Origin of the sequence: Streptomyces cyaneofuscatus, assembly GCF_033109485.1 — a bacterium.
Lineage (GTDB): Bacteria > Actinomycetota > Actinomycetes > Streptomycetales > Streptomycetaceae > Streptomyces > Streptomyces cyaneofuscatus.
In genome coordinates, this window is record NZ_CP137002.1 from 1 (window position 1) to 115,343 (window position 115,343).

The 115,343-nt window shown below is 69.0% G+C and carries 91 protein-coding genes and 11 pseudogenes (1 of these 102 running past the window's edge); 47 read left to right on the top strand and 55 right to left on the bottom strand.

Annotation, left to right across the window (positions count from 1 at the left end; genetic code table 11):
* Both R2B67_RS00005 and R2B67_RS00010 read right to left on the bottom strand, forming a co-directional pair.
* Positions 1 to 335, bottom strand: a pseudogene (locus tag R2B67_RS00005) (hypothetical protein); the annotation flags it as partial.
* 590 nt (positions 336 to 925) lie between these two features.
* On the bottom strand, positions 926 to 1,261 hold the full coding sequence (locus R2B67_RS00010; RefSeq protein ID WP_317815750.1) for a hypothetical protein: 336 nt from the start codon (positions 1,259 to 1,261) through the stop codon (positions 926 to 928).
* Positions 1,262 to 1,538: 277 nt separating this feature from the next.
* Between R2B67_RS00010 and R2B67_RS00015 the strand changes: the two genes are divergently transcribed.
* The gene (locus R2B67_RS00015) at positions 1,539 to 2,645 is read left to right on the top strand and encodes a hypothetical protein (RefSeq protein ID WP_317815751.1); all 1,107 of its coding nucleotides are present in this window, start codon (positions 1,539 to 1,541) and stop codon (positions 2,643 to 2,645) included.
* 91 nt (positions 2,646 to 2,736) lie between these two features.
* Here R2B67_RS00015 and R2B67_RS00020 read toward each other — a convergent pair whose 3' ends face one another.
* Positions 2,737 to 3,075, bottom strand: a complete 339-nt coding sequence (locus R2B67_RS00020; protein ID WP_317815752.1) for a hypothetical protein — start codon at positions 3,073 to 3,075, stop codon at positions 2,737 to 2,739.
* Between the two features lie 139 nt (positions 3,076 to 3,214).
* Positions 3,215 to 3,490, bottom strand: coding sequence for a hypothetical protein (locus R2B67_RS00025; RefSeq protein ID WP_317815753.1), 276 nt, complete (start codon positions 3,488 to 3,490; stop codon positions 3,215 to 3,217).
* A gap of 412 nt (positions 3,491 to 3,902) precedes the next feature.
* Between R2B67_RS00025 and R2B67_RS00030 the strand changes: the two genes are divergently transcribed.
* Complete coding sequence (locus R2B67_RS00030) at positions 3,903 to 4,091, top strand: hypothetical protein (RefSeq protein WP_317815754.1); 189 nt, start codon at positions 3,903 to 3,905, stop codon at positions 4,089 to 4,091.
* Positions 4,092 to 4,686: 595 nt separating this feature from the next.
* Here the strand turns inward: R2B67_RS00030 and R2B67_RS00035 are convergent.
* Positions 4,687 to 4,842, bottom strand: a complete 156-nt coding sequence (locus R2B67_RS00035; RefSeq protein WP_317815755.1) for a hypothetical protein — start codon at positions 4,840 to 4,842, stop codon at positions 4,687 to 4,689.
* A gap of 413 nt (positions 4,843 to 5,255) precedes the next feature.
* Here R2B67_RS00035 and R2B67_RS00040 point away from each other — a divergent pair, with 413 nt between their 5' ends.
* Positions 5,256 to 5,411, top strand: a complete 156-nt coding sequence (locus tag R2B67_RS00040; RefSeq protein WP_317815756.1) for a hypothetical protein — start codon at positions 5,256 to 5,258, stop codon at positions 5,409 to 5,411.
* Positions 5,412 to 6,288: 877 nt separating this feature from the next.
* Here the strand turns inward: R2B67_RS00040 and R2B67_RS00045 are convergent.
* Both R2B67_RS00045 and R2B67_RS00050 read right to left on the bottom strand, forming a co-directional pair.
* Positions 6,289 to 6,585, bottom strand: a complete 297-nt coding sequence (locus tag R2B67_RS00045) for a hypothetical protein (RefSeq protein WP_317815757.1) — start codon at positions 6,583 to 6,585, stop codon at positions 6,289 to 6,291.
* A 1,052-nt stretch (positions 6,586 to 7,637) separates the two neighbouring features.
* On the bottom strand, positions 7,638 to 7,763 hold the full coding sequence (locus tag R2B67_RS00050) for a hypothetical protein (protein ID WP_317815758.1): 126 nt from the start codon (positions 7,761 to 7,763) through the stop codon (positions 7,638 to 7,640).
* Between the two features lie 179 nt (positions 7,764 to 7,942).
* Between R2B67_RS00050 and R2B67_RS00055 the strand changes: the two genes are divergently transcribed.
* Complete coding sequence (locus R2B67_RS00055) at positions 7,943 to 9,346, top strand: hypothetical protein (protein ID WP_317815759.1); 1,404 nt, start codon at positions 7,943 to 7,945, stop codon at positions 9,344 to 9,346.
* Between the two features lie 164 nt (positions 9,347 to 9,510).
* Here the strand turns inward: R2B67_RS00055 and R2B67_RS00060 are convergent, their stop codons facing one another.
* Positions 9,511 to 9,699: a hypothetical protein gene (locus tag R2B67_RS00060; protein ID WP_099126444.1), complete on the bottom strand. Its 189-nt coding sequence runs from the start codon at positions 9,697 to 9,699 to the stop codon at positions 9,511 to 9,513.
* A 502-nt stretch (positions 9,700 to 10,201) separates the two neighbouring features.
* Here R2B67_RS00060 and R2B67_RS00065 point away from each other — a divergent pair.
* The 8 genes and pseudogenes from R2B67_RS00065 (at position 10,202) to R2B67_RS00100 (ending at position 21,523) form a co-directional block, all read left to right on the top strand.
* Positions 10,202 to 10,465 carry a helicase associated domain-containing protein gene (locus R2B67_RS00065; protein ID WP_398869556.1) on the top strand — a complete coding sequence of 88 codons (264 nt, stop codon included), beginning with the start codon at positions 10,202 to 10,204 and terminating at the stop codon, positions 10,463 to 10,465.
* 575 nt (positions 10,466 to 11,040) lie between these two features.
* Entirely contained in the window at positions 11,041 to 12,789 is a 1,749-nt protein-coding gene (gene ilvB / locus R2B67_RS00070; RefSeq protein WP_317815762.1) for a biosynthetic-type acetolactate synthase large subunit, read from the top strand.
* Between the two features lie 45 nt (positions 12,790 to 12,834).
* Positions 12,835 to 13,278 (top strand): cupin domain-containing protein, encoded by a 444-nt coding sequence (locus R2B67_RS00075; RefSeq protein ID WP_317815763.1) that lies wholly within the window; start codon positions 12,835 to 12,837, stop codon positions 13,276 to 13,278.
* Between the two features lie 251 nt (positions 13,279 to 13,529).
* Positions 13,530 to 14,281: pseudogene (locus R2B67_RS00080) on the top strand (transposase family protein).
* A gap of 1,419 nt (positions 14,282 to 15,700) precedes the next feature.
* On the top strand, positions 15,701 to 17,095 hold the full coding sequence (locus R2B67_RS00085) for an aspartate aminotransferase family protein (protein ID WP_317815764.1): 1,395 nt from the start codon (positions 15,701 to 15,703) through the stop codon (positions 17,093 to 17,095).
* Positions 17,082 to 20,255 (top strand): non-ribosomal peptide synthetase, encoded by a 3,174-nt coding sequence (locus R2B67_RS00090; RefSeq protein WP_317815765.1) that lies wholly within the window; start codon positions 17,082 to 17,084, stop codon positions 20,253 to 20,255. The genes R2B67_RS00085 and R2B67_RS00090 overlap by 14 nt, the downstream gene beginning before the upstream one ends.
* Entirely contained in the window at positions 20,252 to 21,013 is a 762-nt protein-coding gene (locus tag R2B67_RS00095) for a thioesterase II family protein (protein WP_317815766.1), read from the top strand. The genes R2B67_RS00090 and R2B67_RS00095 overlap by 4 nt, the downstream gene beginning before the upstream one ends.
* 162 nt (positions 21,014 to 21,175) lie before the next feature.
* The gene (locus R2B67_RS00100; RefSeq protein WP_317815767.1) at positions 21,176 to 21,523 is read left to right on the top strand and encodes a nuclear transport factor 2 family protein; all 348 of its coding nucleotides are present in this window, start codon (positions 21,176 to 21,178) and stop codon (positions 21,521 to 21,523) included.
* A 61-nt stretch (positions 21,524 to 21,584) separates the two neighbouring features.
* On the opposite strand, the gene R2B67_RS00105 is transcribed toward R2B67_RS00100, so the two are convergent.
* The 3 genes from R2B67_RS00105 to R2B67_RS00115 are packed head-to-tail and all read right to left on the bottom strand — an operon-like array spanning position 21,585 to position 24,330.
* Entirely contained in the window at positions 21,585 to 22,385 is an 801-nt protein-coding gene (locus tag R2B67_RS00105) for a HisA/HisF-related TIM barrel protein (protein ID WP_317815768.1), read from the bottom strand.
* A complete protein-coding gene (locus R2B67_RS00110) occupies positions 22,382 to 23,638 on the bottom strand; it encodes an FAD-dependent oxidoreductase (protein ID WP_317815769.1) in 1,257 nt (418 codons plus the stop codon). The genes R2B67_RS00105 and R2B67_RS00110 overlap by 4 nt, the downstream gene beginning before the upstream one ends.
* 29 nt (positions 23,639 to 23,667) lie before the next feature.
* The gene (locus R2B67_RS00115; protein WP_317815770.1) at positions 23,668 to 24,330 is read right to left on the bottom strand and encodes a hypothetical protein; all 663 of its coding nucleotides are present in this window, start codon (positions 24,328 to 24,330) and stop codon (positions 23,668 to 23,670) included.
* Between the two features lie 695 nt (positions 24,331 to 25,025).
* Here R2B67_RS00115 and R2B67_RS00120 point away from each other — a divergent pair.
* The 8 genes from R2B67_RS00120 to R2B67_RS00155 all read left to right on the top strand — a co-directional run bounded on the left by R2B67_RS00120 (position 25,026) and on the right by R2B67_RS00155 (position 34,064).
* On the top strand, positions 25,026 to 28,154 hold the full coding sequence (locus tag R2B67_RS00120; protein WP_317815771.1) for an amino acid adenylation domain-containing protein: 3,129 nt from the start codon (positions 25,026 to 25,028) through the stop codon (positions 28,152 to 28,154).
* Positions 28,154 to 29,152, top strand: coding sequence for a zinc-dependent alcohol dehydrogenase family protein (locus R2B67_RS00125; RefSeq protein ID WP_398867740.1), 999 nt, complete (start codon positions 28,154 to 28,156; stop codon positions 29,150 to 29,152). Before R2B67_RS00120 ends, R2B67_RS00125 begins: the two co-directional genes overlap by 1 nt.
* Positions 29,153 to 29,269: 117 nt before the next feature.
* Positions 29,270 to 29,911, top strand: coding sequence for a hypothetical protein (locus R2B67_RS00130; RefSeq protein ID WP_317815773.1), 642 nt, complete (start codon positions 29,270 to 29,272; stop codon positions 29,909 to 29,911).
* Positions 29,912 to 29,993: 82 nt separating this feature from the next.
* Positions 29,994 to 30,590, top strand: a complete 597-nt coding sequence (locus tag R2B67_RS00135; protein ID WP_398867743.1) for a helix-turn-helix domain-containing protein — start codon at positions 29,994 to 29,996, stop codon at positions 30,588 to 30,590.
* A 54-nt stretch (positions 30,591 to 30,644) separates the two neighbouring features.
* Entirely contained in the window at positions 30,645 to 31,385 is a 741-nt protein-coding gene (locus R2B67_RS00140) for an HAD domain-containing protein (RefSeq protein WP_317815774.1), read from the top strand.
* Between the two features lie 772 nt (positions 31,386 to 32,157).
* On the top strand, positions 32,158 to 33,396 hold the full coding sequence (locus R2B67_RS00145; RefSeq protein WP_317815775.1) for a hypothetical protein: 1,239 nt from the start codon (positions 32,158 to 32,160) through the stop codon (positions 33,394 to 33,396).
* A complete protein-coding gene (locus R2B67_RS00150; protein ID WP_317815776.1) occupies positions 33,396 to 33,590 on the top strand; it encodes a hypothetical protein in 195 nt (64 codons plus the stop codon). The genes R2B67_RS00145 and R2B67_RS00150 overlap by 1 nt, the downstream gene beginning before the upstream one ends.
* A gap of 306 nt (positions 33,591 to 33,896) precedes the next feature.
* Complete coding sequence (locus R2B67_RS00155; protein WP_317815777.1) at positions 33,897 to 34,064, top strand: hypothetical protein; 168 nt, start codon at positions 33,897 to 33,899, stop codon at positions 34,062 to 34,064.
* Positions 34,065 to 34,102: 38 nt separating this feature from the next.
* Here the strand turns inward: R2B67_RS00155 and R2B67_RS00160 are convergent, their stop codons facing one another.
* The 3 genes from R2B67_RS00160 to R2B67_RS00170 form a co-directional block, all read right to left on the bottom strand.
* Complete coding sequence (locus R2B67_RS00160; RefSeq protein WP_317815778.1) at positions 34,103 to 35,422, bottom strand: competence protein CoiA family protein; 1,320 nt, start codon at positions 35,420 to 35,422, stop codon at positions 34,103 to 34,105.
* A 576-nt stretch (positions 35,423 to 35,998) separates the two neighbouring features.
* A complete protein-coding gene (locus R2B67_RS00165) occupies positions 35,999 to 36,280 on the bottom strand; it encodes a hypothetical protein (RefSeq protein ID WP_317815779.1) in 282 nt (93 codons plus the stop codon).
* A 451-nt stretch (positions 36,281 to 36,731) separates the two neighbouring features.
* Positions 36,732 to 37,583, bottom strand: coding sequence for a hypothetical protein (locus tag R2B67_RS00170; protein ID WP_317815780.1), 852 nt, complete (start codon positions 37,581 to 37,583; stop codon positions 36,732 to 36,734).
* Here R2B67_RS00170 and R2B67_RS00175 point away from each other — a divergent pair.
* Positions 37,564 to 37,872, top strand: a complete 309-nt coding sequence (locus R2B67_RS00175; RefSeq protein WP_317815781.1) for a hypothetical protein — start codon at positions 37,564 to 37,566, stop codon at positions 37,870 to 37,872. The genes R2B67_RS00170 and R2B67_RS00175 overlap by 20 nt on opposite strands.
* 352 nt (positions 37,873 to 38,224) lie before the next feature.
* On the opposite strand, the gene R2B67_RS00180 is transcribed toward R2B67_RS00175, so the two are convergent.
* From R2B67_RS00180 to R2B67_RS00195, 4 genes are all read right to left on the bottom strand, one after another.
* Positions 38,225 to 38,467: a hypothetical protein gene (locus R2B67_RS00180; protein WP_317815782.1), complete on the bottom strand. Its 243-nt coding sequence runs from the start codon at positions 38,465 to 38,467 to the stop codon at positions 38,225 to 38,227.
* Positions 38,468 to 38,481: 14 nt separating this feature from the next.
* Positions 38,482 to 39,507 (bottom strand): DUF6292 family protein, encoded by a 1,026-nt coding sequence (locus R2B67_RS00185; RefSeq protein WP_317815783.1) that lies wholly within the window; start codon positions 39,505 to 39,507, stop codon positions 38,482 to 38,484.
* 282 nt (positions 39,508 to 39,789) lie between these two features.
* On the bottom strand, positions 39,790 to 40,365 hold the full coding sequence (locus R2B67_RS00190) for a transcriptional regulator (protein WP_317815784.1): 576 nt from the start codon (positions 40,363 to 40,365) through the stop codon (positions 39,790 to 39,792).
* Positions 40,365 to 41,990, bottom strand: coding sequence for a helix-turn-helix transcriptional regulator (locus tag R2B67_RS00195; RefSeq protein WP_317815785.1), 1,626 nt, complete (start codon positions 41,988 to 41,990; stop codon positions 40,365 to 40,367). Before R2B67_RS00195 ends, R2B67_RS00190 begins: the two co-directional genes overlap by 1 nt.
* A 93-nt stretch (positions 41,991 to 42,083) precedes the next feature.
* On the opposite strand from R2B67_RS00195, the gene R2B67_RS00200 reads away from it, so the two are divergent.
* Entirely contained in the window at positions 42,084 to 44,774 is a 2,691-nt protein-coding gene (locus R2B67_RS00200) for a DEAD/DEAH box helicase (RefSeq protein ID WP_317815786.1), read from the top strand.
* Between the two features lie 208 nt (positions 44,775 to 44,982).
* On the opposite strand, the gene R2B67_RS00205 is transcribed toward R2B67_RS00200, so the two are convergent.
* From R2B67_RS00205 to R2B67_RS00215, 3 genes are all read right to left on the bottom strand, one after another.
* Positions 44,983 to 45,168 carry a hypothetical protein gene (locus R2B67_RS00205; protein WP_317815787.1) on the bottom strand — a complete coding sequence of 62 codons (186 nt, stop codon included), beginning with the start codon at positions 45,166 to 45,168 and terminating at the stop codon, positions 44,983 to 44,985.
* Positions 45,169 to 45,247: 79 nt separating this feature from the next.
* Entirely contained in the window at positions 45,248 to 45,502 is a 255-nt protein-coding gene (locus R2B67_RS00210; protein WP_317815788.1) for a LexA family protein, read from the bottom strand.
* Positions 45,499 to 45,741, bottom strand: a complete 243-nt coding sequence (locus R2B67_RS00215; RefSeq protein WP_317815789.1) for a DUF8825 domain-containing protein — start codon at positions 45,739 to 45,741, stop codon at positions 45,499 to 45,501. Before R2B67_RS00215 ends, R2B67_RS00210 begins: the two co-directional genes overlap by 4 nt.
* Positions 45,742 to 45,855: 114 nt before the next feature.
* Here R2B67_RS00215 and R2B67_RS00220 point away from each other — a divergent pair, with 114 nt between their 5' ends.
* Positions 45,856 to 46,338: a hypothetical protein gene (locus R2B67_RS00220; RefSeq protein ID WP_317815790.1), complete on the top strand. Its 483-nt coding sequence runs from the start codon at positions 45,856 to 45,858 to the stop codon at positions 46,336 to 46,338.
* A gap of 174 nt (positions 46,339 to 46,512) precedes the next feature.
* Positions 46,513 to 46,752 carry a hypothetical protein gene (locus R2B67_RS00225; RefSeq protein ID WP_317815791.1) on the top strand — a complete coding sequence of 80 codons (240 nt, stop codon included), beginning with the start codon at positions 46,513 to 46,515 and terminating at the stop codon, positions 46,750 to 46,752.
* A gap of 337 nt (positions 46,753 to 47,089) precedes the next feature.
* On the opposite strand, the gene R2B67_RS00230 is transcribed toward R2B67_RS00225, so the two are convergent.
* The 3 genes and pseudogenes from R2B67_RS00230 to R2B67_RS00240 all read right to left on the bottom strand — a co-directional run bounded on the left by R2B67_RS00230 (position 47,090) and on the right by R2B67_RS00240 (position 48,634).
* A complete protein-coding gene (locus R2B67_RS00230; RefSeq protein WP_317815792.1) occupies positions 47,090 to 47,299 on the bottom strand; it encodes a DUF6233 domain-containing protein in 210 nt (69 codons plus the stop codon).
* A gap of 94 nt (positions 47,300 to 47,393) precedes the next feature.
* Positions 47,394 to 47,834 (bottom strand): annotated as a pseudogene (locus R2B67_RS00235) (transposase); the annotation flags it as partial.
* A gap of 530 nt (positions 47,835 to 48,364) precedes the next feature.
* Positions 48,365 to 48,634 carry a GlsB/YeaQ/YmgE family stress response membrane protein gene (locus R2B67_RS00240; RefSeq protein WP_161033146.1) on the bottom strand — a complete coding sequence of 90 codons (270 nt, stop codon included), beginning with the start codon at positions 48,632 to 48,634 and terminating at the stop codon, positions 48,365 to 48,367.
* Between the two features lie 170 nt (positions 48,635 to 48,804).
* Here R2B67_RS00240 and R2B67_RS00245 point away from each other — a divergent pair, with 170 nt between their 5' ends.
* Entirely contained in the window at positions 48,805 to 49,308 is a 504-nt protein-coding gene (locus R2B67_RS00245) for a GNAT family N-acetyltransferase (RefSeq protein WP_317815793.1), read from the top strand.
* 94 nt (positions 49,309 to 49,402) lie between these two features.
* Here R2B67_RS00245 and R2B67_RS00250 read toward each other — a convergent pair whose 3' ends face one another.
* Positions 49,403 to 49,870 (bottom strand): winged helix-turn-helix transcriptional regulator, encoded by a 468-nt coding sequence (locus R2B67_RS00250; RefSeq protein ID WP_317815794.1) that lies wholly within the window; start codon positions 49,868 to 49,870, stop codon positions 49,403 to 49,405.
* A gap of 91 nt (positions 49,871 to 49,961) precedes the next feature.
* On the opposite strand from R2B67_RS00250, the gene R2B67_RS00255 reads away from it, so the two are divergent.
* The gene (locus R2B67_RS00255; protein WP_317815795.1) at positions 49,962 to 51,173 is read left to right on the top strand and encodes an MFS transporter; all 1,212 of its coding nucleotides are present in this window, start codon (positions 49,962 to 49,964) and stop codon (positions 51,171 to 51,173) included.
* A 100-nt stretch (positions 51,174 to 51,273) separates the two neighbouring features.
* A complete protein-coding gene (locus R2B67_RS00260; protein ID WP_317815796.1) occupies positions 51,274 to 51,807 on the top strand; it encodes a cation:proton antiporter in 534 nt (177 codons plus the stop codon).
* On the opposite strand, the gene R2B67_RS00265 is transcribed toward R2B67_RS00260, so the two are convergent.
* From R2B67_RS00265 to R2B67_RS35930, 3 genes are all read right to left on the bottom strand, one after another.
* Complete coding sequence (locus R2B67_RS00265; RefSeq protein WP_317815797.1) at positions 51,749 to 52,945, bottom strand: FAD-dependent monooxygenase; 1,197 nt, start codon at positions 52,943 to 52,945, stop codon at positions 51,749 to 51,751. The genes R2B67_RS00260 and R2B67_RS00265 overlap by 59 nt on opposite strands.
* A 285-nt stretch (positions 52,946 to 53,230) precedes the next feature.
* Complete coding sequence (locus tag R2B67_RS00270) at positions 53,231 to 53,701, bottom strand: hypothetical protein (RefSeq protein WP_317815798.1); 471 nt, start codon at positions 53,699 to 53,701, stop codon at positions 53,231 to 53,233.
* Positions 53,702 to 53,723: 22 nt separating this feature from the next.
* Positions 53,724 to 54,137 (bottom strand): helix-turn-helix domain-containing protein, encoded by a 414-nt coding sequence (locus R2B67_RS35930; protein WP_398867753.1) that lies wholly within the window; start codon positions 54,135 to 54,137, stop codon positions 53,724 to 53,726.
* Between the two features lie 48 nt (positions 54,138 to 54,185).
* Between R2B67_RS35930 and R2B67_RS00275 the strand changes: the two genes are divergently transcribed.
* Positions 54,186 to 54,791: a hypothetical protein gene (locus tag R2B67_RS00275; protein WP_317815799.1), complete on the top strand. Its 606-nt coding sequence runs from the start codon at positions 54,186 to 54,188 to the stop codon at positions 54,789 to 54,791.
* Positions 54,792 to 55,047: 256 nt separating this feature from the next.
* On the opposite strand, the gene R2B67_RS00280 is transcribed toward R2B67_RS00275, so the two are convergent.
* The 4 genes and pseudogenes from R2B67_RS00280 to R2B67_RS00295 all read right to left on the bottom strand — a co-directional run bounded on the left by R2B67_RS00280 (position 55,048) and on the right by R2B67_RS00295 (position 59,550).
* On the bottom strand, positions 55,048 to 55,401 hold the full coding sequence (locus R2B67_RS00280; RefSeq protein WP_317815800.1) for a hypothetical protein: 354 nt from the start codon (positions 55,399 to 55,401) through the stop codon (positions 55,048 to 55,050).
* A gap of 76 nt (positions 55,402 to 55,477) precedes the next feature.
* Entirely contained in the window at positions 55,478 to 56,992 is a 1,515-nt protein-coding gene (locus R2B67_RS00285) for an FMN-binding glutamate synthase family protein (RefSeq protein ID WP_317815801.1), read from the bottom strand.
* A 155-nt stretch (positions 56,993 to 57,147) separates the two neighbouring features.
* Positions 57,148 to 58,833: an acetolactate synthase large subunit gene (locus R2B67_RS00290; protein ID WP_317815802.1), complete on the bottom strand. Its 1,686-nt coding sequence runs from the start codon at positions 58,831 to 58,833 to the stop codon at positions 57,148 to 57,150.
* A gap of 423 nt (positions 58,834 to 59,256) precedes the next feature.
* Positions 59,257 to 59,550, bottom strand: a pseudogene (locus R2B67_RS00295) (WhiB family transcriptional regulator).
* A gap of 192 nt (positions 59,551 to 59,742) precedes the next feature.
* On the opposite strand from R2B67_RS00295, the pseudogene R2B67_RS00300 reads away from it, so the two are divergent.
* The 7 genes and pseudogenes from R2B67_RS00300 to R2B67_RS00330 form a co-directional block, all read left to right on the top strand.
* A pseudogene (locus R2B67_RS00300) lies at positions 59,743 to 59,832 on the top strand (IS5/IS1182 family transposase); the annotation flags it as partial.
* A 513-nt stretch (positions 59,833 to 60,345) separates the two neighbouring features.
* Positions 60,346 to 60,642, top strand: coding sequence for a type II toxin -antitoxin system TacA 1-like antitoxin (locus R2B67_RS00305; RefSeq protein WP_317815803.1), 297 nt, complete (start codon positions 60,346 to 60,348; stop codon positions 60,640 to 60,642).
* Positions 60,639 to 61,025: a fic family toxin-antitoxin system, toxin component gene (locus R2B67_RS00310; RefSeq protein WP_317815805.1), complete on the top strand. Its 387-nt coding sequence runs from the start codon at positions 60,639 to 60,641 to the stop codon at positions 61,023 to 61,025. The genes R2B67_RS00305 and R2B67_RS00310 overlap by 4 nt, the downstream gene beginning before the upstream one ends.
* 318 nt (positions 61,026 to 61,343) lie before the next feature.
* A complete protein-coding gene (locus R2B67_RS00315; RefSeq protein WP_317815806.1) occupies positions 61,344 to 61,697 on the top strand; it encodes a tyrosine-type recombinase/integrase in 354 nt (117 codons plus the stop codon).
* Positions 61,694 to 63,943, top strand: a complete 2,250-nt coding sequence (locus R2B67_RS00320; RefSeq protein WP_317815807.1) for a tyrosine-type recombinase/integrase — start codon at positions 61,694 to 61,696, stop codon at positions 63,941 to 63,943. Before R2B67_RS00315 ends, R2B67_RS00320 begins: the two co-directional genes overlap by 4 nt.
* Complete coding sequence (locus R2B67_RS00325) at positions 63,933 to 64,373, top strand: DUF6262 family protein (protein ID WP_317815808.1); 441 nt, start codon at positions 63,933 to 63,935, stop codon at positions 64,371 to 64,373. The genes R2B67_RS00320 and R2B67_RS00325 overlap by 11 nt, the downstream gene beginning before the upstream one ends.
* A 146-nt stretch (positions 64,374 to 64,519) precedes the next feature.
* Complete coding sequence (locus R2B67_RS00330; protein WP_317815809.1) at positions 64,520 to 64,927, top strand: hypothetical protein; 408 nt, start codon at positions 64,520 to 64,522, stop codon at positions 64,925 to 64,927.
* A 229-nt stretch (positions 64,928 to 65,156) separates the two neighbouring features.
* Here R2B67_RS00330 and R2B67_RS00340 read toward each other — a convergent pair.
* From R2B67_RS00340 to R2B67_RS00380, 9 genes and pseudogenes are all read right to left on the bottom strand, one after another.
* Positions 65,157 to 65,603, bottom strand: a pseudogene (locus tag R2B67_RS00340) (SDR family oxidoreductase); the annotation flags it as partial.
* Between the two features lie 570 nt (positions 65,604 to 66,173).
* Complete coding sequence (locus R2B67_RS00345; RefSeq protein WP_317815810.1) at positions 66,174 to 67,160, bottom strand: glycosyl transferase; 987 nt, start codon at positions 67,158 to 67,160, stop codon at positions 66,174 to 66,176.
* A gap of 77 nt (positions 67,161 to 67,237) precedes the next feature.
* Positions 67,238 to 68,359, bottom strand: coding sequence for a hypothetical protein (locus R2B67_RS00350; protein WP_317815811.1), 1,122 nt, complete (start codon positions 68,357 to 68,359; stop codon positions 67,238 to 67,240).
* Positions 68,356 to 70,122, bottom strand: coding sequence for an ABC transporter ATP-binding protein (locus R2B67_RS00355; protein ID WP_317815812.1), 1,767 nt, complete (start codon positions 70,120 to 70,122; stop codon positions 68,356 to 68,358). Before R2B67_RS00355 ends, R2B67_RS00350 begins: the two co-directional genes overlap by 4 nt.
* Positions 70,119 to 70,850: a nitroreductase family protein gene (locus R2B67_RS00360; protein WP_317815813.1), complete on the bottom strand. Its 732-nt coding sequence runs from the start codon at positions 70,848 to 70,850 to the stop codon at positions 70,119 to 70,121. Before R2B67_RS00360 ends, R2B67_RS00355 begins: the two co-directional genes overlap by 4 nt.
* A complete protein-coding gene (locus tag R2B67_RS00365) occupies positions 70,841 to 72,550 on the bottom strand; it encodes a hypothetical protein (RefSeq protein ID WP_317815814.1) in 1,710 nt (569 codons plus the stop codon). Before R2B67_RS00365 ends, R2B67_RS00360 begins: the two co-directional genes overlap by 10 nt.
* On the bottom strand, positions 72,534 to 73,256 hold the full coding sequence (locus R2B67_RS00370; RefSeq protein ID WP_317815815.1) for a TOMM precursor leader peptide-binding protein: 723 nt from the start codon (positions 73,254 to 73,256) through the stop codon (positions 72,534 to 72,536). The genes R2B67_RS00365 and R2B67_RS00370 overlap by 17 nt, the downstream gene beginning before the upstream one ends.
* Complete coding sequence (locus R2B67_RS00375; RefSeq protein ID WP_317815816.1) at positions 73,235 to 74,542, bottom strand: SagD/YcaO family ATP-dependent cyclodehydratase; 1,308 nt, start codon at positions 74,540 to 74,542, stop codon at positions 73,235 to 73,237. Before R2B67_RS00375 ends, R2B67_RS00370 begins: the two co-directional genes overlap by 22 nt.
* Positions 74,543 to 75,638: 1,096 nt before the next feature.
* Positions 75,639 to 76,092: pseudogene (locus R2B67_RS00380) on the bottom strand (transposase family protein); the annotation flags it as partial.
* A 408-nt stretch (positions 76,093 to 76,500) separates the two neighbouring features.
* Here R2B67_RS00380 and R2B67_RS00385 point away from each other — a divergent pair.
* Complete coding sequence (locus R2B67_RS00385; protein ID WP_317815817.1) at positions 76,501 to 77,313, top strand: hypothetical protein; 813 nt, start codon at positions 76,501 to 76,503, stop codon at positions 77,311 to 77,313.
* 273 nt (positions 77,314 to 77,586) lie between these two features.
* On the opposite strand, the gene R2B67_RS00390 is transcribed toward R2B67_RS00385, so the two are convergent.
* Positions 77,587 to 78,342 (bottom strand): hypothetical protein, encoded by a 756-nt coding sequence (locus tag R2B67_RS00390; protein WP_317815818.1) that lies wholly within the window; start codon positions 78,340 to 78,342, stop codon positions 77,587 to 77,589.
* Between the two features lie 391 nt (positions 78,343 to 78,733).
* Between R2B67_RS00390 and R2B67_RS00395 the strand changes: the two are divergent.
* Positions 78,734 to 79,051: pseudogene (locus tag R2B67_RS00395) on the top strand (tyrosine-type recombinase/integrase); the annotation flags it as partial.
* Positions 79,052 to 79,172: 121 nt separating this feature from the next.
* On the opposite strand, the gene R2B67_RS00400 reads toward R2B67_RS00395, so the two are convergent.
* A complete protein-coding gene (locus R2B67_RS00400; protein ID WP_317815819.1) occupies positions 79,173 to 79,709 on the bottom strand; it encodes a HEAT repeat domain-containing protein in 537 nt (178 codons plus the stop codon).
* Positions 79,706 to 80,056 carry a hypothetical protein gene (locus R2B67_RS00405; RefSeq protein ID WP_317815820.1) on the bottom strand — a complete coding sequence of 117 codons (351 nt, stop codon included), beginning with the start codon at positions 80,054 to 80,056 and terminating at the stop codon, positions 79,706 to 79,708. The genes R2B67_RS00400 and R2B67_RS00405 overlap by 4 nt, the downstream gene beginning before the upstream one ends.
* Before the next feature lie 603 nt (positions 80,057 to 80,659).
* Here R2B67_RS00405 and R2B67_RS00410 point away from each other — a divergent pair.
* Positions 80,660 to 81,408: pseudogene (locus R2B67_RS00410) on the top strand (tyrosine-type recombinase/integrase); the annotation flags it as partial.
* A 176-nt stretch (positions 81,409 to 81,584) separates the two neighbouring features.
* Here R2B67_RS00410 and R2B67_RS35935 read toward each other — a convergent pair.
* Together R2B67_RS35935 and R2B67_RS00415 are read right to left on the bottom strand one after the other, a co-directional pair.
* Complete coding sequence (locus R2B67_RS35935) at positions 81,585 to 82,106, bottom strand: DUF4259 domain-containing protein (RefSeq protein WP_398867761.1); 522 nt, start codon at positions 82,104 to 82,106, stop codon at positions 81,585 to 81,587.
* Positions 82,107 to 82,112: 6 nt separating this feature from the next.
* On the bottom strand, positions 82,113 to 87,794 hold the full coding sequence (locus R2B67_RS00415; protein WP_398867763.1) for a polymorphic toxin-type HINT domain-containing protein: 5,682 nt from the start codon (positions 87,792 to 87,794) through the stop codon (positions 82,113 to 82,115).
* A gap of 94 nt (positions 87,795 to 87,888) precedes the next feature.
* On the opposite strand from R2B67_RS00415, the gene R2B67_RS00425 reads away from it, so the two are divergent.
* Both R2B67_RS00425 and R2B67_RS36155 read left to right on the top strand, forming a co-directional pair.
* The gene (locus tag R2B67_RS00425) at positions 87,889 to 88,314 is read left to right on the top strand and encodes a hypothetical protein (RefSeq protein ID WP_317825055.1); all 426 of its coding nucleotides are present in this window, start codon (positions 87,889 to 87,891) and stop codon (positions 88,312 to 88,314) included.
* Between the two features lie 491 nt (positions 88,315 to 88,805).
* A pseudogene (locus tag R2B67_RS36155) lies at positions 88,806 to 89,105 on the top strand (integrase); the annotation flags it as partial.
* A 54-nt stretch (positions 89,106 to 89,159) separates the two neighbouring features.
* Here the strand turns inward: R2B67_RS36155 and R2B67_RS36160 are convergent.
* The 3 genes and pseudogenes from R2B67_RS36160 to R2B67_RS00445 form a co-directional block, all read right to left on the bottom strand.
* Positions 89,160 to 89,480, bottom strand: a pseudogene (locus R2B67_RS36160) (SpoIIE family protein phosphatase); the annotation flags it as partial.
* Between the two features lie 208 nt (positions 89,481 to 89,688).
* Positions 89,689 to 89,979, bottom strand: a complete 291-nt coding sequence (locus tag R2B67_RS00440; RefSeq protein ID WP_317815822.1) for a hypothetical protein — start codon at positions 89,977 to 89,979, stop codon at positions 89,689 to 89,691.
* 1,970 nt (positions 89,980 to 91,949) lie between these two features.
* Positions 91,950 to 92,399 (bottom strand): SRPBCC family protein, encoded by a 450-nt coding sequence (locus R2B67_RS00445; protein ID WP_317815823.1) that lies wholly within the window; start codon positions 92,397 to 92,399, stop codon positions 91,950 to 91,952.
* A gap of 427 nt (positions 92,400 to 92,826) precedes the next feature.
* Between R2B67_RS00445 and R2B67_RS00450 the strand changes: the two genes are divergently transcribed.
* A complete protein-coding gene (locus R2B67_RS00450) occupies positions 92,827 to 93,456 on the top strand; it encodes a TMEM175 family protein (RefSeq protein WP_317815824.1) in 630 nt (209 codons plus the stop codon).
* A gap of 41 nt (positions 93,457 to 93,497) precedes the next feature.
* On the opposite strand, the gene R2B67_RS00455 is transcribed toward R2B67_RS00450, so the two are convergent.
* The gene (locus R2B67_RS00455; protein WP_317815825.1) at positions 93,498 to 94,079 is read right to left on the bottom strand and encodes a snapalysin family zinc-dependent metalloprotease; all 582 of its coding nucleotides are present in this window, start codon (positions 94,077 to 94,079) and stop codon (positions 93,498 to 93,500) included.
* Between the two features lie 344 nt (positions 94,080 to 94,423).
* Here R2B67_RS00455 and R2B67_RS00460 point away from each other — a divergent pair, with 344 nt between their 5' ends.
* The 3 genes from R2B67_RS00460 to R2B67_RS00470 all read left to right on the top strand — a co-directional run bounded on the left by R2B67_RS00460 (position 94,424) and on the right by R2B67_RS00470 (position 97,846).
* On the top strand, positions 94,424 to 95,329 hold the full coding sequence (locus R2B67_RS00460) for an NAD-dependent protein deacetylase (protein ID WP_018512735.1): 906 nt from the start codon (positions 94,424 to 94,426) through the stop codon (positions 95,327 to 95,329).
* 126 nt (positions 95,330 to 95,455) lie between these two features.
* A complete protein-coding gene (locus R2B67_RS00465) occupies positions 95,456 to 96,871 on the top strand; it encodes an NAD-dependent succinate-semialdehyde dehydrogenase (RefSeq protein ID WP_317815827.1) in 1,416 nt (471 codons plus the stop codon).
* 147 nt (positions 96,872 to 97,018) lie between these two features.
* Positions 97,019 to 97,846, top strand: a complete 828-nt coding sequence (locus R2B67_RS00470; protein WP_317815828.1) for an aldo/keto reductase — start codon at positions 97,019 to 97,021, stop codon at positions 97,844 to 97,846.
* A gap of 77 nt (positions 97,847 to 97,923) precedes the next feature.
* On the opposite strand, the gene R2B67_RS00475 is transcribed toward R2B67_RS00470, so the two are convergent.
* Entirely contained in the window at positions 97,924 to 98,610 is a 687-nt protein-coding gene (locus tag R2B67_RS00475; RefSeq protein ID WP_317815829.1) for an SDR family oxidoreductase, read from the bottom strand.
* A gap of 122 nt (positions 98,611 to 98,732) precedes the next feature.
* Between R2B67_RS00475 and R2B67_RS00480 the strand changes: the two genes are divergently transcribed.
* Positions 98,733 to 99,329 carry a TetR/AcrR family transcriptional regulator gene (locus R2B67_RS00480; RefSeq protein ID WP_317815830.1) on the top strand — a complete coding sequence of 199 codons (597 nt, stop codon included), beginning with the start codon at positions 98,733 to 98,735 and terminating at the stop codon, positions 99,327 to 99,329.
* 36 nt (positions 99,330 to 99,365) lie between these two features.
* Here R2B67_RS00480 and R2B67_RS00485 read toward each other — a convergent pair whose 3' ends face one another.
* The 4 genes from R2B67_RS00485 to R2B67_RS36165 form a co-directional block, all read right to left on the bottom strand.
* The gene (locus R2B67_RS00485; RefSeq protein ID WP_317815831.1) at positions 99,366 to 100,388 is read right to left on the bottom strand and encodes an ABC transporter substrate-binding protein; all 1,023 of its coding nucleotides are present in this window, start codon (positions 100,386 to 100,388) and stop codon (positions 99,366 to 99,368) included.
* Positions 100,389 to 100,403: 15 nt separating this feature from the next.
* Positions 100,404 to 101,189 (bottom strand): ABC transporter ATP-binding protein, encoded by a 786-nt coding sequence (locus R2B67_RS00490; protein ID WP_317815832.1) that lies wholly within the window; start codon positions 101,187 to 101,189, stop codon positions 100,404 to 100,406.
* A complete protein-coding gene (locus R2B67_RS00495; RefSeq protein WP_317815835.1) occupies positions 101,189 to 102,298 on the bottom strand; it encodes a FecCD family ABC transporter permease in 1,110 nt (369 codons plus the stop codon). Before R2B67_RS00495 ends, R2B67_RS00490 begins: the two co-directional genes overlap by 1 nt.
* 152 nt (positions 102,299 to 102,450) lie before the next feature.
* Positions 102,451 to 103,299, bottom strand: a complete 849-nt coding sequence (locus tag R2B67_RS36165; RefSeq protein ID WP_455679970.1) for a hypothetical protein — start codon at positions 103,297 to 103,299, stop codon at positions 102,451 to 102,453.
* Between the two features lie 260 nt (positions 103,300 to 103,559).
* Between R2B67_RS36165 and R2B67_RS00505 the strand changes: the two genes are divergently transcribed.
* Positions 103,560 to 103,895, top strand: a complete 336-nt coding sequence (locus R2B67_RS00505; RefSeq protein ID WP_317815837.1) for an antibiotic biosynthesis monooxygenase family protein — start codon at positions 103,560 to 103,562, stop codon at positions 103,893 to 103,895.
* A gap of 243 nt (positions 103,896 to 104,138) precedes the next feature.
* A protein-coding gene (locus R2B67_RS00510) for a non-ribosomal peptide synthetase/type I polyketide synthase (RefSeq protein ID WP_317815838.1) crosses the window boundary here: on the top strand, positions 104,139 to 115,343 show its 5' portion. Its footprint extends 1,134 nt past the window's final position; only the first 11,205 of its 12,339 coding nucleotides appear in the window; the start codon lies at positions 104,139 to 104,141; the stop codon falls past the right edge of the window.

Genomic DNA, 115,343 nt, shown 5'->3' on the forward strand with positions numbered 1-115,343 from the left:
CCGCGCACGACGGTCCCGGCCTGCTTCATCCGGTCCAGGTCGTTGCGGAACTGGCCCAGCGCCTCCGCCGTGACGTACCGCTCCAGATCGGTGCCCTTCGCGTCCGCCTTGCGGTAGGCCTTCATCTGCTCAGTCCACATCGCCGTGTACGAAGCGAGGACCGCCGTCTTCTCCACTGCCTGCGGGTCCACCGACGCGGACGCGGTCGTGGTGGGCGAAGGGGCTTTCAGGGTGGGGAAGACCGGCTTCGGATCGTCGTCGCCTCCCCTGCAGCCGGTCAGGACCAGCACGAGCGTCACGGCCGCGCACAGCCCCGCCCCGTGTCGCATCGTCATCAGTGGGCCCCCGTACGGTCGCCGGTCACAGTGATGATCACCGTAACCCGGCGCACAGGGCCGGTTACAGCAGAATCCCGGCCGTGCCACCGGCGCCGCCCCAGGAGGAGAGAGCCTCTTCCTCCGGCTACGCGGGGAAAGAGGTGTCGGCGCGCTTGCCCGGTTTGCCCACCAGGCCTGACCAGCAAGAACACCCGGAAACACGCAATGGGGGTTCACACCTCCGGTGCAACCCCCGGTGCAACTCTGGAGGCACCTGCGTGAACAACCGTGCAGCCCCCGCCCGGTGCAACCCGCCCGGGAGAACGGGAAGACGCCTCTTCCCATCGGGGTGGGAAGAGGTGTCAGCACTGCGGGTCCGCTGCCCGAGGGCACCCGGGCCTGCGACAACGGCCCGCCGCCGAATCCGGGTACGCAAACCCGTTGGGCAACGCGAACCGCAACCAGATGCGCGACCTGATGCGGAACCAGGTAGGCAACCCGATGCGCAAGCGATGCGCGTCGTGCCGAGGCGAGGTGGGGCCACTTCTGTTCGTTCCCCCGGGGCCGGCCAACCCGTTCACCGGCCCCGGTGTTCGTGAGTTCGGGAGTCACCCGTCATCGCCGGGTGACGGGCGGGGCCACCGTTCGGTGAACGCCCGGAGCTGCCCGCGCTGGTGTTCCTCCTGCGTGATGCAGTCGGTGAGGACGGCCTGGTCGATGTACGGAGCGACGGCGGCCAGGACCAGGCGCTGAAGATCGGCCGGGTCCAGTGCCTCCACCTCCCACTGCACCGGCCGGGTGGGATCGAGGCGGTAGCGGGCAGCGAACTTCGCCCAGCGCGGGTCACCGGCCTTCCCCACCGCTGCGGGCAGCGCGTGCTCGCGCACCTGGCCGTGGGTGAGCAGGATCCGCTCCACATGGGCCCAGCAGTCAGTGCGGGCCACCCAGTCCCGTTCGATGTCGGCGCCCGAGGCGTCGAAGTCGCCGACGTTTCTCCGGGGCGCCGCGAGTGTGCGGGTGGAGTTTCCGCAGCTCAGGAGCGGTCGCGAGCACTGTAGCGGATGCAACAGGTGTGGTGCACGGGTCCGCCTCAAGATTCGCTTCAAGTGCCTCTTGGTCAATTCAGAGGCACGTCTCGGCTGGGAGGTGTAGGCATAGACCTCAGCGAGGTCGGCGATGAGTCCGGCTGCGGGGCAGGGCGAACGACACGGGGGCGGGCACATGACGTTGCGACGGGGCCGGAAGGGCAATCTGGGGCTCGAAGTCATGCCGCTGATCGAACTGGCGCTGCCGTCTCCTGATGGGCAACGGCTGCTCAGCGACCGGCATGCCGAGAGTGTCACAGCGATCAGTGATGCCCTCGGCGAGTCTCTGGGCAACATCTCCAGGCTGCAGGGCTGGCTGACCCAGTACGCGTTCGAAGCAGTGGTGGTTGCCCTCGGTTCTGTCCGACTGATCAAGACCGAAGACTCTGGTCTTTTCTACTTCGATGACTCAGACGGGGAGCTTCAACCGCCAGACTTCCGCGTTGTCCTGGGGGATGGCACCCAACTCCTGATCGAAGTAAAGAATGTGCCTCCAGCTGGTCTTGAGGCAAAGGTCCGCGCCAAAGACATGGCCGCAGCTCAGACTTATGCTCAGGCCACGGGCGGTCGGCTGCTCTATGCACATTTTTGGAGCCGGATGGGCATGTGGACGCTGGTCGACCCATCCGTCTTCAACCGCGTCGGAAGTCAACAGCGACTACCCTTCGTCGACGCCATCAAGGCCAATGAAATGCAATCGCTTCTTGGCGACGGAATGCTCGCGTCTGAGCCACCCCTCACGTTCTCGGTGGCAATGGACCCGGAAAAGGAAAAGCTGGCGGGGAATGACTGGCGGGCGCTCACCATTGGCGGGGTGGAGTTGCGTAGTGCCGGGCGGGTAATCACCAACTCCGATGAACAGAAACTGGCATGGTTCCTGGTCTGGCATGGTGACTGGGAAGAGACCATGGAGAGCTACTTTGATGATCAAGGTCGGGTTGAGAGGGTTGACTTCATCTACCGGCCAGAGACCGACGATGATGGCGCACGCCTGATCGCGGAGCAGGGATTCGCCTTCTTCGGTCCGCTAAGCAAGCTGTATACCCTCCGGTTCCTGGATGCCGTCACTACCGATGAAGGTGAAATCCGCGCCTTGCGTGACGAGCCCGAGCCGGCCCTCCTCGCCCAGTTGGTCCCTGAAGACTACTGGGCGAGGGAAGATCACGTTTTGCGAATCTGGCGTTTTCGCCAGTTCCCAGCGCAGGAAGACTCTAAAATTCCGCAGGCTGAAAACGGAATGTGAGACCTCACGAGCGTGCTGAATCCTGGCGATTGAACTGGGCCATCAGCTCACGGTTGGCCGCGCGGGCCGCGGCCAGGTCGTCGTCCCGTTCCTAGAGCTTCAACTCCAAGTCGATCAGCTGCTGTTCGAGGGTCGTGATCCGGGCCTTGAACTGTTCGGTGTCCTCGGGTCCGCCGACACCGGACTCGCTCCAGACCTGGTCGCCGAGGACTTCGCTCAGTCGTGCTTCGATGCGGCGGACCTGGGCGGCGAGGCGGGCAGTGCGGGCGTCGGCGGCCGCGAGGTCGGCCTTGAGCGAGGCCCGGCTGACGGCCGGGCCTCGGCCGCCGGGGGCGGTGACGGGTTCGGCGGCCTGGGCGTGGATCTGAGCGAGGAGGTCGCGGTGGCGATAGAGGAAGGTGCGGTCGACGCCCGACCGCCCCGTGGGCAAGCCCGCCCGGCCCCTGGGCAAGCCCCTCTCGAAGGAGGGCTTGCCCACCGGGCCCCGGGCTGCAAGGCCCGGCGTACGTCACGGAGGTGACGTACGCCGACGACCACCAGGAGCACGCCGGGCCCTGCGGCCCGGTGGGTCACTGGCTCGCCCGGGAGGCGCCCCGGAAGAGACCGGCGGCACCGACCAGGGGGGTGATGATCGTCGCGAGGTCCGCCAACGGACCCCGGAGGCCGGGGCGGTCGACCAGGACGTACAGGAGGCAGACCACCGCGAGGCAGCCGACTGCTGCCATCAGGAGGTGCACGGACCGCCGCGACGCGGCAACCGGCACCGGGGCCGGAGCGGGCGGGGGCGGGACCACGGGTGCCGGAGCGGTCGTCGAGGCCGGTGCGTTCGTCATCGTCGTCGTCATGAGATCTCTCCTTCGTTGGTGCGCTCCGGGTGAGCGCGGGGTCAACAGTCCGCACTTGCCGCCGGGCATTCAATATTTCGCGAGAATCCGATCCGGGCCTCTGCGATGGGCTGGTGACGGGGCGTGGAGCGGATTCGCGAGGACTGGACAAACCGGTGGTCGGGACTACTGGACGCACCATGCGGTGTGGCCGGCCAAGCGGCGCAAGTCCCGTTCGGCAGGAAGCGTGGAGCGCTAGCCCCTGGTCTTCTACGCCTTAGTTATGGAGGGGTAGGGCGAAGAAGTGACGGCCGACTTGTGTATCGGTTCGGTCGGCATGTGGCAGCACACTGCACTGCGGCGGGGTAAGCCCCGCAACCCCTGCACTTGCTCTCAAGGGAGTCGGTAGCCCTGCCAGGGAGAGAATCGTCGGGTGACCACCCGCCGCCCGTTGGGCACCGGACCCGCACCCGCCGTCGACAACCAGGGGGCGCCGCCCGGTAAGGCCGTACCGCGCGCCGTTCTCGCGGCGGAGCGCCTGGATGGTGCCACCGCCGCCCAGCCCGTGTCCCGGCCCGCCGGGCGACGCCCGCTCAGCACCGGCCCCACCTCCGCCGAGTGACGGGAGGGGCCACACCCGACCGGACCGGCAGCCGTGCTCACGGGGGCCACGGACAGGCCCCTCCCGACAGCAAGCCGCCAACGGCGAGAACTGCGTCCCCCTAGACTTCGCCGTCGTCGAGACCGACGTCTCCAGGACGGGCTCGATTCGTGCTGTACACGATGAGCACCACCGACTTCGACTCTCCCGAGCGCGGCTTGGTCGTCGAGATGTTCCTCGCCCAAGCAGGCCACCGTGTCCGATGCCAGCATCGTGTTAGTCGAGGACACCGCACTCTGGTAGACGGCAAGACCGAGCGCTTCTGCAAGGTCGGCGGGCTGGTCCTCACACAGCCTTCGAAGCTGTACGGCAGCAGCGTCGCATCCACCAGCATCCCGAAGTTGGTCCGGGAGCGCACAGAGTTCCAGCCGGCGCCCCCCGCCCCTGCCCTGGGCGGAAACGGGAATCCGGCGGCTGTTCCTACACGTCCCGCGCGTTCAGCACCCCCAGGCTGACGGCTCCACGGATGCCACGCCGGAGATGAACGTCATCAACGACGACGGGGAGAAGCTTCTCCAACCTCCTTCCAGCTAGCCCCTCATACCCGCGGAGCAGTTCAGAAGCGGTTTCTTCTTCCGAAAGGGCAGGGGGAGACCTGCTGGTGTGCCGCACCCGTCGCAAGGTCGAGGTTCACCGATACCGAAAAGGTGAACGCCATCAAGGCCGCCAGGAACATCAAGGCGAAGGGGTTCATCAAGAAGGCGAAGGGCAAGCCACGTATCCATCGCTTCTCAAGGGTGACGTGCCTGCCCCGTTCCATGCCGAGAGCCCGTCCATCGGACAGGCGTGACGGTTTCATCAGCAGTGGCCCAAGGGCTGACCTGCGGCAACTTCGTCAACTAGGAGGCCCGGCGGGGCTGATGCTCGCCGTGAGGCACGCAGTACGCGTGCATGCGTGTCGGGGCCGCCCCTTAGGCTCATATGACGAGGTCCGCTCATGACTGAGGGAGACCCCCGTACGGCTTGCTTTGGACGGCCGCCGTACGCAGATCTCCCTCGCGTCTGCCGAGGGGCCGCTGTCCCGTCCCGATGCGGAGAAGGAAGAGAGGCACCATGGCATCCACTGACGTACCTGAACCAGGTACTCCTCCCGACGGTACCCGAGACCACCGTCAGGCCAACCCGATGGGCTGGGCCACGCTCGTCGTGGGCGTGCTCGGCATGGCCGGGGTCACCGTCCTCGCGATAGCCGGCGGCGGCCCCGAAGCCGCGACCGTGCTCGGCACGACCACCACCGCAGTCTGCGCCGTCGGCGGCACCCTCGCAGCACACCGCCGATAGCACCCGAAGCCGGCATTGTGACCGTGAGGGCGCTCTGACCTGCGGAGGTAAGTCGAGCTCACGCTCGCCTCGACGCCAGGCACCTGGAGGTGCGGCTCCCGTACGATGGACTTTGCTGCCTACTTTATTGGCAATAAAGTAGGCAACGAGCATGCTAGAAACTGCGTAGTAGGCACGAGAGAAACGAAGAGCCCGCACCGGTTCCAGCCGGTACAGGCCCATCGCTCGCGTCAGCAGTGAGTGGGCCCGGCCGTGTTCCATTCGGCCGGGCCCATTGCTGAGCTGGCCCGTCCGGCCGGTGTTCCCTCTCGTCCCACCTTCATCGGACGAGCTGCGTCACGCATTCGATGATCACCACGATCGCAGGCGCCCAGGCGAGCAGTGCTTTCTGTCGGTACGACAGACGCGACTCGCAGGAACATGCGTCCTTCGGTTCCATCGGCTTCTCCCAACTGACCCCAAAAGCCCTGGGGTCAGGGCCTTCACCGGATGGTGAAGCGCAAGAGGAGTCGGTCAGGTGAAGCAGGCATCAGCATAAGTGAGTTGCCCGGCACCCATGTGTCGTAGCCCGCAAGAACGACACCCCCGCGGTGAGACTTGGCAGGCTGCCAGCCGAACGGCGAGCTGGAGTGGACACACGGCATGAAAGCTCCCCCCGTCCATCGGACTTCCATGACGACTGGACGCCCCCTCACTCTGACAGAACATCAGTACCTGCGCCACACCCATGTGGCCTGTGACCTGCGGTTTCGTATTGCTATGCAATACGGTTCACGGTACTTCCGGAGCTGATCAGCCGACAGCGACCGGCGCCCCCGCCGGGGCCCGCCGCCGCCCGGGCACCCCACGGAGCTGGGCGTGCCCGGGGTACGGCTAGTCACGGGGAGGGCCGGTCCCTGTACGCCTGGAGGGCACACAGCACGAGCGACAGGATCAGAGCGCCCCATCCGGCGGTCCCGCCGAGGAACGAGCCCGTGGCGTCCATCGAGTCCCGCACGTTCGGGCGGTCCAGCAGGAAGAAGACCATGGCTATGGTGATGGGGACGAACACGAACATGGCCCCCGCCAGGAGGAACACAGCCCTCGGAGCGGGGGCGGGCGGTACCGGGGCCGGCGCGGGGTCCGGTGCGGGAGTGGTCGGGTCGGGCGTCGGGGTGGAGTCGATCGTCGTCATGACGGATACGTCCTTCAAGGGTCGGGAGTGATCGAGCGCGGATCGTGGAGCACCTGCACCCCTTGCGTCGCGGGGTGGGGCAGGGACAGCAGCGCGAGAGCGGTTCAGGGCGCGGTGGTGGTGCCGGGCAGCACGATGAGGGAAGTGGGGGTTAGCGGGTCAAGTCCCGTCCGGCGGGCCTCATTCGATCGGGCAGAGCAGAGGCATTCAATGCTTTGACCTGCTCTTTTGCCGGGTTGCGGGTATTGAATCGGCACTCCGGCCCTGCTACCGGAGCACCTCCGTGTCTCCGTTATGGGGCGGAGCCGCAGAAATGTCGGATGGAAATCCTGTGATGCGCATCACGCGACGCTGATGGTGGGGCAAACTCCACCCGGCCGCCACAGGGCGGAGCCTGACGGTGCGCCATGTGGCATTCGGGCCGGCCGACGGGCCGGGCAGGCTCGACGAGGGCCAGGGCGACGACGAGCACCAGGAGCAGGGACACGGGCGAGGACATCGGGCTCCCTTCGATCGGATACGGGTAGGGCTTCGCCCCTTGGGTCCCGGACAGCACCAGCGACATGCCTTCACGCATGGGGTCTAGGAAGTCGAATGCCCTTCTGCTCACGGCTGGTTCTCCCGGGGCGGGCATGGGTCTGTCAGGGGGTTGTGGCAGCACCATGCGACGCGGCGGGGCAAGTCGCGCAAGTCCCCCGGGCGAGCTGCTGACACCACCGTGACGGGGCGGGGCGGTGGTGGGCGACCGCGCCACAACACCGACTTCACCGCCCCCGTGATGGTGCGGGCGGGCACCAGCGCGGTGAGGGAGAGCACCAGGTGCTCTCCCTTCCAGTTGCGTCGGTGGCCCGCTCGCTGGCGCTCGTACGGCCCGGCGGGCGCCGCATAGCGCGGGAGTTGGCACCGGGGCGGACGGCTGCGGGACAGCGCGTCCGCGCCAGGCACAGCGGGAGGCTGCCGCCCGCGTGCGGTGCGAGCCGGTCCACCAGGAGCAACGGGAGGCCAGCGGCGTGCCCGGGTCTCTGCCCGGGCACGCCGTTGGCCGTGGGGTCTCACCGCTCCTGGTCGTCCTTGTTCTTCCGGTCGCTGTTGCGGGCGTGGTGGACGTCGAGGGCGAGCTGGGCGAGTGCGGCCAGGGCGCCGATAGCGGCGAGGGCGGTGTTGAGGTGGTCGAGCATGAAGGGTCCTCCCCGAGTGGTGCCGCGGAACGGGGGTGTTCGGCGGCTGAAGGGAGGTGACTGTGGGGGTGGATCGGGCCGTCCGGGAGTCAGGGGCCGGACAACGCAGGTAAGTTCCGGACCAGGGGCTCTTTGTCCAGGACAGGCCGGACACCAGCAGCCCAGGGGCGGGGGCTCACATGACACCGAAGGTAGGCGGGGGCAGGCCGTGGGGGCCGATCCGCGCCGAGAACCCTGCGGCACGCAAGCTCGCCGAGGCGCTGCGCCGGCACGTGGACGACTCGGGGAAGACCCTCGCGGTGCTGAGCGGCGAGATCAGCATGAGCAAGGCCCAGACCGGGGTCTACCTCGCCGGGAAGGTACCGACGCAGGCGTTCATCGCCGCGCTGATCCGAGCGACGGTCCGCCCCGACCTGCGTCAGCGCCGCCATGAAGAAGCTCTCGCCCTGCGCGAACAAGCGATGCGCCCCGCGCCCCGCACCACTCCGGGCGCGCCCGTCGTGGCTGGGCCGGGTGCGGGGTATGCGGTGGAACTCGCCGCGGCGCAGGCACTGCAGATCGAGACGTACGACCGGCTCACCCGGGCCCTGGAGCAGCGGGCGGAGGTCGAGCGGGCGAAGAACAACTCCGACAAACTCGTCATGGTCCTGCTGAACATGATCCACCAGCTCGACCGGCGAGTCGCCAGCCTGGTCGAGGAACGCGACCAGCTGCGTTCCCGGCCGCGAAGTGAGGCGTTGGAGGATGCCGAGCGGAAGCTGGCCCGGGCGGAGGAGCAGGAACAGCGGGCCCGGGCGGAGCTGCGGCGGGCGGAGGAGAAACAGCGCCAGGCCGAAACCCTCGAAGCTGTCCTTCAGAATCAGCTGCGCCGGCTCACCGACGAACTCGACCGCCTCCGCGCCGGCGACACCACCTCACCCCTCAACACCCTGCCCCCGCTGCCCGCGCTGGCCGACGAGGCCGAGGCGGGGCCGGTGTCAGCGGATCCGGTCGGTGACGACATCGACACCGTCCTCGACCGCGCCAGCCAGGTCAACGACGAAGACAACACCACCCTCAACCGCCTGAGCAGCGAACTCCCCGAACCCGCGACCTGGTGGGTTGTCCAGGACAACCCACCAGACAACCCCGAGGTCCTGGCGGGCCCCTCTGTGAGCGCGGCCTTGCCTCTTCCCGGCGTGCCGGATGAGGGACAGGAGGCGGTGCGCGCGCTGCTGCGGCGCAGTCCGGCGCCCGATCTGTTCGTTCGTTTCCTGGCCGAGGCAACCCGGTGGGAGAACGTCCAGGTGCACGGCATCAAGCGCCAGAACGCCAAGCCGGGCGCTCCCCTGGACTACAGCCGCTACCTCCGGCTGCGCCGCCAGGGCTCACAGTTCGGCGGCTTCGCCTACGTCTACGCCGAACACAGCAGCATCAACCTCCGCCTCCACCACACCCGCGAACAACTTGACGCGATAGGCGCCACGCAAGCTCGCACCCTTGATACCGGGCACCGGGCATACCGCGTCAGCATCGACCTGACCGACGAAGCCAGCCTCACCCAAGCACTCCACCTCGCCACCCTCGCCTACGACGCCACGTGAGTGCCAGCCGCGGCCACCCTCTCGGGCAGGTCCAGGTGGCCGCGGCACGGACCTGATCCACGCACCGGGCAAGGCTCTCCGGCAGCCTCGGTCGCGGTCGGCCGGTGCCTCCCGGACGCCTCTCGTCCGTCTTCTCGGTGAGGCGCGGGGCGGTGGCCGGGGCGTCATGAGGTGACGATCGGGACGACGAGGGCGGCGACGAACGCCGCGCCGACCATGGCGAGCGTCAGCGGGGCGATCAGCTTCGGGTGGTGGTGCCCGAGGTAGAGAAGTGCGCCGACGAACATGACGGTGACCAGGACCAGGAGCACGGCGACGAGCAGGGCGAGCGAGGACATGACGGTGTTCTCCATCGTGGGGTGAAAGGGGCGCTCCGGGTGAGCGCGGGGACAACAGTCCGCACCAGCCGCCGGCCATTCAATATTTCGCGAGAATCCGATCCAGGTCTCGTCGGCGAGCTGATGACGGCACCGAACGCATCACCAAAACCACCCTCGACACCATCCGCCTCGACCACCTCGCCGAAACCCAACACCGCCCCCACACTCGCGCCCGAAGCCGCTAGCCCCGCCCATCAGACAGGCAAAGGCTTGACCAGCACAAACACCAATCAGGCCTTTACACGCCAGAACTACCTACAACACACCCAGCCGCCCTCAGCACAGAACACATAACTCCAGCTCAGGTACCCCAACCCACCTGTACGAGCCGCCAATTCCACCTCTCAGCGAACCAGCAACACCCCAGACCAGCCGCCCCGCCGCACACCAACAAACCCCCCTCCCAGCGTTACCCGCCGTACCGGCGCCTTCCCGTGCGGCAACGGGACCGGGGAAAGGACCGAGCAAGGCGCAGCTGGCGTTCGAGCGGGGTCTCGCGGCACTGGCGCAGTGGATCGAGCGGGAAGGCGCCGACCGGCCGGTCCCACGCGGCACGGTCGTCCAGGTCGCCGTCGACGGCGAGGCGGAGCCGGTACCCGTACGGCTCGGCGTATGGATTTCGAACACAAAATCGAGAAGAGACCGGTTGAACGCTGATCAGCTCGCCCTGCTCGCCGAGCTGGGCATGGACTGGGCGCGACCGGTGGCTGTCCCCCAGGTCGCCCCGGACAGCCCCTGACCGCCTGCCGACGTCTCTCGCAGGTGCATCGGCAGGGCCATAGCGCGGGTGAGCCGTCCTGCTGCAGCAGCGGAGTGGACTGCGGCCAGCGAGCGACCACGTCGGCCGGGCCGTGGGCGGTGACCGGCCGCGCGGTGCGGTGGGCGTCCACGGCCGGGCCCTGTTCGCAGCCGGTCTGGCCTCCAGCGCTCTGCCGCGGCGGGGTGGGGTCGCAGGGGCGGTTCTGCGCAGAGTGGGCCGGGGTGAGCGAGGAAGACCGCGGGACTGGTGACGTCGAGGAGGTCCTGGCGGCGCAAGATTATCTGCTGCAGGAAGCCGATAACGTCGAAGTCCCCATAGTGTCGGCCCATTCCACAAAGGTACGGGCGATGCGTTGTTCCCTGTTCATGGGCATGCCCCCCTTGCCGCGCGCGCAGCGTGACGGGTGTGATCGAGTCGGCAACTGGCGTCATCGGGGATAGTTCTTGACAGAAGATGCACGGATCAGACCGCAGGGTCGCAAAGGTGCTGCGGCTGCCTATGCGGGGAGGTCCCGATGTGCGTTACTGAAGGAGCGACTATGTGGGAGGTGTGCCATGCCAGCCAGCAGCACAAATCCGCCGCGCCAACCAACGGGTGCCGAATCGGCTTTGACGGCCCTGCGAGCATGTGGAGTTTCGCACGTCTTCGGCATTCCGGGCGGTGCGAGCCTGGCTCTGTACGAAGCACTGGGCAGTGTTCCCGGGTTGCGCCACTTTCTGACCCGCCACGAGCAAGGAGCCGGGCACGCAGCGTGCGGCTACGCGCAGGCGTCTGGCCGGCTGGGTGTCTGCTTCGCGACATCGGGGCCGGGTGCGACCAACCTGGTTACTGCACTGATGGACGCCCATATGGATTCCGTGCCCGTCCTGGCCCTCACCGGGCAGGTCGGTAGCGGGCAGTTGGGTACCGACGCCTTTCAGGAGACGGACATCTGCTCGATCGTGTCGCCCGTCACCAAGTTCACGTCCGAGGTGACCACCGCCTCTGACGTCGAGGCCGCGGTGCACGAGGCGGTCGGCCGCGCGATCAGCGGCAGGCCGGGGCCGGTACTGCTCTCCATCACCAAGGATGCTCTGGCGGGCACGGTCGGAACGCCCCGGCCCAGAAGGCCGATCCGTGCGCCAAGACCGGCAGACCCGGCCGCCGTGTCGAGCGCGGTAGACCTCCTCCTGGCGGCGTCCCGGCCAGTGCTCTACGTGGGGGGTGGTGCTGTCAAGGCTGCGGCAGCCGAGCCTTTACGCGCCCTTGCCGAATATCTGCATGTGCCCGTGGCGGCCACGCTCATGGCTCAGGGTGTCTTTCCCAGCGGCCATCGGCTGTACCTCGGTATGCCCGGCATGCACGGCACCGTACCTGCGGTCGCGGCACTGCAGCGTGCCGATCTAATCCTAGCGGTGGGCGCGAGATTCGACGACCGCGTGACCGGAGAACTCGACGGCTTCGCCCCTCACGCTCGGATCGTGCAGATCGAAATCGATGCGCGGGAATTGTCGCGCAAGCGGGTGGCGGACGTTGAGCTGCACGCCGATTGCGCTCTGGCGCTCAGCGCGCTGCTGGACGAGGCGCGCCGCAGGCGTCGCGACGACACGCCGCCAGACCAATCGGACTGGTGGAACCTCATCTGCGACTGGCGTGCGCGCTACCCGCTGGGCAGCACTGAAAACGAGTCCGTCCTGACAGCCCCCTACGTCCTGCGGCGACTCGCCGTTTTGACCGGCGGCCCGCGAGCCATCTACACGGCCGGAGTGGGTCAGCACCAGATGTGGGCAGCGCAACTGCTGACACACCACACACCACGGACCTTCTTGACCTCCGGCGGAGCCGGCACGATGGGATACGCCATCCCGGCCGCACTCGGCGCCCAGGCTGCTTATCCGGATGCCGACGTGTGGGCTATCGACGGCGACGGGTGCTTTCAAATGACCAATCAGGAACTCGCCACCTGCGTCCACGAGCAACTGCCGATCAAGGTTGCCGTGATTAACAACAGCACCCTGGGGATGGTCCGGCAATGGCAAGACCTCTTCTACGAAGGCCACATCCAGCAGGTGGACCTCGACACTCGCGATGGACCGACGAGCCCCGACATCACCGCCCTCGCGCTGGCCTACGGCTGCGCTGCGGAGCGTGTCACCCGACGAGAAGACGTCGACCGGGCCATTATGGCAGCATCCGCCGTGCGAGATCGCCCCGCAGTCCTCGAATTCGTCGTACCCAGGACCGATATGGTCTGGCCCATGGTTCCGGCGGGAGTCAGCAACGACGAGATCCTGATCGCCCGCGGGCTACGCCCTCGGTTCTGACATACGCCTTCAGGCCCCATGCCATGGACACAGAGGGACACACCAATGACGGACCCTGCCACCGAGCTGCTGCGCACGCTGACAGGAAATTCTCCACCGAAGACGGCCCCCAGGGCAGATAACCAGCCCCTCGCGCGAGGCCAGGTGAAAGCGGCCCTTCCAGCATTGGGCAAAGACGCGGAGATCGTCCAAGTGCGGCGCATCGTAGTGCCCCCTGGGGGCACCACCGGCTGGCACTACCATCCGGGGCCACTTCTCACCGTGGTCAACCAGGGCGTGTTGACGTACACGCTGGCCCGCGACCTCAGCACGGAGACAGTGGAGGCCGGGCAGTCGTTCGTGGAGGCAGCCGGATCAGACCATGCCCACATCGGCAGCAACTTGGGAAACGAGGATCTCATCATGTACACGGTCTACTTCCTTCCCTCCGCCAGCAGTCCCCTTGCCTTTCGAGTCCCCGCTCCCGGAACGGATGCATCAGCGGGCTGATTGTCGACGAGGTGGCAATGTGCGGCATACGCACAGCGTGTCTGGCGCAGGCCTCCAACGAGGACGAGTCGATGACTATAAATGGGTGTAGTTCCGGGATCATACGAGATTCTTGTGAGCGTTGATCAATTCGTGGGGCAGTGAGCCCTTTCCAACCTGATGGTGTGGGCCGGTGGTTGGCGGGTTACGCGAAGCGGTAAGGCTCCTGGTAGACGACGACCAAGATCACCCGTGCCGACCAGGAGCTTCGCGTGCTTGTCTACCGATCGGCGATCGATCTGTCCAGTGGCCATCTGCGCCACCTCGCCGGGCACCTGGCTGCGCACCGTCGTGAGATCGGCACCCGGTGGCGGCGCATCACGCCGGGCCGCCAGGCCCTCCTGGTTCTGGCGCATCTGCGCTGCGGTGACACCTACGCCCAGCTTGCCGCCGGGTTCGGCATCGGGGTCGCGACGGTCTACCGCTATGTCCGCGAGGCGATAGAAGTCCTGGCCACGCTCGCTCCAAGCCTGGCCCAGGTCATGCGGACCGCGAGCCGCCTGGCCTTTGTGATCCTCGACGGCACCCTGCTGCCGATCGACCGAATCGCCGCCGACACCCCGTACTACTCCGGCAAACACAAACGTCACGGCATGAACGTCCACGTTCTCACCGACCCGTTCGGCCGCCTGCTGTGGGCTTCGCCCGCGCTGCCCGGCTCCACCCACGACCTGACTGCGGCCCGCACTCACGGGATCGTCGAAGCTCTCGTCGCTGCCGAACTCAAGTGCTGGGCGGACAAGGCATACCAAGGTGCAGGCTGTCCGGTCCGGGTGCCCTTCCGCGGCCGTCGCCTCAAGCGGTGGCAGCGCCGGCACAACAGCACGCCAAGATCCGCTGCCTCGGCGAGCAGGTCATGACCACCCTGAAGGGCTGGCGACTGCTACGGAAGCTCCGCTGCAGCACGAACCGGATCACCGACGTGGTGAAGGCCGTTTTCGTCCTTCACCACGCGACAGCGTGAGGTTGGAAAACCCTGACATCACGTCACTTCAGCGGGATGCTGTTGGTGTGTGATGACGTGTTGAAGCTGTTGCCGCAGCGGCTGTGGAGATCCTTTCGGGCGGCCTCCTGCCCGGCGGCCGCCCCGGCCGGCCCGTGCCGACCGTTGCGTAGGCCACCGGCTTGCAGTGCGGCGCTCGGGCGCCGCCCGCCGCGACTGTCCGGTCCTCCCACCCGCTCCACCGCCATGATCTGCATCGCGATTGTCGCCCTCATGACCCGCCGCATCACCTAGGAATCCATACCAACCCGGCGAGCAGCGTGAACCTCACCAAGTACGCAGAACTGAGCTAAACAACGGGGCAAAACGCCCCCAGCTCGGGACGGCCCTTCTCATTTCCCGCCGATGGGGGCCGACCAGCTGCGGCTCCTCCGGCGTGTCGATGCCCGCCGGAGGAGCCGGCCCCCGGACCCCATCGGTCCGCGCTTCTTCCCGTTCGACACTGCGCGGCCTGCGGGTGACCTGCGCCTTCGGATCACCCGCCGGTCAGGGCAGGAGGGCGACGAGGGTGAGGACGCCGACGGAGGCGAAGCGGCGCGATCGAGAACTGTGGGACAGGTGGACCCGTCGAGGCGGGCAAGTTCGCCGCGCGGCGGCCGCCGTCAGCAGGACCACGATGGCAAGGCGGCGTGAGCCCGCCTGGTGCCCGCGGCGCGCCCTCAGGCAGCGGACCGCCTGCTCTGCCTGCCGGTGCGACAGGCCGAGCAGGAACTGCAGTACGCAGACAGTGGCCAGCTGAGTAGGCGAAAACCCCGGACGCCCGTCCCTCGGGTACCAGTCGGCGAAGTCCTCGTCGCACCACAGCCCGTCACGCGCCCATATCGCCGCCGTGCCTCCCGGATTGCTCGTCCGTGCAACCTGCGCGGTCAGAGGCGGAACTTGCTCATCAAAACGGGAGCGATGGGACAACCAGCACCTCGACAGCTTCACCGGTCGGCGGAACTACCCGAGCGTGCCCGTTGACCATGCTGTCGCACCGGGAAACTCCAAAGATCCCCGACAGAGTCAAGCTCAAGGTCTGGACGCATGCGCCCACCTTGCCCTCGGCGCACCGCAAGGCGCGGCAAATTCGCATGAACCGGACAGCACGTGACGACGCCGAACTTGCTCGCCACGCCCCCAACACCACGAGCAGGAAGAGCAGCAGCAGAAGAAGTCTGAACAAGTCACCACAACAATCGAAAGGCTGACCATCAGGAATGGCCGAGGCCATCACTTTTTGATTTCACCCCACTTTGTCAACTTTTATTTCACCGCTTTACGTGACGCCTCGCGGGTTGCCACTAATTCGTTCGACTAACCTAAGCCTGCGCCATCCGAGTGGCGGGCTCCGCGAGCCATAGTTACGCTGTTAGGGGTCACCGAGGATCGGGAGGCGTCATGGAGGCACGGGAAAATCCAAGTAGCCTACTGCAGCGCCACCAGGGCGTTACACCCCCCTGGGTTCCACTTTTCTATGACTCTCCTCTAAGTATCCATCACGGCGATGGCTGCCTGGTTACTGACGACGAAGGCAAGGCGTACCTCGATTTCTATTCCGGGATCTCGACAAATCTCCTCGGGTACAATCTTCCCGAAGTGCGCGAAGCACTCATAGGTCAGTTGAATACCGGTGTCGTTCACACCTCCACTTTTTACCTCATACGTGCTCAGGTGCAGATGGCCGAGCGAGTGGCGCGGCTTTCCGGGATGGATGACCCAATGGTCTTCTTCACCTGCTCGGGGACGGAAGCCGTTGAAACAGCTTTGCTCCTGACGACGGAATATCGTGATAGTTCCCAAGTCATTTCCTTGAGGCGCTCCTATCATGGGCGTTCCTTCGGGGCGCTGGCAGTGACCGGTATCCGTTGCTGGCAGGGTAGAGGTCTTTCCCCGCTGCGGGTTGCATTTGCACCCGGCGGGCGTAGGAGAGGGGACCGGGCCGGCATGGACGACGCAGCATACGTGCGGTCGACCGCTGAGGAACTGGAGGAACTGATCGCGTCCTCGACCCCGGCCACGACGGCCGCGATGCTCGTGGAGCCCGTACAGGGGATGGGCGGGGCGATTCCTCTGGCACCCGGACAACTTCACGCTTACCAGGAGATCCTGAGGCGGCACGATATACCGCTGATTGTGGACGAGATACAGACCGGATGGGGTCGCACCGGAAAATACTGGGGTTTTCAGTCGCATAATGTGACGCCCGACATGCTGGTCTTCGCCAAGGGAGTGGGGAACGGACTCACGATGGGGGGAGTGGTAGGGCGCCGCGAAATAATGTCGGCACTAAATGTGTCTTCCATATCGTCTTTCGGCGGAAACCCTCTTTCTATGGCGGCTGCCACCGCTACTCTCGATTATATCGAAGAGCACTCCCTTCCCTCTCATGCGGAAAGGACCGGCGCTCTCCTTCTGGAGGGCCTGCGCCGTGACCTCGCCGACGTGTCGTGGGTGTATGAAGTGCGTGGGATGGGCCTGCTGCAGGCCATCGAATTCGCTCACCCTGGATCCGCTGACCCCAGCAGCAGAATGGCATCTGCCGTGCAGGAGAGGTGCCGCCGTGCCGGACTACTCGTCGGTGTCGGAGGGGCAGCGGGCAACTGCCTGCGCATCATGCCGCCACTCATCGTATCCGAGGAGCAGGCGCGTCAAGGTCTAGACGTCATCACAGCGGCAATCAGGCAGTCTGCCGCCGACATCGCGAGTTCTGTCTCGAATAGGGGCAGCTCCTGGGGAACGACCGCGTGTATGACCGCTGCACCGCACTCGGAGGTCTCCGATGACACCCGCTGAAGCCTTCCGCACCGGCATGAACCAGAGTTCCGCAGAAGATGCGAGGACCTTCCCACTCACCTCCGCGCAGCAGTCCTACCGGGTCGGTAGAGCCGCGGACGAGCCGCTGGGCGACGTCGGATGCCACCTGTATCTCGAATGCGATGGCCCCCAGGTCGATGCGCCCCGGCTCGAGGAGGCGGTCCGTCTCCTCCAGAAGCAGCACCCAATGCTCCGCACCGCCTTCCCCGACAACGCAGAGGACGCCACGACCCTGAGCTGCCCCACCAGTGCTCTTTCGGTCACTGACCTTTCTGGGAAGAGCGAAGAGGAGCGAGTTCGAACGCTCAGCGAACTGCGTGGGGAGATGTCGACCCAGAAGCTTGCCGTCCAAGACGGACAGTGCCTCGACGTGCGGCTGTCGGTCCTGTCAGACACGCGCTCCCGCCTCCATGTGGACGTGGATCTGCTGGCTGCCGACCCGCCGAGTATCCGACTCCTGTTGGCTGACCTCGGGGACTTCTACGCTGACGGTGCGGCACGCCTCTCCGTGCAGACGCAAGACTTCGCCGCCTACCGTCGCAGCCACCTCTGCGATGCCAGTCCTAATGAGACCGCTTGGGAAAAGCGCCTCAGAGGGCGGGAGTTGAGTCCGCCACAGTTCAGTATGGCCGTGGACCCGCTGGACGTCACCGGTGCGCGGTTCGTCCGGCGCGAGGTCACCATGTCGGCCTCGCGGTGGGGTCTGCTGAAGGCCAAGGCCGCGCTGGCTTCCATCGACCCGGCGTCCGTGCTGCTGGCCGCGTACACCTACACATTGGGCCGGTGGAGCGAGGGCCCCGACTTTCTCGTCAGCCTGCCGGGGTTCGACCGCCCGTCAGACCTGAACCTCGGCAAGATGGTCGGGGACTTCACCCAGCTTCATCTTCTCAGCGTGAGCGCGCAGAGCGCTCCGACCCTGAACCACCTGGCCTGCGCTCTCGACGGGGAAGTGCGGACAGCCCGCTCTGCGGCGTTCGCTGACGGGCCGGCAGCCCTCAGGGCGCTGGCTCGGTCTCGCCATGAACTCCTCCCCCCGGCCGGTGCTGTCTACACCGATCTGCTGGACGGCCACTGGACCACCAGCCGATTCGAGCAATACTTCGGACCGATATCCTGGATGATCACCCAGACGCCGCAGGTATGGCTGGACTGCCTGGTCTACCCCCATGCCGACGGGGTGCGGCTGGCATGGGACGCCGCCGAGGAACTGTTCCCTATGGGCATGCTCGACGCGATGACCGAGACCTGCGAGGACATCCTCGACGCTTTCGTCGACAAACCGTGGGACCTCCCGCCACCCGCCACACAGCCCAGCGGCCAGCGAGCAACGCGCGAGTGCGTCAATGCCACGACGCGGGCCGAAAGCGGACAGCTCCTGCACGAGCGGTTCTTCGAACTGGCGGCAGCCGAACCGGATTTGCCCGCGCTCATCACGGAGCGGGCGACCACGACCCGCGGGGACCTCGCGGACGGGGCACTACGCACCGCAGGTCTGCTCCGTTCTCTGGGGGTGCGCGACGAGGACCCCGTTGCTGTCAGCCTGGACCCGGGCACCGACCAAGTCCGTGCAGTCCTGGGTGTCCTGGCCGCGGGGGCCTGCTATGTGCCGATCGGAACCGATCAGCCAGCGCAGCGGCGCGCTGCGATCTGCCGGACGGCCGGCGTCAAATACACCATCACCGACCTGCCCTCCGACCCCGCAGCGGATGACTACCCGGGCCAGCAGATCACACCCGCGCAGTGCCTAGACTCAACAGCTCTCCCTGAGCCGCTACTGGTCGCCCCAGCCTCTCTTGCGTACATCATCTTCACGTCCGGATCCACCGGCCGCCCCAAGGGCGTCGAAATATCACACCGCTCGGCGGTCAACACCCTTGAGGACATCAACGAGCGCTGGGGTGTCGGTCCGCAGGACCGCAGCCTGCACGTGTCCGCGCTCGACTTCGACCTTTCAGTTTACGAGCTCTTCGGGCTTCTCATGGCGGGCGGTGCAGCCGTAGTCCCCGCCCCCGGTGCGGCACGAGACCCGGCAACCTGGCTGCAGTTGATACGAGACCACAGGATCACCGTCTGGGATTCCGTACCAGTACTGCTCGACATGCTCCTTACCGCCTCCGAGGGCAGCACACCACCCGACAGCCTGCGGCTGGTCATCACCGGCGGAGACTGGATAGGCACTGACCTTCCGGAACGTCTCCACGCAATGGTGCCCAAGTGCGTGTTCGTGGGTTGCGGGGGCGCGACGGAGGGGTCCATCTACTCGAACTACTACCAGGCCGATCAGGTCGATCCCCGCTGGACCTCGATCCCGTACGGGTATCCGCTGGGCAATCAGCGATACCGGGTCGTGGACCCCTCCGGCCGGGACCGGCCGGACTGGGTATCGGGCGAACTGTGGATCGGCGGCGTCGGAGTCGCCCGCGGATATCGCAACGATCCGGAGCGCACCGCGAAGCAGTTCGTCACCTGCGGGAATGAACGCTGGTATCGCACGGGTGACATGGGGCGGTACTGGTCCGACGGCATGCTGGAGTTCCAAGGACGCACCGACCAACAGGTGAAGATCAACGGATACCGCATCGAGCTCGGTGAAATCGAAGCAGCCCTGGAATCCCACGAGCACGTGGCCCGAGCAGTCGCAGTGGTGACCGGCACCGGACTCTCCCGCCGGATAGTCGCCTATCTGTTGGCCGGCGCCTCACCGCTGGACCAGGCAGGCGTCGTCGAACACGCCGCAGCCCGACTTCCCGCCTACGCCCGCCCAGCCCATCACCTGCTGCTTCCCGAGTTTCCGCTCAACGGCAACGGCAAGATCGACCGCAAGACCCTCGCGGGGTGGGGAACGCCAGAAGCCGAGAAGGCGCCTGCCGAGCCGCCCCGCGGCGCAAGCGAACAAGCTCTCGCCGAGGCATGGACGACAATCCTGGAAACCGAGGTGACATCCCGCCACGACCGGTTCTTCGACCTGGGCGGCGACAGTATTCGCGCGATGCAATTGTCGACCATGCTCTACGAGCGCTTCGGACGCCGCATCTCCCTGCGGGCCCTTCTCAAAGCGGGCACGGTGGCGGCGATGGCCGAGCTCCTGGAACGCCCGGACACCGATCGACAGTGGGAAACCCCGCGGACGGCACCATGAGCTGGGTACCAGCGGGCAATCCTGCCCCGTCCCCGGCGACACAGTGGCTCAGGCGCCTTGACTTCTCCTCTGCCGCCGACACGACCCGTCTCGTGTGTTTCCCCCACGCCGGAGGGGGCGCCAGCGCCTTTCTCAGCTGGCTTCCACATCTGCCGCCCGCCTGGGAACTCTGGGCCGTCGAATACCCTGGCCGGGAGAACCGGGCGGCCGAGCCGCCACCGACGGACCTGCGGGCCATGGCGCGGGATACCGCGTACGCACTCCAATGGATCGGCGACCGACCCTACGCACTGTTCGGCCACAGCATGGGGGCTATCGTCGCCTACGAAACCAGCAGCGAGCTGCTGCGCATCGGAGGCACCGCCCCGCAGCACCTGTTCCTCTCAGGCAGTCTCTCCCCTCAGCACGCCGGAGCGCGCGCCCAGGCCGAATGGGACAGCGCGGGTAGCGATGTGCAGTGGCTGGGCGAGGAAACCTGCTCTGGCGACGCTTCCGAACAGCGCACCCTCGCTACCGAAACCCTGGAGTCGGATCTGCGGATGCTGACCGCTTACCGCGAGCCGCCGACAGCGAAAATCACCGTCGCGGTATCCGTCTTGTTCGGTGCTGAGGATCCCCACCTCGACGCCGCCGGCGCCGCAGGATGGAACGCCTACACCGTTGCGCCGGCAGACGTGATGCAGATCCCCGGAGACCACTTTTCCTGTTTCCGCAGGCCGAACCACGTACTCACGCTCCTCAATGGGGTGTTTCCATGAACCGCTCATTCCGGAATCCGTCACGACACGTCCCTCTCCCGCCCTCGGCGGGCCCCGTGTCTACGGATCACCGCCCTACGCAAAGGAACTCTCATGCAAGCCTGGCAGGAACCTGGAGCAGACCGGCGTGCCCTCTTCTCCCTCTTGGAGAACAGTGACACGGTGAACGACTTCTTCGACCGGCTTGCCGACGACGTGCAGTGGACACTTTTCGGACAGCACCCGCTCGCGGGGGCTTACCAAGGGCGAGAGGAGTTCATGCCTGCCACCATCGGAAAGGTACGGCCGTTGTTCTCCGACGCACTCAATTTCCGTATCCGCGGGCTTCACGGAGGTGGCGCGGTGACCACCGCAGAGTTGGAAGGTGTCGCTACCGCGCGGGACGGAGTGCCCTACGACCCGTTCTATGTATGGGTCTGTCGCTTCGAAAAGGAAACCATCGTCGAAGTGCACGCCTACATAGATTCCACCGTTCTGAACGGTATCCTGCGTCGTCTCTCCCAGGAGTAGTACATCCCCGGAGACCGAGGTCGGTGTTCCTCGCTGTCAGGTCCGGCCCGCCAACTGCCCGTCAACTGGGCCCGGTGCCGAAAGAGGAATAGGTGTAAAGGTAGTCACGTACTTCGCTGATGCTGTGCTGCCCGTTGTGCAGCATGTTGTTGACCAGGACGTACGCGGTGTCGCCGGCGCTCAGGGCCTCCTGTAGATGGCTGAGGGTGCCGCACCCACCGGAGGCGATGACGGGCAGGCCGGACACGGAGGCGACGGCACGGGTGAGGGCAAGGTCGAAGCCCCGTCCGGTTCCTTCCCTGTCGATGCTGTTGGCGAGGATGGAGCCCACCTGCAGTTCGGCGAGCTCCGCGGCGAGAGCCACGGCGCTCATGCCGGTGTCCTGCGCGCCGTCGTGGATATGGACGTTCCACTGGCTCGGGCCCGTCGCCCGGCTGTTGATCACTGCCATGATCCGCTGGCCGCCGAGCTCCTGCAGGGCTGCCTCGACTGTGCCGGGCTCCTCCACCAGGCTGGTGCTCACGGACACCGCGTCCGCCCCGGCCCGCAACAGGCGTTGCGCGTGGTCCACCGACGGAAGCGTGCCGTGACCCACGGACACGAGCAGGTCGACGCCGGTGTCCTTGAGGCGGCGTAGCAGATCGGGTAGGTAGCCGATAGCGTCCCAGCCGTCGAAAACGTCCAGGAACAGTTTCTGGGCGCTGCCCGCGGCGTAGACCGCGGAGATGGCGGCGACGTCGTCGGAGCCCTCGAGTCCCGCTATGCGGCTGGGAGTGGTCGCGCGTCCGTCGGCGACGTCTATGCAGGGGATGACCAGGTCACCGACATGTGTGTGCTGGTCGCGGAAGAGGTCGGAGGTCATGGGAGTTCCTTGTCGTGGCTGGTGAGGGAGGTCAAGCGGGGGAGGCTGGGAGTCAATCGTCGGCAGACGGCGACTGCGGAGGCGAGGGTGCTTTCGAGTTCGTTGACGGGAACGGTGAGGTGGCCGGCGAAGTAGATGTTCTTCGCGCCCTGGTATGAGTTGAGTTCGTTCTGAGCGGCGACCAGGTCGGTCGTGGGCTGCAAGGTGCGGAAGGCGGACGTCGCCAGGAGGGTGCGCGGCAACTCGTCTCGGTGGGTGAGCTGGCTGACGAACACGTCCTGTCCGCCGGGGCGCCGCGTCCAGGACGTGGTTTCCGCCCAGGGGCCGTGCACCGTGACGTGTGAGGGTGCCCAGTGCCGGCGGTCCGGCGGCATGTAGAACGCGTCTCGGTGGATGCCGTAGCTGAGATCCCGATAGGTGAAGGCGCCGAGGGCCGCGTTCAGCTCAGGGGCATCACTGAGAGGGAGGGCCGCACGTGCGGCGTAGGCGGGGAGTGCCAGGACAACGGCATCCACGGGCCACCGCTCGTCCGAGCGGTCGATCATCTCCCATCCGTCTTCTGTGCGATGCAGTCGGCGGAGCGCCCGACCGGGTAGCAGCGACGTGGTGGAGGTGTCCGATGCGAGCCGCCAAGCAAGCGATTGCATGCCCCCGCGGAGCCGGAAGAGTCCGGCGGCCCCGTCCTCGTCCGGCTCCGCGTAGAAGGCACCCACCGCACGCGCCGACAGTTGTCCGGCCTCTCTCATGGTGCAGCCGAACAGGGATGCCGCCAAGGCATGGACCATCCCGTTCCGGACGAAGTCGGACGGTTTCCAGGAATTGACCTGGGCTTCCAGCGACACGTCCCAGTCAATGTCCTGACGTATCCAATCCGCTGCCTCGGCGGCCAGGACAGCAAGTGCGTCCCGTGCAGCTTCCTTCTGAGACCTCTTGGCGTCGGCGGCGTCACCGCCCCGCAGTATGGACGGGCTCTCCCACTGAATGGCCCGGCTGTCAGGAAGACCGGTCCATTCCTCGCGCCGAAATCCCAGGGCCGACGCGAAGGCCGCGACCAAGTGGGAGAGGCGCAGGGGAACTCCCTGCACACCCAGTTCGACCGTCTCAGCGCCGTCTGCGGCGTCAGGCAGATGCACCGTACGAAGGTTTCCGCCCAATGTGCTCCGTGCTTCCAGCACGACGACGTCATGGACTCCGTCGAGCAACCACGCTGCTGCCAGGCCGGCAATTCCCGCGCCGGCGATTCCGATGCGCACGGCTTCTCCTCGTCGGCTCAGAAGCCGAGTCAGATCGTACCGGCGGCGGACTGCCAGAATTCGCCGATCGATTCCTCCAGCAGACGTGCACAGAACACCGCGTCCGCCTCGTCGTCGCCCCTGTCCAGCCCGTTTTGCACCACGTCCAAGGCCAGTTGGCGCAGCTCCTCGCTGCCTTCGTCGTCGTAGTAGGCGAGAAACTCCGGCGGAACGTCGATACCGTCTGTCCGGACCCGCTGCGCGAACTGCGTGCAACCGGAGAAGTACACCTTCATGTCGGTGTACGACGCCAGCGCGCATGCCGCCTGGCTTCCCTGCACAGCCAACCAGCTCAACGTGCCATTGAACGAGTAGGTCGCACGCTCCGCGGGCCAGCGGGAGGAGTGGGCATCGCTCATCCCCAGGGCCTTGGCGCACTCGCGGAGCTTCGGCTGTGCCGCGTACACCAGTTGGGCGAGCTGGATGAACAGATCAGCCGCAGGATGCTCCGGGTATCGCGCGAGCATCGTGCCGTATGCGGCCAGTTCCGCACGGTGCGCCTGCGCCTCCGTTCCGACCAGGCGTTGCAGCGCGTCCATGCGCAGGTCCCCCCGGGCAGCGGACTCCAGCAGGGCGTTGCCGATCGGGTTTTCGAGGCGCTTTGTCTGGAGGATTTCAGCTAGACGGACGGCTGTTGCATTTTTGACGGTCACGGTGGAACTCCTTCCTGATTGATGGAAAAGGTGATGTTGCTGCGGCGTCCTCTTTCTGTACGCGCGCACGGTCCTTTTACTGGGGGCCTACCCGAAAATGTCCGCAGCAACCGATGGCTGCGAATTTGGCCGTTCTGCGTCTACACAGCAGTAACAGCACTGCTTTTCCGTCGCGCCTGCCTCAATTAGACCGCGTATCGTCGCCGATACGCCTACCTTCACCGTGAGGGCACTGCATGTTTCAGCCACAGGGTGAGCGAGTCGAATCGGGCACCGGTGTGCGGCGAAGTCCTCGAACCTGGTTGGCTGGTTTCCGTGCCGCTCCAGGCATAAAAATGCGACGGAGAAGCCCCTGTGAGCATTACCATCGCAACGGATGGGAGAGGAGTTGCTTGACATTCGACAAGCGTCGCATAAATGTAAACCTCCTTGGGGTCATATCAAGACCTTCAACGAATCAGTGTTTTTGCCTCCCTGCTTCGGGTACCTGCTTGCTCGAGGACCACGCTCAGCCGAAACTCGCAACGATCAATGTCTTGGAACGCGGACCGGCTCAGCTAATCCAAAACGCATGCCAGAAGTGAATCTTGGGGGCCACAGTTGGCGTCCGAGCGAAAAAGGCATCAAATCATCGTCGATCTAAGCCGCATGTGACGCTCTTCTCCCACTCCGACCCGTCATCTGAAGGAGCCCTCGTGGCCACCTCACGGAATCCTGCTCTTCCCCGTCATGCGCACACCTTCAATCGCGTGCGTACGGACTACCCGCGAGATGCCACCATTCCGTCCCTCTTTGTCGACCAGGCCGAGACGCGTCCCGACGCGTACGCCGTCGAGTGGCAGGGAGGGAGCTGGACCTACCGCGAACTGGCGGAACGCGCCCGGCGCGGCGCGACGGCTCTGCGCGCCCGCGGGGTGAGTGAGGGCGACATCGTCGCGGTGATGATCGAGCGCTCCCCGGAGGCGGCGGCCGCCGTCATGGCGATCCTGTTCGCGGGGGCAGCGTATCTGCCGCTGAGTGTCGACTACCCGGCTGAACGACTCGCGCGCATTCTCAACGAGGCGAACGTTCATGTGGCGGTATACGCCCCCGGTGAACATCCTGCGGTGCCTGACGGCGTGTCACTCGTCACCAGTGACGAACTGTCCGCCGCCGCGGACGAAGCAGATGCGCAGTGGTGGCGTAATCGGAGCCCTCAAGATGCCGCGTATGTCATCTACACCTCCGGTTCCACCGGCGCGCCCAAAGGCGTGGTGTGCCCGCACCGCGGGCAGACCAGGCTGGCACGCGACACCGGGGACCTCCGGATCCTCGCGGATGACCGGGTTCTCGCGACCACGAATCTGACCTTCGACATCTCGTGCTTCGAAATGTTCAGCACCCTGCTCAACGGGGCCTGCCTCGTACCCGTCCTCAAGGAAGACCTTCTGGACACCCGGGCGCTGGAAAGTGTGCTGCTCGATCAGCGGATCAGCGTGATGTGGCTGAGTACGGGACTTTTTCACCAGCACGCCCATGCGGCGCCGGGAATGTTCGCCGGCCTGCGATGCCTTGTCGCGGGTGGCGACACCGTCGGGCCACGTGCCGTGCGTACGGTGCTGGGCCACGGCCGGCCACAGATGTTCCTCAACGGCTACGGGCCTACAGAGAACTCCTCGCTCTCCACGACGTACCTCGTCGAGGCGCTGTCCGAGCAGGCCGAGAGGGTGCCGATCGGCATACCTGTGGCCGGCACGACGGCCTACGTGGTGCGCGAGGACGGGGCGATCGCCGAGCCGGGGGAGATCGGCGAGCTGTGGGTCGGGGGGGACGGCGTCGCACTCGGCTATCTAAAGGATCCTGACAAGACTGCCAAGCATTTCGTCGATGACGAGTGGACGCCCGAGGCGGTGCGGTCCCGGCTGTACCAAACCGGTGACCTGGCCTGCTGGGGCAAGGACGGAGTACTCGACTACCTCGGCCGCCGGGACCGGCAGATCAAGCTGCGCGGGTACCGGGTCGAACTCGACGAGGTCGAGTCGGTGGTGCTGTCCCATCCCGATGTCAGCCAGGCGGCGGTGGGGGTGGTCGGTGAAGGTGCCGACGAACTGCTGGTAGCGGCCGTGGTGGCGCACCCCGGCCGCGAAGGACAACTCTCCCGGCGCTTACACGACCACGTCCGCGACCGGCTGCCTTCCTACATGGTTCCCGCCCACATCGCTCGGGTCGACACCCTGCCCCTCACCTCCAGCGGCAAGGTTGATCGCACCCAGCTCGCAGACCTGGCGGCGTCCTCGAAGAGTGCCGACAGCTCGGACAGCGGGCTCCGGGGCGAGTGGGAGGAAACGGTCGCCCGGATCTGGCGGGACGTCTTGCATGTGGACGCTCTCGGGCGCGACGACACCTTCTTCGGGCTGGGCGGCACCTCCCTGCGCGCCACCCAGGTGACCGCAGCCGTACAGGAACGACTTCAACTCGCCGGTGGGCACGGGCGGGCCCTGATCCGCCACCTGGTGAACGACCCGTCCCTGGCGGACTTCGCCGCGAAACTGCGAACCCTGGACGACGAACGGCAAGAGGAGGAGACGCCGGTGGACTTCGCCGAGGAAAGCCAGCTCTCGCCCGGCCTCCGCTTCACCACCGATGCCCCCGAGACCGCCCGTGACCCCAAGCAGGTGTTCCTGACCGGCGCCACCGGATTCCTGGGCGTCCACCTCGTCGAACGTCTGCTGAGCGCAGGCGTCGAACACGTACATTGCCTGATCCGCGCGCGGGATCCACAGGAGGCCCTTACCCGCCTCGCGGCCCGGATGCGGCGCTACGGCGTGGACCCGGAACCCCTTCTCGACCGAGTCGTCCCCGTCCCCGGGGAGCTGGCCGAACCCCACTTCGGTCTTCCTGAAGACGCCTGGAACTCCCTCACCCATGACATCGACCTGATCGTGCACTGCGGGGCACAAGTCAACTTCGTCTACCCGTACAGTGCGCTGGCGCCCACCAACGTCGGCGGCACCCGTACGGTCCTGGAACTGGCGGGCCAGTACAGGATCAAGCCAGTTCACTACATCTCCACCATCACGGTGATCGTCGGCTTCGGCACCGCCGGTGTCGACCGCGTCGAAGAGGACACCCCTCTGGACCACGCCGACCGCATCTCCCTCGGCTACCCCGAGACCAAATGGGTGGCTGAACGGCTGATCGCCGAAGCCGGAGGACGCGGTCTGCCGATCGCCATCCACCGGCCCTACGAGGTGACCGGCACAGCGGATCGCGGTGTATGGAACACCGACACCATGATGTGCGCCCTATTCCGGACCATCGCCGAGACCGGCCTAGCACCGGACATGAGCCTGCCCCTGGACTTCGTCCCCGTGGACTACACCGCTGAAGCCATCGTGCACATCATCACTCACCAGCGACCCGACGGTCGCGTCTACCACCTCACCAATCCACACGACGCCCGGCTGCCGGCACTGGTGGAGCGCCTGGTCGCCATGGGCTACCCGGTGCGCACCATCTCGTACGACGAATGGACCGCCATGATCGCCGAACTGACGGCAAAGCACCCCGACCACCCCATGGCACCCTATGTGCCTCTGTTCGTGGAACCGGCGCACGACAGCGATCTCACGGTCAAGCAGATGTACCTAGACGGCACTTTCCCGGCCTTCGGCCGAGGCAACACCGAGGCGGCGCTCGCCGGCAGCGGCCTCTCCTGCCCACCGACCGACGCCGACCTGCTTGACACCTATCTGCGGGAGTTCCGACGCACCGGCTACCTCGCCCCGCCCCCTGACCAGGTCCGGAACCTTCCCGCCGACGGCACAAGCTCATCGGACCACTGATGCGGTCCGTCGTCTTCTCGGCATACGGTGAGCCCGCCGATGTCCTGACCGTGGCCGAGGCCCCGAAGGCCGAACCCGGCGCAGGGGCGGTACGTATACGCCTTACCGCCCGCCCCGTCAACCCCTCGGACCTGTTGTGGATCCGCGGGCGGTACGGAAGAGCGGCAAGCTTCCGCCCCGGCCCGCAGGGCGGTCCCCCGACATCCCTGGTGGGCTTCGAGGGAACAGGAGTCGTGGACCAGGCAGCACCCGACGTCCATCTGGAGCCAGGAGACCGGGTGGCGGTCTCGGCCACCGGGACGTGGCAGGACTACCTCAACGTTCCCGCCAGCGAGGTGATCGCGATACCGGGCAACCTCCCGGACGACCTCGCGTGCCAGATGACGATCAATCCCGTGACCGCCAACCTGCTCCTGGACGACCTCGGCCTGACCAAGGGAGAGGTACTCCTCCAGACCGCAGCGGCCTCGACGGTAGGCCGAATGATCACCGCCTTGGCGCGCCGACGAGGCATACGCTGCATTGGGCTGGTCCGGCGACCACGTCCGGGCCCGAAGCCGTCGGATTCCGACACGCTCCAGGTCCTCACCGATACATCGGAAGAAGCGCGTGAACGCGTCGCGGCGTTCGCGGGAGCGCAGGGCGTCGCGGCCGCCATCGACGCGGTCGGGGGCGCCACCGGCGAACTCGCTCTGAGCTGTCTGCGGGACGGTGGACGAATGATCGTCTACGGGATGCTCTCGGGGACCCCGATGCCGCTCTCGCCGGACCTTCTGGTCTTCCACGGCATCACCGTCGAGGGCTTCTGGCTTCCTCAGCGACTGACCCGCCTGCTCCCCGAGGAGACGGGCGAACTGACCCGCCGGGTCACCGATCAAATGACACACCGTCACATCGACGCACCGGTCTCTGAACAGTACGACCTGTCGGACGTGACGACCGCCGTGATCCACGCCGAAACCAACCCCGGGAGGGGGAAGACCCTGCTGGTGAGTTGACCACCGTGCCCACACGAGCGGCCGGGAAAACCGAGCGCCGCCGCAACCGGAACAGAACCGCCAGGAGTGACCAGACCCACGCAGAGCCCAGAGCGTGGTCGAAGGAAGGGACAGGCCATGAACGCTGAACAGCTGATCAACAGCATGCGGCCCGAAGTCGAGCGTCTCGTCAGCGACCTCGAAATGGCACCACGCATGCGCGCCGGAGAGGTTAACCGAGAGCAGCTCCAACGGCTGCTCATCGGGGAGTTCTACTGTCAGGAGGCCGAACTGACCACTTACGGACTCCTGATCACCCGCCACCGACACGAGATCCCAGCCGGCTTCTTCGGGCTGACCCTGCACACGGTGGCAAAAGCCCGCAGGATGCTCTGGCCCGCGGCTCAATCGGTCGGCCTGGAACCCGCGAGCATGACCGTACCGGCCGCCGGGCGCCTGGGACAGGCGATGTCGATGCCGGCGATGCTGACCGAACCGGGCGAGGCGGCGCTGTACCTCCACAGCGACCTCTCTGTCTGGTGCGCCGTATTCGCCGAGCTGGCCGAGCTGGCAAGGGATTCGGACGTCGTACCGAAGGAACTCATCGACTATCTGGCGTCATGGGGGAGCGAGCCCCCGCCCGAGATCGCCGATGGCGCCTGCGAAGTGCTGCAGTACGCGCTGTCACAGGGCGAGGACCCCGAGCGGATCATCGACTTCAGCCGGCATCAGCTCGCGTCGAGTGTCCCGGTCTACTGGGACTACGTCCTCCTTGGTTAGCTAGGTAGTCCGGGCCCGGCGCACCCTGGCCGACCTGCCCGGTGCGGACCCGGCGCACGGCGAGGGCCCGGTCACGCAGACCGTGATGGCCCAGGAGCTCGGGATCAGCGAGCACTACTACCGCAGGCTGGAGACCGGCCGCCGCCCGATGAGCAGCGACACCATCGCCGAAGTCTCTCGGCTGCTCACCCTCCACCCGGACGAGCAACTCGCCCTCTACCGGTGGGCCGGGCGGCCCGTGCCGCCCCTGCTCTCCCCCATCACCCCCGAGGTCCCTGACGACATCCGTGACCACATCGATCGGCTGCCATACCCGGCACTGCTGGAGGGGCCGGACTTCGGGATCATCGCCTACAACCGGCGGGCCGCACGCGCCTGCCCCTGGGCCGCCCGGCCCGGCGCAAACGTGATGACAGACTTGCTGCTGCCGGGGCCGGGCCGCGACCAGTGCGCGCAGTGGGAGGAGCACTGGGCCCCGCCCCTGCTCGCCCAGCTCCGCCAGGGCGCCTCGGGGTCCTCGCAGACCCGGTCGACGATCGCCCGCAGCGCGCTGTTCCCCCCCCCCCCCCCCCCCCCCAGGGAAGCGGCGCCCCAACTCCCGCCCCCTGCACCGCATTTGTCAGTTTTTACGGCGATTTACCCTATACGCTCTCTGTATGCGTTCATATGTTGCGGTTGAGATTGACGGAGTGCTGTCCCCGTACGGCGGGCCGATGCCGACCGGGCACACCATGTGCATGAGACGGAGTCCGCCGCCTGGCGGGCGGAGGCGGTGATCCCCCGGCCGCGCGATCGCGGGCCCCGGCTCGCCCTGGACCCGGCGGTGGGCCGTGCCCTGGCCTGCCTCTCCGCCGACCTGGTCCTGGTCTCTTCGTACACCCCGGACGAACTGGAGCCGCTGCTCCCCGCCCTCGGGTGGGACACGGTGCCGCCGCTGGTGCCGCTGCGGGACACTGGCGCCGTGCACTACCTCCGGGCCGACGACCCCGCCCTCTGCCCCTACGCGGAGGGCGACCTGGCCCGGCGAGCCGAGGAGATCGCGTCGTGGGCGCAGACCCATGACCGGCCGGTGGCGTGGGTACGGGCCGGAGACCACCACGCGCAGGCGGTACGCAGCGCAGCGAGGAGGAGATACGACACCGCCGCGCCCCTGCTGCCGTACGCGGTCGAACCGGCGACCGGGCTCACGGCCGGCGACCTCCAGGCGCTGCGCGCGTGGGTGCGGAAGATGGACGACCTGCCGGAGCCTGCCCCGGTGGTCCCCCGCCGCTGCCGGGACTGCGGGTACCGGGGCACGGTCGTAATCGGCGGCCGCCGTCGTGACCGTGTGCACGAGGAGTGCGGCTCCTGCTGCGAGTGCTACTGCCCCGCCCCCACCGACGACCTGTTCCAGCCGTGCGGGGACCTGATGCGCCAGCAGTGCCCAGACTGCCGATCCTGCCTGGTGTGCGTGGGTTGCCACTGTGACGGCTGACGGCACTGGAAACGGCGAGGCAAGGGGCAGCGCGACGCTAGGCAGCGGCGGGCTATCTGAAGTCTCATGCTGGCCATGATGCAGCCCGAGCACAGTCCGGTTGCGGCTGTGCGCGGGACCTGGCCAGAGTGCCGTCCTGCACTGACCTTTAAGAACCCACCTGACCGGCAGTCCGAGGTTCACGCACGGCACCGGGCGGCGTCGTCAGGTCTGTACGCGGCTGCGCCCCCGGATTGGTGTCCGGGGGCGCAGCGGTGGTCATTCAGGAGGCGGTGACACCCCATCCGGGGTCCGGCTCCTGGCGGTTGGTGGGTGCCGTAATGGTGGTCATGGGCGGGAGCGTACGCCCGCCGCGGCGTCGCGGGTACCCGTTGGTGTCACGGGTGGATGGTGGGCTGGGCGGGCTCTGGGGGCGGGCGCGCGGCGGCGGGCTGGCAGGGGTGGGCGCCATCGCCTCGACTGAGCGCGGGCCACCCTCCTGGCGTCGACGGCCTTAGCTGTGAACCGCATGAGGACGTCGGCTGAACCCTCTCAATCCCCTGCCCTGCAGGTCTGGGACCGGTGGCAGTGGTCCCAGACCCGGCGGTCCGCTAGGTGCATATCACCGCCCGCTGTCGGCAGCCCCCGATACCTTGGGGCTGGAAGGAAAGCTCCGAGGATCACCAGAATGATGTGATGCAGGTCACTCGGGGCTGGCGAAGATTTTTTGTCGGAACGCCCGGATGCCGTCACCGGAGAGTAGGAAAAGAACTTCTGGCCCAAGGAGGCACTCGTGCCCACGTTCCGCTCTCTTGACGTCTTCCCCCCTTCCCGCGACTTGACGAACATCCTGGCCGCCAAGTCAGCGGTACTGCCCCAGATCACCGGCGCGGGGTCCTTGCTCACTTCCCTGCACGCCGGACGGGCAGCGACCTCGAACCTCACCGGCTTCTCCTCGACGGTCAACGTCACCGCCTCGGCCATGAGGAACCTGTCCCTTGCTAAGGGGCCTGTTCTCCCGTTGCCGGACCTCATGGGCGGCCGGACGAGCAAGCTCGACTCCCTGCTCCCCGGCCTCAGCCCCGGCGTCTCGATCGCCTTCAGGAAGACGCTCGTCGGCAGGAGCGCCGCCGCCTCGGCGCTGGACACCTTCTCGAAGACGTTGGCCGGCTTCGACGGTCCGACGTCGGCGAAGGCGTTCGGCCTCTCGATGCCCTCGAAGTCGGCACTGTTCGGCATGGCTCCCGCCCGGGCGGGAGCGAAGTCCGTCATCGATCTCGGCATCACCCCGCGCCCCTGGCAGGTGTTCCGATTCGACCGGGCCGACGGGCCCATGGCTGCACTGCGGGGTAGCGTCCTGGCCGCCATGCCCCGCGCCAGGGCGCTGCCGTGGGGCATGGCGGAGGAGTGGCTGTACCCGCTGCGGTCCATCAACCGGCTGCTCGATCGGCTCGGGGCACCGATCGTCTGGGAAGCCCGCGCGGCGCTGAACTCCTACCTGCAGGGCGACCCCGGGCCGATGGAGGAGTTCCTGCACGACCGCCTTCGGCTCCGGCCAGCCAGCGAGGATCACGCCCAGGCCCTCGCCCTGGCGCTCCTCCTACGGGAGTGGGAGAACCACGTGGACCTCCAGGACGCCGACGCGGTACGCCTCGCTCTGCGCGCGTGCGCCCGGGAGGGGAACGACCTGGACAGCGATCACCAGGTGATGGGGCGCAGTGTCGGGGACCTGCCGGTGGGGATCGATCTGCGGTCTCCGGAGCGGGGTCCGGAAGACGTGGCAACCTCAGCGGCAACGCCGTGGGCCGACCGTTTCGACAACCGGGATGTTCGCTACGCGACGAGGCGGCTCAAGAGCAACGAACAACGAGTGGCCCGGGCCTGGGCCGAGAACAGCGAACTCAACTGGCAACAGGCCTCCCTCGTGGTCGACATGGACGTCAAGATGGGCAGCCGGGTACGGCGCAAGCTTCTCCGCGCGGGCGACGAGATCGCGCGCCGGACCGAGGCGCAGATCCTCGGAGAGAGCTGATGGCAAGGCACGACAGGTCTCAGGAACCGCTGCTGAGCCTGCGTTCCGCAGTGGTGTTCCTGATCGGCATCCAGGCCGCCGCGGCAGCCGGCATCCTCACCTTCGCCGCCGGCAGCCCGTGGTCCACCTCTGCGCTCGCCGCCGGAGCCGCCTTCGGAGCCACGGTCGCCTTCACCCGGTCCGTGATCGCCTGACCCTGTGTGCCCCAACACGGCAGGGGCACACAGGTCCGGTCGGGAGCACCCCGTCCGCGATACACGGACGGGGTGCGCGGAAGTCAGCACTTGTTTGCAGAAAGCCGGGACACGGCGTCGCCCGAGCCGGGAGGATGGTCCTCGCACTGAGGGAGGATCAATCCACGCGCGGGCCGGTCGGCAGACGCGCGCGGGCCAACCGTGTCTGCGGCCGAGGCTCCCGGCCGGTCGGTGCACCGCTGTGTCTTTTCGAGCACGAGAGGAATCGGCGCGCGACGGAGTCCTCGGCGCGCCGTACCCGTCTCCGTGTCCGACCTCGTCGTCCTGCTGCGTGAGGCGCTTCCCGAGTTCCTCGGGAGCCTGTCCGCCGCCGTCGTCACCACCGCGGCGGCCGCCGCTCTCCGCTCCCTCCGGACAGCCCGCCTCCGCCGCCGCGACCCGGCCCCCACCGAGCCGACGCCTTCCCAGGAGTAGAAGAGCGCAGGCGCCGTCCCCCGCGGCGGCGCCGCGCGTCACATGCGGTCGAGGCCGAACATCCGATTCACCGCCTCTCTGACGGTCAGCCCGCCCTGCTGGGGCTGGCGTGGAACGGTGGGCGGCGGTTCCTTCGACGGTTCCGGCTCAAGGACCTCGATGCGTTGCCCGGGGGCGGCCTGGGCGGCGATGCGGCTGCGCTCGCGCTCGGAGGCCGCAAAGAGCACGAGCGGGGCCAGCCGACCGCGCAGGGCGGGTACTCGGCTGGCCACCGGGCAGATGACCGCGTACGGCTTGCCCCGGACGTGCACGGGCACTCCCATGGCGAACTCGGGGATACCGTCACGGCCGACCATCGGATAGGCGCCGGCCTCGCGGAAGACGAACTCCACCACCGGTTTGACCAACGCCTTCTGGCGCTGGAGCAAGGCCTCGATCGCCGCCATGTGCTCCCGCTCGGCAGCCGCTCTCGCCTCGCGCTGGCGCTGCTGGATGGCGGCCAGGCGCTCCCCCACCTGTTTCCTCCAGGCCATGGCCCGGACCTGTTCCTCCTCAAGCTCGAAGTACCGTCTGCTGATCCACCGCCAGATGGTCTCGTCCCTCTTCCAGCTCGGCACGCGCAGGCGGTGAGGCCGGATGGTGTTCGCGCAGATGGCGGCGACGAACCGGGCGAGCGGAAACGAGTGGACGTCCGACCACTCCCCGTGCCCGCCGCACGGGAGAGCTCCGTCGACGTAACCGCTGCTCCAGTCACAGTCGGCACGGTCGCGGCACCACTCCGGCTCGAAACGGGCGGGCCCGGCCGTGACCTGGACGGCGCCGTCGTCGGGGCGGGCGATCTGGGCGCAGGGCACGTTGTCGAGCCAGGGGACGGTCTTGCGGTCGGTGAACCAGCACACCTCGACCCCGGCGGCGGCGTACCGGGTGGTGCGGGTTTCGATGTCGGTGATGGAGATGGCGGACATCTGCGCTTCCAGGGCGACGCGCCGGGTGCCGTCCGGGGAGGTGGCCATCACGTCCGCGCGCCAGGAGCCGTCAGGGGCGGCCACCTCGTACTCGGCGCTCCAGCCGGCCGCGCGGACGTGATGGGCAAGGTCGAGCTTGAGGAGGTGGTGGGCCATGCCCTCGCCCGCGAGCCGCGCCCCGCAGTGCGGGGCGTTCTTGGCGTGCCGCAGGAACCACAGGTCGTACGCGCCGTGTGTTCTGTGGACCAGATGGAGGCGCCATTCGCACTCGTAGCAGGTCAGCGGTGCGGGCGGCTTGACCTTGTAGATGCTCTCCCGGTCTTGCCCGCACCCCAGGTCGGCCTGGGTCGCATCGATCCGCCCCCATTCTCCGTGCACCCCGACGAAGACCATCGTGTTCCTCCTTCAGCGCATCGATGACGGGCTGGGCTCAGCCTGAGGCGGACAGTAGGGACCTGGTCTGACACGGCATCCCCCAGCTGGCGCAGCCGGGTAACTCGATCGGCCCACGGAGGTCGTCCGCCCGGGCCACGCCGGTGCGGGACGGTTGACGCTCCGAGATCACCGGCGACTGACCCCGGAGCGACTCAGGCGGCAGTTGCTCGTTGAGCGGGCATGACCTCCCCGCCCCGCAGTCAGACCGCTGCCCTGCTCGTTGCCGCTGCTCGGCTGGAGGAGAACGTGAGAGCAGCGGGTTGCTGGTCGCACGCGGCCGCCGACGAGACCCTGGACGCCGTCGACCTTCTGTTGGAGGCCCTTTGGAGGGCACGGTGCGGTGCGTCCAGGAACGCGCCCAAGTCGTCCGCTCCCTTACCGCCGGCTCGACCGGCTGACGGACCAGTCCTCCGAGACCGCGCCCGCTGTTCCGTCCCCCTGACCGTCTCCCGGCGCCTTCCCCCGTGGGCCCGGGCGACGACGAAGCCCCCGGCAGCTGCTCCTGCGAGCACCGCCGGGGGCTTCCGCTACTGATCAGGCGGAGTTGCCCCCGTTAGGATCAACGGGCCTATCTCCGCCGTCCGAGCCATGGGCCACCGTCGCAGTTGCCACCTCGCGCGAGCGGGCGTACGCCCAGGCTCCGCCGATGGAGACCGCTGCGGTTCCGGAGGCGGCCACCGCGGTGGCGGCCTGGTCCAGTCCCTCCCAGGCCAGGTAGGCCGTTGTGCCGATGGATGCGGCTGCGGTCGTTACGACGGCCCAGACCAGGGCGGTCCGCAGCCCGGACATCCGGGTAGTACGGTCGATAGGTGTCACGGGTTTGCTCTCCTCGCAGAGACGGGAGCCCGACGGCAGCAAGAGGGAGATCTCGGGTGCAGCCCAGCCGCCAAGCATCGGGCCGCAACGAGATCTCCCTCCGTCAGTTAGCCGACGCAGGGCGTGAACGAGACGAGCCTAGCGCCTGACCCCGGAACGGTTGTAACGGCGAGGAAATCCCGACCGCTGAAACCGTCGCCCCTTCTCACAAAACCCCAGGTCAGCGCACCACGTGGACCTGTTTGGGGCTTTGGAATCATGTTCCGGGATCGCGTAGCGGCGTGAATTAACGCTGTGATCAGAATTCACGTCGGAATCCTGCGATGATTTCGCAGATTTCCGCGATGTAATTCGCTCAGCCGGAATCTCATCGCAGGAATCAGTAATCTCCTTGCCGGGCCAACCGCTTCTGCGTTCGACGGGTGGGTGGAATCGGGCGTGGCCTCGGTGCTCACCGTCGTCCTGCGGACGGACCTCCTCGCCCCTGGTTGGGCGGTGTGCGGTGGTAGCCGGCCGACTCCTGGGCCCGGGCCCGGGACTGCTCGGCGGCCGCGCGTTTCTGCTGGACGGCGTACGAGCGGCGGGCCTTGGTCTCGATGTCGTACAGCTCGGGGTGCCGCTTCGCCATGTCCGCCCGGCGGGCCTGTTCGGTCCGGGCGGCCGCCGCGGTGGTGCGGTGCTTCGCGGCCGCCTCGGTGTACTGGGTGGCCTCGCCCTGCAGGCGGGTCAACTTCTGGGCGTCGCGGCGGTCGATGCGCAGCTCGATGTCGGGGAGCTGCCCGCGCATCGTCGCCAGCCGCTCGGTGACGGTGGTGACGTCGTCCGGCGCGAACTTCGTGGCGTCGACGTCGCGGAACTGCTCGGCGAGCTTGCTGGTGCGGATCAGCGCCCACGCCTCGACCTTGGCGTCCCGGGCGGCGGTGCGGGCCTCGCCCTCCTCCGTACGCCAGGCGGTGCGCTCGGCGGTGACGTCCTTGATGTCCTTGTCGATCTGCTTCTTCGTGAGGCCCCTCCGCAGGCGCTCCATGAGGCCCAGCTTCTTCTTGGGCTCCAGGTAGTCCCGCAGGTACCGGTCCTTCTCCTCCGCCCGGCTCTTCGCGTTGAGCTCGCGGGCGGACTCCCGTACGGCCTCGGCGGCCTTCATCTCCGCCTGGTCCAGCAGGGTCGCCGCTGAGGCGGCCACCGCCTGGCCGCGGGTCTGCCCGGCCGCCTTCTCCTGGGCGAGGCGCTCCTCCAGGAGGCGGGCCTCCTCCGCCGTTCGCCGTGCACTGTGCTCGGCGAGCGTGCCCGCCTCCTGGGCCACGCCGATCGCCCGGACCAGCCCGGCGTCCGACCGCTTGCCGTACGGCCGGCTCTTCCAGGGCGGCACGGCCGCCATCTCGCGCTGCCGCTGGCTCTCCGCCAGGCGCTTCTCCCGCTCGGCCCGCTCCCGGGGCGCCGTCCTCGCCCGTGTCGCCGGGCTGGGGCTGGACTGCGGGCTCGGTGACCGTCTCGGTGGGGTCGTGGGCCTCAGCGGCGAGCTGCTGCGCCTGCCCGTACGCCTGTCGGGCGAGGCCGGGGGATACGGCAGTCGCCGTATGGGCCCGCCGTAGGACGGGCTCGCTCTCCTCGCGGGCCACCTCGTGCTCACGGGCGGCCTGGGCGGGCACGCGGGCCGGGGCCGGCGGTTCGCGCAGCAGGTCCGAGACCATGAAGTCGCCCCGGTCCTGACCGAGGAGTTTCGCGAACGCGGTGACGGCGCGCTGCAGGCGTTCGGTCTCGGTACGGGCCGCGCCGAGGCGGGCCTGGGTGTCGTCGTCCTCGATGGCGGCCAAGGGCAACCAGAGGTGGTTCTCGGCGCGGACCGCTGCGACCGTGGCGGTCGTGGCGGTCAGGAATACGCGTCGGTCCCCGCACCCTGGGGACCGGTTGGCCCGGCGGTGACAGCGCCGCCGGGCCCACGGGTCACTGCGGGCCCGGTGCGGCGTTGTCGGCGGCGAGCTTCACGAGCCATTCTTCGTACGCGGCCACGTAGTCGTCGGCCACCACCCGCGCTGTGGCGAGCGCTTTCGCGCTCGGCTCGTCGTGGCCGGCCCCGAGGGCGCTGGCGGTGGTGCAGTACAGGCCGCGTGCGATGAGGTCGAGCAGGGTTTCCCGCTCCTGGGCGGCCTGCTGCGGGTTCGTGATCGGGTCTGGTGAGACGTGCACGGTGCCTCCTGGGCCTATGTGACGGGGGTGGTGAGGGCGGCGACGACGCCGCCGGGCGCCGGGGTGATACCTCCGGCGAGGTAGCGCACTCCCCCGCCCTCGGAGGGGGGCACCGCGCCTTTGGTGATGGGGTGGCGGCGGGAGGCGGCGGTGCGCCACCCGTACCGCTCATCCCACACGAGAGCGGGGGCCGGGGCCTGGTCGCTGTCCAGGACGAGCGCGGCGACGACCCGGTCGTCACCGGGGAACTGAACATCGGGCGCGGCCTCGGCGGTGGTCCAGCCGGCTCGGTGCAGGGCGGCGGCCACGTCGGTCAGGTAGGGGGCGACGTGGCGGGCGCGCAGGACGGTTTCGGCGCGGGCGGTGGCGCGGCGGACCTGTCCGGCCGGGTAGCCGAGCTGGGCGGCGGCCTCGGTGGGGGTCAGGGTCGGGTGGGCTTCGATGTGGTCGGCGATGCGGTCGGCGCGCAGCCGGGTCAGGGTGTCCTGCCCGGTGTTGCGGTGAACGCCGAGCCGCTCGGTGACCGTGGCGGCGCTGATCGTGGGGTCGGCGTCCAGCAGCTCGGCGACGAGCCCGTGGACCTGGTCGCGCGGGACCTGGTCCCCGGTGCTCTTGGGCCGTCCGGTCCGCTGCGCAGCGTCGCCGGGGCGGCCCGCCTGGAACGCCTTCACCGCGTGGCGGGGCCAGTGCTCGACCCCGCCCGCCTCGATGCGGGCCTCGGTCAGGGCGGGGTCGCGCTTGTAGACATCCCAGGAGGCCGGAGCCACCCCGATCAGCGCCGCGCACTCCCGGCGGTCCAGGAGGTCCCCGTCGTCCTCGACCTCCGGCTCCGGGAGCGGGGGCACGGGCTTGCCCAGGAGGTAGGCGTCGACCTGCTCCCCGTCGTACAGCCGCGTCCGCGATCCCTCCGAACTGACCGGGGCCGGGAACCCTTCGGCCGCGTACGGCTTGAGACGGGTGTAGTGGTCGACACCGACGCCTTGCTGCGCGGCGAGGTCCGCCAGGGTGCGCACGAGGTGCTGTCGGCCTGCTCTGATCACGAGGTTACTCCTCCAGAACTCACGGTGTCGAACGACGGTATCGGCCCGGTCCCCGGGCCGTTGGGCGGTACGCTGCGAGCGGGCCCCCTGTCGGGGGTTGCGTTGGCCGGCACCCTTGCCACCCGTCCCACCCCCGTGGACGGATTGGGTGCCGGCCCTTTGTGTCCCGGCCCGCGCGCCGCTCATCACGCGGACGGGCCGCCAGGCACCCTCGGACCGGTCCGCCCCCGACAACTCCAGTGCCGGGGGCGGGCCTCACCCGGGGCGGCGGGGCGGGTGGGGTCAGGCAGACCAGCCGATCGAGGACACGAAGCTGTAGCCGTCGTAGTCCGAGCCGATCAGGTCCAGGACTTCATCCCAGACCGCGTCCAGCTCCTCCAGGTCGTCGTCCATCCACGCGTCGACCGCCCGGTCCCAGACGCCCCGGACGTTGATGCTGCGGGGGGCCAGGTCCCGCCTGTACTTCTGTTCCACCCCGCCCTGGTTGACCGGGTTGATCTCCACCCGGGTCCCCCGGCCGCCGTTGTTCAGCCGGTGCTTGAGGTCAGCGGCGACGTTGCGGCGGCGCAGGTCCCAGTACGCCGCATCCAGCCGGGCCAAGTTGGCCTTGTTCGGGGTGCGCTCCTCCGCGAGCCAGGCCATCAGGGTGCGCGGGGAGACGTGGACCCCGGCCCGGTCCATCGCCTCATAACCGGCATCCGAGCGGGTGAGGTAGTTCAGGCGGGCGGCGAGACCGCGCTCACTGTCCACGGGTGAGCTGATGCCGCGCACCATCCCTTCCATGGCGATGCCGAGCGCCTCGGCGCCGGGTGCGCCGGCCGCGCCGTACTTCCCGAAGTCCATCCAGCGTCCGGCCATCAGCCGCCCACCTTCCCGACCAGGTACTCACCGGAGGCCTTGCCGTCGCCCTGCTTGATCTTCAGCTCGGACACACCCCGGCCCTCGGGGAACACCTGCCGCCAGTCCCCGGTCACGTGCAGCTCGTCGGTGTGCTTCAGCGCCACGACGTCCAGCCCGGCCTGGTGGGCTTTGTACGCGCGGCCGCAGTGCAGCGCGAACGCCTGCGAGTGGATGAGGTGCATCCAGTCCGGGCGGACCATCTCCCGGTTGTGCACCGACTCCCCCATGGTGCTCACGAACTTCGAGTACATGGCCTTGACGTACTCCAGCGTCAGCTTGTCTCCAGCCGCGATCGCCTCCGACCGCGCGGCCACCAGCAACTTCCGCAGCGCGTCCAGGAAATTCTCCGTCGCCCCCGACGTCCAGGACTCGTGAACCGTCGGGGCCCCGGTCAGGGCCCACTTCGGGCCGGACAGGCGCAGCAGGAGGCGCAGGGTGGCGTCGGTGATCCACAGGGCGCCGGGGGTGTCGCGGTCGCCGAGCGGGTCGGGCAGGTGGGGGTGGGCCCACTCGGCGGGGGTGATCAGGTGAACGCCGCTGCGCTTCGGGCCGATACCGTCCGACCCGGTGGTGTGCTCCAACTTCCCGATCGGGAGCCAGACCTTGAGCGCGGACAGGTAGGCGGCGTTGACGTCCAGGGCGGTGACCTTGATGTTCCGCTCGGGGGCGCGCATCGAGTAGGCGGGGTTGTTGTAGGCGGGGCGGGCCTCCCAGATCTGATCCGGCTCCCGCTTGGACGGCTTGTGGAGGATGTCCGGCAGCGCCGGGTAGGCGGTGTACTCGTACCGAGCGGTGGCCCGCGTCTCGGTGAACAGGTGCATGACGTCCGGGATCGCCCGCTTCACCAGCGCGTCCAGCGCGGCGTCCTCGTCCCCGCCGGCGCGCTCGGCCTCCTGCTCGACCGCACCCCGGATCAGCCCCATGAGGTCCGCCTCGGCGCGCTCGGCGCTCTTGGACCGGCGCTGCGGGCGGGTCGGTACCCGGGCCGGGACCGGCGAGACCGGGGCCGCCGCCGAAGCCGGAGCAGCGACCGATGCGGGTGCGGGCGGTGTCGCCGGGGGCGCTGCCGTGGGCTGTGGGGTGGTGGGCTGGCACATCGCCCCGGAGTGGAGCGGGCGGCCGTCGGTGGACTGGTAGGTGGTCTCGACGCCGCACCGGATGCACGGGCCCGGGTCCCCCTCGATCGCGCGGCCGTCCGGGCCACGCAGCGTCTCCAGCCCGGTGAGCGCGGCCGGTACCGCGACGGCGGGCGTCTCGGCGGCGGCAGGTGCGGGGGCGGTGCCGTACGGCTGGTCGTTGAACAGAGCCGCGATCGGGTTGTCCGCCGGATCGACCGGGGCGGGGTAGAGCTCGGCCAGACCCTCCAGCAGGCGCAGATAGGGCAGGCGGCCGGGCGGGGTCGGGTCTGACTTCCCGGACTCCCAGGCCAGAACGGTGCCGCGCGCGACCCCGACCGCCGTGGCGACCTGGGCGCGGGTCAGCCCGGCGGCCTCGCGCAGCCGCAGGCGTTCCTGCGGGGGCGGCATCGCCTTGGCGAGACGGGCCTCTTCGAGCAGCGCTTCAACACTCGCTTTCTCATTCATGAGAAAAGTGTACCACCATTGACCTAGATTTAATGCTAGATTGTGCAGCGTCCGTATCGCATTTGGGCAGCTCGTAGCGAGGAGCATAGGGGTATGCAGCAGACACCGCAGGCGAACAGGTCCGGGATCACCCTCCGGCCCCACCAGGTCGAGGCCGTCGACCGGATCGTGTCGGGCCTGTCCCTCCCGGCCGACGGGACCATGCCCGTGGGCGGACTGCGCGGACAGGTCCACATGGCCACCGGCACCGGCAAGACCATCACCGCCGCGGTTGCCGCGATGCGGCTGTGCCCGAACGGGATGATCGGCGTCCTGGTCCCGACCCTGGACCTGCTGACGCAGACGATCGAGGCGTGGCGCCGGACCGGGCACATCGGCCCCGCCATCGCGGTCTGCTCCCTCGGTGCGGACCCGCTGCTGGAGGCCCTCGGGGTGCGGTGCACGACCAATCCGACACAGCTCGCCCTCTGGGCCAGCTCGGGGCCGATGCTGGTGTTCGCGACGTACGCGAGCCTGGCTGGGCAGGGCCTGGCCGACGACCAGGACGACCAGGACGCGACTGCGCCCGGGGCGCTGGAACGGGCGCTGCGCGGCTCGTACGGGCAGAAGATGGCCCCGTTCGACCTGGTGGTGGTCGATGAGGCGCACCGGACATCGGGCGACGGCTCGAAGGCCTGGGCGGGGATTCACGACCAGGCCCGCTTCCCGGCCGCGCGGCGGCTCTACATGACCGCCACCCCCCGCCTGTGGGAAGCGGGCCCGCGTACGGCCGAGGAGGGGGCCGACGGCGCCCAGCTCGGCGCGGCCGACGTCCCGGGCGGCGGGGAGGTGCTGGGCGGGCGGCTCGTCGCCTCTATGGACGACACCGAGCTGTACGGGCCGGTCCTCCACGAGACCGGCCTCATGGAAAGCGTCGAGCGGGGAATCCTCGCCCGGTTCGAGGTCGACGTCCTGGAGATCCGCGACCCGGCACCGCTCAGCGAGGACGCGTCGATGGAGGAGCGGCGCGGCCGCCGGCTCGCTGCCCTCCAGGCCGCACTCCTCAAGCACGCAGACGAGACCGGCGTGCGCTCCTACATGACGTTCCACTCACGGACGCTGGACGCGATGAGCTTCGCGCGGGCGATGCCGGAGACCGCCGCGCGGCTTCACGCTGCTGACCCCGCCGCCTACCCGGCCCGCGTCGGCTCCGACTGGCTCTCCGGCGAGCACCCCGCCACCCACCGCCGCGACGTCCTCACCCGCTACGCCGACGGCATCGACGCCGAGGGGTGGGTGACTGAACTCGGCTTCCTGGCCTCCTGCCGGGTCCTCGGGGAAGGGGTCGACATCAGGGGCAAGCGCGGAGTGGGAGCCGTGGTGTTCGCCGATACCCGCAGCAGTCCGGTGGAGATCGTGCAGATCATCGGGCGGGCCCTGCGCCAGGAGCCCGGCGACGGCAAGATCAGCCGCATCCTGGTGCCGGTCTTCCTGGAGCCCGGCGAAGACCCGGCCGACATGATGGCGTCCTCCAGCTATCGGGGCCTGGTCGCGATCCTCCAGGGCCTGCGGGCACACGATGACCGGGTCATCGAGCGCATGGCCCTGCCCACCACGACCGCGCGCGGCCAGATCACCTCCGTCCTCGCACTCGACCCGCAGGCGCCACCCGCCCAGGACGGCGAGCAGCTCGGCGAGGACGACGGCCAGGACCAGGACGGCGAGCCGGAGCCCGCGGCGGCCGGCACCGACGACGAAGGCGGCCACGAACAGGGTGGCGTTGAAGAGGGTGAGGAGGACCAAGGTGACGAGGACGACGCGGCCCCGGGCATCGCGCCCGTCACGACGCCGCTGCTGCGGTTCTCCCTCCCCCGCGACCCGCAGGCCGTCGCACTGTTCCTGCGCACCCGCGTCCTGCGGCCGGACAGCGAGATCTGGCTGACCGGATACAACACCCTGCGGACCTGGGCCGGGGAGCACGGGAACGCCCGCGTCCCCAGCGAGACCACGGTCAAGGTGGGCGACGACGGTACCTACGCGCTTGGGAGCTGGGTCAGCGAGCAGCGCAGGGCGTTCAAGGCCGGGACCCTGAAGGCGTGGCGGGTGGACCTGCTGAACGAGGTGGGCATGGTCTGGTCGGTCGGCGACGCCGGATTCTGGAAGAGCCTCGGTGCGGCCCGCTCCTACTACGCCGCGCACTCCACCCTGGCCTGCCCGAAGAACACGGTCTGGGACGGGGTGGCGGTGGGACAGTGGCTCTCCAACCTCCGCCGTCGCGGCGGGCTGGGCACCGACCCCGTGCGCGCCGACGAGCGCCGCCGCGCCCTGGAGGCGATCGACCCGGAATGGAACCCTACCCAGTGGCCGGTCGACTGGCAGCGCCACTACGCCGCCGCCCGCGTCCTCCTGGCCGAAGAGCAGGGCCCGGCCGACGTCTTGCCCGGCGTCACCGTGAACGGGGTCGACGTCGGCACTTGGACCACCCGCCAGACCGACCCCACCGTATGGGACGCCCTGGGCCCCGAGCAGCGCGAACGCCTGGAGGCACTCGGGCTCAAGCGCCGGACCGAGACCGCCCCGGCGCGGAAGGGCGGGGCCTTCGAGCGTGGAATCGCCGCGCTCACCCAGTACGCGGCCCGGGAGGGACGGGTCGTCGTACCGCGAACCCATGTGGAACACCTTCAGGAAGGGCCGGTCGCGCTCGGCACCTGGGTCAGCAACACCCGCAGCAGGCGCGCCAAGCTCAGCACCGAGCAGCGCGAGCAGCTCGCCGCGCTCGGCGTCGACTGGGCCACAGCGACCTGACACCCCGCCCATGAGCCGATCGTCCCGCGCCTCCTGGCCCACCGCCCGGGGGCGCGGGCCATTCCGCAGGCGATCCCCCGGCAGCACTACGGAGCAGACGGGGCCTGGTACCGGCGGCGGGGCCGCCACCGGCACCAGGGGTCCGAGCCGTACTCCAGAGACCCGGACCTGTCCCGCACACTCCATGTCGGCACGGTCTGCCCGCACCCTACCGGCGGCGTGGGATGGTGACCCGGGCCTCCGCCATAACGACGCCGTGCACCGTACGGAGGACGGGGACGTACAGGCCCCAGTCGGCCGCCCCGTCGACCGTGAGCCAGTCCCCGGCCCACGGGGTGTCGGTGGTCTTCAGCTCGCGTCCGGCGAGCGGGCCATCTACGAATCGAACGATCACGTCAGTACCTCCACCCGGCGGGAGTCTCCCGCCTCACCCCATAGCGGCCCTCGCTACCGAAAGGACAGGGCTCAAGGGCTCAACGGCTCCGCAGTCCGCACCGGGACGGCTTCGGGCTCCCCAGGTGGCAGGTCTTCCAGCCTCTGCCGGTACGGGTGATCAGCCCCCACCCTTCGAGCTGGCCGAGCTGATAGGCGACGGAGCTGGTGGAGGAGAGGCCGACCCGTTCACCGATCTGCCGGATCGTCGGCCCCTGCCCGTGCTCGAAGATCCAGGATCGGATGACGCGCATGATCGCTTCCTGCCGTTCCGACAGGGCGCCGTCGTGCCTCACGCCGCGCCCCGGGTCCGGCCATCAGCGGTCCGCTGCCGCAGCTCCACCCGCGCCGCAGGCGTACGGCCCGCCGGGGTGGACCAGAACGGATGCCAGTGGATCCGGACCGACAGGCGCAGGAGCCGGCGGCGCAGCTCGGTGGTGTGGCGGGGGCGAGGGATGGCGAGAGCGCGGTAGGTGTCGTGCCACTGCTGCTGGGCGCGGATCAGGTCGGCGGGGAAGAGGTGGTGGCGGTCCATCCACCTATTAGATCGCGTGTTCGAATTCTGTGGCCAGTCCGGGCCGCCACCCGAACCGGTGACGTACCGCCGCGCCCCCGTACAGGGCCCCGATCCCCGGGCCACGGTGGACCCATGCGCCTGCGCCCCCTCCCCCTCGCCGTGCTCGCCCTGGCCGCCCTCCTGACCGGGTGCGTGTCCGTCCCCCCGGAACACCCCGCCCCTCCCCGCCACCAGCCCGCCGGGCAGTCCGCACCGCTCCCCCCGGCGCCCTCCGTCCCTCCCTCTCCCCCGGTGCAGCCGCGCGGCATGGAGGAGCTGGCCTGGATCGGACCCTCCCCCGGCGCGTCGGCCACCGCGAATCGCCAGGCCCACCGCCAGCCCGCCGTACGGCGAGAGCCGCCGCGCACCGAGCCGGCGCCGGGGCGGGCCCGCCCCACCCAGCCGCGCACGCGGCCTCAGGTTCCCGCCGTACCGCCGCGCAGCACGAAGCGGTGGGCGCCGCGCGTGCCGAGCGCCCGTGTGCCGACCGGCGGCGGTATGCGGTCCGTCTGCCGCTCCGCCCAAGGCGTCATCTCCCCCGGCCTGGCGGGCATGTGCCACAGCATCGGCCGGTGACCTGCGGCGGCGAGCGGCGTTGATCCGGCATGCGAACCATGCGGACACGAACGGCAGTTGTGGCGGTATCGGTGATGGCGCTCTGCGCACTGGGGCAGGCGCCCGCGCAGGCGAGCGGGAGCGCCGAGGACGGGCCGGTGAGCATCGGCGTCATCGGGGCTCAAGGTCCGCGAGGTGCGGGTGCTCCTGGACGGCTGGAAGCCGGGCGTACGGGCGCGGATCAGCGAGTGGCGCGGCGGGGAGTGGGTGCGGGACGTTCGCGGCTGGAAGGCGATGTCCTCCCGGCAGCAGGGCCGGTACAAGTACGAGATCGCCACGTGGACCATCGGCAAGAACTTCCGGCACCGGAGCCGGATCTGCGCCGAGGTCTCCGGCCACGCCGAGCGAATGCCCTGCGTCACCATCAAGCGCTGACCCAGTACGGGAGGGCGGCCGGTTTCAAAATTCAGCCCTCGGTCGAGGCACCTCCCCTGCCCGCGTCCCCTGCCCCAGACCCGAGGGACGGCGCGACCAACCCTCCGCCGGGTACAGCAAATTCCGGTCACACCCCTGTCCATATGGCTGGATTGGGTGCATCGTTGGTGCTGCGGGCCCCCCGTCCCGCACACCGGTCGGGCCCTGCCTCGCGCCGCGAGAGCAGGGCCCGCCGCCGCCCGCCCCCCCGGTCCTCCCCACGGGAGGGGAAATTCCCTCAGCCGACACCACTCCGGGCCTCCCCCACAGCCCTAGGCGCTCTTGTACGCCGCCGACGTCATCGGGCCAGTGACTGGTCGGTGCCGCAGAGAGTGCAGCCGCGGGCTGATGTCTTCGCCATGGCTGCGCGGGCCTCGTGCTCGTCGGTGATGTCCTCGCTGCGTCCCTGGATCGACCAGCAGTCGGAGCGGTGGACCGTGGTCCGCTGGACCGTCGCGCCGGCGTAGTGCCGCTCGTACTCAACCGCCCAGGCCCTCGCGGGCTCCACCCGGCGTACGGGCGGGGCCGGGATATCCCGCTGGAGAGTGACCGTCGCCGGGTGGATCGTCGAAGCCGAGGAGAGCGGAGGAAAGCTGTCCGGTGCTGACGATGCTCCGCTTGCGGCCGACGATCTTCTTGCCCGCGTCGATGCCTTGCCCGGTGGCGGGGACGTTGGTGGAGGTCTTGATGCTCTGGGAGTCGATGACGCAGGCGGTCGGTTCATCGCCCCTGCCTTCCTGCCTGCGGACTTGGCGTCGGAGGAGGCTGTTGAGCTGGTCGAATACGCCTTCTTCCTGCCAGCGGGCGAAGTAGGCGTAGACGGTGTTCCAGTGGGGGTAGTCGTGCGGCAGATAGCGCCAGGGGATCCCGGTGCGGTTCACGTAGAGGACCGCGTCCAGCAGGCTTCGCAGGTCGTGATTCGGTGGCCTGCCGATGTCCAGTCCGCGGCCGCGGCGCTCTGCCCGCCATGCGGTCAGGACCGGCTCGACCAGCTCCCATCGGGCATCGGAGAGGTCGCTTGGATAGCGACGGCGCTCAGTCATGATTCTGGAGTACCGGCCGGCCGCGGATCCGGCCCAGGCGCATGCATCAGGCGCGCGAAGTGAACGGTGCACGACGGCGCGTCCTGGGATGAAACAGGAGGAGTGCGGGCGAGACCGGGGCATCAACACTCCACTGGCACCACCGGGACCTCGAGAAGCACCCATCTCATCCCAGCCGAGTCGCATAGCACCTGAAACTGCATCAAGAGAGGGGTAAACACCCTCTCAGTAGGCGTTTTTCAACTCGCCCCCTTGGACTGCGTCCGGCAGTCCAAGGGGGCGAGTGATCTTTGTTCCGGAACAGGGTGTGCATGTCGGCAGGGACTTGATGGACTGAGGCGATGAAGATCTTGTCGCCTCGTGTCCTGCTGGCTCTGAACGGTTCAACGCCGCTTATCGGGCTTCGGCCGCGGGCGGCACCCACGTGCCGCGGCGTTTTTCATGCAACCGCCGCGCAAAGACGGCTCCGCCCCTCATGGAGGGCGGAGCCGTCTTTGCGCACCGGTGTGTAGTTGAGCTGGAGATGGAGATCAGGCGTGTCGCCGGTTGCCCGTGATCAGCCGGTAGAGGGCCAGCAGGATCATGGAGCCCACGATGGCCGCGATCCAAGTGGAGATCTCGAAGAAGCCGTCGATGGAGTCGATGCCGAAGATGACCTTGCCGAGCCAACCGCCGAGCAGACCGCCCGCGATCCCGATGAGGATCGTGACGATGATGCCGCCCGGGTCCTTGCCCGGCATCAGCAGCTTGGCGATGATCCCAGCGAACAGCCCGATCAAGATCCACGCGATGATGCCCATGAAGTTACTCCTACCAGCGAAGATAAAGTCTGCGTTAACACCTCGTCTGTTCCATCACAGCTCTTCCAAACCCGACCGGACCGGCTAACGCCTCCGGCGATGGCACGAGCCCGCGCATGCGTGCGAGCTCCAGGGGATTGGACGGCCGCGCGCTGCTACGGTCGGGCGCCATGAGCTGGCTTCCCGATGACTTCGTCCATCCCGTCCTGGTACCGCTGCCGGGCGGCGGCCATCACCTGCGACCGATCCGGGAGGCGGACACCCCGCTCGACTATCCGGCTGTGATGGGTTCGCGCGAGCGGCTGTGGACCATCTTCGGCCCGGCCTGGGGCTGGCCCGCAGCCACCATGACCTACGAGGCCGACCAGGCCGACCTGTTGCGGCACCAGAAGGAGATCGCCGCACACCAGTCCTTCAACTACGCGCTGTTCGACGCGGCGGAGACAGCTCTGCTCGGCTGTGTCTACATCGACCCACCGGAGAGGGCCGGCGCGGACGCCGAGATCTCCTGGTGGGTCGTGGACGAACTGGTGGACAGCAAAGTCGAGCAGGCCCTCGACGCGCTGGTGCCACAGTGGATCGCCGCCGACTGGCCGTTCGAACAGCCGCGCTTCCTCGGCCGCGAGATCTCCTGGTCGGACTGGCTCGCCCTGCCGGAGCACCCCGACGCGTAAGTCAGGTGGCAGCCACCGGCGATAACGGCCCCCGGCACTCTCGCCGCAAGCGGCGCGCGCGGGCGGGGGCGCTGACGGTGGTTCCGGGCGTGCCTCACCGGCTTTTGCTGGTCTTGCGCACGCTCGTGGTGTCGGCCGCGAGGGGGGCGCCGTCGGCCCCGGTCGGTGCGAGGTCCGGGACGCGGACGCCCTGCTCGTCGACCAGAGTGGAGTGAGGCTCGCCGGGATCGAAGGTGTGGCGCTCCCCCCACTGGCGCAGGGCGAGGAGCACGGGGAAGAGGTCACGGCCCCTGTCGGTGAGCACGTACTCCAAACGGCGGCCTGTGGGGGCGGTTTGCTGGGCGAGGAGTCCCTGGGCACTGAGCTTCCGAAGCCGGTCGCTGAGGATGTTGCGGGCGATGCCGGTGCGGCGCTGGAACTCGGTGAAGGAGCGGGCCCCGTCCATCGCGTCTCGGACGACCAGAAGGCTCCAGCGGTCACCGACGAGGTCGAGCGTGCGGGCGACGGGGCAGTCGGGATCGGTCCAGGTGACGTTCGGGGCGCCGGTGGAGGGGTGCGGCATGACACCTCCTGGATGAGTTGCAGATTGAGACCATTATGCCTTAGCCTCAAAATAAGTTGCATTATGCTACTCATTTCTACATCGGAGAACGATGGACGTCTGGCGACGGGTGCTACTGGCGGTCGTGTGCGGTGTCGCGGTGGCGAGCATCTATGCCGCGCAACCGGTGCTCGCGCCGATGGGGGCCAGCCTCGGCGTCTCCGCGGGGCAGTTGGGGTGGATCGTCTCGATCGGCCAGTTCGGCTACCTTGTTGGCCTGGTGCTGCTGGTCCCGCTCGGCGACGTGATCGTCAACAGGCGTCGGCTCATTGCGGTGCACCTCGCGATCACCGCGGGCGGCCTGCTCCTGACCGCTGCGGCCTCGACTGCTGCGATGGCCTTCGCAGGACTCGCGCTGGCCGGGATGTTCGCGGTCGTGGTGCAGACCACGGTGGCCTACGCGGCGTCGATCTCGCCGCCTGCCGAGCGTGGGCGGAACATCGGGATCGTGACGTCCGGCGTGGTGATCGGCATCCTCGGCGCGCGGATCGTCACAGGCCTGCTCGCCGAGCAGTGGGGTTGGCGGAGCATCTACGTGCTGCTCGGCGTGCTAGCGCTCGGGCTCGCCGTCCTCGTCCCGCGCGCCCTCCCCCCGGAGGAGCATTCCCGCCGGCCCGCAGGATACGGGCAGGCCCTCACCGCGTTCGGCGCGCTGTTCGGGGAGCGGCTACTCCTGACGCGCGGCCTCATCGCGTTCTTCCTGTTCGCGTCCTTTGCAACGCTGTGGAGCGGGCTGTCGCTGCCGCTGACGGAAGCGCCGTGGCATTTCAACGAAAGCCAGATCGGCATGTTCGGGGTCGCCGGACTCGTCGGCGCGCTGGGCGCCGCACGCGCGGGACGCTGGGCGGACGCGGGGCGGACGGCGCCGATGGCGGGCTTCGCGCTCGCCCTGCTCATCGTCTCCTGGGCCGCGATCGCCCAGCTGTCCTGGGCACTGTGGCTGCTCATCGTCGGCGTCGTGCTGCTCGACTTTGCGGTCCAGGTCGTGCACGTGAGCAACCAGCACACGCTCACCAGCGCGCACACGAAGCGCACCAGCGGCGTCATCGGCGCCTACATGGTCTTCTACTCCCTCGGCTCCGCCCTCGGCGCGGTCACCACTACCTCCGTCTTCACCTCCCACGGATGGGCCGGATCCAGCATCCTGGGAGTCGGATTTGCGCTCTGCGCCCTGATCACCTGGGCGGTCGGCAAGAGCCATTCCTCCAGCGGGACCAAGCCCGTATCCGGCGTCCGGGCCCGTAGCTGGGAGAAGGCAATGTAGGAGGCAGAGACCGGGAGGGCAGCCTGGAGGACGACGTGGTCGCCCAGGCCCGCAACGCGCCCCGGCAGTTGCTGATGATGGGCGACACTACAACAAGGTGATGCACGGCTTCGTCGAGCAGGTCGAACGCCTGCTGATGGCCCTGCTCCTCTTCGCCGTGGGCGCCTTCGTGGCCTCCGGCGGCCTGGCCGCACTCACCTGGCGGGGCGCGGCCATAGGCGTACTCCTGCATGTCCTCATCCGCCCGGCCATCGGCTGGCTCGCCCAGCTGCGGGGCCCCGGGCTTCCGACCGAGCGGGCGGCCACCGCCTTCTTCGGGATCCGGGGCATCGGCTCGTTCTTCTACCTCGCCTACGCCTTGGGGGAGGGCGGCTTCGGGCGGTACGAACGGGAGATGTGGGCGGTGGTGGTCTTCGCCGTCCTGATCTCCGTGGCCGTCCACGGGGTGGCGGCGACCCCGGTGACCGCGTACCTCGACCCGCACGAAGCCAAGGCCAAGGCCGGGAAAGGCCGGGGAGTGAGGCGCCCCTCGGCAGGAGGCCGAGGAGCCTTTGGCAACCTGCCTCGCGCCGGTGTCATCGGCCGGCGTCGGGGAACTCAGGCAACCGGCGCTCTGTGGCGGCGACCTGTGTGAGCTTCGCGGTCAGGGGCTTGAGCGGCGCCGAGGTCAGGGCTTTGTCGGCGAGGCGACGTAGAGCCAGGCCGGTCCGGGTCTGCGGATAGGCGAAGTGCTTGATTCCTCGCGGCAGATGCTGAACGTCGTCGACCAGAGGCCGCATCCAGGCTTCATAGGCCAGCAGGGCGGCCTCGGTGTTCCCGGGGTGGGCGGCGATCTGCGCGGCCAGGACGTATCCGCTGGTGATAGCGAGTGATGCGCCTCCCCCGCCCATCGGTGTGACACACCATCCGGCATCACCCGCCACGACGATGTGCCCGCGGTGCCAGGTCGTCATCCTGATCTGCGTCAGCTGGTCGATGTAGAGGTCCTCAGCGGTGTCGAAGGCATCGAGGACACGGGGTGCTTGCCAGCCCACGCCGGCGTACCGCTCCCGGAGCCGGGTCAGGGCGAGCATGCGGTCCAGACTGGTGAGGTCCTCTCCCGGGCTGAAGGAAAGGATTGCGCGGGTGGTGCCGTGGCGGTCAGGCCGCAGATGGATCTGTCGTCCTTGGGTGGTGGTGTGCCAGCGCCACTGGTTGTCGTCGTTGTCCGTGCGGGGGATCGTGCCGAAGACCATGGTCACGTCGAGGTCGGTCCTGCTTACCTCTCCGGATATGAAGACGCGGTCGCGGGTCGCTGAGCGCACACCCTCGGCAACCACCAGAAGGTCGCAGTGCATCTGACGTCCGGCGGACGTGACGATGCGGACACCTTCGGCGGGCTCCGTCACGGTCTCGATGGTGTCACCGTGAACGGAGTCGACACCGGGCGGCAGGTGATCGTGGATGGTACGGGCCAGGTCACCGCGCAGCACCTCCAGCTCGGCCGTCGCGCCGTCCGGACCATCGGAAGGCAGCTCGGCCGTCACCCGGCCGTCTGCATCGACGAAGACCGTCCCCGTCTCCGTTGTGTTCTGGCTCCTCACCGCCTCAAACAGCCCCGTGCGGTCCAAGACCTCCCGCGCAACGCCCCTCACGTCGACGTTTTGGCCCCCATCGCGGAAAGCGGGCGCCCGCTCGATCACCGTGACCTGCCAACCAAGCCTCCGCATCCAGAAGGCGACCGACAACCCGGCAATACTCGCACCGGACACCACCACACGGCGCTCGCCCATGACACGACTCCTCCGATCGGCAGGTCCCCTTACTCAGGACATGCTCCCGCCGATGGTCGGGCCTCGACGCCCATGATCACCTACCCCGCGACGGCCCATCCATCGGAGGCTGCTTGAGTACGTGACCAGACGCAGGGGGCGGTCCGCCTGTAATCCGTCTCTCATGCTGGGCATCGAGACCGGCGGCTGACGAGCCTGTCCGACCACCTGTGGCCAGGCTTCCAGCAGCGTCGTGGGTCAGCGCGTACGCTGCGCTGACCCACGACGCTGCTGGAAGGCCCGCGGCTACCTCAGCGCGTACGCCGCTGCCTGCGCGAGCGTGCTCGCCGCTTCGGAGCGCTCGGCCTTGGTCGACTTCCTGTCGGCCAGCACCTTGGCGGCCGCAGTGAGTATCTTCTTGCGCGGTCGACCCGAGGACGTGGTCGACGCCTGGGAAAGAGCGCTTGCCGCAGCCTTCTTCTCGGACTTCGACCCCTTCTTGGACCCCACCGTCTTACCCGCAGCGGAGGCCGACTGGCCACCTGTCGTCTTCTTTACACCACCCGTACCCGCCTTGCCGGGAGTCTGCGACAGGGCGCTGGCGGCGGCCTTCCTGCTGCTCTTGGTCGTACCCTTCTGCGTGGAACGGCTGGCTGCCGAGGCAGCCTTCGGGCCCGTGCTGCCAGAAGCCTTCTTCTTCGCCATCTCGTTGTCTCCCTGTTCATCCGCCGGTTCAGCCGTGCCCGCCTGGTACCCGGACATCAGGCCAAGGAACACCGTTACCGCACCTTCTGATCCCTCACCGACACGACGAGCCCCACGTGGACGAAGTGAGATCACAAGTGCGAGGCCGAGACAGGTCTACGGGCCACGGGAGGTTGCACCGCTCATGGAGACCCTTGTCCACCCCACGCAGCAGGGCGAGGCGGTCGACTGCGGCGAGCTCCTCCTGGACGGTCGTGCCCGAGCAGTGGCGGTGGAGGGTGGACGCGCTGACGCTCAGCCGCCGGCCCAGCGCCTCGTAACTTCTCCCGTCCCGCGCCTTCAGTGCGCGCACAAGTTCCGCGAACTCCTGGACGGCGGCTTCCTTCGGAATTCCAACCCTCGACCCTGCATCCCACTCGTTCACGTCTTTGCACGTCAGCGGGGGTGGAATCGTTCCGGGACAAATCGTGGGCGCGTGATCGTTGCAGCCGGCGGGCGCCGGCCGCACGCTGGTGGAGCACTGACCGAAGAGCGACCCGACGGGGGACCCACCACCATGAACAAGCTCCGCACCGCACTCGCCACCGCAGCCGCAGCCGCACTGGGCCTCGCGGCCCTCGCCACGGCCCCGGCGCAGGCCGCTGCACAGCCCGCCTTCCTCGCCGCCTCCCAGATGCCGCCGTCGTCGACGCCGTGGACCGCCACACAGGTCTTCACCGGCGTCCCGGAGAACGGCGGCGTCCTCTGCGCCCCGTACAAGATCCCGGCGCAGAACACCCGCTACCGCGAGTTCAGCACCGAGCTCGACACCAACGGCGTCCAGGTCACCACCGTCGCCCGCACCGAGGCCGACGCCGTGAAACTGGTCAACACCCTCCGCGGGGCCCTCGCCGGCTGCGGCCCCCTGCTGGAGCAGCAGAACCCCGGCCTGCAGGCCGTCAGCGCGTCCCACGGCAAGCTCGCCGTCGAGGAGGGCGCCTGGGTCTACAGCCTGGACACCGCCGACCCGCAGATCGGCAGCTCCGACATCCACCTGTTCTCCGTCGGCCGCGACGGCCGCACCGTCACCCTCGTCCGCTGGGGCCAGATGGGCGACCTCGAGGACGCCCCGCTGACCGCCTTCCGCACCACGACGAAGACCGCCGTCAACAAGCTCCACTGACCCGGGGACTCCCCCCAGAGCTGACCACAGCTCGACAGCGGCGCGACCGGAACCCGGGCGCGCCACTGTCGAGCCCACCTGCCCCGCAGACAGCGACCGCCTCCTGGCCTTCACCAGCACCGCCTGCATCCCCATCTGCTACCGCAGACTCACCAAATGAGAAGGTCTCAGCCGCTGCCCTGCCCTGCCCTGCCCTGCCCTGCCGCAAGATGGTCATGCAGGACACGACCGGAGAGCACAGTGCGGCTGCAAACATTCATCCCAATGGGTGCCGAGTTGGGCAGGAATACAGATGCCCACTGGAGTGGCTGTCGTGTACGACACCGACAATTCCTTCGCCGTCTACCTGGCGGTGGCGACAGGCGCCGACGAAAACGCGCGCTCCGCCTCCGAGGTGTCGCAACCGGCGGGCGAACAGCAACATCCACAGCGGCCAGCGGGTGTCCTGGGCCGCCTGCCAGCCCATGCCATGACGGGCCTTCTCCCCGGGCAGCCACCCCTGATACTGGGCGTACGTGTGGGTGAGGCCCTCCAGGACGTTCTCGATCCGCCGGCGGCGGGTGGAGGACCAGTCGATGAGCACCTGGTCGACGCCGACTGTCTCCGTCACCGGGCGCGGGCCCGGCGTCACCTCCAGAGGCACCGCAGGGGATGACAGCCGAAGGGCAGGTGGCCGAGCAGCTGGCTCAGGTGGTGAGCAGTTCGGCGATCTCATGGGCGAGCTCCGGGCCGAGCGAGCCCCAGCCATCCTTGTAGCCGTACACACTGCCCAGGCTGCGGGCGTCGTAGTCGCCGTTCAGGAGGTCTATGTCGGCGGGGGTGATGAGCGACGGGTGGAGGACACCGACGGCACCCGAGACCTTCAGCAACTCCCGGCGCAGGGTGCGCAGGTACATCGCAGCCCGGATGCCCTTCGAGGGCACGTCGATGCCGCGCGCCAGCCATGGGTTCTGGGTGGCGATGCCGGTGGGGCACTTGTCGGTGTGGCATTTCTGGGCCTGGATGCAGCCGATGGACAGCATCGCCTCACGGCCCACGTTGATCATGTCGACGCCGAGGGCGAACGCGACGACGGCGTTCTCGGGCAGGCCGAGCTTGCCCGAGCCGATGAAGGTGATGTCGTCGGTCAGGTCCCGCTCGGCGAACATGCCGTAGACGCGGGAGAAGCCCATGCGGAACGGCAGGGACACCGAGTCGGCGAAGACCAGGGGAGCCGCCCCGGTGCCGCCCTCGCCACCGTCGACGGTCACGAAGTCGACCCCCCGCTCACCCCGCTCCATCAGGGTGGCGAGTTCCTCCCAGAAGTCCATCTCCCCGATGGCGCTCTTGATCCCGACCGGCAATCCAGTCTCCGCGGCCAACAGCTCCACGAAGTCGAGCATCGAGTCGACGTCGTGGAACGCGGTGTGCCGCGACGGCGAAACGCAGTCCTTGCCTGCGGGAATGCCGCGGATCCCGGCAATCTCGTCGGTCACCTTTACACCCGGCAGCATGCCGCCGAGCCCCGGCTTCGCTCCCTGCGAAAGCTTGATCTCGATCGCCTTGACGGGCGCGCCCTCGACGATGGACTTGAGCTTGTCGAGGTTGAACGTCCCGTCCTCGTTACGGCAGCCGAAGTACGACGTACCGATCTGGAAGACAAGGTCCCCACCGTTGAGGTGGTAGGGCGACAGGCCGCCCTCGCCGGTGTTCTGCATCGTCCCGGCCAGCGCCGCGCCCTTGTTGAGCGCAGTGACGGCCGCGCCGGACAGCGAGCCGAGGCTCATCGCCGAGATGTTGATGACGCTCGCCGGGCGGAACGCCTTGGCGCGGCCGCGCGGTCCGCCGAGCACCTTGGCAGAAGGCAACGCGGCCTGCGGGTCGCTCGGATCGGGCAGCACACCGGCGAACGTACGCTGCTTCACGTATGCATGACCCTGTATGTGCTCGATGTCGTTGTCGGTGCCGAACCCGAAGTAGTTGTTCTCGCCTTTCGCCGACGCGTAGATCCAGCTGCGCTGGTCACGGCTGAAGGGACGCTCCTCATCGTTGGACGTCACGATGTACTGCCGTAGCTCTGGGCCGATCGTCTCCAGCACATACCTGGCGTGTCCCACGAGGGGGAAGTTCCTCAGCAGCGTGTGCTTCTTCTGCAGGAGGTCGCGGGCGGCCACCAGCGCCAACCCCGTGGCGGCTGCCGCACCTATGCTCCGAGCACGCACGATAAGAGTTCCTCTCCCCGACTGGCCGAATCTCACGGTGGCCATCTACCCCGGGCCGCGGAGATGCCACGCTATGCCGCAGATCCGAGGGCTCCGCCCCTGCGAGAGGGCCGCCGCGCGGCCCGTACCGGGGGTCGGGCCGCGCCGCGGGCGGGTCAGAGCGCCGAGTCGAGGTGTCCGAGGTGCTCGATGAGGTTCATGTTCTCGGCATAGTCCACCGGGCAGTTGATGATTGACACTCCCGGGTCCGCCAGTGCCTCACGGAGCGTCGGCAGAAGGTCCGCAGCGGACTCGATGTGGTAGCCCTTCGCGCCGAAGCTGCGGGCGTACTGGACGATGTCCGGGTTGCCGAAGTCGGTGTTGGAGTGTTCCCCGACCTCCAGGTCCATCTTCCACTTGATGAGCCCGTAGCCGTTGTCCTCCCAGATCAGCACGGTCAGCGGGATGTTTTCCCGAACCGCCGTCTCGATCTCCTGGGAGTGCATGAGGAACGAGCCGTCGCCGACAGCCGCCAACACCTTCGTCTGCGGCCTGGCGAGCTGAACCGCGAGCGCGCCGGGCAGCGAGAAACCCATGGTGGACAAGCCGTTGGAGATGAGGCAGGTGTTCGGCGCATAGGTTGGGTAGAGCCGGGCCATCCACATCTTCAGCGCGCCGGTGTCGACCAGCACGATGTCGTCGCGACCGAGCGCGGCGCGGGTGTCGGCGATGACGCGCTGCGGTGCGAGCGGGTAGCGCTCGTCCTCGGCGCCCTGCTCGAGTTCCTTGGCCAGCAGCGCGCGGATAGCCGCGGTGTCCTCGTCGTCGATGGTCCAGCGCAGGCCGTCGAGTTCGGTGGCGAGGGCGTTGAGGGAGGCGGAGATGTCGCCGATGATGCCGACGTCGACCGAGTAGCTGTCATCCACCTCAGCCGGGACGCGATGGATGTGGACGATCTTCTTGTCACCGTCCGGGTTTATCCGGGACGGGTCGAACTCCTGCAGCTCGTAGCCGACGGCGATGACGACGTCGGCCTCCTCGAACCCGAAGTTGGTGTAGTCGCGCCGCATGAAGCCGAACGTGCCGGTCGCACACGGGTGGTCGTCGGGCAGGACGCCCTTGCCGTGGAAGGTGGTCGCCGTCGACACGTCGAGTGCGGTGGCGAACGCCGCCAGCGACTCCTCGGCGCCGCCGCGCGCCGCACCGTGTCCGGCGAGGATCACCGGCCGGCGTGCCGCCCGCAGCAACTCCCCCGCCCGCTTGATCTGCTCAGGGGACGGCGCCTCGGGCTGCACGACGTTCCTGCGCAGCGGGCGCAGGTCCGAGCCGTCCGTCGCCTCATCGACGTCCTCGGGCACAGCGAGGTAGACGGCACCTGGCCGCTCGGACTCCGCGGTCTTGAACGCTCGCCGCACCATCTCCGGGATGGCCCGGGGAGCCGAGACCTCCGCCGACCACTTCGTGACCGGAGCGAACATGCTCACCAGGTCCACGAACTGGTGGGACTCCTTGTAGTTGCGCTCCTTGCCGACCTGCGCGGTGATCGCGACAACGGGCGTGCTGTTCGTCATAGCGTCGGCCACGCCCAGCATCAGGTTGATCGCGCCGGGCCCCAGCGTCGCGGACATCACACCCGCCGAGCCGGTGAGCCGGCCGTGCATCTCCGCCATGAAAGACGCGGCCTGCTCGTGCCGGGCAAGGATGTAGCGGATCTTCTCCGAGCGGGCGAGGGCATTGGTGAAACGGATGTTCTCCTCGCCGGGTACGCCGAACACCACCTCGACGCCCTCGTTCTCCAGGCAGCGAACCAGGAGTTCGGCCGCTCCGTCGGGGGTCTGCTTTGGGCGCTCGGCGTCGCTCACGCTGATCGTGTCCTCTCCTGCGTTTCAGCCGCGCCGATCCGCGGGCCGCACAGCCGCCTACCCCGGCCGGCTGGCCGGACGCCTGCGCGCCGGGGCTAAGAGAAGCTCTGCTGGACCCGGGGGCGCCGTCCGGGCCTTCGGTGACAGCTCGTTCCTCGACTCCCTCCTCCTCGGACGCCGTCGCCACCGCGCGCGGACCGCCGACTCGTCCTGGCCGGACCCCTGCTACCGCCTCGGACGATGCCTGGCATGGCGTGGTGGACGCCGTCGTCTTTGAGGCGGCAGTCGCGGAGGGGAGGCGGGTGACAATGACCGCGGCGGCCTGCCCGGTCCCAGGTGGCGGGGTCGCCCAAGACGAACACAGCAGGGCCGCGAACGGGGAGCGCACACCAGTTCGCAGCAAAGGAACAACAGTCAACAGGCTCATGGCCTTCGGGGCTGGTTGTGCTCGTAACGCGCAGTCACCAGGACCTGCCACCAGGAATCGACATCGGATCGACGCCGCAGCAGCGCCCTGCGTTCGCGCTCCGTCATACCGCCCCACACCCCGAATTGGACGCGGTTGTCGAGCGCTTCGGCCAGGCACTCGGCGCGCACTGGTCAACCACCGCAAACCGCCTTGGCACGGCTCTGCGCGGCGCTGTCCGCGAACAACTCCTCCGGGTCAGCGCTACGGCACGCCGCGTTCTCGCGCCACGATGTCCTCGCGTAGGTCATGTTCTTTCTCCCCGGGGAGCAGCTTCGGCGTGGGTAGTCGTCGGCGGATCAGGCGAACTGTCCCACGTCATACCGCCGAGAACACCCAGTACCCGGCCAGCGGACGTACATCCTCCGGGCCCACTACACGGGTGGTCATCGCAAGGGTGTCCCCTACTCCTTTCAGCAATCGCTGTCGGCAGCGACGTCTCGGTCCTCCGCGACTGCCGCCAGAAAGGAGACGGACTCCACCACGCCGTACAAGCCGTCGCCACCATGCACAACCTCGCCATAACGGGCTGAACCAGCAGGTCAAATGCCATCCCGGCCTGCCCACACCCACCCTTCTGCAACGACCTTTAAAGGCTGTCCCGTAACTGCTGGCGCCGTTCACCGGTGTCCCGGTCACCACCCGTTAGAGGCTGCTGTTCCTCGGCCGGCTCTGCGTACGGGCGCGGCGGTGACGACTGTTTCGGTGCGGCCGTGTCCGGGCTGGTGGAGGTGTAGGCGGAGCGGGGGCTGCGGTTGTGGAGTTGCGCGCGTCGGCGGGCGCCACGGCCCGCCCTCCGAAACCACCGCCCCGGGAGATCACCATCAACGAAGAAAGGTCTAGACCTGATGGTTTCGGGTAAGTGAGAGGCAGAGCCGTGGGGCGCCCCGAAGTTCCGCCGGACAGCCCTCCGGCAGGACACCGCCCCGGGGCTCGCCACGGTCGGGGCGGCAGCTTCGTAAAGCAGGACAAGGGCGAGCAGGAGGTCAGGGACAGCGCGTGCGCCCTCCTGGCCCTCGCGTGGTACCACCGGTACCCTCGGTACCATGTCACAGCCCAAAGCTATGAACCTACGTTTCCCAGACCCGGCTCAGCGTGCCGCGATCGAGGCCGCCGCGAAGCAGGAGGGCGTCAGCCTGCAGGAGTACATCCTGTCCGCCGCATACGCGCGCGCCACTGCCATGGAGGGGCGCTTCCTCGAGGCGTTCCGGGAATCGATGTCCCGCGCGGGGGAGGCGTTCGCCGCAGAGGCCGGCGTCGGTCCCAGCAGGGGGCAGCGGGCCGCGGAGCTGGAGGCTCGACGTGATCTTGAGGAGCAGCCGGAGCAGGGGAACGCCGCGTGACGCAGAACGAACCGCTGCACCCGTTGGACGTGACCTTTCTGCTGCACGCTGCTGAGCTGTTGCCGGGTGATCCGCAGGTCGACGATTACGGCACGCTGTATGCGGCAGTGGCACGGGTCAACGCGCGGGCCCTAGAGCGTGACATCTACGGATCGCTGTACCTCCAGGCCGGTGCGTTGCTGCAGACGCTGGCACGGCTGCCCTGTCTGGAGCACTCGAACGAGGCCTATGCGTGGCACTGCGCGGAGGCCTACCTGACCTTGAACGGTTGCCGGCTGGAGTACCGGCCGAAGGAAGCGGTCGCTCTGGCGCGGGACGCGGCGTCTGGTGTAAAGGGGGTCGGCCTGCTCGGCCGTCAGCTACGGGCTTGGAGCGCTTCCTGACTGATGGTCAGCGTGCGGGTGCCTTGAAGGCCCGCCACCGGCCGAACTACCCTCCGGAGCCCCTACGGACTCGGAGCCGCTCCGGCCCCGCGAGGAATGGCGGCGGCCTTCGGCGCGCATGTGTTGGCGGGAGCCACCAGCCATCGAGGCCGCGCCAGGACAACCTATCCTCGGCCCCCACTGCTCCGGGCTCCGGGCCAGTGCTAGGGGCTGCACGTGGCCACGGCCGCGCGGAACTCCTGCGTCATGAGGGCAACTGACCCGCGCTGGTCAGGGGCCGGGGCCTGTTCACTCCACACCTTGTGCAGCGCGGAGCTGATGCGTCTGTACTCCGACTACCTGCACCGCGAGTACGGCGCCCTGGACTCCGACTACGTCTTCGTCAACCTCTTCGCCGAACCGCACGGCCACCCATGGGGCTACCCGGCCGTCTATGACCTGGTGCAACGGCTCCGGTGGACCACCGGCATCCTCTTCGAGCCGCACCAGTACCGGCACACCTACGCGACCTGGCTGCTGAGGCGCGGGGCGGGCATGGAGAACGTCAAAGAGCTCCTTGGCCATGTCTCGATCAGCACCACGATCGACACGTATGGCCACCTGACCGTCGAGGACGCCCGCCGCACCCTGGAGGAAGCAGGCTGGTTCACCGGGCGAGAGGTCCGACTGTGACCGCCGGCGCCGTTCGCCCCAGCCACGGACGAGGCGGCCTGCTGGAGAGGCTACTGGCCGCGGTCCGGGCGGATTTCCGCACCGAGATCTACCGTCCCGCCCCGGACGATTCGGTCTTCGCGTCCCCCACCTGCACGGTTGTTGACTGCGATCGCCCAGTCAGCATGCGCGGCCTCTGCAACGGGCACGCCGTCCGGTGGCGGCACCGTGGGCAACCGGATCTGGCGGCCTTCCTCGCCGACCCTGGGGCACCGATTCGTGGTCGGACGCCTCTCGCGGCCTGCCGCGTCGACGGCTGCCGCTATGGCCTCAGCTCCCGCGGGTTGTGCTCCAAGCACCACGACCGATGGGCACGAGCGGGCAGACCTGCCCTGGAGTCCTGGGAGGCTCCGGCCCTGGTCAACCCCGAGGCCACTGAGTGCCGTCTGCCGTTCTGCACGCTCTGGGTCGAAACGCCGCAGAAGCTGTTCTGCAAGAACGATCACGACCGGTGGAAGCGCGCCGGCCACCACGATGTTGAACGGTTCATCCTCGACAGCGAGTTGAACGGCGGCGGGGTCATCGACCTGCGTGATTTGCCGCCCCAGCTGACACTGGAATTTCAGTACGGGCTGCAGTGCCGGGCCGACGCTCACCGTCGTGCGACCGCCCCACGCGGGGTGATGCAGGCAGTGCGACTCGCGAAATCTGCGGCGGTCTCCTCACTGCTGGATCTCGATGAGGCCGAGTGGCGGCAGGCCGCCAAAGCCCGCGTGATCCGTGATCCGGTGCTGTTCCTGATCGAGACACGCGACGCTGTCGAGACACTGCGGGATGGAGCCGGCTGGGAGATCGAGTACTGCTGGGATGTCTGGCGCCTGCACAAGCTGCCCGGCAGCATCACTCCTGCCGCAGCCACCGCCCCACGTCCACGGGTCCGGCTCCGATTCGATGCCATTGCCCAGCCCTGGCTCCGTGACCTGGGGAAACGATGGATGCGCTTGCGGCTGACCTCCGGGCTGAGCATCGCTGCGGCAAGGGCAGGGCTGGACGCCCTGGTCTGCTTCAGTGAGTTCCTCACCCTCGCCGGTGTCGATCGGCTGGCCGACGTCGACCGCCCGCTGCTTGAACGGCATCTGGCCTGGGTTGCCTCGCGGCCGGGCGGGCACGCTGTCAAGAAGACGAAGATCGGCGGGCTGAACCTGTTCTTCCAGACCATCCGGCAGCATCGCTGGGACGACACGCTGCCGGGCACGGCCGCCTTCTACCCCGGTGACACGCCGCCCGCCCCCGCGCAGGTCTCCCGCCGGCTGGCCGAACACGTCATGACCCAGGTCGAATCCGAAGAGAACCTGCGGCGATGGACCAACCCGGCGGGCCGGGTCATCACTCTCGTCCTTGTCCGCTGCGTGCTGCGGATCTCAAGCGCCCTCACGCTGGACTTCGACTGCCTCGTCCATGACGGTCAAGGCGCCCCCTACCTGCGGTACTTCAACACCAAGATGAAGCGCGAGGCAGCCGTCCCCATCGACGAGGAACTCCAGGCCGACATCCGCGCCCAGCAACAGCGCATCCTGGAACGCTGGCCCGAGGGCACCACCTGTCTCTTCCCCAGGTCCCACGCGAACGTGTCCGGCAACCTCCGACTGCCCTACGGCACCTACCGCCAGATGCTGAAGCGCTGGCTGGCGACGTGCGAAGTCCACGACGAGCACGGCCGCCCCGTCCATCTCACACCGCATCAGTGGCGACACACCTTTGCCTGCCGACTGATCAACAGGTACGTCCCACAGGAAGTCGTACGAGTCCTCCTTGACCACGAGTCGTCCCAGATGACAGCCCACTATGCGCGGATCACCGACCAGACGGTGCGGCGCCGATGGGAGGAGGCGATGAAGGTCAACATCAAGGGTGAGCGCGTCGTACTGGAGAGCGATGGGCCCCTCGGCCAAGTCCAGTGGGCCAAGACCCGCTACGGCATCGCCACTCAAACTCTGCCCAACGGCTACTGCGGACTGCCCGTCCAGAAGACCTGCCCGCACGCGAACGCGTGCCCGACCTGCCCGGTCTTCCTCACCGGACCCGAGTTCCTGCCCGAGCTCCGTGAACAGCGGACCCGGACCCTGGCGCTGATCGACAACGCCAGCGGCTGCGGCCACACCCGGGTCGCTGAGATGAACCAGCAGGTTGCCGACAACCTCGACCGCATGATCAGCGAGCTCCAGGACGGCCAGGACAACCCGGAGGACGCCGCCCATGCCGGATGACAACTCCCACCTGATCGTCGACTCAGCCCGACGGCGGGCCGCGGCGACCCGCCGACGCGCGGTATCAGCCCTTCGGCGGATGGACGCCACCGGCTCGGTGATCACTTTCGAGGCCGTCGCCCGCGAAGCGGGCGTCTCCCGGTCCTGGCTCTACAACCAGCCGGACCTGCGAGCCGAGATTGAACGTCTGCGAGCCCGGCATCGTCCCGTCCCTGCTGCCCGCCCGGTCCCCGATCGGCAGCGGGCCTCCGAAGCATCCCTGCTGCGGCGCCTGGAGGCCGCCACCGAGCGCACCCGGCAGCTGGAGGAGGAGAACCGCGAGCTCAGGCAGTCCCTGGCGCTGGCGTTGGGCGAACGCCGCACGTCCGACGTCTGCGGCGTCCGTGCCGCGGCGACGTCACCAGTTGCAAGGGCGATCGGCCCATGCTGAGAGGCTGATGCGCGGGCATCGCGGCCGCAGCTGTTCCCGCAACCACCCCGGGACGTCGGCGGGGATACTCGGTCGACGGAGGAGTGCTGTTACGGCACTATCCGGGGCAAGGTCCGATGAACAGGAGCACGGTGATAAGCCAGGGCGTGACGATCACGACACGATGCGAGGCCTGCGGCGGTGTGCTGACACTCGACACCGGCCAGCACATCGAACGCGGGCGCCTGTGGTGGGGAACCGAGGGGGCCTGCCAGTCCTGCCCCATCGCCTGGTGCGAGCAGGACTTCGGCGACGCGACCCCGGAGGAGATCCGCCAGGCCCTCCTCGCGGAACACGGACCCGCCCGGCTCCGGCTGACAGCGCGCGAGGCGAGTGCAGTGCCCGTCCTTCGCGCCCTTCGAGAGGTGCACGACCTGCCACTGGCACAAGCACGAGCTATGGCGAACGAGTTGAAGACGACCGGCCTCGTGGGCACGTTCGTCGAGATGGAGCTCGTAGCCTCCCGGCTCCGACACCATTCCGTTGAAGTGACAGTCGAGACATCATCTGGCTGACCGTCCAGAGCGAGCGACACGCCGGGCGACACAATCACCGCAGCCGGAAAGCCCCCCAACCCTCCGCGTCGAGGACACCGTCCACATCGCATTTTCCCTGGTCAGCCTCGTCCTCATCGCGATGGCTCAAGATAACGGTCGTTGATCTTCTTCGCGGCGTCGTAACCGCGGCTTTTCCTGCCGACGGTGGAGGCTCCCTTGACCGACTGTGAGTCGACGATCAGAGCCGGGTACGTGGGAGGCGGACCGTGTGGTCGTCGGCGGTCCAGGAGAGGACGGTGTCGATGAACTCCATGAACTGCGTGGCGCGGACGATGGAGTAGGGCATGGGATTGGCTTTGAGGATGTCCTCCTGGAGCGTCTTGGCCCGGTAGTAGTCCAGTTCGGGCACCTGGTCGACCCCGACGATCGACAGGACGACGAAGTGCCCGACATCCGCCCTTCGGGCGGCGTCCACGAGGTTGTTCATCGAGGTCCGGAAGAACGCTGGCGAGGCGTCGTCGAACGTCGGTGAGTTGGTGAGGTTGACGACCACGTCCGCGCCTGTAAGGGCGGCGTCTAGGCCCTCGCCGGTGATCACGTCGGCCCCGGTGGACTGGGAGTGGGGTACCGGGTGGTGTCCGGCCGCGTCGAGATCCCGCACTACCTGGGATCCGATCAGCCCGGTTCCGCCGATGACGCGGTCGCCCTGTGTCCGGTGGAGGCGATCGGCTTCCTCACCTCAAGACCGCCCGCACCACCCCGGCGTCACCCGGCCCCTGACGAGAGTGCGATCTCCGCCCACGGTCCGCACGTCCGGGCACCTTCCCGGCCGGAGTGCGGACGTGTCGTCGAGCCCGCCTACGGCTGCCCGGGCCCGCAGCAAGCCGAAATAGCCGCACCTGGAAAGTTCGCCCATGCGCAGTCTGACCCTCAACAACGGAGTCCCCGTTCCCCAGCTCGGCCTCGGGGTCTGGCCTCTCACGGACGCGCAGGCGTACAACGCCATCTCGCACGCCCTGACGGCTGGCTACCGGGGGGCTAACCGTGAAGCCTCCGTGCTCGAACGGAGCGGTCACCCGCACCCTCTCCGCTGCGCGGTGATCTCGGCGGTGGCGGACCTGTCGCGGTGCGCACGGGTTCACCGGGACGGCCCGGCGGTCCCGCGGGCGGGCCGCGACCGGTCTTCCCGTACGAGGAAAGAGCCCGTGCATGCACTCGTGCACACGGAGTCCGGCTCGTACGGGGAGATCCCGGGAAGGTGGCCTCAAGTCGTACGGCTGTGGCCGAGTATCCGGGTGGCGACATCCAAGGGGTCAGCCCAGAGATGCCCGGGCGCCGGATCGTCGGCCCGGCCGCGCATCTCCCGCACGCTGTCCCAGAGCGCCGCGGGGTCCTCGTCAGCGTGGGTGCGGATCAGTAGACCGGTCCGCTCCAGCATGTCCATGCGCTCGGCGAATCCGACGCGCAACGCCCGGCCGGGGTCCGGCGTGACGGAGGCGATGACCGGCACGCCGTTGGCGACGAGCTCGCAGCCGGTGAAGCCCAGCGCGTCGGCCAGTACGACATCGGCGGCCCGGTAGTACAGCTCCGGCCGATCGGTCCGCCCGAGCCATCGGACGTTGGGGGTGGCGGGGGCACGCCCACGCGTGGGGGGCGGGTCCGCCAAGAGGAGGAGCTGATCCGTCGGGGCGGCGTATCTGCTCCACACCTCGAGCGCCTGCAACTGGATGCGCAGGGCGGCGATACGGTCCGGGCGACCGCCCGCCGCCACCGTCATGATGAGCGCGTCCTCGTCGAGGCCGAGGGCATTGCGAGCCTCGGCCCGCTGTGGTGCGAAGGCATCCACAAGGGGTCCGCAGAACCACACCGGTGCGGTCGTGGCCGGTGGGACCGGATGTGCCTCGGGAAAGTCCGGGACCACCACCTCCAGCGCGTCGTCCATGATCGAGTCGGCGTCGGGCTGGCCGAACTCGGCGAAGAACCAGTCCGTGATCAGCACGTTCGGAACGTCGAGGACATGGCGGCAGAAGCCGGGCACGGTCAGGTACTCGTCGCTCACCACCAGGTCGGCGTCGGCACGCTCGTACAGGAATCGCCAGACGCGCCAACTCGCCGCCTCACCCATGTCGTCGGCGTCGTCGAAACCGAGGTCGACGGCCTCGACACCGCGGGAGCGGTAGTAGTCCGCTCCGCTCCCCGCCGAAGCCAGCCTGATCTGTACCCCGGGGTTCACCTGGCGCATCGCGGTCATGATCCTCAGGTCTCGGGCAGCGTGGCCGTAGCCGTGACCGCGTGAGACGAAATTGACTCTCATCGATAAGTTCCTCTTCAGCCGCTGAGCGACCGGTGGTCGGGGAATCGCCCGTCACGGGCACCGGACGGCGTGACGCCCTCAGTGAACGCCGTGCGGGCGAAGGTCTCCAGGACGGGTGACAGTTCCAGGAGTCGTTCCGGCAACGTGTACTGGTCGAAGATCCCGGGGCCGATGTTGGCCAGAGCGATCTGCCCCAGTCTCCGGTCGAGCACCTCGACCGGGGCCACGGCATGGTCGCCGAGGAGCCTGCGGAGTTCGGCGCCCGCCAGCCATGCGGTGATCCACAGGCTGATGACGATGTCGGGCCGCAGATCAGGATGGGCGCGGTGCAGGTCCGCCGACCGGCGTGCCGCCGTGCGTTGCAGTGCGGGCACATCCACGTCTCGCCGCCGCAGCGTCTCGAGGAGACCGCGCTGCGACCAGCCCGAGACGCTGCCGGGGTCCCGTTCCAGGTAGTACGGCCTTCCGTACGAGCGTGAGAAGCAGGGCAGCAGGTCCACCCGGGCGTCCACCACCGGCGCGGTGTCGCTGTAGGCTGCGCTGGAGTAGCAGGCGGCCAGCCGCAACCCCATCGGGGTATTTCCGGTGAGACTTACCTCGGTCGCGTGCTGGACCAGATTGGGAACGGTCACGTATTCGGGGACCCCGAGCCGGCGCAGCACGCCGGCGATCATGACGTCGTCCTGCGGAACCTCCGGTCTCGCCCTCGCCAGTTCACGGGCCGCCTCCGCCGGCAGAACGAGTCCGATACAGGGCGTGTACGGGTCGCACACCTCGGCGAAGGACTGTCCGAGCCAGGCCGCGAGGTGGACGGCGGACGACGTGGCCGAAGCCCATTCCGTGTAGAGGCTGATCGCGGCGGCCGGCCGCTCACCGACCCTACGCAGTACACGTTCCCGCAGGTCCGCGACGGGGACGGCATCGTCCTGAAGGACCAGGTGGTGGGTGGCCTCGGGGGCCACTGCCCCCCATGCGAGCACCGCGGTCCTCGCCGAACAGGAGCCGGGGCCGTAGGGGTCGGGATCCTCGACGACCTGGAGGCTCAACTCCGGAATGCTGTCCCTGAGTGCGAGGGCTCTCGCCCTGCGGGCGGGGTGGGTCATGATCGCCGCGGAGAGTCCGATGGGGGAAGTCATGGCGTCGTACCCGCCTCGGACAGGTCCTCGTCGCGCATGCGCAGCAGGTCGGAGTACCGGCCGGGCGTGGTACGGAGTTCGCCATGAGTGCCGTTCTCCGCGACGATCCCTTCCGCGAGAACCACCACCCGGTCGGTGTCCTTGACTCCGGACAGCCGGTGGCTGATGACGACCGTGGTCCGGTTGCCCCGCAGTTCCTCCAGTGCTGCCTGCACCGTTCGTGCGGTGGCCCAGTCCAGAGCGCTCGTCACCTCGTCGAGCACGACGACGGGGGCGTCCGACAGCAGTGCGCGGGCCAGCCCGAGCCGCTGGCGTTCGCCGCCGGAGAGCTGGTAGCCCCTTTCGCCGACCGAGGTGTCCAGTCCCTCGGGGAAGGAGGAGACGAGATCGTCGAGAGCCAGTCGGGACAGCACCTCACGCAGTTCGGCCTCGGTGGCACCAGGGCGGGCGAGGAGGAGGTTGTCCCGGAAGGAGGCGTTGAAGATCCCGGGCTCCTGGGGTACCAGCAGGACCGTCTCGGACGGCTTGTCATCGCCGCCGGACACCCGGACCGTACCGGCGCCGGGCTCCAGCAGTCCCGCTACGAGGTAGCCCAGGGTGCTCTTTCCGGAGCCGGTCGAACCCACGATCATGGTGGTGGAACCGGCGGGGAAGTCCAGGTCGATCCCGCGCAGTGTGCTCCCGCCGCTCTCCGGATAGCGGTAGGAGACCCCGCGCAGCGTGATGCCGACCGCGGGTACCCGGGTCCCGGTGTGCGGGGTCCGCGGCGCGGGCAGGGCCGCCGTCGGCCCGAGGTCGATGTACTCGAAGATCCGGTCGAAGTGCGCCAGTGACCGCCGCACGGACGTGCTCAGGCCGAGCAGCGCCTGTATCGGCTGCGCGAGCTGGAGTTGCAGCACGACCAGCACGATCGCGGTGCCGATCGACAGGCTGGTGAAGCCGCCGCCCGCCATCCAGTAGACCACCGGCGGGATCACCGCGAAGGAGACGCCGATGATCGACTCCGCGCTGGTCGCCATGGAACGCTCACGGATCGTCAGGTCGGCGATGGCCGACGACGACGCCCGGAACCGGTCCCGCTGGCCGTCCCAGCAGCGCAGCGTACGTCCCATGAGGACACCGGGCAGGGAGAGGTGCTCGCCGGTCAGGCGCATCATCTCCGATGTGTGCTCCTGTGCCTCGACAGCCAGGAGCCGTTGCCGTTCGGCGTAGCGCTGGTTCATGATGACCAGCCCCAGTGTGAGACCGATCGCCACCAGGGCGACGGGCCAGCTGAGGATGAACATGGCGGTCCCGATGGTGATCACCATGGTCAGTGACCCGAGCGCGCGCTGGGCGGTGAAGGTGATCACGTCGGAGATGCCGCCGATGTCGCTGGCCAGCCGTGTCTGCACCTCTGCCCCCGACCGGCCGGCGTGGAAGGTGATCGGCATCGACTGCACCCGCTCGTACACATCCACCCGCAGGTCGTGGACCACCCCGAGTCCGATCGAGTTCGTCAACCGGCTCTGCAGGTAGAAGAAGCCGCTCTGGGCGATCCCCACGCCGAGCATGCCCAGGCACATCCACATCAGCAGCTCCCGGTCGCGCTGGGGCACCGCCTCGTCGACGATGACGCGGAGGAACAGCGGTCCGCTGATCCCGAGTGCCGTGGACAGCACGACGGTCAGCAGGGACAGCGCGAAGCCGGCCTTGTGCGCGGCGAATCGCCGTAGTACGCGCCGGCCGAGAGCGCGTATCTGTATCCGTTCGGTGTCACTCACGGTCCGGACTCCTGCGGGGCTTCGGCGGGATGCCCGAGCACCAGGGTGAAAAGGTGCCTCGCCGGTGTACCGGTGTACCGGCGCACGATGCGGGTCACCTCGGGTGAGGAACGGCCGTACACGCTGCCGCCGAGCCCCGCCGCGACCGCCGACAGCCAGGCGTTGTAGCCGAACGCCGACGCCCGCAGGAGCGCCCGCCCGTAGTCCGAGCCGGTGTCGTCGGACCCGGTGTCGGGGTCGGTGTCGATGTCGTCGGTGATCTGCGCGCAGATCAGGATCGTTACCGGGGCCGGGGCGTAACGCGTGGCGAGCAGGGCCGGTTCGGGGCTGTCGCCGCGGTCGGTGAACTCCCCCGCCGTGGACCGCCGCGAGATGTACTGGCGCAGCCGCGCTCCCGAGGTACCTGTCACGCCGCTGACGAGCCATGCCTGCGGGGTGGTCGCGGCCGTACCGTGCGGCCACATCTGCCGGTCGGTCGACGTGGCCAGATCCAGAAGGGTGGCGAGGTCGGTGTCGGGCACCGGGTCCTGCCGGAACCGGCGGACCGATCGACGGGCTGTCAGCACATCGTGGAGCGGCACGCTCCGAGAGATCCGGGAGGCCGGGGAGGTCCGGGAGGTGTCCTGGGCCGACGGCCCGCCCGGAGGGGTGCGCTCGTCGGGGCGGTCGGCGGGGGCGAGGGCACGCTTCGCCAGCGACCACAGGTCGGTCTCATTGATCAGAGGCATCGCGCGCTCCGCGGGGTCCACAGGCCGGCCACGGCCATGACCTGTTCGTCTTCCTTGAGTTCCAGCAACGTCGGCAGCGTCGGCTGCCAGCGGTCGTTCAGAGTGAGGCGTGCTCCTCTGTCGGTGGCCACCGCGTGCAGTTGCGCGAGGGCGCACCCGGCGTCGAGGTGCCCCAGCCGGATCCCGAAGGTGCTGTACTTGAGCTTCAGTCTCCAGAGCGCGCCGACGACGACCAGAACGACGTCCGGAGTCTCCGTGATCCCGGTCGCGTCGAGCATGGACCGCCATAGGCCGGGGCCGTGGGTCCGGCGGGTGACGAGGAGCCGGTGGGCGATGTCGTCGTACTTCAGGAGGGTGTGCGCGGGCAGCCCGGAGACCGTGTCCGCGCACATCAGATACAGCTCGACCGACGCGAGGCCTCCCCCGGACGCGGTCCACCTGCGAGGTCCGCCGTCCCCGCGCCGTCCCGCCACCATCGCCGCCAGGTCGGCGACGAATGCCGCGTCGGCGGTCCCCACCGTCCCGGTCGGGCCCGCCTCGGACACGGTCGGCACCTCGTCACCGGTCGGGGCGGCGGACGCGGTCGCCGGTGGCGGAGGCAGTGGTATCACCGGTGCGGTGGGGAACGACTCGCGTTCCTTGCCCAGCGCCGTCAGGCGCTTCTCCCGGCCGGCGGTGACCGGAGGCTGAGGCCGGTCGGCGAGCGGTTGCGCGGCGACGACGTCCTCGTACGCCTCCAGTACGGTTGCACGCTCTCCCGAGCGGCGGGACGTCGTCGCGCACGATGCGCAGTCGGCCTCGGCTGAGACCGCGTACCGCACCGCGGTGGAGTCCGGCAGGGTCCAGCGGACGAGAGCCTGACTGGTGCGCATGCTGTCGACGTCGGCCAGGTAGGCCAGCGCTTCGCCCACCACGAGTCCGGCGGCGACCGTCCCCGTGGCGGTGTCGGCCGGGGCCGGCTGTTCGCTTCCGAACTCCGCGAGGTAGCCGCTGGTGAAGCAGCGTCGGCACAGCGTCGCCCGCGGATGCACCAGCGGACCGAGGTCGACCTGCCCCTGGTGCGCCGCGTAGTGCAGTACCGCGATGTCGCGGGCCGCGCAGTCGTCGGTGAAGCTGTCCGTGCCGTCATCGTGGCGGGGCGGGCCGTACAGCACCACGAGGCTGCCCGCCGCTTCCCGCAGGCTGTCGAGCACCTCATTGCCGACTCCGGCCGGCGTGGACGCGCTGTGGACTGTTCCGACGCCGCTCCTCGCCAGGTCGGCGCGGACGGCTTCCGTGTGCCCCGGTGGGGCGACGATCAGCACCGCGCATCGCGACAGGCGTTCCAGTACCTCGGAGGCGTCGCGGAACGTGGCCGAGGAACCAGCGGTCTGTTCCAGGTAGTCGACGACCCCTGCCGCCAGCGGCTTCGGCGATGAGACCTCCCCGGAGAGGACGAGGCCCTGCTTCACCAGCAGTGCCACGGCCTGGGCCACCGCCTCGTACGGAAGGTCCGTCGCTTCGGCGAGGTCGCCGACCGTACGGCGTCCGTCCATCGCCGACGCGATCGGCAGCAGGAGCCGGAGGGCGTCCCCACCGCCGATCCTCTTGCGGATCTGTCCGGCCGAGAAGACGACCTGGCCGTCGGCGGCGGAGACCGCCACCCCACCGCGCAACCGGGGCCGGAGGCCGCCTGCGGGGAAACTATCGGTGCTCGTCATGAGTGACGCCTCCCACGGTACGGAACAGGTGATCGAGCTGTCGCGACATGAGCGTGCGTTGGGTCTCGTCGCCGCAGTGCGGGCAGCCGTGGCAGCCGATCACCTGGTCCGAGCGGACCGCCGCCGTGCGGAGATCGACGGTGACCACCCGCCCGCGAACCTGCTCGGCCAGCGACAGGCTCAGCAGCCCCGCGGCGATGCGCGCCTGATGCGGCAGGACCCCGGCCGCCGCCTCGACGCCGAGTCCTTCCTCCGCCGACGCGGGGGCCGATGAGTGCGAACAGTCCGGTGCGTGGGCGTGTCCGTGGTTGTGTTCGTGCGTGTGCTCGTGCCCGGGTACGGGTTTCCGGAGGGGAGCCGGCTTGTCGGCGTGCTGGTCCTCACGCGCATAGAAGCAGTCCAGGCATGGGCCGGCCGCAGGATCGAAGTACGGTCCCACTCGGATGACGGGGTGATCGAACTCCACCAAGAGCCACGGCTTTCCCGCCTCGGAGGCCACCTGCCGGAATCGGCGTGCCAACCGCCGGGCTGGACGGTCCAGTACCAGCACGGCTGCATCGGCATCGACGAGCATGTCGCAGGTAATCTCCGGACCGACCTGGGTGACGGCCAGGCCCGAGATCTCCGGCAGCAGTTCGGACGCCCGGGCGCCGAAAGCCCCGGTACCGAGGACGGACAGACGGGTCAGGCGAACGGCTGCGGACACGGGTTCAACTCCTCGACAGGCAGTACGCGATATCCCATCGCCGCGGGGGCGGAGTAGAGCCGGGGATGTGCGTGATACTGGGCGAGCGGCACGAGGGACATGGGCTGGAGGTCCGGGATGACCACGGTCGCAGAGTGCAGTCCGACCGAGGCGAGTTCCGTCGTCGTCCGGTCCACGGCGATCACCGCCATGTCCAGCTCGGCAAACCTCCGGACAGCGCGGGTCAGCCCCTCAGTGGCATCGGCGGCGTACCGGCCGCGATCCTGGAACGAGGGCCGGTCGGGGTGGTCATCGGTGAGGAATGCGAAGTGCGGGGCGTTCTCCGGCTTGCCCATGTACTTCGCGCCGTCCGAGATATCGGTGTAGTCGGCGAAGGACTCGGGCTCCTCCCACTCCACATGCAGCGAATCACGGAAGCAGGTGACTTCCAGCAACGCCTTGTACGCGGCATCCTGAATGGTGAGCCCGGTACCGCACCCGACCATGGTGCGTATCGTCTGGTCATGCGGTGCGGTCTGCATGCAGTACACCGTGGGTACACCGATGTCACTGGTGGCATCCAGCAGCACGGTATCGAGGAAGCGATCGTGCGCCCACTCGACCACGGTGAGTTCCCGCTCGTCCAGCACGTCGAAAGGAATGTGCGGCAGCGGCAGCTTCTGTAGCCACAGAACGGCGATCATGTCCCGCTCGACGACCTCGCTCAGGCCGCCGAAGACAGCACTCGCGGGATCGGTGTGCACGGCGCAGCCCGTCGAGATGCTCGCCACGAAGCGCTCGGCCGGGAGACGGCGCCCCGACCGGTAGGCCGCCATGGAGAGCGGCAGCCAGGTGGGGTCTCCGTCCCGGAGATCCACCCCCCGCACCCACCTGATCGGCGCGGCCGGATCGAAGGGGACGAGCGGGCACCGCGGATGCGCGTACTCCGCGTCGGACAGACGCGGAACCCGCGACCAGTCGAGCACCCTGCCATCGAGATCGTGCGCGGCGGCGGTCACTACGCCCTCCGTGCCGAACTGCGCCCCCGAGTAGCGCTCGCATCCCTCGGCGATGGCGAGCAGGCGTGCCCTGTCCTTGTCTCCCAGCGCATGCCCTCCGGCCACAACCCGGTCGTCCGGGCGTGCCTCGAAGCCCGGGAAGCCGCTGCCGAGATCGACCCCGTAGGAGCTCAGCTCCGGCAGACCTCGATAGCGGGACGGGGAGAGGTCGAAGGCGTCCCCGACGACGCCGTAGCGCGAGAGAAGCGGATCAAGCTGTTTCATGTTCACGTCATTCAGGTCAGGCAAGGAACACCGTGGCTCCTTGTCCGGGTGGCACCCGCCGACGGGTACCACCGCCGGCGGGCGATTCGCTACCTACCGCCTCGACCGGCGGGGTCGGCCGGGGACGGCACTAGCAGCACGCGCTGCCACACGTGGCGCACTTCCAGCCGCCGCTCATGCAGTTCAGGCCACAGCCGACACAGCCGGCACAGTTACAGCCGTTACCACCGCAGTCCGTGAGGATGCGCGAGGGGTCCGCCGGGCCCGCGATCAGATCGCGTACGAGGTCCTCCCAGGACTCATCGGCATCGCCGACGACGAGGTCGACCGCTCCTCCTGGCGTGGGATCGGTATCAAGCATCTGCTTTTCCCTTCTCTCGCGAATACACGTCATCTCCCGCGCGAGATTCGGCCGATCTGCGCGCCGGAGTCAGGCTCAACCTAGGGTCGCTGATCACTTTTCAAGCTCAAGAAAACGTGAAGGAAAATTGAGGTGACAAACGGCTGGCGCCTCAACACCCGCGCCGTCGAATAATCATGACGGACCATCAGATGATCACCTCGGGACATCGCAACTGTTTGCCCAGATGGGGGACGAGAGCGGGTGCCGAGCGGCTCGAGAACGAGACGAACCACGGAGCGTGCCAGGGTTCACGTCGACTCCGGCCTCGGGGAACATCGGTACAGGGGTTTGCGCTGAGAACGATCATGGTCAAGTAGCACACAGGCTGGTGGCTCCGCCGGCGCTCACGCAAAGAGCGCCTGGCGGGAGCAGCCCGAACGGGCGCGGTCGGAGTCAAGGAGGTCGAGCCCACGCTGACCCGTGACAACCTGGGCCGCCTTGGCATCAATCGCCTCAGCTCCATGAGCGTGCACGCCACGCTTCCTGCTCGCGGGAGGGGACTTGGACGGGAATTGAGCGTTGACGGGGGCACGCGTCAGGCCGCCACCGCGATCCGCCAGGAAACCGGAGTCCACGCTTCCTGGGCCATGACGTCCGCAGTTCTGGAAGGCCGTGCACTTCCGGTGGCGACCTGCCGGGCCGGGTGGAGTCGGTGCCGCCGGGGTCCTGGGCCTGACCACCAGCGGGTGCAGGACGTCTGCGGAGGGGCCTTGGGCTTCAGCGGCCCGCTGGTCCCCTGCCCAAGGCGTGGTGGTGGACGAGGACGGCCTTCGCGATGTCGGTGATCCGGTTGGTGCTGCAGCGGAGCTTCCGGAGCAAGGCGCCAGCCCTTCAGGACTGCCATCGCTTGCTCGCCGACGCACCGGATCTTGGCGTGGCTGCTGTTGTGACGTCGTTTCCACCGCTTGTCTGCGTTCCCGGAAGGGGACCCGGATGTGCGGGCTGGCGCCTTGGTACGCCTTGTCCGCACAGCATTTCCTTCCCGCGGCGGCGAGCGCGACGACGATCCCGTGGCTTCGGGCGGCCGTCAGGTCATGGGTGGAGCCCGGCAGGGCGGCCGAGGCTCAGAGCAGCCGACCGAACGGGTCGGTGAGGTCCTGCACATTCACGCGGTGACGTTTGTGCTTGCCGGAGTAGTAGGGGGGTCCGCGGCGATCCGGCCGATCGGCAGTCCCTGGCGATAAGCTCCGCGTCGCCGGCCATCTTCGGCTCTCACACCCACCGGACGAGCCTTTGTGGCTGGCCGTCACCACCCTCGCCGTACTGGAGACTGTATCCCTCCTCACCGAGCCGTCCCCCGATCCCACGGCCGTGCTGGGGGGATGCGGGCCGTACCTCTGCTACGCCGACACCACGGTGGATGTGTTTACCGAGGCTGGCAAGGCACCGCAGTCAGCCCCGCCGAGATCGACGAGGTCTTCGACAACGCGATCAGCGGCATCAAGAACACCGGCGGCCGCCGCCCAGGCACGGCGCTGGCGGTGCACACCGGTACGGGGCCGCAGCAGGACTGGCCGCTTGCCGACATTGCCCTGCCGCTCCCGGGAACAGGGTGGGACCTCTTGAGAACGGTGGACACGTGGCACAGGGTGGAGATCTGGGTGCTGGCAAGCAGCCCTCTGGAGCCGATGCGCACCGGGCTTACGCGCTCTTTCTGCGCGCACAAGCCGACGAGGCGGGCATGGGGGCACGTGAGGTCTCGGATCGGTTTGTCCGCGCAGCACAGGAGGAGATGAACGGGAAGGGTCCTGGCGAGGGCACTCTGGAAGTACCGATCAGCTCGATGAAGTTCTCGAAGTCGCATATTGATCGGCTTTTCAGGGCGCAGGCCTTGCCTGCGCCACCGTGGCCTTTCACCCGCCGGTTCCTATTGATCACCAACCGTGCCGCTGGCCTGTCGGCCGAGCAGCACCATGAACGCCTGGCAGAGGCAAAGCGACTGCTTAAGTTGCTTGGGGAAAGGGGCCGTCTTCGGCAAGTAGATCACCCTGCCGGGCAGGCCGGAAGAGGTTTAGGCGGTGAGGGCGGGGACATGGTCGCCACCCTGCGCCTGGAGGTGGATCTTGAGCGTGCCCGGCATACCGAGACGCGTCTGCGTTACGCCCTACGTGATGCCCAGTTCTTGATGACCACCTTGTGGTCCATCATCAGCGCCTTGCGGGACATCATCTCCAGTCATGATGTGCTTCATGCCAACATGCACCACGGCGACGCCACTTCCGGCGAACTGGCCCGGGTACATAACGAGACACAGCAGGCGTTGGTGCACAAGCGAGTCGCGCACGAGGAGGCCGACCGAACGGTGGGGCGTGTTCGCTCCTTGGAGGCCTGTGGGAACAGGCTCGGGCCGATGTCCACCGGTTGCCGCTGCATCCCGATGCGCACGACCTGAAGTTCTCTGCGGCCTCGGACCCCGCGCCCCCACCGTTGGTAGCACCCCAGGATCTACTCGCTCAACCTGCCCTCAACGATATTGCTGCAGCGCTGAACAGGGCCCGGACGCTGAATGCCCAAGAAGAACTCGCGGCAGCTGAATTGGCGTGCCCTCACACCCGCCGAGCCTCTCCAAGGCGAGGACGAAATGGCCATTCTCGTGGCAGCTACTGAACTTGAATGGGTGATGTCGGGTTCGGTTGAGGTGCCATCTCCCGCCCGTCCTGATCTTTCAGCGGCGGATCGGTTGCAGGCGCTCGATGCGGTCGGGGTCGCCGGTGAGCAAATCGCGGTGACTGATGGTGAAGTCTCCGTTGGGCAGAGTCTGTCCGCTGCCGTAGTGCCGGCCGACGACGGCGGTGGGGAGGAAGGCGCGCAGGCGGTGGCGCATGTCCCCGGGGTACACGACGGGTGCGCCCCAGTCGGAGGGGGCTTGGTCGGTGGAGAACAGGACCCAGTGGTCCACGGGCACGGTGGCGTCGAGGTCCGGCGCCTTACCGGTGTGGCTGTCCAGGGCCGGCACGGTCAGCCGGTCGGGGTCGAGGGGCGGATACCACAGCAGCAAGGGCTTGGCGCGTTGCGCGTCGGCGTTGTCGAAGCAGCACACGGCGATGGTGTGGTCGGGGAAGTGGTCGGCGTAGAAGTGCAGCAGATCCGGGTCAAGATCGGGGCGCCGGTGCGGCGGCACCTGCCACAGCGCGGCGGGGACCGCGGTGGGGTCGTCTGCCAAGAGCACCGTGTAGACGTCGTGGTCGAAGACCTGGACGGGCTGCGGTTCCGCGCTCATCCACGCGATGCCGTCGGCTGTGGCAGCGACGTGTTCCACGGCGGCGACCATGCGGTGCAGGATGTCACCAGCGCGCCCGGCCGAGAGGAAGTGCCGGGGTGTGAGCTGCCTGGTGGGCAGGTGCAGCAGCATGGCGTTCGGGCCGTCCGCCAGGTTGACGGCCGTGTTTTGGTAGCCCAGGACGTGGACGAGACCGTGCACGCTGTGGTGCTGGCGCCCGCAGTACACGACCGTGCCAGAGAATGCGGCCTCACCTGTAGAGATACACATGGCGGCAAGGTACCGCCCCTGTCCGGCGGGCGCCTTGGGGGTCTGGCCTGGTGAGGATCGCTATCGCTATTGGACGCCCCCCCCACGCGGAGCCTGGATGCCCGGGCGGCCGGGTGGTGCTGCTCTGCAGATCGGGGCGGAATCGTCAAGCGGGGGGGTTGTTTCACCTGGAAGTTCGGAGCCACCGTGGGCTACGTAGTCCACGATTGGGCGCGTCCCGGCAACGTGAGCAAGAAAAACAAGTACTGCAAGCGCAAGTAGGTCAGTCGGTGACCATCCGGCACTGACTCGACGGGTGCTGGTGGTGTCCACGACGCCACCAGCACCCGACCCGACCAACCTCACCCGCGCCTTCACCACTCTCCTCCGCAAGGCCGGCCTCCGCCGCATCCGCTTCCACGACCTCCGCCACTCCACCGCCACCCTGCTCCTGGAACAGGGCGTCGAACTCGTCGTCATCAAGGAACTCCTCGGCCACGCCCACATCGGCGTCACCGCCACCGTCTACGCCCACGTCCGACTCCGCCTCCAGCGAGACGCCATCGACACTCTCAGTACCGCGCTCGGCGGCCGGGAGACCACCAAGACGGGCAACTCCGACGGCGACGAGCCGCCCCCCTGCACCGCCCTCGTCCGCTGACGTTGCCGTCAGCTACTGCCGTCACCCCACGCAGAAGCCCCGCCAGAACACATCTGGCGGGGCTTCCTATTCACTGACGCTATGGGAACTCCTTGGAACTCAACAGCGCCCGGAGCTCCGACTACCCCAGCATTTGATCTTCGTCAAACCCGAGCTCGTCCTCGACCCCGAGTTCGACAGCCGCATGCCATCGGACAACGTCGGGCCACGACGGGTTCGTCATCCGGCGAAGGCATTCAAGGGCCTCCGGCGTGTTGATCTCCCCCAGGGAAGAGATGACCTTCTGGCACAGCCAGTACGCCGGAGCGTCCTCGTCTACCGAACGTTCCGCCACCCTGGACAGGCAGGCGACCGCGTTCGTTTCCCGGATCTCGCCGAGGATCTCTACGAGATCCTCTTTGTTGAACCCCACTGCATCCGAATCAAGGATCTCCTGAAGAACTCCGCCGAGGCCCGGCGCCCCCAAGGGGGCGGCCAGGTTGGCGAACTTGTCGACCCTTGTCCAGTTTCCCGCGTGAGCGGCTTCCCGGATCCAGGAGGCGATGAGCTGAGTGACCTCGGGACGCCCGGCCGCGATGAACCTGGCATCCCGCCCCGTGCCGTCGGCGAGTGCTTCAACCAGATCAGCCTGAGATCTTTCCGCTCCGGGGAACGTCACCAGTCCTCCACTCTTCCGAATCCGACAATTCGCGAATTGAACACTCCGACCGATCCGGGTCTGAGGCCGTACGTGTCGAAGCCACGCTCCGACTTCAGGTGCACAGCATTTACGTCCTGACCGATTTCACCCGGACTTTTACCGGCCGCGATCAATGCGTCGCGGGCACCCGGAGACGTCTCGAAGCAAACCAGAACCGTGTACTTGTCGGCATTCCTGCCTCCCCTGCGGTGGGTCTGATACCGAAGACCTTCGAGATACTCGCGGTCCTGCGTAATGAAATTCTCGGTACCTCGGACAGTGATCTCGCCGTTGGTTCCCAGTTGGCTAAATTCTTTCTCGCTCATCACACGATAGAAAACTTCGTTGCAGTTGTGAACGAGTACCGGCGTGGCCCCCGCCAGCACATAGTACGTGTGCGTGCTGAGGTGCTGTCATCTGCGTTCTAGCAGGTCAGCGGAATTCGGCCAGTCCGTGGGTGTGCGTGGAAGTGCCCTGCTGTACGCCCCTGTTGCCGTCGGCGTTGCCGTCAGACGGCCACGTACGTGAGGGCGGTGGAGTGGGCCCTGGCCGGTGTCCTGTTCGGGTTGGGGTCGGGCATGGTCAGGGGGCCGTACGCTGGCCGGCAACTCGGGCAGGCTTTGATCCTGCCCGGAATTTGAACGAGAGGCCCCCTGGCCTTACCCGACGCGGGCCCCGAATCGAACAGGTGGGTAAAGCCCAAGGAGCCGACCCGACCCCACCCGCGAGCTGCGCACCAGCCGGCTCCCCGACGCCGCCCCACCGTCGGCCTGGCGTTCGACGTGCTGGCGCGTCCGGCCTTCTCCGCGCTTCCGGCACAACGCTGCGCTGTCTCTGCGCGGCCTGGTCGCTGGCCGGCCCGCAGTGGCGGAGGCGAGAGCGGGCCGGGCGGGCGGCCGTGCCGCGCGCGACCCGCGCCAGCGGGTCGCCTTGAACACGCCGTCCGCGAAGACGAGCTGCCCCGGAACGTCGCCCGCAACATCAAGACCACCACGCACCAGCCCAGACGCTTCCGTCCGCTCACCGCAGTAGAGGCCCGTCAGTTCCTCGACGCGGCCCGCGCCGATCGACTCCACGGGCTGTACGAACTCGCCCTCCGCACTGGCCTCCGCACTGGCCTCCGCAAGGGCGAACTCCTCGGCCTCCACTGGGAAGACCTCGACCTCAACGCCGGAACGGCCAGCGTCCGGCGCTCGCTCCAGCGCACCCGAACCGGCGGCCTCACCCGCCTCCCCACCAAGACCCGGGCGTCCGAACGACGCATCGCCCTCCCGACCGAATGCATCCACTCCCTCAAGAAGCACCAGGAACAGCAGAACAGGGAGAGGCCGGGGTGAGATGGAAGGACAGCGGCCTCGTCTTCACCACCCCGACCGGCAGACCGCTCGACCCAGCAAACTTCACCCGCCGCTTCCGCAGCTTCCTCAACCGGGCCGGACTCCGCCGCATCCGCTTCCACGACCTCCGCCACTCGACCGCCACCCTGCTCCTGGAGCAAGGCGTGGACCTCGTCGTCATCAAGGAACTCCTCGGCCACGCCCACATCGGCGTCACCGCCGGCGTCTATGCCCACGTCCGACTCCGCCTCCAACGCCAAGCCATCGACACCCTCAGCAGCGCGCTCAGCCCCACCGGCGACGACCCCGACGACCCACCCGACACAGCCGTCGTCCGCTGAAGTTGCCGTCACCGTTGCCGTCAACGACCCGAGGGTCCCCTCCGCGCAGAAGCGTGGAGGGGACCCTCACATTTGCCAGGCTACCGAATTCTCCATGATCAGATGACGTGACGAAGTCACGGCTCGTGCCTTCATGACCCTTCATTCAGTTGATTCAGATAGCCACCTTGAAGGCATTACCAAAGACCTTCCTGGATGGATTCATCCTCATGCGCAGCTCGCCTAGCCCTCTGCGGCCCTTGCTTTTTACCTTCGGCGCCTGGAGCGGAGAGGGGAACCCCTGCATTACTTTCTCTGTCAAGCACTGCTTTCAGCCTTCGGAGCATTGCAAGCCATTCAGCGCCTTCCTCCTCCACGCTCCAGTCGTCCCGCAAGTCATTACTTGTGGCGAGTAGGCGAGAAATCGCTTCGAGCGCCAGGGGTGCCAGTTCTTTCGGGATCTGCGGAATCTTCGTATTCGGCCCCCACGTCGCAGATTGAAATTCATCGCCGCCCTCAACCCCTCGGACTGTCAACGCAGCGGCAGCGATTGCCAGCTCTGCTCTACCACCATCGATATGCGGGCTGCCGTCGCCCGCCACCGAGGCGAGGGCAGCTCGGATCGTCTGAATCCGCCTAGACAGCGGAGTGGCATCCAAATCGCCAGCAAAGTCCGCGGCGCCATCGTTATCGAATGGCCCGTATCCCCATTTCCCCATATCGCCCTACTCGAACGGGAGCTCAGGCTGAGTCGCCTGGCGCTTGTTGTAGAGGTTTCGACCAAACCCCTCAATGCCGCTACTGAGCTTAAAGCCCATTTTTCCGAACTGAACCTTCATGATGTGCTCTCGGATTCTGAGAGACGTGTCATCTCCGCACACATGGATGCAAATGACAGGCCCATCCTTGTCTCGCCTGCCCAAGTCTGCATGCTTGTCCAGTCGAACGTTAAAGTTGTTGGTCTTGCCGATATACACGTGGCCAGGCTTCGACTTATCGTCGAATATATAGACACCTTGATTCTTGTTGCAATTGTGAAGCAAGACCGGCGTGGCCCCCGCCAGCACATAGTACGTGTGGATACCTGCGATGGTCAGGTCGTGGGTCCGCTGGCGCTTGTCGAAGTAGCGGACGCCTTCGAGAGCGACCGTGTCACCCTCCGCCGTACGCAGGGTCATGCCGATGCGCAGGTCCCCGGCTTCGACCCAGTCCCCTTCGGACACCGACCAGAACGGGTGCGTGGTCGTGGAGACGAGTGATGCCGATGTGCCGGATCCACCTGTGACGGTCAGGTCGACGAAGTGCTTGTCGTTCTCGGTCGTGATCGTGGCGACCACGTCCCGCACCGGCGTCTCACCGCTCTCCGGGTCGGTGACGACAACATCGTCCCCGAGTTCGATCTCTTCGATCGGTTTCGTGGTTCCGTCGGCGAGGAGTACCTGTGTGCCTGGCAGGAAGCTGTGACATGAGTCGTCGTCCCTGCCCTTCTTCCTTGCCTTATTCCTCGCCGAGGCCAGGGAGTCCTTGGCCTTACCGACGGCCTTGCTGGCCTTCCAATAGCTCTTGGCTCCGGCAATGAGGTCGGCCCCGAGGTTCATCACGCGTTTGGAGAGAGCCCAGCCCTTGACGGGCTGCCAGACGTACTTCCCGACCAGCTTGCCCGCGAGACCGCCGGCGAAGCTGCCCGCGACGTTGAGCGCCGTCTCGCCGCAGGCCCCCAGGTCGCCGCTGGAGAGGCAGTCGAGTGCCGCCGTGACGCCCAGTTCGTCCATGGCGATCTTGACGAGGGTCTTGACTGCGGATGCGATGCGCTTCTTGGCTGCGGACTGCTGGCTTTGGGCGCCCTGGAGCGCGCTGGAGGCTTGGGCGACCTCTTTCTCTCCCATGTGCGGGGGGCTCGGTTTGCTCGGCTTGCCGCTGACAGGAGTTCCGCCCCGGCATTCGAGGAGGCCTTCCATGCATTCCGCGATGGCCAGGCCGCTGGGGTCGGCGTGGGTGACAGGGGTGTTGTTGGCGTAGGCGTAGCCGTTGATCTGCTGCGGCTGGGTGTGGTCGACGAGCGGGTCGACGGAGATGAACTTTCCGATGACCGCGTCGTACTCGCGGGCGCCCAGGTGGGTCAGGCCGGTGGACTTGTCGATCGTGCCGCCGACATAGCCCTTCTCGCCCGGCCAGGTGCCGGACGCTGTGCCCCGGTCGACTCCGTAGGGGTCGAAGCGGCGTTGGGAGAGGGCACCGGTGGTGGCGTCGATCGCGAGTTCGCCGGTGCCGTGGTGGTCTCCGACCGTGAACGACAGCTTGCCGTCGTTCGTACGGACCGCGACCGCCTGGCCAGCGTGCGAGTAGTAGCGGGTGGCTTCCTTCTTCGTGCCGTCCACGGACAGCTTCAGCTCGACGCCGGGCAGGTAGACCGTCGTACCCGTCGGGTCCTTGCGCTGGATCCGGTTGCCGCCGCTGTCGTACAGGTAGGTGGTCTCGGCTCCGCTCGCCTCCTTGGCCTTGGCGAGGTTGCCGGTGGCGTTCCATTCGAGGGTCTGGGCGTCACCGCCGATGGTGCGCTTGGTGGTGTTGCCGGCGTCGTCGTACTCGTACGACGACTGGCGATTACCGGTGGGCGTCTTCTCGACGATCTTGGTGACCTGGTGGGGGCCGTCACCGAGGGCTCCCGCATCTCCGTAGGTGTAGGTGCGGTAGATGTTCTTCGTCGCGTCGAGGCTCGTGTCGTGCGTGGTGTCGGATGTCCTGTTGCCGATGGCGTCGGTGACGTACGACTTCCAGTAGGGGGCCGGTCCGCCGAGCGGTGAGGCGCCGGGGGCGGCCTGACAGGCCTTCGGGCCGGAGCCCTCCAGCGGTGCCGACGTTCCGAGGGTGCCGCTGCCGTCGGCGTCCGTCGCGCTCGACGCCGGACTCCAGGCCTCGGCCAGGCGTTGCCGGCTGTCGTAGGCGAAGCACTGGACGTCGGGCGAGGAGGCGTTCGCCTTGTCCGCGATGGACAGGACGTTGCCCGCCTGGTCGTACGAGTAGGTGGACTCCTTCGCCGGAGCGGAAGCCCCGTAGTCGACCACCGAGCGCGTCAGCCGGTCCGTACCGGTCTCGTAGTCGAAGGTCTGCCACACCTTCTTTCCTGCACCGGTGGAGAGTTCCAGCTGCTGGAGGTGGCTCAGCTTGGAGTAGACGGAGCTGGTGACATACGGCGTCGAGCCCGTGAGGGTCGTCGGGCGCTGCAGGTCGTCGTAGCCGTTGACCAGTACTTCTGCCGGAAGGTCACCCGTGGCGGGGATGCCGGTCGACTGGAGGGTGCCGTCGCGGTTGTACGCCGCGGTGAAGGTGTACGTGCCGGCGAGTGATCCCTGCGAGGCGGGCACGACGTAGTTCGTCTTCGTCGGCCGGTAGAAGTCGTCCATCGTCTGGATGACGGTGCCGAACGACTCGGTCGGCGAGAGGTAGCTGATATTGGCCCATGCCTGGCCCAGCAGCCCCGTCTTGTCGTACCGGGTCTCCGTGAGGCGGGTTCCGGTTTCGACCTCCCCCTTCCAGGTGGACAGCGGGCGGCCGAGCTTGTCGTAGAGCGTGGAGATCTTCGTCTGGCGGCTGTCCGTGGACGACTTCGGGCGGTCGAGGGCGTCGTACTCCGTCGTCGACGTCCCTGTGTCGGGGTCCACGCTCTTCGTCTTGCGGCCCAGCAGGTCGTACTCGTAGCTCCAGACGTTCTGCTTGTCGTCCGTGACCGTCTTGAGCTGGTTCTTCGGCGTGTAGGTGTACTTGGTCACGTCGTAGCCGAGCAGCGGGTTCGGGGCATCGCCCCGGTAGTGCCAGAGCTCCTTCGTATTGCCCGCCGAGTCCGTGATCGCCGTTGTGGGGACGCCGCCCTTGGGCGGGTCGACCGTCGTCCGCTCGCCGTCGTACTTCGTTGTGGTGCGCCACTGCTCGACGCCGGAGACCACCGTGATCTGGGCGGTTGGTCGGCCCAGGCCGTCGTACTCCAGCAGGCTCTGCTGGCGGACCTCGCCGTTGTGGACGATGAACAGTTCGTCGGAGGCGGCATCGGCGGCGTTGTAGGTGCCGTTGGTCTTCTTGATCTTGCCGGTGCCGTCGTAGAAGGAGTCGGCGACCATGCGTGTGCCGTCGGGCCCCTCCGTCTGGAGCTGCCGCGGCCGCAGCAGGGCATCGTACAACTGGTACTCCGCGCCGTACGACCCGCTGTTCTCGATCTTCTCCACCTTGATCGCGACGACCTTGTCGCGGCGGACATTGTACGAGTACTTGATGCTCGGGGTCTGTGTCTTCGCACGGTCCGGGAACCACACCGAGGTGAGGCGGCCCAGGCCGTCGTAGGCCAGATCGGTCCGCTTGCCGTTGGGGTCGGTATGCCCTGCCGACGTGCCCCATGCGGGGGCGAAGTCGGTGGTGGTGACGTGGCCGAGCGCGTTGGTGGCTTTGGTCTGGGAGATCAGGCCGTTGACGTCGACGTAGTCGGTCTTCGTCTCCGCCTGGGTCGCGTCCTTCTGGGACTTCGGACGGCCGAAGGCGTCGTAGGTCGTCCAGCCGGTGGTCTGGTAGGTGCCCGTGGTGCCGTTGTGGGAGATCAGGCGTTCGGTCATCGTCGCGTCACCCTTGGTGGGTGCGGCGCCGAAGGCCTTGTTGTCGTAGGACGTGCGCTCGTCCGCGTGGACCTGCGTCCTACGGTCCGGGGTCTCCGAGCACTTGACGCCGACGGCCTCGCTCCGCGAGGGCAGGCTGAGGAGGTTGGCGGCCGCGTTGTCCACGTACCAGGTCCGGGTGCAGGTGTCATCGGCGGCCGTGGAGAGGTCTCCCTGGTCCTCGACCTCCAGGACACGGCCTGTGCCGTTGGACGTGTCGTACTTGATGGTGCTCTTGGTGGCCCGCCAGGTGCCGTTGGAGAGCAGGCTGTAGCCGCGCTCGGTGTCGGAGCGCACGAGCACTGAGTGGGAGGTTGCCCAGTCGCGGGTCTGGGTGGCGGTGGTGTGCTTCCAGGGCTCGTTGATCACCTTGGAGACGAGCTTGGTGCCGTCGTAGGTGTGTGCTTCGAGCTGGTGTCCGGTGAACTCCTCGGACGAGGTGTACTCGACCCCGGTGGAGTCCTTGACCTTCACCGAACGGGTTTTGCCGTCCGGGTCCTGGTCGCCGTCCATGCCCTGCAGGTAGGTGTAGTCGATCCGCGAGGTCTGCTTGTCGGCGCTGCCGCTGGTGACCTTGACTTTGCCGTAGCCCTGCCAACTGCCCCACGTGAGGTACTTGGCCTCGGTGATGCCGTCCGGCTTGGCCTTACGCCAGGCCGCGGGGCCTTGGTAGTCGTAGCGCGTGGTGAGGCTGTCGCTGCCGCCCGTCCGGTCGGTCTCGATGATCGCGGCCACCACGTACTTGTGGAACCAGTCCGTGATCGGCTCGATGGTGCCGGGCGGGGACCACGTCACCGGATAGCAGCGCCTGGTCGACTCGCCCGGCTTGGGCAGGGTGGCCTTGGTGCACTCCGTCGCGGCGTAGTTGACGTCCAGCTGGGCGCCCGTCTCGCTGAGGACGGCCGTGAGGCGGAAGCGGTGGAAGGGGGCAATGTTGTCGTTGTCGCCGTCGACCCGGTTGATGAACTGTTTTCCGTAGAGCTCGAGCGTCGGCAGCTTGACCGTGGTTCCGACCCGGCCCTCGTGGTTGATCTTCGATAGCCAGAGGGTCTTGGAGTCGTCACCGTTGTCGGTGAACAGGTGGGTGAAGGTCCACGCGTCAACGTCCTGGTACTCGGTGGCGTTCTTGCGCATCTGGGTGGTGACGCCCGTGAGGCGCTTCGTGGTCCAGAACGTCTGCCCCACGGTGCACTTGGTGCCGGCCTTGCACTCCTGGTCGACCGGTGTGTCCGGCCAGTACTTCGCGTTCGTCTTGGTCCGCTTGGATTCCGCGCAGTCGAAGTCGTCTGTGGGCAGGCAGCGTTCGGTCAGGTTAAACAGGACGCGGGCGGGTGCCTTGGATGCGTAGGCCTGGTTCTCGCGCTGGCCGTAGTCGATCCGCTTGAGGTATCCGCCGCGGTGGTAGGCGGTGCCGTTGACGTCCGTCTTGCCGTTCAGGGCGTAGTGGTTCGTCTCGGGCGTGTAGAAGTAGGACATCACGTTGCCGTGGGTGTCCTTGACGTGGTCCAGGCTCCAGCGCCAGGCCTGCTTGCAGTGGGCGCTGGTGAAGGTGGCCTGGTAGCAGGGCTCCTTCACGTCGTCGCCGAAGACGGGGGCAGTCCAGGTGGAGTCCGTGGTCTCCTTGCCGGTGGTCCAGCCCGGGAGGCGGTTCAGGCCGAAGCGGCATCCCTCGGACATGACGCACACGGAGTGGGCTGTGGTCCGGCCGCTGCTGCCGGTGCCGGGCTCGACGCGGGGCCGGGCGGGCAGCCGGAGGCGTACTGCCACCGGGCGATACTGGACGCGATCCGGTATCTCGTGGACAACGGCGTCAAGTGGCGGGCGAGGCCGGCCGACTTCCCACCGTGAGACCGGGGTCTACGTGTTCTTCCGCCGCTGGCGCGACCGCGTGCTGGTCAGGGAGTTCCACGACCGGCTGCGCGGCCGGGGCAGATGGAGGTGTCCCTCGACCAACGCGACGCCCCCCTGGCTCGAAGGGCGACTCTGCGGCCTCGCAGAGGAGATCTCTGAGACTCTCGATGAAACCGCGCACTGTACCCGCTATGTCAACGCGCTCACCCAGGGAAAGAAGCGCTTCACGCCCCAGAATATCGACGAGCTGAGGCGTCTCATCGAGGAGGACCTGAGGCTGCACCAGGCAGAGCTGTCCGGCGGTTACCGGGCCGCGTACGACGAGATCAGCCGCGGCCTGACCTTCCCTCGAAGGTCGTCACCACTGCATCAGCATCGGTGCGCCGCTCTGTCGCTCACCGGATCCAGCGCGATCTACTCAGAGGTTGACGCGTAAGCCGTTCTCACAAACGAACCTTTCCCGGTGCAAGATCGAGAACAGTCGGCAGGTGCGCACTGCCCGGCCCACGCTGCTGATGCAGCAGGTCCTGCCGATTCGATATGGGCCGACAGCCTCACCGACGCGGACCAGCGGGCGTTCTCCCCGCTGTTCTGGACGCACGTGAACCCCCTACGGGCGGTTCGAGCTGGAGATGAACAGCCGCTTGGAGCTGGACCTGGCCGCCAGGGCCGCGAGGGTGCCCGGCCCGCGTACCCCTGAGGTCCACAGCGCGGCGTCCTCGGCGTGACTGGCGCCGGGCGTACGGCGGAGGCATGGGGCGAGCGGGCGCGCCGCTGCGCGTACATCTTCTGCTCTCAGCCGTCGCCGGTGGCGTGCTTCAGTTGTTCTTCGCCGACTCGTCGAAGAACCTGACGATCCGGGGCAGGGCTTGCCGCACCGATCCGTTGTGGTCGTGGTCGCCGACGTCGATCAGCCGGGACGTGAGGCTGCCTTCACGCCGCACGCTCTACCGGCTGCTGGACAGGCTCACTAGCGGCACCGACACCAGCGGCTCGGCAAAGACCTGCAGGTCACGGGGGCATGGGGCGTCCGCGCCGTTCGGTGCGTTGCCCGCGTTCGCGCCGGGTGAAGTGATGCAGATCAATTCCATCCCGCTGGACGTGCTGGTCCGCCTGGACGACGGGGTGGGCGGCACCGTTGAGCTGACCGGCATGGTCGACGTTGCGACCAGGACGGTGAGCGCGGCGGTGCTGCGGCCCACGACGAAGGTGTTCGGTGACTCCGTCGGTGATGCCCAGGGGAAGACCGGGGTCGGCGGAGAGCAGTTCGATGACGTGGCCGGAACGGATGAGGTATGGGGCGGGGTAGCCCCGGTCGAGCAGTCGCAAGGTGCGACCCGCGTGGTCGATCTCGGCAATCAGGGCGGTCGTGAACTCTTCGTCATGGCTGGGGTGGGAGTGCTGGGCCTGGTCGCGTTCGAGGGAGTGTTCCAGCCGTTCAGCCAGTTCTTCCAGGCTGGATGTGTGGTGAGCGGCTTCGCGGAAGGCACCGATCAGTGTGGTGGTGATGGAGACGGCACCGACCCCTTGCCCTCTGATGTCGCCGATGAGAATGCGGATTCCAAATGCAGTGTCCTGGATGGCGTACGCGTCCCCACCGATCCGGGCCTCTGCGTCCGCGTCGGCGAGGACGCTGCCGCCGACGGCCGGGGAGGCACGCCACGCTCCGTCATCATCATGCCGATCGCGGTGCCCAGCCCGAACGGCTCACCGGCCGTCACGACGTACAACGCGGTGGTGGTGCGCCGCTGGTGAGTGGTGGTAGCCAGGCCGTCGACGGTGCTGCGGAACTCGGCGCGTATGGAGGGCTTTACCGATCGTTCCGGAAGAAGTCGCGGAGCTCGTCACTGCAGTCCTCCGCACTGGGTCGCTGCCGCGAGAAAGCCAGAATTCCGTCGTTCCCGACTTCCGGCCTTGCCTTGTCCAGCTGTGCCTTGATGTCGGCGATGAACTCGCGGCACTCGGCACTGACGTGCTTCTCAGGCTGCAGGTTCGGTGCTGAGGAGGCATTCAGCCCGGCAGTACCGGCGAAGCCGACCAGGCACAGCACGGCCCACGCGGCAACCCATGTGCGGCGGCTCATCTGTCTCGGCTTCGGCATTCAGACATCCTACGAGTGCCACGGCGGATTGCCTTTGCAAAATGGGTAGTTGCGCTGGCCTGGCCGGGCCGCCAACTACCGGGCCGGGATGCTAGAGGGCGGTGGCGCGAGGGACCCGCAATCCGCCCTTGAGGCCGGCCAGAGCCGCATGGCTGTCTGCTGATCGCCCGAGGCGACAGCCGCGAGGGCCGCGGCCAGCTCCAGGGCGGGCCAGACGTCAGCGAGCGCGTCGCACTCCCGCTACGCCTCTTGCGTGCCTCTCGCCGACCCGAGGAGCTCGGACTGAGCGGCCACAAGGTCATCCGGGCACGCGGCACCGATGAGGGAGGTCATGCGGGGACCTTACAGATCCGACGAAGGCGGATCAGACAGATCTCAGCCAGGCTCGATGGCGGTGTGAGGAGAAGAGGGAGGGGCGTATGAGGCAGAGCAGGATGGCTGGTGACAGAGCAACGGGCGAATGGGACCGATGTATAGCACCAGTTGACAAACAGCGTGAACCACGGGGCCCCAGTGGCAGGTGCGAGGAGCACCGAAACGGCTGACCGCGAGCGCTGCACAGGCACGTGCTTCTGGGACAGTGAGCGTCGGATTCCGAACCCGCGGCATGCCGCGAGCGCTGCACAGGCACGTGCTTCTGGGACAGTGAGCGTCGGATTCCGAACCCGCGGCATGCCGCGAGCGCTGCACAGGCACGTGCTTCTGGGACAGTGAGCGTCGGATTCCGAACCCGCGGCATGCCGCGAGCGCGTGCTCTGCCGCCTTCCTTCAGAGCCGCAGGGCAACTGGTGCGAGTACGCCCTCGCGCTGCGGAACATGCCCGGACGTTCGAACACACACCACCGGATCGCGCAGGCAGTACCAACCTCATCACACAGGAGGCACGCCCATGCACGTCCGCACACTACCTCTGTTCGGGAGACCCGGCCGGGCCGTTCTACTCGCTTTGGCCATGCTGGCCGCCCTGCTGGCCGCAGCCGTTCACACCGCCACCAGAGCTCAAGCGGCGGTACCCGACCGCTGGGGATTCGCGTACCTGGATAACGCAACCCCGCCTGCCGGCTACGTGCCCGACCCGTCACGGCAGTGGGGCAGTTGGACCTCGCCGTCCACCAATCCCGTCAAGGTCGACCAGATCGGCCTCGGCTCCTACGTCGTGCACTTCCCCCTGATCGGCGGACCGGGCGGCGTCGCCCACCCCTCAACGAGGAAGCCCTCAGACGCGGCGTCACCATCCGCGCAATATGCCAGGACAGCTTCCGCAACAACACCGACACCCTCGCCTACGCACGCTGGCCGGTAGAACTCGGCAGCGAAATGCGCTCCGTGCCCGCAGTCCCGATCCAGATGGTCATCATCGACCGCCAGATCGCCCTGCTGCCCGTCCAGCCCGACGACCCCCGCACCGGCGCCCTCGAAGTCCGCAGCCCCGGCATCGTCGCCGCACCCCACACCCCACTTCGACCAGGTACAGGAGAACGGACTCCACCTCGGCAAACAGATCCCACGCGACCACACCGGCTGCACACCCGCAGAAAAAGAACTCCTCCAAGGAGCAGCCGCCGGCGACACCGACGAAACCGCAGGACGGAAACCAGAAGCATCCCCGCGAACCATACGCCGCACGATGTCCCAACTCATGGAACACCTCAACACCACCAGCAGATCCCAAGCCGGCGTCAACGCAACCAAACGCGGCTGACTACAACCCCATCGACCAGGACCGCCCCGAAACACCAACCACCCGGCAAGCCCAGCCACAACACACCACGGCACGCCAGCCAGCCCAGCCGGCAGACCCGGCCAGAACACGAAGAACACACAAACACCAACCGCCCAACCAGGAGTACGGCGCCCCCGGCAACCGACCCGGCAAACACCACACCCCAACAACCAGAACCAGACCACAACAACCCGACCCTGGTCAGCGAGCACCGGGCTCCTGATCAGAGCAAGTTCCGGGCTCCTGGTCAGATCGCGCGCTCGGCAGCGACCTTGATACGCCGGCCGAAATCAGGGGCGTCCTTCCGTGACGCGCCGCCCGCCAGGGGCAGCAGCAGCTTACCGATGCCAAGGCCCTCGAGGACGTTGAACAGGCGCACCCGGGTCCCTCCCCCCGGATCCGGCTCCAGGTCGTAACCGCCTTCCCGCACAGTGATCGAGTTGCGCGAGGCCTCACGCCAGCGGATGCGCGTCGGGGTGGTCAACTCTGTGATCTCGAAATCCCGTTCGGTCTTCATTCCCGCGTCTTTCACCGTGCTGTGAAAGACGGTGCCTGCCGCCGTCGCTCCGTCCGGACTCTTGTCGATCCTGAGCACACGTGGACTGAAATCGGGATCGTTCCGCCCGTCCGCCAAGTACGTGAACACAGCGTCGATGGGGCGGTCGATGGTGACGGTAGCCTCGAACTCGGCACTCATACACCCCTCCCGGAGAGGGCCGGCCCCGGCCGGGGCCGCAGCAGGCAGTGGTACAGACCGTGTACGTCGCGTCGCGAGTCGCACGGTCGGCATCGGTCGCGTGGGGGCAGCACCAGCATGGGATCCGAGCTCACACTCCGCCGCACATCGCCTGGTCCCGCGGGTGCGGCGCAGCCCCGGTCGCCGCCCCCTCAGGATACCGCCGATGCCCTTGAGCGGCAGGAATGAACGAGGCGGCGCACTTCACCCGCAGTACCGCCGGCCCCCGTGCAGCACACATGCCCCAGGGCCAGCCTGGGCGCCCTACCGCATCCAGCCCCGACGGCCACCCCACCAGCGGTGGCGCGGTCACCCTCGCCCGCGAGCTGCAAGAGCGGCGTGCCCGCAGTCGGAGCAATTCACCTCCGACCACAGGCCAGAAGCCAAAGTGAGCCAGGTGAGTAACGCCAGCCCCCCATCAGCACGCCCCGACCGCCTGATCACACTGTCCGACGGCATCTTCGCAATCGCCATGACCCTGCTCGCCCTCGACGTCAGGGTCCCGCCCGGCCTGAACTCCGCACAGTTCCACGACGCCCTGCGCGAAAGCACCCCCCAGCTCGCCGCCTACGCGCTCAGCTTCCTCATCCTGGGCGTCTTCTGGCGCGACCAGCGGCAGATCCTCCTCATGTCCGCACAGACAGGCGGCCTTCCCCAGCATCTGGCCCTCGCAGTCCTCGGCGTGATCGCCCTGGTGCCCTTCCCCACCTCCCTCCTCGCCGAGTACGGAGCACGCGAGCCCTGGGCAGTGGTGCTGTACGCAGCGACCATCTGCCTCATCGACCTGCTCCAACTCGCCATGTTCGCGACGCTGAGAGGCCGCCACGGTGTCCGCGCCGTGGGCGAGTGGCGGGACACCGCGGCAGACCTGAGCGCGACGATCGCGGTGTTCGGAGCCTCCGTACCCATTGCCTTCTTCGCCCCGCAGGCGGCCATGTGGTGCTGGCTCGCCCTCTTCCCCGTCAAGGCCGCCCTTGGTCGGCAGGAACGGCTGCGGAGCGCCCGGCAGGACGGCTGAGACCTTGGGCGATGAGTACCTCGCGGCCGTCGGGCGACCCGCTACGGCGCGTCCACCAGGATCCGTCCGTCGGCCGGGGTGCGTGAGGCGAGGCCGTTGGCGTAGAAGGATTCGACGCGGGACTGCTCCGTCGCGTTCGGGACCGAATTCCTGCAGCTGATTCCGGCGCTGGAGCCCGACATCAGCTGGGAGCACGGGCCGGGCTTGGTGTCCGGCAGGCCCAGGCTGTGGCCGATCTCGTGTGCGGCGATGCGGGTCCTGTCGTGCCCCTCGGTGACCGCCTGACTGCCCAGCTCCACCCGGACCTGGCCACGAGGGCGGACCGGGCCCAGCGTGGCCTGCGGCCAGCCGCTGGTGGCCACGATCTGGATCTCGGCGCGCTCGCCGGGCGCGGCCTCGACCAGCTTGACGTTGTCGACGTTCGAGTTCCACGAGGCGACCCCGGCCGCGATCGCCGCCTCCCAGCTGCCCGCACGGCTGTCGTCGTAGCGGAGTGTCACCACGGCCGCCGAGCCTTCCGTGACAGGCGGAGCCGGTGCCTCCGTGGCGCTCGCCGCCGTGACGGTGGTCAGGGTGATCGCCGCGGCAATACCGGCCGCCTTCAGCACTATCGAATTCAGCATTGCTGTCCCTTCACTCATGGGGGGGGCTCGGCTCCGGGCGGAGCCGAGAGTGACGGGAGGACGGCTGCCGCCAACCTGCCTTTCCGCAGGGACAGTTGCCGAGCCTCCGGGAGCCGCAGAACCTATGCCCACCAAGAGGCGTTCGCCATGCTCCTGTCACGCGAGACAGGCTGGAAATCGGTGGTGCGGATCACAACGTGGCAGCACCTAGCCGAATCAGGGGCACGCCACTGGCACTGCCTGGCCGGATAGGGCTGGTCTCCCGCGGGCGTGGGACCGGAACGGTGCGCGCGTGGTGCGGTGGCGGCGCCGGGTTCCGGCGGCCCGTTCCGTACGCTGGGGGCATGCGCATGCGCCCCACTCTGAGCTGGACCCCCACCGAGGAGCTGTCGCCGGGCACCACCGATCTGGAGCCGGTCGCCGACGCGCTGAGCGGTGGCGGTGTGCTGGTGCTGAGCGGGGCGGGCATCTCCACCGAGTCGGGCATCCCTGACTACCGGGGTGAGGGCGGAAGCCTGAGCCGGCACACCCCGATGACGTACCAGGACTTCACCGCCGACGCCCAGGCCCGCCGCAGGTACTGGGCGCGCAGCCATCTCGGCTGGCGCACCTTCGGCAGCGCCCGCCCCAATGCCGGGCACCGGGCCGTGGCCTCGTTCGAACGGCACGGCATGCTCTCGGGTGTGATCACCCAGAACGTCGACGGTCTGCACCAGGCCGCCGGCAGCGAAGAGGTCGTGGAGCTGCACGGAAGCCTGGACCGGGTGGTCTGTCTCTCCTGCGGCACCCTCAGCCCGCGCCGCGAACTCGCCCGGCGACTGGAGGAGGCCAACGAGGGCTTCGCGCCCGTGGCCGCCGCGATCAACCCGGACGGCGACGCCGACCTCACCGACGAGCAGGTCGGGGACTTCCGCGTGGTTCCGTGCACCGTCTGCGGCGGCATCCTCAAACCCGACGTGGTGTTCTTCGGGGAGGCCGTGCCCGTCGAGCGGGTCGAACACTGCCGTTCGCTGGTCCGTGAGGCCACCGCACTGCTCGTCCTGGGATCTTCACTGACCGTGATGTCCGGGCTCCGGTTCGTCCGCCAGGCGGCGCAGGCCGGTCAGCCCGTGCTGATCATCAACCGGGATCACACCCGGGGCGACCGCCACGCCGTCACCCGCGTCGCGCTCCCGCTGGGGACGGCGCTCACCACCTTGGCCGGCCGGCTGGGCATCCCCGTCGACGACGGGTCGGCCGGGACCGGGTGAGGCCGGCCGGGAGATATCCCGATGTAGATGCTTTTGGGTTAGTTTCCCGCGCGCCGAGTCGGGAACTCGCATTGAGGCGGAGCGCAGGGTTCCGCCTCATGCAGTACCCGTCGTTCTGGAGTTTTCATGTCAGAGCAGCGCAAGAGTCCGTTCGCCACCGTCAATCCGTACACCGGGGAGACCCTCGCGGAGTTCCCGGCCATCGAGGGCGCGGAGGTGGACGCCGTCCTGGAGACCGCGGGCGACGCCTTCGACGCCTGGCGCAAGCGGAGCATCGAGGAGCGTGCCGCGCTGGTCGGGCGCGTCGCCGGGCTGATGAAGGAGCGCAAGGAGACCTTGGCGCGCCTGATCACCCTGGAGATGGGCAAGCTGATCTCCGAAGCCCGCGGAGAGGTGGATCTCGCCGCGTCGATCCTTGCGTACTACGCGGAGCACGGCCCCGGCTTCGCGGCCCGTGAGCCGCTCGACGTCGAGGAGGGCGAGGCGTATCTCGTCAACGAGCCGCTCGGGGTCCTGCTGGGCGTCATGCCCTGGAACTTCCCGCTCTATCAGGTGGTGCGCTTCGCGGGGCCCAACCTCGTGCTGGGCAACACCGTTCTCGTCAAGCACGCCGGGATCTGTCCGCAGTCCGCGCTCGCCCTGGAGGTGCTGTTCCGCGACGCGGGCGCGCCCGAGGGCGTCTACACGAACCTGTTCGTGAGCCACGACGAGATCTCGCGCATCATCGACAGCCCGGTGGTGAAGGGAGCCTCGCTGACCGGCAGCGAGCGGGCCGGGGCCCAGGTCGCGGAGCGGGCCGGCCGCAACATGAAGCCCAGCCTGCTGGAGCTGGGCGGCAGCGATGTCTTCATCGTGCTCGACGGTGAAAACCTGGAGCGTACGGTCGGTGCCGCGGTGGCCGGCCGGATGGCCAACACCGGGCAGAGCTGCGTGGCGTCGAAGCGGTTCATCGTGCTCGCGGACGTCTACGACGACTTCGTCGAGGGGCTGCGCGGCACGTTCGCGGCGCTCACCCCCGGCGATCCGTCCGACGAGGCGACGACGCTGGGGCCGCTCTCCTCCGAACAGGCCGCCTCCGACCTGGCCGAGCAGATCCGCGAGACCGTGGAGCAGGGCGCCGAGCTGGTGATCGGCGGCGGCCGGATCGACCGCCCCGGGGCCTTCGTCCAGCCGACGATCCTCACCGGCGTCAAGCCCGGCATGCGGGCGTACGCGGAGGAGCTCTTCGGGCCCGCCGCCGTGATCTACCGGGTCGAGGACGAGGACGAGGCCATCGCGCTCGCCAACGACAGCCGGTACGGGCTCGGCGGGTCCGTCTTCTGCTCGGACGTGGACCGGGGCCGACGCGTGGCCGAGCGGGTGGAGACCGGCATGGTCTGGGTCAACCACCCGACCTCGACCCAGCCCGACCTGCCGTTCGGCGGGATCAAGCGCTCCGGCTACGGGCGGGAGCTCTCGAAGCTCGGTATGCAGGAGTTCGTCAACCGCAAGCTCGTACGCGTGCTGCCGCCGGACGCCGAGCTCAGCGGCATCGCGGGCTGAGGAGCTCCCCGGGCCTGTTCCGCGCCCCACCCCTGGGCCCGCCCTTCCCGCCGGCCTGTCGGGCCCGTCCTCAGGCGGACCTGCGCGGCCACCCATCCCGTACACCTCTCTCACCGCCTTCCGAGGCGTCGACACCAAGGAGTCACCGTGCCCGCAGTACCCGACATCACCCTCAACAACGGCGTCACGATCCCCCAGCTCGGCTTCGGGACCTTCCAGATCCCGCCTAAGGACACCCGCGAGACCACGCTGGCCGCTCTGGAGACCGGTTACCGGCACATCGACACGGCGGAGATGTACGGCAACGAGAAGGAGGTCGGCCAGGCGGTCCGCGACTCCGGGCTCGACCGCGCCGACGTCTTCGTGACGAGCAAGCTGAACAACGACGCGCACCAGCACGACGAGGCGCTACGGGCGTTCGACCGCACAATGGATGAGCTCGGTCTGGAGTACCTGGACCTCTTCCTCATCCACTGGCCCCTGCCGGGTTCGGGGGACTTCGTGGAGACCTGGAAGGCCCTGGAGGAGATCTACCGGTCCGGCCGGGCCAAGGCGATCGGGGTCTCCAACTTCCAGCCGAACCACCTGCGCCGACTCCTGGAGAGCAGCACGGTGGTGCCCGCCGTCAACCAGATCGAGGTGCACCCCTACCTCACCCAGGACGCCGTACGGGCCTTCGGCGCCGAGCACGACATCGCCACGGAGGCCTGGTCGCCCATCGCGCAGGGCAAGGTGCTCTCGGACCCGGCGATCACCCGCATCGCCGAGCGGGTGGGCCGGTCAGCCGCGCAGGTGACGCTGCGCTGGCACCTCCAGCGCGGGGACATCGTCTTCCCCAAGTCCGTGACGAAGAAGCGGATCGAGGAGAACTTCGACCTCTTCGACTTCGAGCTCACCGAAGGCGACATCGGTGAGATCTCCGCCCTCAACCGTGATGAGCGCACCGGGCCCGACCCGGACACGTTCAACGGCTGAGCCCGACGTCAGGTGGTTCGCGGGCCCGCCCCCGGAGCCGTTGCCCGGGGGCGGGCCTTCGTACGGCCGGGTCCCTGCTACGCCGCGTACGGCAGGGCGGCCAGGCTCTGCCGGACCTGCCGCGTCGTCGCGTCCGCGAGGATTTCCGGCAGGCCCTTCTCGATGCCGTCCAGGGCCTGCGCGGCGACATCGGCGGGGTCGGCCTTCTGATCGGCGGGGACGGCGGCGGCCATGTCGGTGTCCATGTAGCCGACGTGCAGCGCCGATACCGTGATGCCGCGGGGCGCCAGCTCCTCCCGGGTGGCGTCGGTCAGCGCCCAGGCGGCGGCCTTGGATGCGGCGTAGGACCCGAGCCCTGCCGGGTGCAGCCAGGACAGGACCGACAGGATGTTGAGCACCGCTCCCCCGCCGTTGCCCTCGATGACGGGGGTGAAGGCCCGCGTCACGGCGAGGGGGCCGTAGAAGTTCGTCTCCATCTCCCGGCGCACCGCGTCCAGGTCGCCCGTGAGCAGGGACGTGGCGGTGGAGATGCCCGCATTGTTCACCAGCAACGTCGCGTCGGAGGCAGTGCGGGCGGCGGCCCTGATCGACTCCTCGTCCGTCACGTCCAGCCGCAGCGGGATGGCGCCCGGCAGGTCCACCGTGCCGGGGCGGCGGGCCGCCGCGTACACCGTCGCTCCGCGCTCCAGGAGCTGGGCCGCCAGATGCTGTCCGAGCCCTCGGTTGGCGCCGGTGACCACAGCGACCGCGTTCTTGAGTTCCATGTCCACTCCTCAGGGCGCTTTAGATTATGACTCCAATCTAAATGACGGACTAGGATAGATGTCAACCGACATCCGGGGCTTCCCGTCCGGGGCGTCCGCGGGAGAGACAGGAGAGGTGGGCCATGGGCCGCGTATCGCAGGCGCAGGCGGAGGAGAACCGGCGACGGGTGGTGGAGACCGCGTCGCGGCTCTTCCGGGAGCAGGGCACCCACGTCAGCGTCGCGGATCTCATGAAAGCGGCGGGCCTGACCCATGGCGGCTTCTACAAGCAGTTCGCGTCCAAGGAAGCGCTCGTCGACGAGGCCACCGCCCACGCCTTCGACGGGTTCGCCCGGCTCCGCGAGGACGGGCTCGAACGGCACGCCGGACAGCGCGACGCCGCCCAGCGGTCGCTGATCTCCACCTATCTCTCGGCGGAGCACCGCGACAGCGCCGCGGACGGCTGCCCCGCCGCCGGACTCGCCTCCGACATGGCCCGCGCGTCCGGAAGCGACACGGCCCACCGCGTCTACGCGGAGGGCGTGGCCGACTTCGCCCACTGGCTCGCGACCGAGGACGAGGACGGCCTCGCCCGGCTGAGCACCCTGGTCGGCGCGCTCGTCCTGGCCCGCGCCACCAAGGGCTCCCAGGTCTCCGAGGAGATCCTCACCGTCGCGCGCGAAGCGCTGACGGACGCCGGTCCGGCGCAGCCGCCGTCACCACCCGCGCGGCGGCCGTGATCGCGCGGGTGGTGCGGGGTCCGCGGAGTTACGGGGTTACGAAGCGAACTTCCGCAGGTCCGCCGCCAGCGAGCTGATGGCCGCGGGATTGCGCGGGCTCTCGACCAGGTCCACGTAGTCGAGGACGACGATCCGGTCGTTCTTGATCGCGGAGACGTTCGCGAGCGGCTTGTAGGTCTTCAGGAACGTGCGCTTCTGCTCGGCGCTGGTGTCCCCGTAGTTGTTGATGACGATGACCTCGGGGTCGCGGTCGACCACCGTCTCCCAGCCCACCGTCGTCCAGCTGTCCTTGAGGTCCTTCATGATGTGGTCGCCGCCGGCCTTGGTGATGATGTCGTGCGGTCCGGCGTACGCACCCGAGGTCAGCGGCTTGTCCTTCCCGTCGTCGTACAGGAAGACGCGCGGGCGGTCACTCCCCTTCGGCGCCTTCGCCTGGGCGTCGGCGACCTGCTTCCGGAAGGACGCGATGAGGGTGTCCGCGCGGTCCTCCACGTCGAAGATTTTCCCGAGGTTCCCCAGGTCGGTGTAGAGCGCTTCGAGGGGCGGCATGACCCCGCGCGCCTTGCCCTGTCCGTTGCGGCACGACTCGCTCAGCAGGTACGAGTCGACGCCCACGCGCTTCAGCTCGGCGGGGGTGAAGCCCTCGCCCTCGTTGAAGCCGTAGTTCCAGCCGGCGAAGACCAGGTCGGCGCGGGCGCCCAGGACCAGTTCCTTGTTGATGCGGTCCTTGGAGAGCCACGTCGTCTTCTTGTAGCCGTCCTTCCACGGGACGGACGTCATGTCGCCCTTGTCGTCGGGCATCACGTAGCCGGCCATGTGGTCCTCGAGTCCGAGGGCGAACATGATCTCGGTGATGCCGACGTCGTTCGTCACGACGCGCTGCGGCGCCTTGTCGTAGCTCTTCTTCTCTCCGCAGTTCTCGACGGTCACCGGGTAGTGCCGGTCGGCTTTCGCGCTGTCGTCCTTCCCGTCCGACTGCGGCGTGACGTCCGCTCCGCAGCCGGTGAGGGCCAGGGCGGCGGCGAGGACGAGGGCTGCGGGGCGCAGGGGGTTCGGCATGGTGGCTGGGGCTCCTCAGGGGGTGGCGGGGCGGGCTCGGGGAAGGTCGAAGAGCAGTTGCAGCGCGCCGGTCTCGGGGTGGGCGACGCGGTGCGCCCGTACGCCGAAGACCTCGGCCAGCAGCTCGGTGGTCAGGACGTCGTACGGGGCTCCGGAGGCGGCGATCCGGCCGCCGTCGATGACGTGGATCAGGTCGCAGTGGAGAGCGGCGAGGTTGAGGTCGTGGAGGGCGGTGAGCACGGTCAGGCCGCTGCCGCGGACCAGGGCGAGGATTTCCAGCTGGTGGGCGATGTCCAGGTGGTTGGTGGGCTCGTCGAGCACCAGGACCCTGGGCTGCTGGGCGAGCGCACGGGCGATCAGGACACGCTGCCTCTCGCCGCCGGAGAGGGTGAGGAAGCCGCGTTCGGCCAGGTGGGCCGCGCCGACCCCGTCCAGTGCCTCGGTGCACCGGTCGCGGTCCTCATCGGTCACCCGGGCCATCGGGCCCTGGTGCGGCATACGTCCCATCGCCACGATCTCGGCCACGGTGAAGTCGAACTCGGCGACCGCGTCCTGCGGGAGGGCGGCCAGGCGGCGGGCGCCTTCACGGGTGCTCAGGGCGTGGAAGTCGTCACCGCCGACGCGGACGGTGCCGGAGGAGGGGCGCAGGGCCCGGTAGACGCAGCGCAGCAGCGTGGACTTGCCGCTTCCGTTGGGGCCGACCAGGCCGACGAGCTGTCCCTCCCCCGCCCCGAGGGTCACCTCGTCCACCAGGCGTGCGCCGGCGGTCTCGACGGTCAGCGCGTCGATGTCGATCCGCATCAGATGCCTCCGAAGGAGTAGGACCTGCGGCGCATCAGCAGGATGAAGCAGGGCACGCCGATGACCGCGGTGAGGACGCCCACGGGGAGTTCGGCCGGGGCCAGCACCACGCGGGAGAGGATGTCCACCCAGATCAGCAGCACGGCTCCGGCGAGCGGTGCGACGAGCAGGACCCTCCGGTGGTCCGCGCCGACCAGCATCCGTACGGCGTGCGGGACCATCAGGCCGACGAAGCCGATCGCCCCGCTCACCGCGACGACCGCCCCGGTGACGGCCGCCGAGACCAGGAAGAGCTCCTTGCGCAGCCTCCCGGGGTCGACGCCGAGGGCGGCGGCGGTCTCGTCCCCCATGGCGAGGGCGTTGAGGCGCCGTGCCGACCAGCCGAGGTGGGCGAGGCCGGCGAGCACGGCGCCTGCGGCGATCGGCACAGAGGCCCAGTTGGCGCCGCTCAGGCTGCCGAGCAGCCACATCATCGCGGAGCGGGCCGCCTCGCCGCGCTCGGCCGCGAACACCATGAAGGTGGTGACGGCCGAGAAGCCGTAGTACATCGCGGTGCCCGTCAGGACGAGCCGCAGCGGAGTCAGTCCGCGTTCGGTGCGGGCGACCGCGTAGACGAGCAGCATGGCGAGCAGGGCCGAGACGAACGCCGCCGTGGACAGGGCCCAGATGCCCAGCGCTCCCAGCGCCCCGAAGATCAGTACGGCGTTGGCGCCGACCGCCGCGCCCGAGGAGATGCCGAGCACGAACGGGTCCGCGAGCGCGTTGCGGACCATGGCCTGGACGGCGACCCCGATGGCCGACAGCCCGGCTCCCACGATCGCAGCCAACACGGCCCGCGACAGGCGCAGTTCCCAGACGATGGTGTACGCCGACACCTCGTCGGGCCCGATGGCGCCGCCGGTCAGGCCCGCCCACAAGTAGCGCAGCACCTCGGCCCAGGAGAGCCCTGAAGCCCCCAGTCCGGCCCCGCAGACGAGGGAGACGGGGAGGGCGAGGCACAGGCCCGCCAGGAGGATCGGCAGGGGTATGCGCCGGGGTGGCGGCGGCGCCGTACCGGCGCGGGACGGGTGCGCGGGCTTGGCGGGTATGCGGTCGACAGACGTGGCCACAGGCCGGTCGCTTTCGCCTCGGGCCGTACGTCTGCGCAAGGAGGAGCAGCCCCGGACGGCGGACGCCCGCGCAGCACCCTTCGCAGTCCACGGCGAGTTGTCAGGAGCCTTCTCCGCCACGGGTGATCGGGCTCACGGAACCGAGGTTCCGCCTACCGTTGCGGGTCAGCGCCGGACTTCGACCGGACTTCCCCCGTGGCGAAGTCGCAGCCTATCCGGTGGCCGCGCCTGCCCTGGAGGGAGAGGGGCTGGAGAAGGCCGGCGCGCACGTACTGGGGGATGTTCTCCAGGATCTCGCGGAGCCAGGGGCTGCCGCCGGCCGACAGCCGGACCAGGGTGTGCCGGAACACGCCCCGGTCCGACCGGAACAGGCGAGGGGAGCGCGGCACGGGCGGGTCGTCGCGGAGGACGCCTTCGGGCAGGACGCCCGACGCAGGAACCGGCGGATGCGGTTCCGGCGAGCCGAGACCGAGCCACATCCCCAAGGGCAACGGGACTCGGTAGGCCGAGGCGGCGGGACCGGCCGGCGTCAACGTCTCCCCCGTCTGCGGATGGACGGGTACGAGGAGGATGTCGGCGTCCGGGTCGGGTGCCGGCCGTCCGGGTCCGGCCAGGACCGCGCGCCGTGACGGCGGACCGGTGGGCAGCAGCGTATCGAGAGCCTGCCGGAACACCTCCTCGGTCAGGCCTCCCGGGACGGTCACCGGCCGGCCCCGCGACGCCACCAGCAGATGGGCGAGCGCCTGGCCGGCCGCGGCTTCCCAACGGGGGCTCCACGGCCACGGGGCGTTCACCCTCGCCGGCGAATCCCACCTGGCGACCGGTTCGAACGGGGGCGTGACCTTCTCCTCCGCCATCAGTTCCGCCCAGGAGAGCGGTACGGCGTCGGCGCAGCCCACGCGACGGCGGCGCACGGCGTCCGGGGCGAGCCACACCGCCTGCCAGAGCGAACAGTCGTCGATCCTGCTCGCCACGGGTCGGCCGCACGCCTGGCAGGCCATGTTGGGACCGTCCGAACCGTCGACGCCGCAGCAGTAGCCGCCGCCCCTCTCCGGGATCAGCAGGGTGCCGGCAGGACGACCTGGGAGAGCGGGGCGGTCAATCCGGCTCCGCACCCGGCACACACGAAAACGAACAAATGTCCTCCACTGCGGCAGGAGGCATTGTCACAGTCCGCTGCTGACCGGCCAAGCCGTTTTCGTCCAGCACGGTGCCAGGGCCGCTGCTCCGTCCGCCTAGGGTCGTACGGCAGGATGAGGCCATGAGCGTAGTCAAGATCAATGTGCTGACCGTCCCCCAGGAACAGCGCGAGACGCTGGAGAAGCGCTTCGCGTCCCGGGCCCACGCCGTCGAGAGCTCCGACGGGTTCGAGTGGTTCGAGCTCCTCCGGCCCGTCGAGGGCACGGACGACTACCTCGTCTACACGCGGTGGCGTGACGAGGCGTCCTTCCAGGCATGGATGGAGGGTCCGATGAAGGCCGCCCACCAGGGCGGTGGCGGTGGCGCCGAGGGCGGCGAGCGTCCGAAGCCTGCGGCCAGCGGGTCCACCGTGTGGTCCTTCGAGGTCGTGCAGCAGACCGGGCCGGCCGACGCGTAGGGAGCCGTCGGGTGTCCTGTCCGGCTGGGCAGCCGGACAGGACACCCGACATCATCGGTGCGTCACACCTCGCCGGGGTCCGGGTCAGACTCAGGGGGCACGCGGTCTCCTCCCGCCGGGGGATTCCTCGCGAACAGGACGTTTCTAAGATCATCACTGGGGGCCGGTGACCGGCCGGGAAATGATCAGTGCGTGCGTCGCCGCGCGTATGGGGAACGGACTGACGGACCGGTGGACAACAACATGACACTGCTGGATGTACTGCTGGGCGCGGTCCGTGAGGCTCCCGGACAGGTCGTCGTCCATGTGCGCGGCGACGGCAGCGAGCTGACCGTCACGCTGCGCGAACTCCTCGACGACGCGCTGCACGTGGCCGGTGGCCTCCGGGAGGCCGGCGTCGTGCCGGGGACCTGTCTGCCGTTGCTCGCCGATCGCAGCGAGGACTTCCAGCCGATGTTCTGGGGCGCGCTGGCCGCCGGTATCGTCCCCGTACCGCTGGCTCCCGACGCCCGGCGGATCCTGCCGGTCTGGGAGCACCTGGGAAGGCCGCCCGTCGTCGTGGACGCGGCGACCAGGTCGGTGGCCGGTGAACTGCCGGAGGACGTACGCGCTCTCACGCTCGATGCGCTGCGGGAAGGGCCGGTGTTGCGGGAGCCCTTCGGTGCCGGGCCGGACGACGTCGCCTTCGTGCAGTTCTCCTCGGGGAGCACCGGTGCCCCCAAGGGGGTGGAGGTCACCCATCGTGCGGTGCTGGCCAATCTGGAGCAGATACGGGAGGCCTCGGCGCTCAATGCCGACGACGTCCTGGTCAGCTGGATGCCGTACTTCCATGACATGGGGCTCATCGGTACCCACCTCGCTCCGCTGGCCGCCCGCGCCAGGCAGGTGAAGATCGGGCCGCTGTCGTTCGCCAAGCGGCCCCGGATCTGGTTCGAGGTGGCGGACCGGCACCGGGCCACCGTGCTCTCCGCGGCCAACTTCGCCCTGGCGCTGGCCGTACGACGGGTTCCGGACGAGATCGTCGCCCGGCTGGACCTGTCGGCCGTGCGGCTGATGCTGGTGGGGGCGGAGCCGATCGCGCCCGCTGTGTGGCGGGAGTTCGCCCGTACGATGCGCCCGGCGGGGCTCGATCCTGCGGCGGCTCAGCCCGTCTACGGGCTGGCGGAGGCGACGCTGGCGGTGACCTTCCCGCCGCCGGGGGAAGTGGCCGAGCCGCTGGTCCTGGACCGGGAAGCGCTGAGCCGGGGCGTGGCGGTGGACTCGGTGGTGGATTCGGTGGTGGGCTCCGTTGCAGGCGAGGGAGCCGTCGAACTGATGGACGTCGGGCTGCCGGTGGCGGGCTGCGCCGTGCGGATCGTCGACGACGGGGGCGCGGAGCTCGGGGACCGGCGGGTCGGGCACATCCTGGTGAGCGGTCCTCAGCTGGCCCGCGGTTACCACGGACTTCCCGGCGTCAGCGCCGATGTGTTCGCGGACGGGTGGCTGCGTACCGGCGATCTGGGTTTCCTGCGGGACGGACGGCTGTGTGTCACGGGGCGGCACAATGACGTGCTGTTCCTCAACGGCCGGACCTTCCACGCCCCGGACATGGAGGCGGTCGCGGCGGCGACCTCCGGGCTGCCGGCCGGTGCTCCGGCGGTGGTCGGCTCGACCGATCCCGTGACCGGCGGGGAACGGGTCGTCGTCTTCGTCCCCTGGGCCCGGCCGCCGGGCGAGGCGGCGGAGGTGCTCGAACGGGTCGCCGCCCGGGTGCGCGAGGCGCTGCTCCACGACGACGTACGGGTGCTCGCGCTGCCTCCGGGGGCCTTTCCCCGTACGACGAGCGGGAAGCTGCAACGGCAGCGGCTGCGGGAGCGATTCGAGGCGGGTGAGTGGGAGGCGGGTAAGTGGGGGGCGGGGGAGGCTGTCGCGTCTGCCGCGTTTCCTGCGGCTCCTGCGGCTCCTGTGCCGCCCGTACCGGCCGTGGCGCCCCGTTCCCGGGCCGAGGCCGAACAGGCCGTACGGGAGGTGTGGGCGCGGGTGCTGGGCCGGGCCGTGGAGTCGATCGGGCTGCACGAGCCGTTCGGAAGCCTCGGGGGGACCTCGCTCAAGGCCATGGAGGTTCTCGTGGCGCTGGAGGACGCGTTCGGTCTGACGCTGCCGCCCGCGGTGATCCGGGACCACGGCACGGTCGCCGCACTCGCCGGTCGTCTTCTGGCCTCCTCCGTTCCGGTACGCCCGGCCTCCGGCCCGGAGAGTGAGCGGCTTTCAGGGGCGGCGGACGTGTCAGCGGCCGTCATCGGGATGGCGTGCCGGTTCCCCGGCGCCGACACTCCCGACGCCTTCTGGGACCTGCTCGTCGACGGGCACGACGCCGTCACCCCCGTACCGGACGGGCGATGGGACGACCCCGGGGCCCGTACGGCAGCAGCCCGGAAGCGCTGGGGTGCTCTGCTCGACGACCCCGCCGCTTTCGACGCCGGCTACTTCGGGATCGGCGAGGACGAGGCCCGCGCGCTCGATCCGCAGGCGCGGCTCTTCCTCGAACTCGCCCATGAGGCCCTCGAACGCGCCGGGTACGCGGGGCCCCGTCGGCGCGGCCGCCGGGTCGGGGTCTTCGCGGCCGTCGGGGAGAGCGGCTACCGGGAGGTGCTGGACCGTGCCTCCGCCGACGGGTCGCCTCTTCCCGCCACGCTCACCGGGAACCTGCCCAGCCTCATCGCCGCCCGCGTCTCCCAGTGCCTCGACCTCGACGGTCCCGCGCTCGCCGTGGACACGGCGTGCTCGTCGGGGCTGGTGGCGCTGCACCTGGCGCGGCGCAGCCTGCTGGACGGGGAGTGCGACCTCGCGGTGGTCGGCGGGGTCAACCTCCACCTGACGTCCACCGGTCACCGTCTGCTGGAGGAGGCACAGGCCCTCTCCCCCACCGGCCGCAGCCGCGCCTTCAGCGCCGACGCCGACGGCTTCGTGCCCGGCGAGGGCGGCGCGGCCGTCGTCCTGACGCGCCTGGATGCCGCCTGTGCCGCCGACGACTCCGTACTCGCGGTGGTCCGGGGCACGGCCGTCAACAACGATGGCCGTTCGATGGGCCTCATGGCCCCCAATCCGCTGCGGCAGCGCGAGGTCATCGGCCGTGCGTACGAGGCGGCCGGTGTCGATCCCGCTGCGGTGACCTATGTGGAGGCCCATGGCACGGGCACGGCCGTGGGGGATCCGATCGAGCTGCGCTCGCTCGCCCACGCGTTTCCCGTACGGGCCGACGGTGAGCCGCGGCTGCTCGGTTCGGTGAAGACGAACATCGGGCATCTGCTCAACGCGGCCGCGCTGCCCGCGCTGGTGAAGGTCGTGCTGGCGCTGAGCCACCGCAGGATTCCGGCGTCGTTGCACCACGCGTCTCCCGCGCCAGGGCTCGCACCCGCCGGCTTCTCCGTGGTGACCGAGGCCCGGGAGTGGACCTCCGCCGGGCCGCTCGTGGCGGGCATCAACGCCTTCGGTTTCGGTGGCACCAACGCGCATGCCGTGCTGGAGGAGGCTCCGCCCCGCGCCCCGTACGAGGGCGCCTCGGCCGGGCCGCATCTGCTGACGCTGTCGGCCCGGAGCGCGGACGGGCTGCGGGAGGCGGCGGACCGGTTGGCCGCCCACCTCGACGAGCACCCGGAGCTGGACGAAGGGGACGTGTGCCTGACCGCGAGCACGTCCCGGGACGACGGTCCCCACCGGCTCGCCGTCGTCGCGGACGGTGATCTGCGGGCCCGCCTCGCGGCGTCCGTGCCGGGCGTGGAGAGCGTCGCCCGTTCGCGGCCGCGGCTCGTCTTCCTGTTTCCCGGGCAGGGCGCGCAGTTCCCCGGGCGGGACCGGGCGCTGTACCGGACGGCGCCGGTGTTCCGGGACACCCTCGACGAGGCGTCCGCGCTCCTCGGGCCGGTGCGCGGGCGGCCGTTGACGGACTGGGGCCTGGATCCGGAGGCGGACCCCGAGGCGCTGGCCAGGACGGAGGTGGCGCAACCACTGCTGGTCGCCTCCGGGGTCGCGCTCGCCCGGCAGTTGCGGGAGTGGGGCGTGGAGCCCGACGCGGTCGCCGGGCACAGTGCCGGGGAGATCGCCGCCGCCTGTGTCGGCGGGGTGCTGACCCTGCGGGACGCCGTACGGTTCGCCGCTGAACGCGGCCGTCTCATGGGCGCGTTCACCGAGCCCGGCGCGATGGTCGCTGTACGGGGAGGTGAGGAGGCCGTCGCCGCGGTGGTGGCGGGGGCCGACGGTGATCTCGCCGTGGCCGCGTACAACGGGCCGGGGCTTCAGGTGCTCTCCGGTTCCGTCGGCGCGGTGGAGAGGGCTGCCCGCGACCTCGATGCCCGGGGCATTCCCGTACGTCGTCTGCGGGTCTCCCGTGCCTTCCATTCGCCGCTCATGCGCCCGGTCGCCGAGCGGCTCGCCGACGCGGCGCGTGCGCTCACCCTCCATGAACCGTCCGTCCCTCTGCTGAGTACGGTCACCGCCGAGTGGCAGCCGGTCCTGGGTCCGGAGTACCTGCGCGAACACGCCCTGCGACCGGTCCTGTTCGGGGCCGCCGTGGAGCGTCTGGCCGGGGAGGGGTACGACACGTTCGTGGAGGTCGGGCACGGGGCGACCTTGTCCGGCGCGGCACGTGCGGCGGCAGCCGCAGGAGTGCGTCCGGTGGAAGACCCGGACGACGCGCCTGCCGGCGGGCGGAGTGGAGCGGACCCGGACGCGGACGGGAGGAGCAGGGCGGGGGCAGCGGGCCGGGGCGGGGCCGTGCTGGTGGTTCCCGCGCTCCCCGGCGGTGCCGAGGGTGGCACCTCGGCCGGTGACGGGCGGCGGGCGCTCCTGGAGACCGTCGGGCGTCTGTGGTCGCGTGGTGTGCCGCTGGACCGTAGCGCGCTCGACGCGGACCACCACCGGGTGCCGCTGCCCACCTACCCCTTCCGGCGCGACCGGTACTGGGCCGATCCGCAGGTGAGCCCGCTGCTGCACCGGGTGCTGTGGGAGGAAGCCAGCTTGCCCGAGGCGTCGGCGGCGGCCGTGCGTTCCGTCCTGTTGACCGGTCCTGACGCCGCGTCCGTCAGCCGGCTCGCCGAGCAGTTCGCCGCCGAAGGCGTCCGGCTGCACACCGGGGGCGAGGGGCCGCCGGACGCCGTGGTGCTGGTGGCCGGGCCCGCGCCCGCCCAGGAGGACGCCGACGCACTCGGCCGGGCGCAGGAGAGCGCGCTGGCCGCCTTCGACGAGGCCCTCGCCCTGCTGGACGGGACCCGGGCGCGCCGGCTGCTGGTGCTGACGGAGGACGTCCACACCACGGGGGCCTCCCCCGAGCGGCCACGGCCGGTGTATGCGGTGCTGGCCGGGCCGCTGCTGGCTCTGCCGCAGGAAACGCCGGGCTGTTCGGCCACCGGGGTGGACCTCTGCTCGCTGGACACCCCTGCCCAGCGGCTCGCCGCCGTGCTCGCCGAACTCCGTGCGGGCGGCGCGCCGGGCGCGACCACCACAGTCGCCTGGCGCGCGGGCCGCAGGCTCACCCGGGGGATCGCGCCTCTGGCGGCGAAGGATGCGGCGGCGTCCCCGTTGGCGCCCGACGGCACCTTCCTCATCACCGGGGGCGGCGGCGGGATCGGGGGTGCGCTCGCCCGGGACTTGGCCGCAAGGGGCCGCCCCACACTCGTACTCGCCGGGCGCTCCCTCCAGCCGCCCGCAGGGCTCGTCGAGGAGCTTCGGGCGCTGGGCGCCACCGTGCGCTACCGCGTGGCCGACGTCTCGGTGGAACGGGACGTCGACGCACTCCTCGCCCAACTGCCCCGTCTGGACGGGCTCTTCCACGCGGCAGGAGTGGTCCGCCCCCGCACGCTGCGGAACAGGAGCGCGCGGGAGACGGCCGACGCTCTGGCCGCCAAGACGCGGGGCGCGTGGCTGCTCTCGCAGGCGCTGCGACGGCACGGGCTCGCCCCGGCGGTCTGTGTCGTGTTCTCCTCGGTCTCCGCCCTGCTGCCCGGTCTGGCGGGCGCGTTGGGCGACTATGCCGGTGCCAACGCCTTCCTCGACGCGTTCGCCGCGTCGGAGCGGCGGGCGGGCCGGCCCTGGCAGTCCGTGAACCTCGCCGCGTTCGCCGAAACGGGCATGGCGGCGGGCCTCGGCGCCGGGGCGGGGCCCGGTTCCGCCGCCGTACAGCGCGTCGGCAGTCGGCCTGTGGCCACCGCTCCCGCGCTGGCGGCGCTCCGTACGGCATGGGGTGTCGACGCGGCGCAGTTGGTGCTGGCGCATCTGGCGCCGGCCACGCCCCGCACCGATCTGGCGCTGGCCGAGCCCCGCATCGATGTCCCGGGGACCGTGGCCGGGGCCGTGGCGTCGCTGCCCGTGCCGGGGGCGGAGCCCGGGGCTGTGTCGGATGCACAGCCTGGCTCCCTGCCGGTGGCCGCAGAGGCCGTTACGCGTACGGGCTCGGGGACCGCCGCGCTGTTGCGCCGGCTCCTGGCGGCGGCGTTGCGGCTGTCTCCCGCCGAGATCCCCGACGACGCGCCGTTCCTCTCCCTCGGCTTGGACTCGCTCGCCGCCGTCGACCTCGTACGGCAGTTGGAGCGGGAGCTGGGCACCTCCCTGCCCGCCACGCTCTTCTTCGAGTACCGGACCGTCCGCGAACTGGCCGCGCATCTCGATGCCCCGGCCGACCCGCCCCCGGCGTTCCCGGCGTTCCCGGAGGCCCCCTCCCCCGTCGCGGACGGGGAGCCGTTCCCGCTCACCCCCGTCCAACTGGCCCTGCACACCAGCGGGCGGCTCCACCCGGACATCCCGGCCCACGGATACGTACGCCAGACCGTCCAGGGGCCCCTGGACAGCGAGCTCCTCGGCCGCGCGCTCACCGCGCTCGCCGACCGGCACACCATGCTGCGGGTCCGCGTCGAGGACCGGACGGACGGGAACGGCAGGACCGCACCCCGGCAGTACATCGCGCCGCCCACCGCCCTGTCCGCCTGGTACGAGGTGCGGGAGGACGCCGGGCGTATCGAGGACATCGAAAGCGCCCTGCGCAACCGGCCGTTCGACCTCTCCGCCGAGCCTCCCGTACGGGCGGTCCTCACCCGGGAGAGCCCGGACCTGGCCCATCTCACGCTGGTCATCCACCACGTGGCGGGCGACGGCTACAGCCTCAACGTCCTCGCCGAGGATCTCTGGTCGCTCTACACCGCCCTCGCCCACGGGCAGGAGCCTGCGTCCGAGCCGTCGCTGCCCGCTCTCGGCACCGACTTCGCGCGGTACTCCGCCGCTGCCGCCGAGGAGCGCTCCTCGGCGGCCGGTGCTCAGGCTCTCGCCACCGACCTGCGCTACTGGTCGGGGCGGCTGGCCGGCCGGGGCGAGGCGCTGCGACTGCCGTACGACGGTGATCCCGACGCCCTCCCGACCGCTCCCCTGGCGACCCACGGGAGCGCCCTCGACGCGCCGCTGACCGCCGCGCTGGAGAAGCGGGCCGCCGAGCACGGCGTGAGCCTGTTCCATCTGCTGCTCGCCGCCCATGTGCGCTGCCTGGGCCGGTGGAGCGGACAGCGCGAGGTCGCGGTGAACGTGGCCCGCGCCCGGCGCGACGCCCGGCTGCCGGGTCTGGACCGGCTGGTGGGGCCGCTGGCCGACACCCTGCCGCTGCTCTGGGAGAGCGACCCGCATGAGTCGGTGTGGGAGCTGGCCGAGCGGCTAGGGCGGGTCTGGCCGGCCAGCGAGCGGCATGCGGCGCCCACCAGCCTCGACCTGGCCCGGCTGCTGCCGGGCAGGCCCACGGGGGCCGGGCCTCGGACGGTGAGCCCGGCCGGGTTCAGCTTCGCCCGCTTCCCTGCCACCCTCGACGCTCGGTGCCCGGTGACCGTGCGGCCGACCGCCGCCGGGACCGGCACCCCGGCGACCCGTCTCAGCCTGCTGTGCTGGCAGGACAGCGAGGTCCTGCGCTTCTCGTGGAACTTCCCCGTCCGTCTCTTCGCACCGGAGACGGTGGCGCGGCTGGACCGCGACTTCCACGATGAGCTGGCCGCCCTGGCGGACACCGAGGCCGCACATCCGGCACCGACATCCCGGTCCGCCACGATCGTGGAGCGGCTGCTCACCCGGTTCCGGGCCACCCCGGACGCGGTTGCCGTCGACACGGGCGCCGAGACCCTGACGTACGGGGAACTCGACCGTGCCTCCCACGCCCTCGCGGCCCGCCTCCTGGCCCACGGCGTCACGGCGGGAAGCCTGGTCGGGCTGCTGACCGAACCCGGCGCCGACGCGGTCGTCTCGGTCGTCGCCGTCCTGCGCGCCGGTGCGGGCTGGGTGCCGCTGGACTCCGGCCACCCGACCCCGCGCCTCGCGGACCAGCTCGCCCGCTCGGGTGCCCGTACCGTGCTCTGCCACGCCGCCACCCGTGCGGCGGGCGAGGCGCTCGGTGACGTCACCCTGGTCTCCGCCGACAGGACGGAACCCGCCTCGCAGGGGACTGCCGAAGAGCCGGTCGGGCCCGTCGACGCGGAGGCGATCGCCTACGTGATCTTCACCTCCGGCTCCACCGGGCGGCCCAAGGCCGTACCCATCACCTACCGTTCGATGGAGAACTACCTCTCCTGGGCCATCGGCACCTTCGGGTACGACGAGCACGACCGTCTCGCCCAGACGGCGTCGCTCTGCTTCGACGCCTCCGTCCGCCAGCTCCTCGCCCCGCTGCTCGTCGGGGCGACCGTGGTCACGGTGGACCGGGACCTCCTGCGCGACCCCGACCTCCTGCTGACCCACGTCGAACGCACCCGGATCACCGTGTGGAGCTCCGTACCCACCCTCTGGGAACAGCTCCTCACCGCCTCCGAGGAGCGGGTACGGCGCGGCGCGCCACGGCCGGATCTGTCCTCCCTCCGGTGGATCCACGTCGGCGGCGAGGCCCTGTCGCCCGCCCACGTACGCCGCTGGTTCGACCTGTTCGGCAGCGGACAGCGCATCGCCAACCTGTACGGGCCGACCGAAGCGACCATCAACACGACCTGCCACATCATCGGCGCCCGGCCCGGCGACGACGTACGGCAGCTGCCCATCGGCACTCCTGTGGCCGGGACGGAGGTGGAAATCGTCGGTCCGGACGCGGAGGTGCGACAGCTAGGCGAGGCCGGTGAGCTCCTCATCGCGGGGGTCGGCCTGACGGCCGGATACCTCGGTGAACCGGCCCTGACCGAGGCTGCGTTCACGCATCGGCGGGGGCGGCGCTGGTACCGCAGCGGTGACCGGGCACGGGTCGCCGAGGACGGCACCCTGGAGTTCCTCGGGCGGCTGGACGACCAGGTGAAGGTCCGGGGCAACCGGGTCGAGCCCGGCGAGATCGAGGCCGTGCTGCAGGCCCGTCCGGACATCGCCCAAGCCGTCGTCCTCCTCCAGGACGGCCGCCTCGTGGCGTTCGTGACCCCGAGGGCGGGGGTGCCCGCCGCGGATGCGGTGGCGCTTCGGCTCCATCTCGCCGGGACGCTGCCGCCGTACATGGTCCCGTCCCGCATCACCTCGGTCGCCAGGATGCCGCTCACCGGCACGGGCAAGATCGACCGGCGTCGGCTGGTGGCCCTCCCGGCGGGTGCGCGGACGGAGGGCGGCGACGAGCCGGTGGAGCCCGCGGAGCCGGTGGAGCCCGCGGATGTCTCCCGTACGGCGCCGCTCACGCCGACCGAGGTCCGGCTGGCCCGCATCTGGTCCGTGCTGCTCCAGACCGACGACGTGTGCCGTGAGGACGACTTCTTCGCGCTGGGCGGCGACTCCCTGCTCGTCCTGGAGGTGTTCGCCCGGCTGGAGAAGGAGGGCGGGCCGCTCCCCCGGCCGACCGTGATCTACCGTCACCGCACCCTGGCCGCCCTCGCCGATGCCGTGGACGCGGCTGCGGCTGCGGCCGCCGCGGATGCTGCTGACCCGTCCGGCACCGCCGGGGACCCGTCGGTCCGGGACGTGGGTGTCGCCGGGGCGGAGACGGGCGGGGCGGGGCCCCTGCCCTTCCCGCTCACGCCCACCCAGCGCGGCTTCCTGCTGGCCGAGACCATCGCGCCGGGGGAGGCATCGTCCTGGCTGACGCGGCTGCGCCTGCACGGCCCGCTCGACACTGCCCGGTTCCAGCAGGCGGTGGACGCCCTCGTCGTACGGCATCCCATGCTGCGCACCGTCTTTCCCGCCGGGGCACGCCCGGCCGTCCAGCAGGAGCTGCCGCCGTCGCTGCGCCTGCCGGTCGACTTCGAGACCGTCACCGGACCGCACGGCATCGAGGAGGCGACCGCCGCCGAACGGACGCGCCGCTTCGAACCCTGGGCCTGGCCCCTGCTGCGCCTGCGGGTGCTCACCCTCGCCCCCGAGGACCACGTGCTGCTGGTGCACGCGCACCACATCATCGGCGACGGCTACAGCGCGGCGCTCCTGATCCGGGAGCTGACGACCGTGTACGACGCGCTGTCACGTGGCGAGGAACCGGCCCTGGCCCCGCTGCGCAGTACGTTCCGCGACCACGCCGCCCGTCTCTCCGTACGGGCGGACGCGACCGCGACCACGGGTGCCGGTGCCGGTGCGGATGCCGACGCCGTCACGCTGGCGGCGGCGACGCGGGATGGGAGCAGGTGGGCGCTGCTGAGTGCGCCCTACCGGCCGCCGGTGCTGAGCGCCGGGACCGGCGGGAGCAGCGGTGAGGCGGGCCGTCACGTGCCCTTCCTGACCGACGGGTTCACTCTCGGCGCGGACCAGGTGGAGCAGCTGCGCGGTCTCGCCTCCCGCACCGGCGCCACCCTCTACGCCCCCGTGCTGACCGCCTACTACCGGGCGCTCATGGCCGCGACCGGCCGGGAGGATCTGGTGCTCGGTCTCGCCGTCAGCGGCAGGGACCTCGCCCTGCCGGACGCGCACCGGGTGTTCGGCCCCTATGCCACGGCCGTACCCCTGCGGCCGGCCGGTCCGGATTCCGGGCGGCCTCCGGGCGCGGACTTCGAGGACGATCTGCGGCGGATCGTCGCCGAGGCGACGGCGGCGCAGGTCCATGAGGGTCCCGTACCATCACTGCCCGACGGGCTGCCCCTGGCCTCACAGTTCTTCTTCACCTACTTGGACTTCTCCGCTCTCGGGCCGGAGAGCGGGCGGACGCTCACGGTCGGCCGTCAGGACAGCGTCGGCGAGTACACCCCGCCTCCGGTCGGTACGGATGTGTTCCTGGCGGCCGGCCTGGATTCCGGGCAGCTGCGGCTCACCGTTCGCGCGTCGGCGGCGGCGTTCACGCAGCGGGCGCTGGCCGCGTTCACGGAGGCGATACGGGACACGCTGACGCACGCGGGGGCCGATCCGGTGTCAGTGTCCGGGCCGGTTGCAGCGCAGGTGCCAGCGTCGGTGCCGGTCCGCGCGCCGGTGCCGAAGCAACGGAGCGCCGGGAGCCGGACTGTGGCGAGCCTGAGCCCGGACCTGAGCCTGGACGGCCCCGGCCAGGAGCCGCGCATGGAT

Coding starts and splice junctions, on each gene's coding strand:
- R2B67_RS00015 (WP_317815751.1), top strand. CDS start 1,539: ATGACGTTGCGACGGGGCCGGAAGGGCAATCTGGGGCTCGAAGTCATG.
- R2B67_RS00025 (WP_317815753.1), bottom strand. CDS start 3,490: ATGACGACGACGATGACGAACGCACCGGCCTCGACGACCGCTCCGGCA.
- R2B67_RS00040 (WP_317815756.1), top strand. CDS start 5,256: ATGGGCTGGGCCACGCTCGTCGTGGGCGTGCTCGGCATGGCCGGGGTC.
- R2B67_RS00045 (WP_317815757.1), bottom strand. CDS start 6,585: ATGACGACGATCGACTCCACCCCGACGCCCGACCCGACCACTCCCGCA.
- R2B67_RS00050 (WP_317815758.1), bottom strand. CDS start 7,763: ATGCTCGACCACCTCAACACCGCCCTCGCCGCTATCGGCGCCCTGGCC.
- R2B67_RS00055 (WP_317815759.1), top strand. CDS start 7,943: ATGACACCGAAGGTAGGCGGGGGCAGGCCGTGGGGGCCGATCCGCGCC.
- R2B67_RS00060 (WP_099126444.1), bottom strand. CDS start 9,699: ATGGAGAACACCGTCATGTCCTCGCTCGCCCTGCTCGTCGCCGTGCTC.
- ilvB (WP_317815762.1), top strand. CDS start 11,041: ATGCCAGCCAGCAGCACAAATCCGCCGCGCCAACCAACGGGTGCCGAA.
- R2B67_RS00075 (WP_317815763.1), top strand. CDS start 12,835: ATGACGGACCCTGCCACCGAGCTGCTGCGCACGCTGACAGGAAATTCT.
- R2B67_RS00085 (WP_317815764.1), top strand. CDS start 15,701: ATGGAGGCACGGGAAAATCCAAGTAGCCTACTGCAGCGCCACCAGGGC.
- R2B67_RS00090 (WP_317815765.1), top strand. CDS start 17,082: ATGACACCCGCTGAAGCCTTCCGCACCGGCATGAACCAGAGTTCCGCA.
- R2B67_RS00095 (WP_317815766.1), top strand. CDS start 20,252: ATGAGCTGGGTACCAGCGGGCAATCCTGCCCCGTCCCCGGCGACACAG.
- R2B67_RS00105 (WP_317815768.1), bottom strand. CDS start 22,385: ATGACCTCCGACCTCTTCCGCGACCAGCACACACATGTCGGTGACCTG.
- R2B67_RS00125 (WP_398867740.1), top strand. CDS start 28,154: ATGCGGTCCGTCGTCTTCTCGGCATACGGTGAGCCCGCCGATGTCCTG.
- R2B67_RS00130 (WP_317815773.1), top strand. CDS start 29,270: ATGAACGCTGAACAGCTGATCAACAGCATGCGGCCCGAAGTCGAGCGT.
- R2B67_RS00150 (WP_317815776.1), top strand. CDS start 33,396: ATGGCAAGGCACGACAGGTCTCAGGAACCGCTGCTGAGCCTGCGTTCC.
- R2B67_RS00160 (WP_317815778.1), bottom strand. CDS start 35,422: ATGGTCTTCGTCGGGGTGCACGGAGAATGGGGGCGGATCGATGCGACC.
- R2B67_RS00190 (WP_317815784.1), bottom strand. CDS start 40,365: ATGGCCGGACGCTGGATGGACTTCGGGAAGTACGGCGCGGCCGGCGCA.
- R2B67_RS00195 (WP_317815785.1), bottom strand. CDS start 41,990: ATGAATGAGAAAGCGAGTGTTGAAGCGCTGCTCGAAGAGGCCCGTCTC.
- R2B67_RS00200 (WP_317815786.1), top strand. CDS start 42,084: ATGCAGCAGACACCGCAGGCGAACAGGTCCGGGATCACCCTCCGGCCC.
- R2B67_RS00215 (WP_317815789.1), bottom strand. CDS start 45,741: ATGGACCGCCACCACCTCTTCCCCGCCGACCTGATCCGCGCCCAGCAG.
- R2B67_RS00220 (WP_317815790.1), top strand. CDS start 45,856: ATGCGCCTGCGCCCCCTCCCCCTCGCCGTGCTCGCCCTGGCCGCCCTC.
- R2B67_RS00240 (WP_161033146.1), bottom strand. CDS start 48,634: ATGGGCATCATCGCGTGGATCTTGATCGGGCTGTTCGCTGGGATCATC.
- R2B67_RS00245 (WP_317815793.1), top strand. CDS start 48,805: ATGAGCTGGCTTCCCGATGACTTCGTCCATCCCGTCCTGGTACCGCTG.
- R2B67_RS00250 (WP_317815794.1), bottom strand. CDS start 49,870: ATGCCGCACCCCTCCACCGGCGCCCCGAACGTCACCTGGACCGATCCC.
- R2B67_RS00255 (WP_317815795.1), top strand. CDS start 49,962: ATGGACGTCTGGCGACGGGTGCTACTGGCGGTCGTGTGCGGTGTCGCG.
- R2B67_RS00260 (WP_317815796.1), top strand. CDS start 51,274: ATGCACGGCTTCGTCGAGCAGGTCGAACGCCTGCTGATGGCCCTGCTC.
- R2B67_RS00265 (WP_317815797.1), bottom strand. CDS start 52,945: ATGGGCGAGCGCCGTGTGGTGGTGTCCGGTGCGAGTATTGCCGGGTTG.
- R2B67_RS00275 (WP_317815799.1), top strand. CDS start 54,186: ATGAACAAGCTCCGCACCGCACTCGCCACCGCAGCCGCAGCCGCACTG.
- R2B67_RS00305 (WP_317815803.1), top strand. CDS start 60,346: ATGTCACAGCCCAAAGCTATGAACCTACGTTTCCCAGACCCGGCTCAG.
- R2B67_RS00315 (WP_317815806.1), top strand. CDS start 61,344: ATGCGTCTGTACTCCGACTACCTGCACCGCGAGTACGGCGCCCTGGAC.
- R2B67_RS00325 (WP_317815808.1), top strand. CDS start 63,933: ATGCCGGATGACAACTCCCACCTGATCGTCGACTCAGCCCGACGGCGG.
- R2B67_RS00345 (WP_317815810.1), bottom strand. CDS start 67,160: ATGACCGCGATGCGCCAGGTGAACCCCGGGGTACAGATCAGGCTGGCT.
- R2B67_RS00350 (WP_317815811.1), bottom strand. CDS start 68,359: ATGACTTCCCCCATCGGACTCTCCGCGGCGATCATGACCCACCCCGCC.
- R2B67_RS00360 (WP_317815813.1), bottom strand. CDS start 70,850: ATGCCTCTGATCAATGAGACCGACCTGTGGTCGCTGGCGAAGCGTGCC.
- R2B67_RS00365 (WP_317815814.1), bottom strand. CDS start 72,550: ATGACGAGCACCGATAGTTTCCCCGCAGGCGGCCTCCGGCCCCGGTTG.
- R2B67_RS00405 (WP_317815820.1), bottom strand. CDS start 80,056: ATGAGCGAGAAAGAATTTAGCCAACTGGGAACCAACGGCGAGATCACT.
- R2B67_RS35935 (WP_398867761.1), bottom strand. CDS start 82,106: ATGGGGAAATGGGGATACGGGCCATTCGATAACGATGGCGCCGCGGAC.
- R2B67_RS00440 (WP_317815822.1), bottom strand. CDS start 89,979: ATGCCGAAGCCGAGACAGATGAGCCGCCGCACATGGGTTGCCGCGTGG.
- R2B67_RS00445 (WP_317815823.1), bottom strand. CDS start 92,399: ATGAGTGCCGAGTTCGAGGCTACCGTCACCATCGACCGCCCCATCGAC.
- R2B67_RS00455 (WP_317815825.1), bottom strand. CDS start 94,079: ATGCTGAATTCGATAGTGCTGAAGGCGGCCGGTATTGCCGCGGCGATC.
- R2B67_RS00460 (WP_018512735.1), top strand. CDS start 94,424: ATGCGCATGCGCCCCACTCTGAGCTGGACCCCCACCGAGGAGCTGTCG.
- R2B67_RS00465 (WP_317815827.1), top strand. CDS start 95,456: ATGTCAGAGCAGCGCAAGAGTCCGTTCGCCACCGTCAATCCGTACACC.
- R2B67_RS00475 (WP_317815829.1), bottom strand. CDS start 98,610: ATGGAACTCAAGAACGCGGTCGCTGTGGTCACCGGCGCCAACCGAGGG.
- R2B67_RS00480 (WP_317815830.1), top strand. CDS start 98,733: ATGGGCCGCGTATCGCAGGCGCAGGCGGAGGAGAACCGGCGACGGGTG.
- R2B67_RS00485 (WP_317815831.1), bottom strand. CDS start 100,388: ATGCCGAACCCCCTGCGCCCCGCAGCCCTCGTCCTCGCCGCCGCCCTG.
- R2B67_RS00490 (WP_317815832.1), bottom strand. CDS start 101,189: ATGCGGATCGACATCGACGCGCTGACCGTCGAGACCGCCGGCGCACGC.
- R2B67_RS36165 (WP_455679970.1), bottom strand. CDS start 103,299: ATGGCCTGCCAGGCGTGCGGCCGACCCGTGGCGAGCAGGATCGACGAC.
- R2B67_RS00505 (WP_317815837.1), top strand. CDS start 103,560: ATGAGCGTAGTCAAGATCAATGTGCTGACCGTCCCCCAGGAACAGCGC.